Origin of the sequence: Nocardioides sp., assembly GCF_036503465.1 — a bacterium.
Classification (GTDB): Bacteria; Actinomycetota; Actinomycetes; order Propionibacteriales; family Nocardioidaceae; genus Nocardioides.
Window position 1 is genome coordinate 55,658 of sequence record NZ_DASXWU010000054.1, and the last position, 112,550, is coordinate 168,207.

Here is a 112,550-nt window from a genome sequence, read left to right on the forward strand (position 1 = left end):
CCTCGTAGCCGACGTACTTGTTCAGCGGGGTGACGATGCTCGGCGACGACTCGGCGTACGCGCGGAGCCGGTCGCGGTCGGCGGTGATGCCGTCGACGCAGTCGGCGAGGAGCCGCGAGGCGTTGGTCAGCAGCTCCATCGACTCCAGCAGGTTGCGCGCGATCACCGGCAGCATCACGTTGAGCTCGAAGCTGCCGGAGGCGCCGGCGAACGTGATCGCCGCGTCGTTGCCGATCACCTGGGCACAGACCTGGAGGGTCGCTTCGGGAATGACCGGGTTGACCTTGCCGGGCATGATGCTCGAGCCCGGCTGCAGGTCCTTCAGGTGGATCTCGGCGAGCCCGGCGGTCGGGCCGCTGCCCATCCAGCGCAGGTCGTTGCAGATCTTCACCAGCCCGACGGCGTAGGTCTTCAGGGCGCCGCTGAGCTCAACGAGAGAGTCCTGGGTGCCCTGAGCCTCGAAGTGGTTGCGGGCCTCTGTGAAGGACTCGCCGGTGTCGCTGTTGAGGTGGCCGATGGTCTGCTCGGCGAACGCCGGTGGCGTGTTGATCCCGGTGCCCACCGCTGTGCCGCCGAGGGGCAGCTCGCGGACGCGGGGGAGCACCGCGCCGAGCCGCTCGCGTGCGCACGCCGCGGTGGCGGCGTACCCCCCGAGCTCCTGGCCGAGCGTGACCGGTGTGGCGTCCATCAGGTGGGTGCGGCCGGACTTCACGGCGTCGGCGTACTCCTCCGCCTTGCGGGTCAGCGCGTCGGCGAGAACGCCCATCGCCTCGTCGAGCGGCCGTGCCGCGAGTACCGCGGCGACGTGGATGGCGCTGGGGAAGGTGTCGTTGGAGGACTGGCTGGCGTTGACGACGTCGTTCGGGTGGCACGCGACTCCCGCCTTGGAGGCGAGCGAGGAGATCACCTCGTTGGTGTTCATGTTGGTGCTGGTGCCCGAGCCGGTCTGGAAGACGTCGATCGGGAAGTGGTCGTCGTGCCCACCGTCGACGATCTCCGCGACCGCCGCCACGATCGCGTCCCGCTGCTCGGCGGTGATCACGTCGAGCTCGGCGTTGGTGCGCGCCGCCGCGCCCTTGATCCGGGCCAGGGCGTGGATCAGAGCCGGCGGGAGCGGGCGGCCGCTGATCGGGAAGTTCTGCACCGCCCGCTGCGTCTGCGCCCGCCAGAGCGCCTCGGCGGGCACCCGGACCTCGCCCATGGAGTCGTGCTCGGTGCGGAAGTTGCCGCTCATGCTCCCGAGGCTACGCGGGCCCGCCGCTCAGGCAGACGCCGAGCGATGGGCCGCGTACAACCAGTAGTGCTCGTCCCGGTCCTGGAGGCGCACCGCGTGGTCGCGCTCCTCGACCCGGTCGAACACCGCCCGCAGGGTGTCCACGAGAGTGGGGGAGCGCTCCGCCGACCACACCACGAGGGCTCCGCCGGCGTTGAGCCGATCCAGGACGGCCCGCAGGAAGGGCTCGCCGTAGATCACCGCGTTGGCCGTATGCACGAGCTGGTCGGGGCCGTTGTCGACGTCGAGCAGCACCACGTCGTACGACGCGGAGCCGGCCTCCGTGACCGCGGTGGCGATGTCGGCGACGACCACCCGGACCCGGTCGTCGGCGAGCAGCTGGGGTCCGTGCGCGATCGTGCCGCCGCGCATCCACTCGACGAGGGCCGGCTCGATCTCGACGACGTCCACGTGCTCCACCCGCCGGTCGCCGAGCACGCGCTGGAGGGTGAACCCGAGCCCCAGGCCGCCCACCAGCACTCGACGGGGCTCGGCGACGGCGCCGAGCGCCGCGTCCGCCAGCGCCTGCTCGGAGGCGTGCTCCGCGGTGTCCATCACGAACACCCCGTTGGCGCGCAGCTCCAGCACGGTCGGTCCTCCACGCCGGTCGGCGGCACCCGGCCGGCGTTCGCGCAGCACGAGCTCGCCGCGCTCGGAGTCGCTGCGCGCCACCTCGACGTACTCCACGGACCTACCGTAGACAGCGAGTGCGCGCTCGGCGTGGGCGGCTGGAGCCGGCGGCGACAACTAACTGGCCCACAGACGACCCTGGCCGGCTTCCGGGAGCGTCGTTCGTGGGCCAGTTTGTGGACGTCCCCCGAGCCTCCGGGGTGGCGGCAGCGGCTACTCCGCGGAGCGGACGCGGATGCCGGTGAGCGGCACGGTGACGGCGCCGGAGGGGTCGGCGAAGAAGTCGTTGCCCTTGTCGTCGACGACGATGAACGCCGGGAAGTCCTCGACCTCGATCTTCCAGACCGCCTCCATGCCGAGCTCCGGGTACTCCAGCACGTCCACCGACTTGATGCAGTCCTGGGCCAGCCGCGCGGCGGGGCCGCCGATCGAGCCGAGGTAGAAGCCACCGTGAGCCGCGCAGGCCTCGGTGACCACCTTCGACCGGTTGCCCTTCGCCAGCATCACCAGGGACCCGCCGGCGGCCTGGAACTGCTCGACGTAGGAGTCCATGCGCCCCGCGGTCGTGGGCCCGAACGAGCCCGACGCGTAGCCCTCCGGGGTCTTCGCCGGCCCCGCGTAGTAGACGGCGTGGTCGCGGAGGTACGCCGGCATCTCTTCGCCGGCGTCGAGCCGCTCCTTGATCTTCGCGTGCGCGATGTCGCGCGCCACGACCAGCGGGCCGGTCAGCGACAGCCGCGTCTTCACCGGATGCTTCGAGAGCTCCGCGAGGATCTCGGGCATCGGCCGGCGCAGGTCGATCCGCACGACGTCGGCATCGTCGGCAGGCTGCGTCGCCGACGTCGCCGGCAGGTACTTCGCCGGATCGGTCTCGAGCTGCTCCAGGAAGACGCCCTCCGGCGTGATCCTGCCGAGCGCCTGGCGATCGGCCGAGCACGACACCGCGATCGCGACCGGGCACGAGGCGCCGTGCCGGGGCAGTCGCACGACGCGCACGTCGTGGCAGAAGTACTTGCCGCCGAACTGCGCCCCGATACCGAAACCTTGAGTGAGCTTGAAGACCTCGTCCTCCAGCTCGAGGTCGCGAAACCCGTGCGCCGCAAGGGATCCCGACGTCGGCAGCTGGTCCAGGTAGTGCGCCGACGCGTACTTCGCGGTCTTCAGCGCGAACTCCGCGGACGTCCCGCCGATCACGACCGCCAGGTGGTACGGCGGGCACGCGGCCGTCCCCAGCGACCGGATCTTCTCGTCCAGGAAGGCGAGCATCCGCTTCGGGTTCAGGACGGCCTTCGTCTCCTGGTACAGGAACGACTTGTTCGCCGAGCCGCCGCCCTTGGCCATGAAGAGGAACGTGTACTCGGGGACGCCGTCGTGGTCGGGCGTCGAGTAGAGCTCGATCTGCGCCGGCAGGTTGGTGCCGGTGTTCTTCTCGTCCCACATCGTCAGCGGCGCGAGCTGCGAGTAGCGCAGGTTGAGCTCGGTGTACGCGTCGTACACGCCCTGGCTGATCGCCTCGCCGTCGTCGGCGCCGGTGAGCACGCCCTCGGACTTCTTGCCCATCACGATCGCCGTGCCGGTGTCCTGGCACATCGGCAGCACTCCACCGGCCGAGATGTTGACGTTCTTGAGCAGGTCGAGGGCGACGAAGCGGTCGTTCCCGCTGGACTCGGGGTCGTCGATGATCCGCCGCAACTGGGCGAGGTGCGCCGGCCGCAGGTAGTGCGCGATGTCGTGCATCGCCTCGGCGGTCAGCCGCCGGATGGCCTCGGGCGAGACGCGGAGGAAGATCCTTCCATCGGCCTCGAACGTCGAGACGCCCTCCGTCGTCACGAGCCGGTACGGCGTGTCGTCCGGGCCGATCGGCAGCAGGTCGGAGTAGCGGAACTCGGGCGCGACGGCGGGACTCACGAAGCAGGACGTTAGTCCGCGGTCGACGCCCGACGGTCGGCGGGCGAACGACGTGCCACACTGCCCCCGTGACGACGGCTCCACGGAAGGGGACCAGGCTCCGGCCTGCCCCGACGCTGGAGGAGGTCGCGGCCCGCGCCGGGGTTTCGCGCGCGACGGCGAGCCGGGTTCTGCGCGGTGATGCCAAGGTCAGCGAGCGGGCCCGGGACCTCGTGCTGGCCGCCGCCCGGGAGATCTCCTACGTCCCCAACCTCGCCGCCCGCACCCTGGTCACCGGACGCAGTGAGTCGGTCGCCTTCCTGGTCGAGGAGTCCGAGGAGCGGATGTTCGCCGACCCGTTCTTCCTCGGCATGCTCCGGAGCGCCCAAGAGGCGGTCGCGGACGCGGGACTGCAGCTGGTGTTCACGGTGATTAACCGCCCCGAGGACCAGGAGCGGTTCTTGGCCTATGCCGCGGGCGGCCACGTCGACGGCGTCCTGCTGCTCTCCCTGCACGGCCGCGACCAGCTCCCGCAGCGGCTCGAGGCGCTCGGCGTGCCCACGGTCCTGAGCGGCCGACCGCTGAGCGGCGGCCGACGACTCTGGTACGTCGATGCCGACAACGTCGGTGGTGGCGAGCTGGCCACGACCCATCTGCTGGAGTCGGGCCGCACCCGGGTGGCTACCGTGGCCGGTCCGCTCGACATGTGCGCGGGACAGGACCGGCTGGCCGGGTACAGGTCCGCGGTCGAGGCGGCCGGCCGTTCGTACGACGAGAGCCTGGTCTCGGTGGGCGACTTCACGCCCTCGGGCGGGCACGCCGCCGCCCTGCGGCTGCTCGACCGCAGGCCCGACGTGGACGCGATCTTCGCGGCGTCCGACCTGGCGGCGTTCGGCGTCGTCCGGGCCCTGCAGGAGCGGGGCCGGAAGGTCGGCGAGGACGTCGCCGTGATCGGTTTCGACGACATCCCGGAGGCCGCCGACCAGCACCCTCCCCTGACGACCGTGAAACAGCCGATCGCCGCGCTCGGTTCCGCGATGACCCGCCTCCTCCTGGACCGGATCGAGGGTCGCCGGGGGCTCACCCGGCGCACCGTCCTGCCCGTCGAGCTGGTCCTGCGCGAGACGGCTTGATCGAGGCTTAGACGTCCGCGATTCCTCAAGACCCTGCCGAAACCCACCCTTGACAGGGCGAGTGCGGGCGGATCATGCTGGCCGGCAACCCGCTCGTGAGAGCGCTCTCACAACCAGGTCCGGCCCGGCCGGAACCCCTCAGGAGGGACCCCATGCTCCGAAGCTCCACGCGTCGCCACGGTGCGGCCCTACTCGCGCTCGCCGCCACGGGAGCGTTCGTGCTGGCCGGCTGCGGCAACAACAGCACGTCGAACACCGACGCCGACATCGCCTCCGCCGGTCCCTGCGGCACGACCGACGACACCACGGTCACCGTGGGACTGTTCGGCACCTTCGGCTTCAAGGAGGCCGGCTTGTGGGACGCCTACAAGAAGGTCTGCCCCAACATCACGATCAAGGAGAACGACGTCGAGCAGTCGGCCGACTACTGGACCCGGCTGAAGACGCGCCTGGCGTCCGGGAGCGGCCTCGACGACGTCCAGGGCATCGAGATCGGCTTCGTGGCCGACGTGGTGCAGAACCACGCCGACCAGTTCGTCAACTGGAACACCGTGCCGAACGCCGCCGCCGACAAGGCGGAGTTCTACCCGTGGAAGTGGCAGCTGGCGTCGACGGCCGACGGCAAGACGACGGTCGGGCTCGGGACCGACACCGGCCCCGAGGCGATCTGCTACCGCAGCGACCTGCTCCAGCAGGCCGGGCTGCCCTCGGACCCCAAGACGCTCGCGAAGAAGTGGAGCACGTGGGACGACTTCATCGCCTTCGGCAAGCAGTACGAGGCGTCGTCCACCAAGCCGTCCGGATCGCACTTCGTGGACAGCGCCGCGAGCGTGTTCTCGACCGCCGTCTACCAGGGTCAGGAGGCTTACGACAACGCCGACGGACAGCCCGACGCCGAGAACAGTGACGGCGTCCAGAGCGCCTGGAAGTACGCGACCGAGGCCGCCCAGGACGGCATCACCGCCGGGCTGCAGCAGTTCACGCCGGACTGGAACAAGGCGTTCTCCAGCGGCGCTTTCGCGGCCCTGGCCTGCCCGACCTGGATGATGGGCTACATCCAGGGCCAGGCCGGCGACGCGTACGCCGGCAAGTGGGACATCGCGCCGGTGCTGCCGGGCGGCGCCACCAACTGGGGTGGCTCGTGGCTCGGCGTGCCCGAGAAGGCCGCCCACAAGGCCGCCGCGATCGCGCTGGTCGAGTGGTTGTCCGCCAAGGACCAGCAGGTGACGATGTGGAAGGACGGCGGGCACTTCCCGTCGAACTCCGACGCAGCCGCACAACCAGCCGTCAGCAACGCCAAGAGCGAGTACTTCAGCAACGCACCCGTCGGCCAGATCTTCGGCGACATCTCGTCGAAGATGAAGATCCCGCCGATCGGCCTCTACGACACCCAGATGCAGCAGGCGTTCACGACGCAGCTGACCAACGTCGAGACCAAGGGAACGTCGCCGGACGACGCGTTCAGCGCCGCCCTGGACGCGATCAAGCAGGTCACGGGCTGAGTGCCGGCCGGGTCGCCGGCCGACCTGCGCAGGTCGGCGGCCCGGCTCCTGCTCGGACGCCGGGCTGGAACGGGAAGACACGACCGCCCGGCCCGGCTAGAAAGAGCCTGAGAAAGGTGACCATGACCGCCCTGTTGGAGTCCGCCGAGCGAACGGTGCCGCTGCGACCTCGCACCCGCAGCCGGAGCCTCCTCCCCGGACGCCGGATCGCCTACGTCTACGTGCTCCCCTTCTTCCTGGTCTTCGCGGCCTTCAGCGTCTACCCGTGGATCGCGACCGCCTGGGTGTCCCTGCACGACACCCGGCTCACGACGTACAACGAGTCGAACTGGATCGGGCTGGCCAACTACCGTGACCTCCTCTCCAACCACTTCTTCTGGAACGCGTTCCGCAACACCCTCACGATCGGGATCATCTCGACGGTCCCGCAGCTGTGTATGGCGCTCGGCATCGCTCATCTGCTCAACTACCGGCTGCGCGGCCGGACCTTCTTCCGGGTCGCCATCCTGATGCCGTACGCGACGAGCCTGGCGGCGGCGACCGTGATCTTCGCAGAGCTCTTCGACCCCAAGCTCGGGCTGATCAACTGGGCCCTGCAGACGCTGCACCTGCCCACCGTCGACTGGCAGGGCTCGACCTGGCCCTCACAGATCGCGGTCTCGACGATCGTGACCTGGCGCTGGACCGGCTACAACGCATTGATCTACCTGGCCGGCATGCAGGCGATCAGCACCGATCTCTACGAGGCGGCCGCCATGGACGGGGCGGGACGCTGGGCGCAGTTCCGGAACGTCACGATCCCGGGGCTCCGGCCGACGATCCTGTTCACGATCGTGGTCTCGACGATCGGTGCGGCGCAGCTGTTCGGCGAGCCGCTCCTCTACCACAACGGACTGCCGGACGGCGGCACGCAGAACCAGTACCAGACGCTCGGGCTGCTCATGTACCAGCAGGGCTGGACCAACGACCGGCTCGGGCTGGCGTCCGCCACCGCCTGGACGATGTTCCTGATCATCGTCCTGGCGGTCGCGACCAACCTGCTCCTCGCGCGCCGGCGTGAACGCCGCGACGGGCGGCGAGGGTCGCTGGTGACGGCCGCGCCGGAGGTGACGGCGTCGTGAGCGGCACGGTTCCGGGAACCGCGAGCGGCGGGGTGCTCAAGGCGGGCTGGATGACCTACACCCTGGTCGGGCTGGTCACCGTGCTCTCGGTCTTCCCCCTCTACTACACGATCGTGATGGCGTCGCACACGAACGCCGAGATGGCGGCCTCCACCCCGCCGCTGCTGCCGAACTCCTCGCTGTTCGGCAACGTGAAGAAGGCGCTCGACCTGGCACCGCTGAACCACGGCCTGATCAACTCGGTGATCGTCGCCGGGTCCCTCGCTCTCGGCACGGTCTCCCTCAGCACGCTGGCCGGGTTCGCCTTCGCCAAGCTGCGGTTCCGCGGCTCCAACATCCTGCTCGCCATCTGCATCGCGACGATGATGGTGCCGCTGCAGATGGGCGTGATCCCGCTCTACATGCTGATGGCGAAGCTCGGCCTGGCCGGACACCTGAGCGCGGTGATCCTGCCCGGGCTGTGCACGGCGTTCGGGGTCTTCTTCATGCGGCAGTACGTCGTCAGCGCCGTGCCCGACGAGCTGATCGAGGCGGCGTACATGGACGGCGCCGGACCGTTCCGGGTCCTCTGGTCCGTGGTGGTGCCGGCGGTGCGGCCGGCGATGGCGGTGCTCGGGATGCTCACGTTCCTGATGGCGTGGAACGACTTCTTCTGGCCGATCATCGTGCTCAGCTCGCAGAACCCCACCGTGCAGGTGTCGTTCCAGAGTCTGGCCACCGGCTACGCGCCGCAGCAGTCCATCATCATGGCCGGCACCCTCTACGGCACGGTCCCGGTCCTCGTCGTGTTCGCCCTGCTGGGCAGGCAGATCGTCGGCGGCATCATGCAAGGGGCGGTGAAGGGTTGATGAGCACCCCACGACGTTCTTCTCCTCCCCCGCTCCGCTCCTCCGTCGAACAACGCCGCGGGGACCCGGCGGTCTCGGAACACTCGTTCCCCGACGGTTTCGTCTGGGGCGTCGCGACGTCGGCGTACCAGATCGAGGGTGCGGTTGCCGAGGACGGGCGCGGCCCCAGCATCTGGGACACGTTCAGCCACACCCCGGGGTCGATCGACAACGACGACACCGGTGACGTGGCCTGCGACCACTACCACCGGTGGCGGGAGGACATCGACCTGATGGTCGAGCTCGGGATCGCGTCGTACCGGTTCTCGGTCGCCTGGCCGCGAGTGATGCCGGACGGCCGGACGGTGAACCAGGAGGGTCTGGACTTCTACCGGCGCCTGGTGGACGGCCTGCTCGAGCGCGGGATCCGGCCCCTGATGACGCTCTACCACTGGGACCTCCCGCAGAGCCTCGACACCGGGGACGCGGGTGGGTGGCTCTCGCGCGACCTCCCGGACCGCTTCGTCGACTACGCGCTGGTGCTCGGCAAGGAGCTCGGCGACCGGGTCCGCGCGATCACCACGCTGAACGAGCCCTGGTGCTCGGCGTACCTCGGCTACGCGAACGGGGAGCACGCGCCGGGCCGCACCGAGGACGCCCTCGCCTACCGCGCGGCCCACCACCTCAACCTGGCCCACGGGCGCGCCGTCACGGCCCTGCGCGACGTCCTTCCTGCGGACGCTGACGTGTCGGTGGCTCTCAACCTGCTCCAGGTGGAGGCGGCTTCGGACCGTCCCGAGGACGTGGCGGCGGCGCAGCACGCGGACCTGATCGCCAACCGGGTGTTCCTGGACCCGATGTTCGGCGACGGGTACTCCGAGGCGCTGCGGGCCACGACCGCCGGCCTCACCGACTGGTCCTTCGTCCGGCCGGGCGACGAGGAGGAGATCGGGGTCCCCCTCGACTCCGTCGGTGTCAACTTCTACAACCCGAGCCGGGTCAGCGCGCACCCCAGCCCCTCCGGCGGCGCGCCGTTCCCCGGCACGCACCGCGCGTTCTACGCCGACATCCCGGGCCCGCGGACCGTGATGGGCTGGCCGATCGTGCCGTCGGGCCTGACCGACCTGCTGCTGCGCGTGCAGCGCGACGTCGGCCTGCCGATCCACGTGACCGAGAACGGTCTGGGCGCCCACGACGTGATGGAGGGGGGCACGGTCCACGACCAGGATCGGATCGACTACCTGCGCGACCACCTGGGTGCGGTGCTCGAGGCGCTCCGGCAGGGCGTCGACGTCCGCGGCTACTACGTGTGGACGCTGCTGGACAACTTCGAGTGGGCGTGGGGATACGAGAAGAGGTTCGGACTCGTCCACGTCGACTTCGCCGACCAGCGCCGAACCCTCAAGGACTCCGCGCGGTGGTACGCCGAGGTGATCGCTCGGCACGGGTTGTAGCCCGGCGGTGGCTGAGCCACGTTTCTGGGGCGGGGGACGGTGGCTGGCTCACCGCCACCGCCGAGCCCCCCGGCGGGCCGCGGCGCTCATCTAGGCTCGCCGTGTCATGAGCCGCTACGCCCTGCTCGTCTCCCCGTCGGCCAACCGTGTGTACGCACGCTCGGTGTCCGCGTTGACCGTGGCCGAGCTCGCGGTGCTGGCCGAGACCGCGCTGGCCGGCCGGCTGGGCGAGGCCCGTCCGGAGAACGTCGCGGGCGTGGAGTACGTGACGTTCGACGGCGACCTCGACGCACGCGGCCTGGCCCACGTCGCCAACGTCTCGACCGCCTTCGCGTTGTTCGAGCGGACGCCCGACGACGCATTCCGTCCGGTGGCTCTCGAGCGTTTGGACGCCTTCGACGACGACCTGCTCTCGATCCTGAAGTACGCCGGCAAGACCAACGAGCTGTTCACCAAGCTCCTGCTCAACGTGACGGTCCTCGCCTCGGGCAGCGCCGCGCGGATGCTCACCGACCGGCTGCGCGTCCTCGACCCGCTGTGCGGCCGCGGCACGACGCTGAACCAGACCCTGATGTACGGCTGGCACGCCTCCGGGATCGACGTCGACAGCGCCGACTTCGAGACCTACGCCGCCTTCCTGCCGCGGTGGCTGAAGGACAAGCGGCTCAAGCACACCGCCACGACGGCCAAGCTGCGGCGGGAGGGCCGCACCCTCGGCCGGCGCTTCGACGTCGAGCTGGCAACGAGCAAGCAGGCCTGGGCCGACGGCGACACCATCACCGTGTCGACCGCGCTGACCGACACCCGTGAGGCCTCCGAGGTCTTCAAGGCCGCGAGCTTCGACGTCGTCGTCACCGACGCGCCGTACGGCGTGCAGCACGGCAGCCGGTCCGGCGGCGGCCTGCAGCGGCGGCCACGCGAGCTGCTCGCCGAGTCGCTGCCCGGTTGGGTCCGGCTGCTGCGCCCCGGGGGAGCGGTCGGGATCGCGCTGAACGTCCGCACCTGCCCCCGCGACGACGCCCTGGCGATGCTGACCGACGCCGGCCTCGAGCCGCGCGACACGACGGCGTACCGAGGGTTCGAGCACCGCGTCGACCAGGCGATCCAGCGCGACCTCGTGGTCGCGGTGAACCCGGTTTAGTGTGACTTCCATGTCTGACGGCAAGGACGCGCAGGACCCTTCGCAGCTGAGGATCTCGGACTCCGACCGGCACAAGGTGGCCGAGGTGCTGCGCGAGGCCGCAGGTGAGGGCCGGATCGACTTCGAGGAGCTGGACCAGCGGCTGGAGGCGACGTACGCCGCGCGCACCTACGCCGATCTGGTGCCGATCACGCTCGACCTGCCCGTGCACGGAGCCGCGAACCTGCCGACGCAGCCTGCGACTGCATCCATGCCGTCGCCCGTCGTCGCCGGCGGCCCGGCGGAGGAGCGACACCTGGCGATCATGAGCGGCCTGGAGCGCAAGGGCGTCTGGACGGTGCCGGCGCGGATGACGGTGAACTGCTTCATGGGCGGTGCCGACCTCGACCTGCGTCGCGCGCAGTTCGCGGCGCAGGAGGTCGTGATCACGATCAATGCGGTCATGGGCGGCGCCGACATCAAGGTCAACCCGCACACCGAGGTGATCATGGAGGGCACCGGGATCATGGGCGGGTACAGCGGCCCCTCCGGGCACACCGACGCGGAGCTGGACGCGAACAGTCCCGTCGTCCGCATCCGTGGCTTCGCCCTGATGGGCGGCGTGAGCGTCTCACGCCGCCGCGCTCCCGGCGCTCCGTCCGGGCCGGGCCGGGAGCTCAGGCCTCGGTAGCGGCCTCCTGCTCGCCGGGAGTCGCGATCGAGTCCTGCTGGCGTGCGACGTCCTGCGTCGAGGTGTCCTCCGGCAGGGTGCCGGCAGCGGAACGGTCGACCGTGAGGTTCTCGCCCGTGCTCGGGTCGAAGAGGTGGATCTGTGAGGTGTCCACCCAGATCTCGGCCTCGTCGCCCTCCTTGACCCGGCTGGAGCTGTCGAGAGCGATCACCAGCTGCGTGTGCATGACCTCGCTGTCGAGGTCGCGCCCGAGCTGGTTCAGCTGCTCCTGCACCTCCGGCGCGGCCTCGAACGGGCTGTAGGCGTAGGCCTCGTTGCCCAGCCACTCGACGACGTCGACCTTGGTCCGGAACGTCGCGCCCTGCGTCTTGGACGAGTCCATGACCGAGGCGTCCTCGAAGTGCTCGGGCCGGATGCCGGCGATCAGCAACCCTTTGCCCTTCGCCTTGCTCGCGTTCTCCTGGGGGATGGCGAACGTGCCGAACGGGAGCTTGACCTGGGTGCCCTCCACGGTCGCCGGCATGAAGTTCATCGGTGGGCTGCCGATGAACCCCGCCACGAACAGGTTGACCGGGTTGGTGTAGAGCTCCCGCGGCGTCGCCAGCTGCTGGAGCACGCCGCGCTTGAGGACCGCCACCCGGTCGCCCAGCGTCATCGCCTCCGTCTGGTCGTGGGTGACGTAGACCGTGGTGATGCCGAGCCGACGCTGCAGCCGCGCGATCTCGGTGCGCATCTGCCCGCGCAGCTTGGCGTCGAGGTTGGACAGCGGCTCGTCGAACAGGAACGCCTGGGCGTCCCGGACGATCGCACGGCCCATGGCGACCCGCTGCCGCTGACCACCGGAGAGGTTGCCCGGCTTGCGGTCGAGGTGCTCGTCGAGCTCGAGGGTGCTCGAGGCCTCGCGCACCTTGCGGTCGACCTCCTCGTTGCTCACACCCGCCAGCCGCAGGGGGAACGCGATGTTCTCGTAGACGGTCAGGTGCGGGTACAACGCGTAGTTCTGGAACACCATCGCCAGGTTGCGGTCGCGCGGGGCGAGGTCGTTCACGCGCTTCCCGCCGATCACCATGTCGCCGGAGGTGATGTCCTCGAGGCCGACGATCATCCGCAGCAGCGTGGACTTCCCGCACCCGGATGGACCGACGAGGATCATGAACTCGCCGTCCTCCACGTCGATGGACACGTCGTTCACGGCGGGGAAGCCGTCGCCGTACTGCTTGACGATGTTCTTCATCTCGATGGCAGCCATTGGATCAACCCTTCACTGCGCCGGACGTCAGGCCGGCGACGATTCTGCGCTGGAACAACAGGACGATGATGATGATCGGGATCGTGACGATCACCGACGCCGTGGCGAGCAGGGAGTACGGCGGGTTGAACGGGTCGGGACCCACGAAGAACGACATCTGGGCGGGCACGGTGCGCGACGCCGTCGTCGACGTCAGCGAGATGGCCAACGCGTACTCGTTCCAGGCGAAGAAGAACGTCAGGATCGCCGCCGTGAACACCCCCGGGGCCGCGAGCGGGACGATCACCTTGCGGAACGCCTGCCAGGAGGTGGCACCGTCGACCTGCGCCGCCTGCTCCATCTCCCACGGGATCTCTCGGAAGAACGCCGAGAGGGTCCAGATCGCCAGCGGCAGCGTGAAGGTGAGGTACGGGATGATCAGGCCCGGCCACGTGTTGAACAGGTGGGCGATCCGCCACATGTCGAACAGCGGACTGATCAGCGACACCACCGGGAACATCGCGATCGCCAGGGCGATCGACAGCACGACCCGCTTGCCCTTGAAGTCCAGTCGGGCGATGGCGTACGCCGCGAACGTCGCGAAGATCACCGACAGCACCGTCGCGATGATCGCGATCCCGAACGAGTTGCGCAGGGCGTCGGTGAAGTCGCCGTTGGACAAGATGTCCTTGTAGTTCTGGATCGTCCAGGACTTGGGTAGGAACTGCGGGCTGCCCGTGGTGGTCTCGGCCACCGACTTGAACGAGAGCGAAAGGATCCAGGCGACCGGTAGCAGGCACCAGACCAGGATCACGATGAACCCGACGATGATGCCGGGGCCGAGTCGCTGCTTCATCAGCCCTCCCCTCGCGCCGAGGCCAGATCGACCCGGAACAGCTTGACGATCACGAACGCGATGACCAGCACAGCCAGGAACAGCAGCACCGACAGTGCGGATCCCATGCCGAGCTGCATCTGTTGGATCACCTGGCGGTAGGTCAGGAACGACGACGACTCGGTGTTCTGGGCCCCCGCGGTCATGATCGCGATGTTGTCGAAGATCCGGAACGCGTCGAGGGCCCGGAAGAGCACCGCGACCATGATCGCGGCCCGCATGTTCGGCAGGATCACCTTGTAGAGCCGCTGCCACCAGGTGGCGCCGTCGACCTGGGCTGCCTCGATCATGTCCTCGGAGACCTGCGAGAGTCCGGCCAGCAGCAGCAGCGACATGAACGGCGTGGTCTTCCAGACCTCCGACGCCATGATCGCGAACATCGCGTGCCAGTGGTCACCGAACCAGTTGGTCTGTGGCCCGATCCAGGGCAGCCAGTGGAACCAGCCGTTCACCCACCCGTTGTTCAGGCTGAACGCGAACTGCCAGGCGAACGCCGACACGACCGTGACGATGCCGTAGGGGATCAGGATCGCCGTCCGCATCAGACCTCTCGCGATCATGATCCGGTGCATCACCATCGCGAACGTGAAGCCGATCACCAGCTCGACGACGACGGTCGCCACCATGATGATCACGGTGTTGAGCGTGTCCTTCCAGAACAGCGAGTCGCCCAGGATGACGCCGTAGTTGTCGAGCCCGACGAAGCTTCTGTCGTTCGGCGTGGTCAGCCGGTAGCGGAACAACGACAGGTAGAGCGCCTGGATCATCGGGTACGCCGTCACCAGCACCATGACGATCACGGCCGGAGCGACGAGCTTCTGGCCCAGTCGGTTCTCGGCGACCGAGCGGTCGCTCATCGACGCCTTGCGCGGCGCGGTTTCGGTCTGTGCTGGGGTCGCGACGGTGGTACTCACAACAGCTTCTTCCCTTCCAGGACCTGCTGGATGTACGTCTGCGAGCTCGCCGGGGTGCTCGACGACACGGAGCTGGCGGGGTGCCAGGAGTTCTGGAGGGCACTGGAGATGTCACTCCAGTACGGCGTCAGCGGACGCGGACCCGCGTCGTCCACCTCCTGCTGGAACAGCTGCAGCAGGCTCGCCGGGTAGGCCTTCTTGAGCTTGTCGTAGGCGTAGCCGGCCTGGCTGGAGGGCATGTTGCCGGTGTCGACGGCGTACTGGCCCTGGTTGTCCGGGGAGGTGATGCACTCGACCGCCTGCCAGTCCAGGTCCTGGTGCGTCGACGTCGAGCTCACGCCGATGCCGATGCCGCCGTACGGCGGACGCGACGGCTGGCCCTGGACGGTCTCGGGGTACGGCGCCCAGCCCAGGTCGTTCAGGGTGGCCTTGTCGGTGGCGTAGTTGGAGTAGATGAACGTCCAGTTCACCTGGAAGGCGCCCTTGTCGGTCGCGAACGGTGCCAGCACGGTGCCCTCGTTGGACACCGACAGGTCGGGTTCGGCGGCCTTGGAGTGCGCGAGCGTGTCGATCACCTTCGCGGCATCCTCACCGGCCTGGGAGTTCACATCGACGTTGGCATCCACCCCGGCGTTCGGGTCGGTCACCAGGTTGCCGCCGGCACCCATCACGAGGGCGTTGATCCACACGACGTACCCCTCGTACTTGTCGGCCTGGACGCCGACCGTGCCGCCGTTGTCCGCGGCGGCCTTGATGATCTGGTCCCAGGTCACGGGCTTGCTCATGTCGAGGCCGGCCTTCTGGGCGAAGGACTTGCGGTACCACAGCGCCTGCACGTTGGACCAGAACGGCGCCACCACCAGCTTGTTGTCCCAGGTCGACGCCGTCACCGCGCCCTTGAAGGCCTGGGGCAGCTTCTGCTGGACGCTCTGAGGCACCGGAACGACGAAGTCCGCGGCCGCGAACTCCGCGGTGAAGGCCGGGTCGAGACTCATCAGGTCGATGCTGCTGTCGTTCGCGGCGAGACGCCGCGCGAGCTGGACGCGCTGCTCGGTCGCGTCCTGGGGCAGCACCTGGGTCTCGATCTTGTAGGCGCCGTTGCTGGCGGCCGTGCACCGCGCGGCGATCGCCGCCTGGCCGCCGGGGTCGGGGTTCGTGTACCAGATGAGTGTGGGTGGGCCGCCGTTGCCGCCGCACGCGGTGAGGAGCCCCGCGGCCGTGGCGAGGACGGCAAGAGACCCGGTCACGCGTCGCCTGGCCGAGGTCCCCCCGGAGGGAACGGCAGCCCCCCGAGATCGCCTGGGGATGTGCATGGTGTGCGCTCCCTCCACGAAGTGAACTACCTCACGTCTAGTCGCATTCGCAGAGGTTCGCAAGGCTTGACGGATCCCGTCGTCTGTGCGTCCCGGGTTCCGCGTTCCCGGCGGCGAGGGCGGCGTCTCACGCACTGGATCGCGACCCGATGCATCCCCGTCGAGGCCCCGTGGGCACTAGGGTGACCGGCACCACTTCACAACGGATCGTCCGGCACGTACCTGCCGGTGGAGGGAGTACATCGTCATGGCCACAGTGACCTTCGAGAAGGCCCAGCGCTGGTATCCGGGGACCGACGCCCCAGCCGTGTCCGGCATGGATCTGGAGATCCAGGACGGCGAGTTCATGGTCCTGGTCGGGCCGTCGGGATGCGGGAAGTCCACGACCTTGCGGATGCTGGCGGGGTTGGAGGAGGTCGATGAAGGCCGAGTGCTGATCGGCGACCGCGACGTGACCCGGGTGCCGCCCAAGGACCGCGACATCGCGATGGTGTTCCAGAACTACGCGCTGTACCCGCACATGACGGTCGCCGAGAACATGGGCTTCGCGCTGAAGATGGGGAAGGTCTCGGCCGCGGAGCGCCGCCGCCGGGTCGAGGACGCGGCCAAGCTGCTCGGGCTGACCGACTACCTGGGCCGCAAGCCGAAGGCGCTCTCCGGCGGCCAGCGGCAGCGGGTGGCGATGGGTCGCGCGATCGTGCGCAACCCCCAGGTGTTCTGCATGGACGAGCCGTTGTCGAACCTGGACGCGAAGATGCGGGTGCAGACCCGGACCGACATCGCCCGGCTCCAGGCCGACCTGGGGGTGACCACGGTCTACGTCACCCACGACCAGATCGAGGCGATGACCATGGGCGACCGGGTGGCGGTGATGGAGGCCGGGGTGCTCCAGCAGGTCGACACCCCGCTCGGGTTGTACGACAAGCCGGCAAACCTGTTCGTGGCCGGGTTCATCGGCTCACCCCAGATGAACCTGATCGAGGCCAAGGCGGCCAACGGTGTCGCCAGCGTCGGAGGGTACGACGTACCGCTGAGCCCGGCGTCCGGGAGGAGCATCTCCGGCGAGGTCGTGATCGGCGTCCGGCCCGAGGCCTGGCGGGTGGTGGGTCCGGACGACGGCGGTCTGCCGGTCAAGGTGACCGTGGTCGAGGAGCTCGGGTCCGACGGCTACGTCTACGGCACCTCCGACGTGTCCGGGACTCCCGCCACGGTCGTCGTGCGGGTCCCTGCCCGTTCCTCGGCGGGCAAGGGCGAGGTGGTCCACGTGAACGCCGACCCCGCTCACGTCCATGTCTTCGACAAGGTCACCGGGCAGCGGCTGACGTAGGCGGGATGTTCGGCGGGATCCCCGGTGCGCCGGGGATCCCTGCGCCTCTCGACCGTTGCAACCCCCGAGAAGCGACGGGAGTTGCTCCGCCATGGGGCTGGAGTGACAGGAGGGACGCTCTGGTCGCCCTCGCGCCGGCTCCCTCAGCGCCGCCCGGATCGACGGGCGGTCCGGTCGATGGCGTCGACGAACATCGCGAACAGCTCGCGTGGCAGGTCGTGCCCCATGCCCTCGACCAGGATCAGCTCCGCTCCGGGGACGGCCGCAGCGGTCGACCGGCCGCCCGAGACGTGGACCATCCGGTCGGCGAGGCCGTGGATGACGAGCGTGGGGACGCGGACGTCGCCAAGGCGACGGGAACGGTCGGGCTGGGTCAGGATCGCCATCATCTGCCGGAGCGTCCCGCCCGGCGAGATGCCGCGGTCGTAGGTCTCGTTGGCCACCTCGCGGGTGTCCTCCTCGGGGCGCGGGAAGCCGGGTGACCCGATCAGCCGCCACATCGCCACGCTGTCCTCGGCGTACGCCTCCCGGCCGGGGCACAGCGGCCGCAGCAGGGCCGGGAACAGCCGCGGATGCTGCCAGCCGACGGTGCGCCGGCCGGTCGTGGACATGATGCTGGTCAGCGAGCGGACCCGCTCGGGCTCGTCGATCGCCATCGTCTGGGCGATCATCCCGCCCATCGACACGCCGACGACGTGGGCCTTCTCGATGCCGAGGTGGTCGAGCAGCGCGAACGAGTCGCGGGCCAGGTCGCCCATCGAGTACGGCGTTCGCACCGGGGCGCCGACGAAGGCCCGCACCAGCATGGACCGGGTCACCCGGCCGGCGACCTTGGTCGAGCGCCCGACGTCGCGGTTGTCGGGGGTGACCACGAAGTAGCCGCGGCGGGCGAGCATCGAGCACAGGTCCGGGTCCCACCAGGTCAGCGGGCTGCCGAGACCCATCAGCAGGAGGATCGGCTCGTCCGCGGGGTCGCCGTACGTCCGGTAGCACAGCTCGACCCCCGTCGACACGTGCGCGAACAGCTCCGACGACACCCCCACCGGCGCTGTCGCGACCGCCTCTTCGCCCTCGGACGGGGGCGGGGTCTCGGGCGTCGCGGATGCCGGGCCGGCCATGCCGCAAGTCAACCCCATGATCGCGACACGACGACGTTCGGGGTGATCGCCGGACGCCGGGTGCGCGACGCCGTACCGTCGGTGCTCGTGGCCACGTTCGCCGTCGCCGACTTCCTGCTCCCGGAGGGGTACGTCGCCCCCGGGCGCGCCGCCGTGCTGCGCGAGGCACGCGTGGTCACCGAGCTGGGTCGCCTGGCCTGGTCGCGGTGCGGCCCGAGGATCGGCGGCCGCGGTGCGCCGAGGGCCGCCCGGACCGAGCCCCGCGACCTCGACCCGGTCGTCCTGATCCCCGGGTTCCTGGCCGGCGACGCCACCCTGTCCGCGCTGGCCAAGGCCCTGCGCGAGCAGGGGCACCGCACCTACCGCTCGCGCATCCTCGCCAACGTCCGGTGCACGGCCCGCGCCACGGCCCTGCTGGAGTCCCGGCTCGAGGCCGTGGCGGCGCGTCGCGGTCGCCGGGTCACCCTGGTCGGGCACAGCCTCGGGGGCCTGCTCGCCCGGGGTCTCGCCGTACGCCGTCCCGACCTGGTCTCGGGGATCGTCACCCTCGGCAGCCCGATGCTCGCCCCCGGCGCCCACCACGTCGCGCTGACCCGGAGCCTGGAGGCGCTGGTGCGGTTGAGCCGGGTCGGCGTGCCGGGGCTGATGGCGCTCGAGTGCGTCGCCGGGGACTGTGCGCGGACCAGCTTCGACGAGAGCCGTCAGGCCCTCACGCCCGACGTCTCCTTCACCGCCGTCTACTCGCGGCGCGACGGCATCGTCGACTGGCGGGCGTGCATCGACCCGCTCGCCACCGCCGTCGAGGTGCGCTCGTCGCACCTGGGCATGGTGGTCGACCCGGCGGTGATCCGGGCGGTGGTTGATGCGGTGGGCGGGCGGTCGGTGGTGGACGGTTCATCACGCTGAGCAGGTGAACCGGCGCTGGGCCAGTGGAGTTCCGCTGGCCAAGGACGGGTTCGACCACCCAGCGTGATGAACCGTCCACGCCCAGCCGCGACCCTCAGAGCTGGTGGAGCTTCTCGAACTGGTGCTCGCTGGAGATCAGCCGCACCGTGCCGCTCCGGGAGCGCATCACCAGCGACTGGGACGTGGCCCCGTGGGCGCGGAAGTGGACGCCCTGCATGAGCTCGCCGTCGGTGATCCCGCTGGCCACGAAGAAGCAGTCGTCGCCGGTGACCAGGTCGTCGGTCGAGAGGAAGTGGTCGGGGTCGAGGTCGTGACCCGCGTCGATGGCCCGCTGGCGCTCGTCGTCGTCCTTCGGCCAGAGCCGGCCCTGGATGACGCCGCCGACGCACTTCATCGCACAGGCGGCGATGATGCCCTCCGGCGTACCGCCGACGCCCAGCAGCATGTCGATGCCGGTGTTGGGGCGCGCCGCCATGATCGCGCCGGCCACGTCGCCGTCGACGATGAACTTGATCCGGGCCCCGGTCGCGCGCACTTCGTCGGCCAGCTTCTCGTGCCGGGGGCGGTCGAGCATGACCACGGTGACGTCCTCGGGCCGGGATCCCTTGGACTTGGCGACCGCGTGGACGTTCTCGGCGACCGACGCGCGGATGTCCACGACTCCGGCAGCCTCGGGACCGGTGACCAGCTTCTCCATGTAGAATACGGCGGAGGGGTCGTACATCGATCCGCGAGGGGCCACCGCCATCACGGAGACGGCGTTGTTCATGCCCTTGGCGGTGAGCGTGGTGCCGTCGATCGGGTCGACGGCGACGTCGCACTCCGCGCCAGTGCCGTCGCCGACCTCCTCGCCGTTGAACAGCATCGGGGCGTTGTCCTTCTCACCCTCCCCGATCACGACGACCCCGCGCATCTGGACGGTCGAGATCATCTTCCGCATCGCATCGACGGCGACGCCGTCGGCGCCGTCCTTGTCGCCGCGGCCCACCCAGCGCGCGGCGGCCAGGGCCGCGGCCTCGGTGACCCGGACGAGCTCGAGCGCCAGGTTGCGGTCCGGCGAGTCGGGCGCGGGCTCCAGGCTCTCCGATGTGACCGTCATGCCCGGAGTTTATCGGTCAGGACCGGGATCCCGGCTCGGCGGCGTAGCTGCGCACGGCCGTCTCCTTCACCGACAGCCACACCGCCCGGCCCGGCGCCAGCTCCAGCTCGGCGACCGCGGCCTGGGTCACGTCGGCCAGCAGCTCGTGCTCGCCGGACACCAGCAGGCGTACGGCGTCGCCGTGCGGGGCCAGGCTGGTCACGGTCCCGGGCCAGCGGTGCCGGGCCGATCCGGTCGGCTCGGCCGGAGAGACCGTTACCTCGCTCGGGCTGAAGGAGAGGAAGCGGTCGCCTTCGGCCAGCACGTTCAGGCCGACCAGTCGCGCGACGTGGCGCGTGAGCGGAGAGGCGGCCACCTCGCGGGGCGGACCGACCTGCACGAGCTTCCCGTCGTCGAGCACCCACACCACGTCTGCGAGGGTCAGCGCGTCGATCGCGTCGTGGGTGACCAGCAGCGTGACGCCGTCGTACGACGCGAGGTGGCGTGCCAGCTCGACCCGGAGGCTCGATGCGACGCCGACGTCGAGTGCGGAGAACGGCTCGTCGAGCAGGAGCAGCCGCGGCTCGGTGGCCAGCGCACGCGCGATCGAGACGCGCTGCGCCTGGCCGCCCGAGAGCTGCCGGGGCTTGCGCCGGGCGAGGTCGCCCACCCCGAAGCGGTCGAGCCAGTCCTGGGCGGTCCGCCGCGCCGCGCCGCGCGAGACGCCGGCGGTCCGCGGCCCGAACGCGACGTTCTCGATCGCGGTCAGGTGGGGGAAGAGCAGCTGGTCCTGGAACGCCATGCCGACCGGGCGCTCCCGCACCGGCAGCGACGCCCAGGAGGTGCCGTCGACACGCAGCTCGCCCACCGCCGGCACCAGGCCGGCGACGGCTCGGAGCAACGTCGACTTCCCGGCGCCGTTGGGCCCGATCACCGCGACGACCTGACCGCGACCGGCCACGGCGGTCGCCTGCACCCGGCCCGGGACGGTGAGGCTGAGCTCGAGCGCGCTCATCGGGTGGCGCTCACGGTCGGGTCAGCCAGCGGTTGCGGAGCAGGGCGAGCACGAGGATCGAGACGGCGAGCAGGACCATGCTGACCGTGCGGGCGACGAGCGGGTCGGACTGCAACAGGGTGTAGATGAGCGACGGCATCGTCTGGGTGGTGCCGGGGAAGTTGCCGGCGAAGGTGATCGTGGCCCCGAACTCCCCGAGGGAGCGGGCCCAGGCCAGGGCGGCGCCGGCGAGGACGCCGGGCAGGGCGAGCGGCAGCGTGACCCGCCGGAACGTCGTCCACCGGTCGGCCCCGAGGCTGGCCGCGACCGCGTCGTACTCCTCGCCCGCGGAGCGGAGCGCGCCCTCGACGGCGAGCACGTAGAACGGCAGCGACACGAACGTGTGGGCGATCACCACGGCCGGCGTCGTGTACGGGATGGTGAGGCCGAACCAGTCGTGGAGCGGCCTGCCGATGGAGCCGTTGACACCGAGCGCGGTGACCAGGGCGACCCCGGCGACGACGGGAGGCAGCACGAGCGGGACCGTCACGGCCGCGCGCACGAGCGAGCGGCCGGGGAAGGCGACCCGCGCGAGCACCCAGGCCAGCGGCGTGCCGAGCAGGAGGCAGAAGAAGACGGTCAGCACGGACGCGAGCACCGTCAGCCAGAGCGCGTCGCGGACGGCGCTGGTCGCGAGCTGTGCGCCGAACCGGTCCCACGGCGTATCGGCCACGAGCGTCACGAGCGGGACGACCAGGACCAGCGCCGCGATGGCACCGGGAACGAGGAGCACGACCGGCGGCCGGCCGAGGCGCGGTTGTCCCGACCTGGTCACCGACGTCACCCCGGCATTCTGGCCCACGGGGTCAGGACACCGCCCAGAGCACGACGACCGCCGCCACCAGGGACACCGGGGTCAGGGTGAGCGAGACGCGGTGGAAGGCCGACGTCGTCGGGCGTACGCCGCGGCGGCGCAGCGTCCGCCGCCAGAGCAGGTTGGCGAGGGATCCGGTCCAGGTCAGCCCGGAGCCGACATTGAGCCCGAGCAGGGCGGCGAGGACAGCCGTGGTGCCGAACGGGGCGACGACCGGGACGAGGAGGAGCGTCGCCGACAGGTTCGTGAGCAGGTTGGCGAGCACGGTCGCCAGCACGGCGATCGCCAGCAACGCACCCAGCCCGGTCGACGTCGGGGCGATGTCGCGGACGGCGTCGCCGAGGAAGCCCTCCGCCAGTCCCGCCACCACCACGCCGAGGGCGAGGACCCAGACGGCGAAGCCGGGGTGGGCGGCGTGCACCAGATGGATCGGCCGGGCCAGTCCGCGAGGGACCGCCCAGACGGCGAGCACGACCGCTGCGACCAGCGAGACCCACCACGGGTCGCCGCCGAACGGGGAGACGATCGCGAACCCGGCCAGCATCAGCACCACGACCGTCACCGGGAACGCCGGGACGGGCGCGGGTCTGACGACCTCGGCCACCGGGGTCGTGGCGGCCAGCCGGTCGCGGAACAGCAGGCGCAGCCCGACGTACTCGACCACCAGCACGACCGCGAGCACCGGCGCCATCCGGCCCGCGAAGCCGAGGAAGGTCAGGTGGAGGTGGGGGAGCGCGAGGAGGTTGGTGAGGTTGGAGACCGGCAGCAGAAGAGAGGCGGAGTTCGCCATCCGCAGGCAGGCGTAGGTGCCGGGCCCGGCCGGAGCCGAGCGGACCACGGCGGCTGCCAGGACCACAGGCGTCAGCAGCACCACGGTGGCGTCGAGGCTGAGGGTCGCGGTCACCACGGCCGCCAGCAGGAACACGCCGGTGAACAGCCGCACCGCCGAGCCACGGCTCCACCCGCTGACGTGCTGGGCGGCCGCCGCGAACAACCCGGCCCGGGCGCAGACGTCCGCGACGACCAGGATCGTGACCAGGAACGCGACCACCGGTGCCAGGTGGTCGATCGCGCCGCGCGCCTCGTCGAACGTCAGCAGCCCGGTCGCCAGCGTGGCTGCGGCGCAGACCGCCCCGACCGCCACCTCGACCCTGCCGCGGGGGTGGCCGAACGCCACCACGAGCATCCCGACGAGTGCCGCCACCACGATGACGTCTGACACTGGCGGCACGCGTGGACCCTAGTCGTGGCGTCCCAGGCGATGCCGCGCCGCGCCCGGTCGCCTGTGAGGATGGGAACGTGGTCTCGACGAGCTCGCCCGACGGTCCCGGCGCGGCCGACGCGCCGGGCTCGACCGACGGGCCGGCGGGCGGCGGTCCCTCGCGGGGCGCCGGCCGGTACCAGCGCTCGACGTCGGGCATGGTCGGCGCCCTGATCGTGACCCTGCTGGTGATCCTCGCGTTCGTCGGGTTCCGGGCCCTGAACCGTTCCGATCTCGACGTGAAGCCGGAGCGGGTCGACTACCTGGCACAGGTGGGGTACGCGCAGCAGGCCGGATCCGAGGTCGTCTACCCGGCGCGGCTGCCCCGGGGCTGGTACGCCACGCACATCACCGTGTCGCCGGGGGAGCCACCCGAGCTCACGCTGTCGATGCTCACCGGCGACGGAGGGTACGTCGGCTTCGTCGAGTCGGAGGAGTCGGTGCCGGAGGTCCTCTCGACCTACGTCGACCCGCATCCGCAGGCAGGCCCGCCGGCGACCGTCGACGGGTCGGTCGTCTCGCGCTGGGCCACCTGGACCGACAGCGGAGGCGACACCGCGCTGGTCGCCCAGCGCGGTCACGGCGCGTCGCGGGCGTCGCTCCTGGTGTTCGGCACCGTGTCGCGGGCTCAGCTCGAGCAGCTGGCCGGCACCCTCACCACCCGTCGCCGCTGAACCCGACGGGGAGCCGAGCGGAGCTCACCCGTTCTCGGCGTCGATGGCGGCGTCGAGCCGGCGCCGCGCGCCGTCGAGCCACTCCTGGCAGATGGTCGCGAGCTTCTCGCCGCGCTCCCACAACGCCAGGCTCTCCTCGAGCGTGGTGCCACCCGCCTCGAGGGCGCGGACGACCTCGATCAGCTCGGCGCGTGCCTGCTCGTAGCCCGGCCGGTCGTCCTGCGCGGCCTCCTGGTCAGCCATGGCTCTCCTCGATCGCGTCCGCCTCCACGCCGGTCGTGGACGCGGCAATCCTGCCGTCCGCCACCCGGATGCTCAGAGACATCCCGTCCGTCACGTCGCCGACGGACGTGACCACCCCGCCCTCGGCGCGCTGGACCACGGCGTACCCGCGCTCGAGCGTCGCGAGCGGGGAGAGGGCCTGCGCTCGGGCGCGCTGGTGGCGGACGTCGTCGTGCGCCCGGGCGAGCAGGTGGTCGAAGACACGGCGGCCGCGGTCGCGCAGGTCGCAGATCTCGACCGACCGGGCCTCGAGCAGGTTGCGTGGATCGGCCAGGGCGGGACGCGCGCGCAGGTCGGCGAGCGCCCGGGACTCGCGGTCGACCAGCTGCCGGATCAGGGTGCGTCCACGGTCGCGGGCCCAGGTCACGCCCTTCATCTCCTCGACCTTGTCGGGCACCAGGTGCTTGGCCGCGTCGGTCGGGGTCGAGGCCCGGACGTCGGCGACCAGGTCGAGCAGGGGGGTGTCCGGCTCGTGCCCGATCGCGGAGACGACCGGGGTCCGGGTGCCGGCCACCGCCCGGATCAGCGCCTCGTCGCTGAAGGGCAGCAGATCCTCAACAGAGCCCCCGCCGCGGGCGACCACGATCACGTCGACGTGCTCGGACCGGTCGAGGCGCTCGAGCGCGTCGATCACCTCCGTGGCGGCTCGGGTGCCCTGCATCGCGGCGTACGCCGTCTCGAAGGACACGCCCGGCCAGCGGCGGCGCGCGTTGTCGACGACGTCGCGCTCGGCCGCGGAGCCCGGCGCGGTGACCAGCCCCACGCAGCGTGGCAGGAAGGGGAGCGACTTCTTCAGGGTGCTCTCGAAGAGGCCCTCGGCGGCGAGCAGCTGCCGGCGGCGCTCGAGTCGGGCCAGCAGCTCCCCGAGACCGACCATCCGGATCTCGCGCGCGACCAGCGAGAGGGAGCCGCGGTTGGCGTAGTAGTCGGGCTTGGCGTGGATCACCACGCTGGCGCCCTCGACCAGCGGCGGGTTGAGGCTGTCGAACAGCGTGCGGGCGCAGGTCACCGGGACCGAGATGTCGGCGGCCGAGTCGCGCATCGTCATGAAGACGGTGCCGACCCCGGGCCGGCGGCTGATCTGGGTCATCTGGCCCTCGACCCACACCGCGCCCAGCCGCCCGACCCACTGCGAGATGGCCAAGGCGATCTGGCGCACCGGCGCGGGTGCCGACGGCGAGGTCTCCAGAGCCATGCCCGCGACCCTAGGCCAGCCCGCCCCCACCGGTCCTCGCCGACTCGGGGTATCGCGGTCACCCTCCGTAGACTCGGGCCCATGAGTGTGCACCTGGGCATGCCGACGACCGGCGGCGTACGACTGGCCGCTCCGCGCGGCTACTGCGCCGGTGTCGACCGCGCGGTGATCACCGTCGAGAAGTCACTGGAGCTGTACGGCGCACCCGTCTACGTCCGCAAGCAGATCGTGCACAACAAGCACGTGGTCTCCGACCTCGAGTCGCGGGGAGCGGTGTTCGTCGAGGAGCTCGACGAGGTGCCCGAGGGCGCGACCGTGGTCTTCTCCGCCCACGGCGTCTCGCCGCAGGTGCACGAGCAGGCGAAGGCGCGCAACCTGAAGACCATCGACGCGACCTGCCCGCTGGTCACCAAGGTCCACCACGAGGCCCGGCGGTTCGCCGGCGACGACTACGACATCCTGCTGATCGGGCACGCCGGCCACGAGGAGGTCGAGGGCACGTCGGGCGAGGCGCCCGGGCACATCCAGCTCGTGCAGGGGCCGCAGGACGTCGACAAGATCCAGGTGCGCGACCCCGCGAAGGTGGCCTGGCTCTCCCAGACCACGCTGTCGGTCGACGAGACCCTGGAGACCGTCGAGGCGATCCGCCGGCGCTTCCCCCAGCTGCTCGACCCGCCCAGCGACGACATCTGCTACGCCACGCAGAACCGCCAGCTCGCCGTCAAGGAGATCGCCCACGACGCCGACCTGGTGATCGTGGTCGGGTCGGCGAACTCCTCGAACTCCGTCCGTCTCGCCGAGGTGGCCCTCGAGGCCGGCGCCCGGTCAGCCCATCGGGTCGACGACGCCTCCGAGATCGACGACGCCTGGCTCGAGGGCGTCGAGAAGGTCAGCGTCACCTCCGGCGCGAGCGTCCCCGAGGCGCTGGTCGAGGGCGTGCTGCGCCACCTCTCCGAGCGCGGCTACCCGGACGCCGAGGCCGTGCACAGCGCCGAGGAGTCGCTCATCTTCGCGCTGCCTCCGGAGCTACGACGAGACCTGCGGGCCGCGGCGTCGGCGTGACGGCGGGCGGTCGAGGTCGTCGAGACCGCGGGGTAGCCGCCCCAGGCACCGTCACCGGATTTCGACGCGCCGGTCACGGCCTCGCGAGCTCGGCCGTGGGGTGCGGTTCCTGAGGAGCCGAGGCACGAGGCGTCTCGAAGGGCAATCTTCCCTCACGACGCAGTCCGCTCGTTCCTCGCGGCCTGCTGCTCGGTCGCCACACGACGTACCGGTAGAGCAGGAAGTTCCCCACCACGCTGCCTCCGAGCGCGACCACCTTGGCCGGCATCAGCGGTGCCGAGGCCACGTCGTACGCCGCGTGGATCAGCAGCGGCTGGAGCAGCCACATCGTGAAGGCGTTCGTGGCGAGGAACAGCACGGCCTGTCGCGCCGTCACCCGGGTGGCGCCGAACGTGTGCCGGCCGTTGGCCAGGAAGCTGAACGCCATTCCGGCCGAGGTCGAGAGGAAGTTCGCGGCCAGGATCCCCAGCGGCGCGTGCAGGACCCAGAACAGCACGACGTCGATGGTCGTGTTGGCCACGCCGACCGTCGCGAAGCGCACGACGGTGCTGGGCAGCACGCGTCGGAGGGCTTGCGATCCGGTCATGTCGTCGAGGGTGACACGGGCGGTCCGACGGCGTGGCCGGAACGCGGAAAGTGCGGGCCGTCTCATCCCGGCTGTGTACGCCGGGAACCTGCGCAGCGGCTTCACCAGACCTGTGCCCGCGCTGCGAACCTAGACTGCGACCGTGGCGAGGTACCTCGACGTCCACCCGGACAACCCCCAGCCGCGGGTGATCGCCCAGGTCGCCGACGCGGTGCGCGAGGACGCCCTGATCGCCTACCCGACCGACTCCGGCTACGCGCTCGGCGCCCGGCTGGGCAACCGGGACGGCCGAGACCGCATCCTGGCGATCCGGCAGCTCGACGAGAAGCACCACTTCACCCTGATGTGCGCCGACTTCGCCCAGCTCGGCCAGTTCGTGCAGATCTCGAACAACGCCTTCCGGGCGATCCGCGCCTCCACGCCCGGCCCGTACACCTTCATCCTCCCGGCCACCGCCGAGGTGCCGCGCCGGCTGATGCACCCGCGGAAGCGCACCGTGGGGGTCCGCATCCCCGACCACGCGCTGTGCCAGGCACTGTTGTCGGAGCTCGGCGAGCCGATCCTCAGCAGCTCCCTGATCCTGCCCGGGGAGACGGAGCCGCGTGCGCTCGGCTGGGAGATCAAGGAGGAGCTCGACCACGTCCTCGACATCGTGGTCGAGGCGGGCGAGACGATCGCCGAGCCGACGACGGTCGTGGACTGGTCGGACGGCTATCCGGAGGTGGTACGCCGCGGCGCCGGCGACCCGACCAGGTTCGAGGAGTGAGGCATCCGCTCAGCGCCGGTGGCGCTGACGCAGGACCAGGGTCACCAGGCACACGGCGTACCCGATGAAGAGGGCGAGGCTGTGCCGGGCGAGCCCGGTGATCACCGCCTGCACGACGCTGTCGTGGCGGTCGGCGATCACCTGGGCGCCGTTCAACGCGACGAGCAGCATGGTGCCGCACATCAGCATCGGTGGCAGGACCCCGACGGTGAAGAAGTCGCGAGGCCGGACCTTCAGGGCCGCGGCCAGACAGATCGCGACGAAGCAGACGTCGAAGAACAGCCCCAGGTGGCTCCGGGCCCAGATCTCCGCCGTGGCGGCGGTCAGGGTGAGCGCGCTGGTCAGCGCGACGACCTCACCACCGCTTGTGGCGCCCTCGCGCCAGGCCCAGGCCGCGGGAGGATGCCCGGGCTCGCGAGATGAGGGACTGCCGCGGTCCGGGCGCGCTCGCACGTCGCTCACCGTGCGTGCCCGGTGAGCGCGCGCCGCCCGCGTGGTCACGGCCCCACCGTATGCTCGCGCGCCTCCTCGTCACCGGCGGCACGCCGAGGCAGCGCGTGCACCGAGCCGAGCCCTCGCACGGCGGTCTCGACCCGGCGTACGTCGGCCAACCGGTCGTCGGTGGCGTCGAGCTCCTCGAACCGCCGGGCCGTCACCAGCACCCTCGACTCCCAGGACCCGATCGACTGGTTGTACGCCGTGACAGCGGCGTCGAGGGAGCGGCCGAGCTTGCCGAGGTGGCCGCTCATCGTGGCGATGCGCTCGTGCAGCTCGCGCCCCACCCGGTGGATCTCGCGGGCCTGGTCGGCCAGCGACTCGTGCCGCCAGCCGTGCGCGACCGTGCGCAGCAGGGCGATCAGGGTGGTCGGGCTCGCGAGCACGACCCCACGGTCGGCGGCGTGCTCGATCAGCGAGCCGTCGGCCTCGAGCGCCGCCGACAGGAACGACTCCGCAGGCAGGAACAGCACCACGAACTCCGGCGTCTCGGGCAGCGACCGCCAGTAGCGCTTGGACCCCAGCAGCTCGATGTGGGCTCGCAGCTGCCGCGCGTGCCGCGCCAGATGGCCGTCGCGCTCGTCGGGGTCCTCGGCGGCCGTGGCGTCGAGGAACGCGTCGAGCGGCACCTTGGCGTCGACGACCACGGAGCGCTCGCCGGCCAGCCGGACGACGAGGTCGGGACGCACCGACCGGTCATGGCCGTCGTGCAGGTGGACCTGCTCGAGGAAGTCGCACCGGTCGACCAGCCCGGCGACCTCGACGGCCCGGCGCAGGTGGAGCTCGCCCCACCGGCCGCGCACCTGCGGCCGGCGCAACGCCGTTGACAGTGTCTGGGTCTCACGACGCAGGCCGTCGGTGGTCTGCCGCATGTCGAGCACCTGCTGGTGGAGCTGGCCCTGCCACGTCGCCCGGGCGTGTTCGAGGTCGTGCAGCTGGTCGCTGAGCCGGTCGAGGCCCTGCATCACCTCGGCGTGCGGGAGGGCCCGGTCGACCATCGCCTGGCCCTGGCCGGCGACGTACGCCGGTCGGGAACGCGCCCAGAGCAGGCCGACCACGCACCCCAGCGCCAGCCCGACCGCCAGGCCGACCGCGAGGAGCAGAAGGAGCGACATCACGTTCATGACCGCGAGGGTGCCAGGGACCACCGACAACAGTGGCTAGCGTGAGCCCCATGAGTCGCAGCAGGCACAGGTGGGTGGCCGTCGTCGGGTCGGTGGCGGCGTGCGCCCTGCTGTCCGGGTGCTTCGGCTCGGGAGGCTCGGAGCCGACGGCCGGTCATCGGACGGGACACCACCGGGTGCAGGAGTCCAGCGCGCCCCCCGAGTCGCCTCCGACCTCGAGCTCGACCACGCCGTCGACATCACCCACCGGCCCGCTGAGCTTCAGTCCGAGGTCCGGCGGCAAGCACCTCGACGACTGCCAGACGCTGCAGCCCGGGGACGACCCGGCGGAGTTCCTCTACTACCCGGTGGTGATCAAGGCGTCGTCCTCGGTGACGCTCGACACCGTCGCGACCGAGCACACGCAAGGCGTGGTCGACGCCGGAGCCTGGATCGCACCGACGGGTCCGACCCCGGAGACCGGCACCTTCAAGGGCTGGCCGCCGCCGAAGATCGTGACCGGCGACAGCAACCTGCAGTGGAGCCAGCGGAGCGCGGCGAAGGGCTTCACGCTCGCGGCCGGTCCGACGTACAACGTGTTCCTGCGTCTCCAGGTCGATCCGACCCCGGGCGACTCGAAGGTGGAGGCCATCGACTTCACCTACCACGACGCGAGTGGTTCGCAGACGGTCACGTGGAAGGCGACCACGACCTTCTCCATGTCGTGCTGAGCGGTACGTCGTAGCCACCTGGCCCGGACGGGCCGCGGAGTTCTGGGGTGGTGGATCAGCTGGGTCGCGTCCATCCTGGGAGCGTGGCCGAGGGGGTGTCCACGCTCCGGGGGGCAGGGGCCGTCATCACGTTGGTGGCCGGGGTCGCCGCCGTACAGATGGCGGGGCTCGGTCCTGCCCGCGCGGCCGACGCCGGCCTGTACGTCGACAGGACCATGTCCACCTGCTCCGACGGCGGCGCAGGCACCAGCACAGCGCCGTACTGCACCATCTCCGCCGCCGTCTCGCACCTCCAGCCCGGCGGGACGGTCTTCATCGGCAACGGCACGTACCTCGAGACCCTTGCGCCGCCGTCCGGCACTTCCTCGGCGCCGGTGACGATCGCCGCCTGGCCCGGCCGTCAGCCCACCGTGGGTACCGGAAAGACGAACGGCGTCCTCCTGTCCTCGCGCAGCTACGTCACCGTCTCCGGGTTGCGCATCGTCGGGACCACCGGGGCCGGGATCTCGGTGTCGGGCGGCAGTCACGTCTCGCTCATCGGCAACGAGGTGACCTCCGCCGGGCAGCCCGTGAAGGGGGAGATCGCGCAGGGCATCCGGCTCTCCGGCACGTCGGCGGGGCTGGTCAGCGGCAACTTCACCCACGACAACAGCGACCACGGCATCCTGCTCACCAGCGGCACCACCGGGATGACGGTCTCGGGCAACGTCTCCAGCGGCAACGCCGAGGGCTACCAGCGCAACGCGAACGGGATCGACGTGATCAGCCCCGGCAACACGATCATCGGCAACGTCACGCACGACAACGAGGACTCCGGGATCAACATCTACCCGGGAGGCAACAACAGCCTGGTCACGCTGAACGTGACCTACAACAACGGCGACCACGGCATCGACGACCTCAACGTCACGGGCGGTCGGCTGATCGGCAACACGGTGTTCCACAACTGCACCTCCGGGATCAACGTGGAGGGCACGTCGGGGAACTACACGGTGAAGAACAACATCGCCGTCGACAACGCGGTCTACCCGGCGTACCACGGGATCTCGTGCAGCCGCCGCGCCGGCAACATCGGCATCTGGGACTCCGCTCCGGCGACCACGACCGTCGACCACAACCTCGTCTACCTCTCCAAGCCCGGCACGATGTACGTGTTCAAGTCGTCGTACTCCTCGCTGGCGGCCATGCAGGCGGCCACCGGCCAGGAGAAGCACGGCGTGCAGGCCGACCCGAGGTTCACCAACGCCTCTGGCGGCGACTTCACCCTCCAGGCCGGGTCACTCGCGATCGACCGTGGCGACTCCGGCGTCTCGGGCGAGCAGGCGGTCGACGCGGCCGGGCTGCCACGCGTCGACGACCCCGCGACGCCGAACACCCAGGCCGAGGGCCCACGGCCGTACGACGACCTCGGAGCGTTCGAGTACCAGGGCGGCGGGTCGGCGCCGAGCGCACCGACGGCGGCGTTGTCGGTGTCGCCGTCGAGCGGGACGGTGCCGTTGCCGGTGACCGCGGATGCGAGCGGGTCGACGGATCCGCAGGGCCAGGCGTTGAGCTACACCTTCGACTTCGGGGACGGGACGACGGTGGGTCCGCAGTCGGGGGCGACGGCGTCGCACACCTATGCGGCGGCCGGAATCTACTCGGTCAAGGTGACGGTCACCGACACGTCGGGGCTGTCGGACACGGCGACGAAGTCGGTGACGGCGAGTGAGGCGGGTCCGAGTGCGCCGACGGCGGCGTTGTCGGTGTCGCCGTCGAGCGGGACGGTGCCGTTGCCGGTGACCGCTGATGCGAGCGGGTCCACGGATCCGCAGGGGCAGGCGCTCAGCTATGTGTTCGACTTCGGGGACGGGACCACGGTGGGTCCGCAGTCGGCGGCGACCGCGTCGCACACGTACGCGACGGCGGGGACCTACACGGTGAAGGTGACGGTCACCGACACCTCCGGGCTGTCCGACTCCGCGACGAAGTCGGTGACGGCCTCGGCGCAGAGCGGCACGGATCCGACGTACGTCGGGACCATCGCCAACAACTATTCGACCTCGACGCACACCTCGGCGTACGTCACCGTCTACAAGGCCGCCGGTGTGCAGGCGGGCGACCTGGTCGTGCTGACGCTGCAGCTGTCCGGCACCTCGGCGACCGGGGCCGTCTCGGGCACGGATCCGGCCGGGAACACCTACACGGCCGCCGCCGACGTGACCGACGGGAACGGCAACCGGCTCGTCGTGCTGTCCGGGGTCGCGGTGAACGCGCTGGCACCGAACGACCGGCTGACCGTGACCTTCCCCTCGGCGGCCACCTACCGGCTCACCGCCGACGAGTTCGCCGGCGTCTCCCGACCGGACCAGGCCTCCACCGCGTCCGGCAGCGCCGCGACCTTCTCCTCGGGAAGCGTCCAGGCCACGGTGGGACACGAGATCGCGTTCTCGGCCGTCACCCTGGCGAGCGGCTCGGCGAACCCGACGTGGTCGAGCGGGTGGAGCGTGATGGGGTCCTACTCGACCTCCGGTCGCTACCTCAGCAAGGCCTACCAGGTGGCGTCCGCCCCTGGCGGCTACACCGGCTCCGGCGGGGCCTCGGGTCCGTGGCTGGCTGCCGCGGTGACCTTCCGCTCCTGACCTGGGGCGCCAGTCCTGGCTAGTCGGCCAGGTCCACGACCACCGGGGCGTGGTCGGACGCGCCCTGCCCGGCGCGTTCCTCGCGGTCGACGAAGGCGCCGGTGACCCGCGCGGCGAGTGCCGGGGTGGCCAGCACGAAGTCGATCTTCAGCCCCCGGTCGCGCTCGAAGCGCTGCCGGTAGTAGTCCCAGTAGGTGTAGCCCGGCGCGTACCGCCGCGTCACCTCGGCGTACCCGTCGTCGAGAAAGGCCTGGAACGCCGCGCGCTCGGCCGGCGTGACGTGGGTGGAGTTCTTGAACTGGGTGACGTCGAAGACGTCGTCGTCGGTGGGACAGATGTTCCAGTCGCCGACCAGGGCTGTCTGGGTGTCGGCCAGCCAGGACTTGGCGGCGTCGCGCAGGCGCGCCAGCCAGTCCAGCTTGTAGACGTAGTGGGGGTCGTCGGGCTTGCGGCCGTTGGGCACGTACAGCGACCAGATGCGTACGCCGCCGCAGGTCACGCCGATCGCCCGCGACTCCGAGGCGAGGGGCTCACCCCAGCCCGGCATCCCGTCGAAGCCGACGGTCACGTCGTCGAGACCGACCCGGCTGATGATGCCGACACCGTTCCACTGGTTGATGCCGGCCGCCGCGACGTCGTACCCCGCCGCCTGGAGGCCCATCAGCGGCAGCTGGTCCTCGCGGGCCTTGATCTCCTGCACCGCGAGCACGTCGATGTCGTGGCGGAGCAGGAAGGCCTCGACACGGTCGATGCGGGAGCGGAGGGAGTTGACGTTCCAGGTCGCGATCCGCACCCGCGCCAGCCTAGAGGCGCCGCCCGACGACCAAGGGGCGAGGTCGGCCGATGGTCCTAGGACCACCGTCCGATGGCGACTCCGACCGGGACTCGGTGACCGTTGAGCACGACCCAGACGGAGCACCATCCCCGAGGAGCACACCATGAAGCGCATCACCATCCTGGTCGCCGCCGGAGCACTCGTCGCCACCCCCGCGCTCGGAGCATGGGCGGCCTTCGCGGCGACCGACGACGGCCCGGCACACGACGCCGGGCAGGTCCGCGTCGTGGACCACCGGAGCCACGAGGCCGAGCCCGGTGACGACCACGGCGGGAACCACCGCCATGTCCGGGACGACGACCGGGTCGGCCATCATCGCCACGGCGCGGACGACGCCGCGAGCCACGCGCGGCACAGCGCTGAGCCGGAGCCCGGCGAGGACCACGGTGGTCGGGGCGAGGTCGAGCCGGGCGACGACCACGGTGATCGCGCCGAGGTCGAGCCGGGCGACGACCACGGCGGGGACGGCGGCCGCGACGACGGCCACTCGGGGCGTGACGACGACGGCGGACACCACAGTGGTGGTGACGACGGCGGCGACGACGGCTCCGGCCACCACTGACCCCCGGCGCGACGCCCGACCCGGATCCTCCGGGGTCGGGCGTCGACGCGTGTGACCTGCTTGGATCGGCGCATGCGGCGCACCGTGATCGTGATGCTGGTGATCGCGATCGCGTTGGATGCGGCGTACTGGTCCATCTGGTTCACCCAGCGCGACTGGATAGCCAGCGAGCACACGCAGGCGTACGACGACTTCGAGAACGCCTTCCCGCTGGCCGACCTCTGGCTCGGGCTGGCGTGTCTGCTGGCGCTGGTCATGCTCGTACGCCGGCACCCGACCGCCCTGATGTGGCTGCTGGCCACTGGCGCGGCGGGGCTCTACCTCGGCTGCATGGACCTGCTCTACGACCTCGAGCACGGCATCTTCGGCAAGGGCGGGGGCGGTGCGTTCGAGGCGGTGATCGTCGCCGTCACGTGGATCTTCTCGGTCACCGTGACCCGGTACGCGTGGACCCGCCGCGTGCAGCTGCTGGCCGGCGTACCGGAGGATTCGGAGGGACCCGCGGCTGCTCCGTAGACTCGCGGCCCGTGGCTCTCACCATCGGCATCGTCGGACTCCCCAACGCCGGCAAGTCCACGCTCTTCAACGCGCTGACCAAGAACGACGTCCTCGCGGCGAACTACCCGTTCGCCACGATCGAGCCCAACGTCGGCGTCGTCGGCGTGCCGGACGCGCGGCTGAAGCCGCTCGGTGAGCTGATGGAGTCGGCCCGGCTGGTGCCGGCCACGGTCGAGTTCGTCGACATCGCCGGCATCGTCCGTGGCGCCTCCGAGGGTGAGGGCCTGGGCAACAAGTTCCTCTCCCACATCCGCGAGTCCGCCGCGATCTGCCAGGTGACCCGCGTGTTCCGAGACGACGACGTCACCCATGTCGAGGGCGAGGTCAACCCCGAGTCCGACCTGACCACGATCCAGACCGAGCTGATCCTGGCCGACCTGCAGACACTGGAGAAGGCGATCCCGCGGCTGGAGAAGGAGGCGCGAGGCAAGAAGGAGCTCGGCGCGGTCGTGGACGCGGCCCGCGCCGCGCAGGAGGCGCTCGAGGGTGGTACGCCGCTCATCGCCACCCAGGTCGACGTACCCCTGCTGCGCGAGCTCTCGCTGCTGACCGCCAAGCCGTTCATCTACGTCTTCAACTGCGACGCCGACGAGCTCGCCGACGACGACCTGAAGAAGCGGATGCAGGACCTGGTCTCGCCGTCCGAGGCGATCTTCCTGGACGCGAAGTTCGAGGCCGAGCTCGTGGAGCTCGACTCCGACGAGGAGGCCCACGAGATGCTCGCCGAGCTCGGCATCAGCGAGTCCGGCCTCGACCAGCTCGCCCGCGTCGGCTTCGACACCCTCGGCCTCCAGACCTACCTGACGGCCGGTCCCAAGGAGACCCGCGCCTGGACCATCCGCAAAGGCGCCACCGCCCCCGAGGCCGCGGGTGTCATCCACACCGACTTCCAACGCGGCTTCATCAAGGCCGAGATCGTCTCCTACGACGACCTGATGGCGGCCGGCTCACTCCTCAAGGCCCGCGAGGCCGGCCGGGTCCGAATGGAGGGCAAGGACTATGTCATGCAGGACGGTGATGTGGTCGAGTTCCGCTTCAACGTGTGAGCGCGGACCTGCGGCGATGAGTCGGCGTCCCAGTTCGCATCGCTGAGCCCACCACGCAGGTGACGCCGTGCCTGCAACCGGCCTGGGTGGAGATCCCGAGCGACGAAGCGGGTAGGGGTCGCCCTCAGTTGGTCAAGCGGCTACTCATGTGTAAGGGTAGCCTCACCTAACTGAGATCTGAGGGTGAAGATGCTTGCGAACTTCTTGATCGGACTGCGCGAGGGGCTCGAGGCCGCTCTGGTCGTCTCGATCCTGATCGCCTATCTGGTGAAGACAGGTCGCGCCGACCGCATCCGCGATGTCTGGCTGGGCATCGTCGCGGCGATCGCCCTCAGTGTCGGCTTCGGCGCGATCCTGACCTTCACCAGCTCGGAGATGTCCTTCGAGGCGCAGGAGGCCTTCGGTGGACTGATGTCGATCATCGCGGTCGGACTGGTCACGTGGATGATCTTCTGGATGCGGCGCACCGCCCGGTTCCTCAAGCGCGAGCTCGAGGGCAAGATGGCCGCCGCGCTCGAGCTGGGCCCGCTGGCGTTGATGACCATCGCCTTCGTCTCCGTGGCCCGCGAAGGCATCGAGACGTCCTTGTTCATCTGGTCGACCACCCAGGCAACCACCGGCACCCAGCCGTTCCTGGGGGCCGTTCTGGGCCTGTCCACCGCCGCGGTGCTGGGCTATCTGCTCTACCGCAGCGCGGTCCAGATCAACCTGGCGAGGTTCTTCAAGTACACCGGCATCGGCCTGGTGGTGGTCGCGGCCGGCGTCCTCGCCTACGGCCTGCATGACCTGCAAGAGGCCGGCTGGCTGCCGGGGCTGGGCAGCACCGTCTTCGACGTGAGCGAGCAGGTGCCGCTCTCCTCCTGGTACGGCACCCTGCTCAAGGGCGCGTTCAACTGGAACCCCGCGCCCACCCACATCGAGCTCACCGCCTGGGCGGCCTACCTGGTCACGGCGATGACTGCCTTCCTGTGGCCGGCCCGAACGGTCGCTTCGAGGCCGGCCGCATCCTCCCTCCGCGCCTGATTCCCGAGCACAAGCACGATCCACTGGAAAGGTCTGTCCAGATGACGATTCACCTCCCGCGTGCCCTCCCGGTCCGCGCCTCTGCGGCCTTGGCGGCCGTCGCGTTGGCCGGCAGCCTTGCCGCCTGTGGCAACGTCGGCAGCGCGTCTGCCGCCACCCACCAGGTCAAGGCCGGTGATGACAGCTGTCGGGTCGACGACACCTCACTGGAGGCCGGCAGGCACGCGTTCGATATCGAGAACGTCGGCTCCGACGTCACCGAGGTCTACGTCTACGCCAAGGACGGCAACGACTTCTCCAAGATCATGGGAGAGCGGGAGAACATCGGCCCCGGCACCAGTCAGACCCTCGAGGTCGACCTTGCTGCCGGTGACTACCAGGTGGCTTGCAAGCCCGGCATGACCGGCGACGGCATCCGCACGGCGCTCTCGGTGAGCGGTACTGGCGGCTCCACGGCGACGACCGGGGAGAGCTATGACCGCGAGCTGGAGTTCGAAGTCGCGAAGGACGGCGCCGTGACGCAGCCCGCCGAGCTGACCGCCGTGCGCGGGGAGAAGATCGAGTTCAAGCTCGAGAACAAGTCCGAGGCGGAGTACTACCTCGAGGTGCTCGCTCCGGACGGCTCCGAACTGGGCGAAAGCGAGGCGCATGGCGGCGGCAAGGCCGAGTTCGTGGCCGAACTCGCCGACGGCGGCGAGCATCAGGTCAAGGTCTTCGCCGACGGGCAGGAGAACCAGGCTCGCTCGTTCACGCTGAGAGTCACCCAGTAGCGGCGGATGGACAGACCCGCGGCTTTGCCTGACGTCACCACGCACGTCCTCGGCCTGAGAAGGCCGACGAAGGAGCTGGCGGCCGCGATCCCTACCGCCGCCTTGCAGCGCAGTTTCACGTGATCGCCAGAGCCAGTCAGTGACGCCGAACGCGGCCGATGTGTTGGCGTAGCGTTCACCCGTGGACGTGATCGCGTACGACGAACGCGCAGGACTCCGTCTCGCCGAGCTGATCGCCGGGATCCCCGAGGACGCCTGGGAGTCCGGTACCCCATGCGAGGGATGGAGCGTCCGCGACCTCGTCACCCACGTCGTCGCCGGCAACGTGAAGTACCGAGGGATCGCCGGCGGCGCCGACTTCGAGCCGGGTGCACCCGAGGTCTCCATCGGGGCCGACCCGGCGGCGACGTACATGGAGACCCTGCAGGACATGCTCGCGGCCTGGCGCGTGCCCGGCGCCCTGGACCGCGAGATCGGACTGCCTCGTGGGCGGGGGCGCGCGGAGGTCGCCGCCTGGATCCACCTCGCCGAGACCCTCGGCCACGGCTGGGACCTCGCGACGGCCACCGGTCAAACCACCGGCTTCGACGACGAGGCGGTTGGGGCCTGCCTGGCCGATTGCCGCGGCCGGATCCCTCCCGAGCGGCCCCCGATGATCCCGTTCCGCAATGCCGTCTACGTCGAGGCCGCTCCACTGATCGACCAGCTCGCGGCCTACCTCGGCCGCTCGCCGGCCTGAGCGGGAGGGACAGACAGCGCCCGCCGGAGTGGGAACTGGCCCCTCTCGGGGGTCGATCGCCGCCGGAGGGGTCGCGCCGGCTCCTGGCGGAGTGACGCTACTCGGGCGGCCCGCTGGGCCGTTTGGCTCGACCCAACGGGCCTAGCCGAACCAGCATCGCGCGCCGCCGAGCTCGGCTACCGAGCCCGTACCCAGACATCCGCCTGCCACCGGAATCGCGCCATAATCGCCGCATGGACGAGGTACGCCCCGACGGTGCCGAGCTTTGGCAGCTGATCGAGACCTTGACCGACCAGGTCAAGAGCGGTCAAGCCGACATCGCAGCATTGGTCACCCGCGCCGACAGGTCGGACGCTCGTGCTGACGCCTCGGAAGTCCGTGCCGACCTGGCAGAAGCCCGTGCGGAGATAGCAGAGGCTCGTGCCGACCAAGCCGACATCCGGGCCGACATCGGCGAGATCCGCATGGACAAGATCGAGGCGGCGGAACTCGTGGACCGCGAGATGATCGCTGAGCTCCAAGCAGATGGTGAGCTCAGCCGAGAGCACGCCAGAGAGATGGAGCAGGCCCTGCGGTCCTCCCGCGTCATCGGTGCCGCCATAGGTGTGCTCATGGTCAGCCGGGATCTGAATGAGGACCAGGCGTTCGCGGTCCTGGCCAAGGCGAGCCAGGACTCCAATCGAAAACTGCGAGACGTCGCGCAGCTGCTTGTTCGGGGGACCCCGGGAGCGGTGCAGTTCCGATAGCCGCGTCGGCAGCGGCGGCTTTCGGGGCGGGGCTCGACCTGCGCCAGGCCAGGTTCCCGGGCGAACACGCCGGGTGTGGTGAAGGCCGCCCCATCCGGCGCCTCGGGGGGAGGGCGCGCGGATGGGGCGGGGCTGTGAGGTCCTCCGCCCAGCGCGGACATCCGTCCCTGACGGGTCACACAGCCGAGGCAGTTGGCGTGCGCTTGTCGGTTGTGACCGCGACGCGGTGCATGACGCGTCGGTGCGGGAGGTAGTCCGCGACCGCGTAGTGCTGGGTCCCGCGGTTGTCCCAGATGACGACCGTGTCTGCCTCCCATTTGACTCGCACATGGAAGTCGGGCCGGTTGATGAGATCGAACAGGTAGGTCAGGAGCCTGGCGCTCGCCGGTGCCGACAGACCGATGACGAACCGCGTGAACGACTCGCTGACGTTGACGTAGGGTCGTCCGGTCACGGGATGGCGCGCGATGACCGGGTGCACGGCTGCTCCGGTCTGCGCGAGTGCTTCCTCGAGCCCCTTGTGACCTGACTGCCGGTAGGCGCCGGTTCGAAATGCTCCCATGTCGTGGACGGCCTCGAGTTGTTCGAGGTCGCGCCGCAGCCCCGGATCAAGGGCATCGTGTACCGCGAACATGCTGGCCCACAGTGTGTCGCCACCGACGGCGGGAACCTCGACCGCCTTGAGGATCGATGCGAAGGGTGGCGGGTTGCGGTAGGTCATGTCGGCGTGCCACTCGGCGGCGTCCGGCTTCTGGTCACCTCCCCAGGTGAGTACGACGACGTCGTCGTAGTCGGGGTGTGTGGCATAGGAATGGTGCCGGGCACCGAGGGTGCCCAGCGCCTGTCCGAGCTGCACCATCCGGCCCGGATCGAGGCGGGCGCGCGGAAAGACCAGCACGGAGTGCTCGATGAGGGCGGCATGGATCAGGTCGGCCGCTTCGTCGGAGATCCCGCCGGCTTCGTTCGGCAGTCGTGCGGTCGCCCCGAGGGCGGGAGTGAGACGTGTGCAGGGGAGTTCCATCAAGGCGGAGGCTAGGGGCCGCGCATGCGGGTCGGACAGACGCTGGTTGGCTAGGGTTGCCCAACCACAGGTTGGGGTGACGGACAGATCGGAGGCCGGGTGCGCTCGCTGGTCCGCAGAGTCGGGCAACTGCAGCGACTGGTTGCTTTCGAGGCGGTGGGTCGGCTCGGCAGCTTCGCGGCCGCAGCAGCCGAGCTCGGCATGTCTCAACCTGCGGTTTCCAAGCAGATGAAGGCCCTGGAAGCCTCGTTGAAGACCGCGCTATTCCTCAGGGGTACCAACCGCTCGGAGCTGACCCGCGAGGGGGCCCTGTTGCACCAGAGCGTGAGTGAAGCGTTCGAACTCCTGGAGGGTAGGTTGTCCCGACTGCGGGGGCATCGTGACCATCTGCGAGTCGCCGTCCAACCGTCGGTCGCCGAGAGTTGGTTCGTGCCACACCTGAGCGAGATGCGGCGTGAGGTCGCACCTACGGACGTACAGCTCAGCATCTTCGACCACGAGCGTGAGCTCGCCGACCTCGACCACGACGTGAGCGTGCGCTTCGCAGAAGGTGCCCCTCCGGGAATGTGTTCAGAACAGCTGGTCACCGAGGCCGTCGTCCCGGTCGCCTCTCCGGACCTGGCCGGCCGGCTGGGTCTCACGCCGAACTCGCCGGCCGACGCGTTGCTCACCGCGCCCCTGCTGCACGTCGACCAGACCGGACGGAGCTGGCAGGACTGGGCATCATGGTTCGCCGGGAACGGCCTGACCTACGCCAGCCCTCCCGGCACGGTGATCTACCCGACCTACGGCAGCGCCGTCCCACTCGCGATCAGCGGCAACGGCGTCCTGCTGAGCTGGCGCACGCTCATGGGAGACCATCTGCGGCGTGGACTGCTGCTCGAAGTGGGCCCCCTGGTCACAACGCCCGGCAGAGGCTACCTCCTCCAGTGGCCACCGGCGCTCACCCGCGACCCCGGACTCCAGCGCTTCCGAGGCTGGCTGCGGGGAACGATCTCCGGCCACGAGTCGGACGGCCCACGACGCTGAGGAAACGGTCAGAGCAAAACAGACCATCCGGTGCCGTGCACTCGGGGGGCCTTCCCGCGATGATGGCGCGGCGAAGCGGTCGGATCATCAACCTCTCGTCGGGAGCAGCGACCTACCTCGTCGGCCTGCACCATCACGTCCGCCTACATGGCGAGCAAGGCGGCCGTCATCCGATTCACCGAAGCGCTCGCCGGCGAGTGCTTCGACGTCGGCGTACGCGTGTTCCCGATGTCCCCCGGCATGCTGAAGACAGACATGACCGCGGAGGTGTTCGCCGATCGCTGGGACGAGGAAGGCGCCTGGACTCCGATGAACGCAATTTCCGGGCCGCCATCGACGACTGGTGATCCATCGCCACCGGAGCCGATGAGGTGCTCGCACTCGACACCCACGCCTTGCGACTGAGGGATCTCCCTTGAAAAGCCGTGGACGACGCGCTGACTCTCACGACGGAGAGTTGTCGACGCCGGGTCGTACCAGGCCGTGCTCGTAGGCGAACACGACGGCCTGGACGCGGTCTCGTAGGTGCAGTTTGGACAACACCCCGGCCACGTGGGACTTCACCGTGGAGGGTTCGACGACCAGCCGCTCGGCGATCTCGGCGTTGGTGAGCCCGCCGGCGAGCATGAGCAGGACCGCGTGCTCGCGAGCCGTCAGCTGGGCCAGGGACGGTGGTGCCGGAGTCAGCCTCACGACCTGTTCGAGCAGGCGTCGGGTGCTGGTGGGTGCCAGGAGGGCGTCTCCGTCGTGGATGGTCCGGACGGCGGCAATGAGCTGGGGCGGCGGCGCGGTCTTGAGCAGGAAGCCCGAGGCGCCCGCACGGAAGGCATCGATCACGTAGTCATCGAGATCGAATGTGGTCAGCATGATGACGCGGGTCTGTGAGAGTTGGCTGGTCACGGCACGGGTCGCCGCAATCCCGTCCTGGAGGGGCATCCGGATGTCCATCAAGACCACGTCCGGCTGCAGTCCCAGGGCCAGCGCCACCGCTTCCTCGCCGTCGGCGGCCTCCCCCACGACCTCCACGTCGGGCTCGCCCGCGAGGATCAGCCCGAAGCCGGCGCGGACGAGCGCCTGATCGTCGGCCAGCAGGACGCGGATCATCTCGGTGCCCAGGGTGGTGCGAGCGGAAGGCTGGCACGCACCGCGAAGCCGCTGGGCTCCGGGCCTGCCACGATGTTGCCTCCGAACATCGCGGCTCGCTCACGCATCCCGACGAGCCCGAGTCCCGAGACGTACGTGGGCCTCTCGCCGTCCTCGACCGTGGTTCCACCTCTGTCGCGGATCTCCAGGTCGAGCGCCTCGGAGCCGAAGCGGATGGTGACCTGTGCCTGGGTGGGCCCTGCATGCTTGAGGGAGTTGGTCAGGCTTTCCTGGACGATGCGGTACGCGGACAGCTCCATCGCAGGGGACAGCGTGCGAGGCTCGCCTTCGACGCGCAGCTCGACCGTCAGCCCTGAGGCCCGCACGCCGTCGAGCAGCTTGTCGAGATCCGCCAGACCCGGCTGGGGTCCGAGCGCCATGGGGCTGTCCTCCTGTCGGAGCACACCCAGCAATGTCCGCATCTCTTCCACCGTCTGCCGACCGGTCGAGGCGATCGCCTCGAGCGCCTCATGCACCTCCGGCCGTCCGTTGGTCAGCACCCGGTCTGCCGCACCTGCTTGCACGACCATCATCGAGACGTTGTGGGCAACGACGTCGTGCAGCTCCCGGGCGATCCGGGCACGCTCGATCGCGATCGCCGCCTCGAGCTGCAGCTCCCGCTGCCGCGACAGCTCCTCGTGGGCCCTGGCCAGCTCGTCGTTCCTCAACCTCGACGACCTGGCGTTCCGGCCGACCACCCAGGTCGCCGCCAGCCACAGCACCGACGGCACCAAATTGCCCAGCTGGGATCCGGTGGACGCCCAGGTGGCGGCCGACAGGCCGACGAACATGAGGAAGAGAACCGGCGGCGCGAACCGCGCTGCACGCCCCTCGGCCCGGCTGCCCAACGAGTACGCCGCGAGTGTGAGCGAGACGAAGGGCTGAAAGGCCGACTGGTGGGGCGCAGCCGCGTACACGCAACCGGCGGTCGCGACCACGACCACAGCGGCCGCCTCCACCGGAACGCGTGAACGCCATCCGACCGGCACCGTTGAGGCCAGCGCCAGTGCGAACGCCACCGGAGTCACAGATCCCCAGGACTCGTCGCCGTGAACGATGGCAACCATCGACGAGCCCGCCAAGACCGCGGCCACCACGAGGTCGACCACAGGTGGCCAACGGCCGACGGCAGCGCTGGTGACCCGTCTCCACCGGGTGCTCGACGCCATGGACGGGAATGTAGCTCCGGATCGCGCCCCGGCGCCTCCGTCCGCCGGGGGATCCAACCTTCCTTCCCGGTGGGGAGACAGGTTCGCCCCAGCGACCGAAGACCCGCCCCATGGGTGCCGCTTACGTTCGGCGCGTCATGTCCACCAGCACGGAGGTTCCGATGACCAACACCCTTCTTGACCGCGCCGGCGCCATCAGTGGCGTGGTCTTCACGATCGGCCTGTTCCTCGCCGCCGGCGACGGCAGCCACGCCTACGACCCCGCACGAGCAGCCGCCGGCATGTGGTCGATCGCCCTGGCCGTGCCGTTCGTCGCCTACGTCTCCTCGGTCCTCGACCGAGGCGACCGCAACGACGCTTGGCTGACACGCGTTGCGGTCACCTCGGGAACAGCGGGCATCGTGGTGAAGATGATCAGCGAAGTTCCCGAGCTCGGCGCTCACCGCGCCGGCGTCGGCGACACGGGCCAGATGCATGAGGTGCTCGACGCGATGAGCGGTGGCGCGACCGTGATCTGTCTCGCGTCGCTGGCGATCTTCTGCACGGCCGTGGCGGTCAGTGCCCTGCGCACCTCGTCACTTCCACGGTGGCTCGGCATCGGTGCTGCGGTGACCGCGATCTGTCTCGCCGTCAACAGCGTGTTCCTCAGCGCCGACTTCGTCCCCGCGTTCCTGCTCTTCATGCTCTGGTGCCTGTGCACCGGCGTCCACCTGCTGTGGGCGACCCGTCGGAACCGCGTCGGCGCCGCACACCACACGGCCGCCCCAGCACACTCCCCGAACTGAGGAGCACCCCATCTGGACTCCCCACGCCTTGTGGGACAGGTCATCGCGGACGCCGGGCGGCGGCGACATCTCTGAGGTCGTCGTCCGGCTCCACGACTTCCGGAACGACAGTGCTGGTTCGACGGCCCTGGGTCACCACCGCCACGCGGCCGTCCTGGTCGGACAGGTCCCGGGCGGTCCACGTGGCGTCGCCTCTCATCAGGTCGCCTCCAAGGCAGTGGAGTCGCCGAGGGACACGAGGTCCGCGGCGAGCTCAGCGGTGTCCGGCAACCCTGGTCTTCGCGGGCGATGGCCGCGGAGCGTGCGGCGAGCGGGGTTCGTTCAGGACGGACGTGATCGCCGATGCGAGATCGTTGGGGTCGCGCGAGGGGGCAGAGCTGCCGCTCCGGCCGTAGCAAGGAGCTGCGCGTCTCGGAACTGGTCGCCGCCGAGCGGCAGCACCACAGCCGGTGTTCCGCAGCCGAGCGCCGTCCGCGACGTTCCTGCCCCACCGTGGTGGACCACGAGATCACAGGTCTGAATGGCTGCTGCGCAAGACAGCGGCATGAGCCGGAGTATTTTCCGCTATGCGCGGGGATGGGAGCTTGTGGCGCTGCACAAGGAGCGCAACAGCTGGATGTCCAGTCGCATCTGCGGCGGAGTTGGCCACCCACGAAGGCGCAGCGCCGCGCTGTAGTTCTCCAGGGCTTCCAGGGCAGCCCGCCGCATCGGGAGCAGCGTTTGGGCCGTGGCACCCCGCCCCGCTTGCTCCTCGACCTGTGCCGCCCGACTGCGATGCACTTCCAGCAGCAGCATCCGTAGGTTCTGACCCGCAGCGGATGGACCTGCATCAGGTGTTCGGTCTGCCGGTCCTGATCCTGGATCGCCCACGGCAACCGCCTCCCCAGCCCCCTACTCGGCGAGAGCCCAACTGGCGCTGCGGAAGGGGCGACCTCCTTGGGACCCTACCCCGCCTGACTCGTAGCGGCAGCGGCGTGCGGCCAAAGGCCCTACTCGAAGATGCCCGGCCCACCGCTCCTCGGCCGAGGGCGCCCTTCTCGCCCGCGCCGACAGCCGGCGAAAAGACGGTCTGCTCCATGAGAGGCGCCTCCTCGTGGGCGACGGTTGAGATGCCCGCCCATGCGGCAGAACCCGAGCGACGCCCCCGGGCCGCGGCGCGAGGTTGCGGCAATGCCGGTTCGGACGGGGTCCTCGGCTAGGCTGTTCGCATCAGCCCGTCGAGCTCTCGCCGCGTGCTGTCCGCACGTCGTAGCAGTCGAGCTGCTCCGTGCGAAGCCGACCGAAACCTTCGGATCCGGCTGTCGGTGAGAGAACCCACACGGATGGCTTTTCCTTGACAACCTTTGATTCCCTCGGCGTGCCTGCGCGCCTGTCCGCTGTTCTGCATCAGCTGGGCATCCACACCCCCACTCCCATCCAAGCCGCGACTCTGCCTGACTCGCTGGCCGGTCGCGACGTACTCGGCCGCGGTCGCACCGGCTCCGGGAAGACCTACGCGTTTCTGTTGCCTCTGGTCGCTCGCCTGGCCAAGGGACCACGCCCGCGAGGGGGTGCACCGCGTGCCCTGGTCCTGGCTCCCACTCGTGAGCTGGTCGGCCAGATAGACCAGGCGCTGGCTCCCCTTGCTCGTACGGCGGGTCTGACGACGCGCACGGTGTTCGGGGGCGTCGGCCAGCAGCCTCAGGTCAACGCGCTGCGCCGCGGTGTGGACATCGTCCTCGCGTGCCCGGGTCGCCTGGAGGATCTGATCGGTCAAGGGCACTGCACCTTGGACGACGTTGTCGTCACCGTGCTCGACGAGGCCGACCACATGGCCGACCTCGGTTTCCTGCCCGCGGTACGCCGGCTCCTGGGCCGCACACCGAGGCGGAGCCAGCGACTGCTGTTCTCGGCCACCTTGGACCGACAGGTCGACGCGCTCGTGAAGGAGTTCCTTCACGAGCCGGTGACCCACGAGGCCGACCCGGCGCAGGCGCCGGTCAGCACCATGTCCCACCACGTGTTGCACGTCGACCGCGAGCACCGACTCTCGGTTCTGGTCGACCTGGCCAGCGCCCCGGGGCGCACGGTGGTGTTCACGCGCACCAAGCACGGGGCCAAAGCGCTCGCGCGTCAGCTCAACCGCAGCGGTGTGGCCGCCGTGGAGCTGCACGGCAACCTCGGTCAAGGGGCTCGCACCCGCAACCTGGCGGCCTTCCACTCAGGCCGGGCAGCGGCCCTCGTGGCCACCGACATCGCCGCGCGCGGCATTCACGTCGACGACGTCGCGCTGGTCGTGCACGCCGATCCACCGGCCGAGCACAAGGCCTACCTGCACCGCTCAGGAAGGACGGCGCGAGCGGGCAACGCAGGCACGGTCGTCACCCTGATGACCTCTGACCAGGTGCGCGACGTACGCGCGCTGGTCCGAGCTGCCGGCATCAAGCCCACCACCACCCGCATCGACGGCGCTCATCACCCGGTCCTGGCCGAGCTGGCCCCCGGCGACCGCCACCTCACCGTCGGCATCGACCAGGCCGCAATCGGCCCCGAGTCCAGCTCCAGGTCCAGGTCAGCCAAGAGCCGTGGTACCGGTGCCGGCCGCGGCAGACGCAACACGGCCCAGCGCCGCTCGTCGCCACAACGGCGGACGCCGGCCGAGACGGTCGACCCAGCCCGGGCGCGGGGTCGACGTCGCCGGCGCCGGACGTCGGCCCCCCGCGCAGCCTGACCCACCGCCGGGCGGCCTTCACGTCGTCACGACTCTCCAGGCTCCCGCTCAGGTTTACGGCGTTCTCTTCAGCATCTTGGCAACGGGGCGCTGGTGGGGGCTCGAGCAACGCCTTAGACCCGCGAGATCGCCGGCACACACGCATGCCTGCTGATCGCCGCTGCCTTGGGGAGTGCAAGTCTGGTGGCGACCGCGTGCGCTCGACGTATGCATCGTCGGCGCAGGCATGCTCGTCCTCGGCGGCGGTTCGACGATCTACCACGTCACGGCGGTCACCCTCCGCCAAGAACGAACCCCCGATCAGTTGGTAGGTCGTGTCACAAGCCTGTCCAACATCCTCGGAACCGGCAGCCTCCCCCTCGCATCCCTCCTGGCGCCACAGACCTGCGGATCCCGAAGGCGAAAGCCGCCTGGACCCTTGGCAGGAGCCCTCCCGCCGCAATGCCCATAGCGTTTGGCTGCCGCCGACAGCCGGCGAAGTGACGCGTGGAGGCCCGGGGTGGGCCTGCCGGGATGTCGCAGCCTTGTGCATCGGCGTAGGGGCCGTTCCGGGGTTCGGCGGCGCACCCTCCTGCAACGGCCGCGGGTGGGACAGGCCTGGCGCCGCCTGGTCGCTCCCTCCGGACGGCGCCGCGTGCTCGGACTGCCCGATCAGACCGCTGCCGTGTCATACGTCGGGCTTTGGGAGCTTGCTGAGCCGGCGCGAGGCCGAGCCCGCCACAGCACCACACCGGTCCACACCATCCAGATCCACAAGAGGATGGCGCCGGCCCCGAGCCCCTGCGCCACCCCGGAGAACCTCGGCGCGACGAATGCCAGGCCCAACAGGGTGAAGAGGGTGCCCGCGGCCAGCGCCAGCACGGGGAGAACCCGGTTGAAGGCGCCGGACTTCCACATCACCCAGCCTGCACAGAGCATGGCGACGCCCAGCGGCCCGTAGATCGTCTCGTTCAGCTGGTACGACACCGCGTCGAGCACGCGGACGTCGGCGGCGGACCCGCCGTTGGCCAGCGACCAGGCTCCGCCCGCGGCCACGGCGTACACGACGATCTCGACCGCCACGCTGACCGCCATGGCGATCACGGCGACATCCAGCAGGGGACGCAACCGCCTGACGTCCGGCAGTGCCGCACGAAGGCCGACCATGACCAGGATCCGCCCGACCTCCACGACGCAGAACCAACCGGCGGACCATCCGATCGCGTCCGCGTGCCCGGCGTACGCCGAGGTGACGGCGTGCGCACTGGCGGTCGCACCGACCGGAATGCTCACGCCGGCAGCGATGATCGCCACCCACTCGAGCAGGTAGAGCAGGGCACCGGCGAGCACGAGCCGGTTACCGGCGACTGGTGTTGACATGAGACCTCCTGGTCGTTGTCGGGTGCCCCGAGATTGCAGGTCCAGGACGGGTCGACACATCGTGCCGGTCGGCGGTCGACCTCAACCCGCAAGACGACTCGGGTCATCCCCGGAGCGGAGGCGCCGCAGGTGCGCCGGATCTAGCATCGGACGGTGACCAGTCGGCTTGGCCTGCCTCCGGGCCGGGCGCTGCTCCTCGATGCAGGGCTCGTGTCGGTCTTCGTCGCGCTGCTCCTCAACAAGGAGTTCCTCGGCATCGGCACGCCGACGGACATCGTCGGCAAGACATGGTGGACGTTCCCGTTGTTCCTCCTCGGTGATCTTGCGCTGCTCGTGCGTCGCCGGCGACCGGAGGTGGCAGCCATCGGGTTCTACGCGACGTACGCGTTGCACGCGCTGGTCACCTCGGCAGGCGTCGAGGGAGCCTTCGAGCTGTTCCCAGCACTCACCGCCCTCTACTCACTCGGGGCGTACGCCGAGCGGCAGCGCCTCGCGATCGGCGTCCTCGGCGTCGTGGGCCTCAGTGCGCTTCATGACACGCGCGACCCGGCTCTCAGCCTCTCCGACGACACCGAGGTCTGGTCGTACCTGATGTGGACCTGCGTGCTGCTCCTCTTCCTGGTCGGCGGCGTGCTTGTGCGCACCGCCCGTCAGGGCAGGGAGCAACGCGGGGCCGCGGAGGAGGCCGAGAGAGCTCGTGCCGAGGCGGTCGCGTCCGAGCGCGCGAAGATCGCCCGCGAGCTCCACGACGTCGTGACCCACAACGTGAACGTGGTCGTCATGCAGGCCATGGCCGCGAGCGGCGTTCTCGAGTCCGATCCTTCGCGCGTGCGTGCTCCTCTGGAGGCGATCGAGAGCAGCGGTCGGGAGGCTCTCGCCGAGATGCGACGCATGCTCGGTGTCCTGCGGGAGGAGGACGAGCTGCTGCTGGCGCCCCAACCCGGGGTCTCCGACATCACCCGTCTCGCCGAGACGCTGCAGCATGCGGGCCAGCCGGTCTCCTGCCACATCGACGAATCTGTCGTCGACCTCCCCGATGGCATGGGAATGGTGCTGTTCCGGATCGCACAAGAGGCGCTCACGAATGCGATGAAGCACGCGCGCGGAGCAGCGCTGAGCATCGTCGTACGACGTACCAGCACCACCGTCGAGCTCGAGGGGCTCAACGGGGCCGGCACCCCGGAGGACGAGCCCACTGGCGCACGCCACGGTCTGATCGGCATGCGCGAGCGCGCGGCCCTGTTCGGGGGCCGTGTCGACGCCCGACCCACCGGCGACGGCGGGTTCCACGTGGTCGCGACCCTTCCGCTGGCACCGGCATGACGACGGTGGCGATCGCGGACGACCAGGCGCTCGTCCGCGACGGCCTCAGACTGATCCTCGACGTCGAGGACGGCATCGAGGTCATCGGTGAAGCACGTGATGGGAAGGAGGCCGTGTCCCTCGTCCGCGATGCCAAACCCGACGTGGTGCTGATGGACGTCCGGATGCCCGAGCTCGACGGGCTCGCCGCCACTCGCGAGATCGCGGCCTCCCGGGTGCCGACCCGTGTGCTGATGCTCACGACCTACGACGAGGACCGCCATCTGTACGACGCCATCCGCGCCGGCGCGAGCGGCTTCCTGCTCAAGGACTCACGTCGCGAGCAGCTCGTCGACGCGATCCGCACCGTCGCCGCCGGGGAGGCCGTCTTGCATCCGGACCTCACCCGACGGCTGCTGGACCGGTTCGGTCGAGGACCCGCTCCCCAGGGTGTGCCCGAACGCCTTCAGTCCCTCACCGAGCGTGAGCGGGAGGTGCTCGCCCTCGTAGCGCGCGGACACACGAATGCGGAGATCGCTGAGTCGCTGTTCCTCTCCGAGGCGACCGTGAAGACCCATCTCGCACACCTCACCCAGAAGCTGCAGCTGCGCGACCGCGTTCACGCGGTCGTCACCGCCTACGAGTGCGGACTCGTCCGCCCGGGCGAGTGACTCGGCGTTCCGCGCGTCCGAGGCACCCGGCGAGTAGCGGAGTGACGCCGCCGCTGTCGCGGCGAAGGGACGCGGATGGGAGTGCGCGCGGACTCCCGGCGGAATGGCGCGGGTCCGTTTGGTAGAGCGATGCGGTCTTCGACCGTGCTATCTGTGGCTTTGGAGTCGGCTGGGCAGCTGGTGGGTCAGCCTGTCGGCGAGCCAGCGCAGTGAGTCCGGGTAGCGCGACTCGATGGTCCAGTGGTTCGCCTCGGTCAGGTCGTAGGTGATGACGTCGTCGGCGATGCCCAGGTTCTGCAGGCCATCGATGAACGCTTGCGCTCCCAGGTCGAGGTGGAAGTCGTCGTTCTTGCCGGCACCGACCCAGATGGCATGCATCGAGGTCATCGCCTTGGCGAAGTCTGGTGCTTGAAGCATCCGTACGGGGTCCCACGCCAACCAGCGCGTCCACACGGCGTCGTTGAGTCTCCCGGTGGTCGGGTCGAAGGGGAGGTGGACGGTTCCGTCCGGGTCTGTCGAGAAGCACGCCGAGATCCCGAGGTAGAGGAGCAGGAGCTGGTCCGATGGCTTGCTGAAGGGGTCACGGGACTTGAAGTCTTCCCAGAACGCCCAGATGTTGGCGTCGTACTCGCGCAGTGCGCGCACCGCGTTCCCGATCTCGCTGAGGTAGTTGGTCTCGTACAACGCGTCACCGGCGTGGGAGGCGAAAGCCCCGAACAGGTCCGGCCTCAGCATCGGGGTGATCATCGCGCCGAAACCACCGCTTGACTTGCCGGCCACCGCTCGATGGTCACGATCGGCGAGCGTGCGGAAGTGCTGATCCACGAAGGGGACGACTTCGTCGCATAGGTAGGAGTGGTAGCGACCAGTCCCCGGGGAGTCAACGAATTGGCTGCCGCCGAATCCGGTCCAGGCGTCGACATGGACCAGCAACACCGGCGGCACCGCCGGGTCGGCGAGTACCTGATCGGCAAGCTCGAAGAACGGCTGCCTGAACGGCGACCTGTTGCGCCACATGCCCCCGTGACCCATGAAGCCCTGCAGCCAGTAGACGACGGGATAGCGGACGTCCTCGTCCTGGTCGTAGGACGGCGGGAGTTGGACCAAGAGCGGACGTTGCCACGGGTCTCCCAGCGGGTTGTCCCGCAGCAGGTCGCTGTCGATCGTCAGCTCCACCGTCCGACCCGAGAGCTCGCTAGACCAAGGAAGCATGGACTGCACGCTACGTCACCACTCGCCACCCCAGACCGACGGCGACACGCAGGCGTCCGCACCCACTCTCGGACCCGCTTCTATGCCGGAACATCCGCCGTATCGCGGCGGTTTGACCCGGGTCGGACTAGGGCCGATGCCAGCGATATGACGCACCTCATCGAGCGTGAGAGGGCCGCCCTTAAGGCTTCAGTGCGAGGCTGTGACGAATGGGATGGGAAGCACTGGCGCAGTGGGGTGACGACGCCATTCGGGTCGAACCGCTATCCGGCGGAGTCGTCAATCAGGTGTGGAGCGTGCGTGTCAACGGGCGGCTTGCGGTCGCCCGCCTCGGCTCCCGCAGCGACGCTGACCTTGCGTGGGAGACCGATCTGCTGTGGCATCTCGACCGTCAAGGTCTGACGGTGCCGGTACCCATAGCCACGACGTCGGGCCGGCTTTTCGCTGAGGGTCTGGTGGTGATGACCTGCGTGGAAGGCGAGCCTCCCGAAACGGAGTCCGACTGGCGTCGCGTGGCCGATGCGCTTCGCCGATTGCATCGCGTAACGCAGGGTTGGCCGCAGCGCCCGGGTTGGCGGTCGTCAAGCGATCTGCTTCACGCAGAGACTGGAACGAAGATCGACCTCGGCGCGATGCCGCCTGAGGGTGTTGCCCGATGTAGAGCAGCGTGGGCGCGGCTCGCAGGTTTGCCGACGGGCGTCGTCCACAGCGACCCGACTCCGGGCAACATCCGAATGACCGCGGATCGGGTGGCACTGATCGACTGGGACGAAGCGCATGTCGACGCTGCGGACCTCGACCTCGTGCTGCCGCACAACGCTGCGGATCTCGATGCCCACGCACACGACAGGGCCGCCCAGGCATTTGCGGCTTGGGACGCCGCCCGTTGCTGGGGCCACGAGTTTGCAGTCGAGCAGCTAGCCCAAGTGAGAGCCGTCTGATTGGCACCTCGCCATCGCCTACACCCGCCCATCGGCTGAGGGCTGCCTCCTGCAGCGGCCGTCAGCCGGCGATATGACGCAGGTGGTTCGAGCTGCCCGGTGGTTCACCTGATGCAGCAGCGGTCCTCCGAACAACCGTGGCGCTTGACGACGAACTCGATGAGCCCGCCATCTGTGAGAGTGAGCGCGAGGCTTGCGGTACGCAGGCTTGGAGGGACCGTGAGGTGCGGGTGACAGCTGGGGCCGTCCGAGAGCTCGGATGTGACCAGCGAACGTGGGTCGAGGAGGGTGATCTCGAGGAGGCTGGAGGGCTCGGAAGAGGAAGCTGCCGAACGCTTCCTCCGCCCCGGGCGGCGGGGGTAGCGTCGTGCGGTGCGGATCACTGTCTTTAGGGGGTTTCGATGCACGTTCGGGGGCGCTTCATCCCATTCTTCATCGGTTCAAGCATCGCCGTGGCTGTTGCGTCTGCGGCGGTCGCCGCTACCGGGAATGTCCGGCTGACCAACGACGTGAACGGTGGCTACGTCAGCGACTACACGTTGGTGACTGGCCAGCCGTACACCGATGCCACGTTGACCGAGTGCGGCAGGTCGCGGGGCCGGCAGAACGAGCCGGCCGTGACCATCGACCCACGCAACACCGACGTGCTGGTGGGCAGCTCCAACGACTACTGCGGCGTCTACAACGACGGGGAGACCGACGGTGTGCCCAACGCGTCCGGTCCGATCTGGCTGGGCTACTACCGCTCCACCGATGGCGGCTCCAGCTTCGAGAGCTCGCTGGTTCCCGGCTACCCCGGCGACACCAGCCCGTACGCCGCTCGTGCACACATCCGGACGGCCAGCGCGGGAGACCCGGTGATGGCTTGGGACAGCCACGGGCGCCTGTTCGCCGGCTCGGAGAGTTCTGGTGACCCGGCCGGGACCAAGAAGACGTTCGGCGACGAGTGGGTCGCGACGTACCAGAACCCCGGTGGCGTGAACGGGCCGAGCCTCGACGACGGGAAGGAGTTCGTCCGGTCCGTGGTGGTGGCGAAGGGCTCTTCGGCACCCAACCTGAACGGCAAGTTCAACGACAAGACCGCCATCGAGGTCGATCGCACCGGCGGCTCGTGCGACGGCAACGTCTACTTCGCGTGGTCACGGTTCACCGACGGAGGCAGCAACATCTACCTCTCCCGGTCCACCGACCACGGTGCCACTTGGTCGCATCCCCGATTGCTGACCTCCAGCGTCAACGACGTCCAAGCCCCAGAGGTCACCGTCACCGGCAACGGTCACGTCTACGTCACCTGGGTCGCCACCCTAGGGAACAAGAAGACCGAGACCGACGCCGTGCAGTACGCGAAGAGCGCCACATGTGCTGCCACCTTCGCACCCGCCAAGACGGTCGTCACCTTCCAGGGCTACCAGCACCAGGACGCCGGCTCCAGGGACTGCGGAGACGGCATCGACGCCTGCCCGTCCGGCTACACCTTCTTCCGCGCCGACACGACGCCACGTTCGGCGACCGACCAGAACGACACCTCCAGCGAGAGCGTCTACATCGTCTACGACGCCGCCTACGGACCCCACGTTCAGACCGGCACCTCCTACGGGATGATCGCTCCCGGGATCGGGTCCTTGTCCGCGGTCTACTACACCGTCCTCAACGGCACGACCGGCGCGCACACCACTCCGGTGCTCGTCGACCGGCCGACCAAGCAGCACCAGCTGTTCCCGGACATCGCCGTCAACGGTGGCACCGCGCACGTGCTGTGGTGGGACAGCCGCAACGACTCCAGCTGCCACAGCGCACTGACGTGCGCCCAGCAACCCATCGGCAACACCGCCGACCGGCAGGTGGTGCAGGACGCGCTCGACACCTACGCCACCGCGTTCCCCACCAGCACTGGCCCGACCGGGGCCGCCGCGACCCGGCTCAGCACGGTGTCCACCAACCCCAACTTCGAGCAGTTCGACGCTCGGCAGGTTCCGTTCGCCGGCGACTACCTGTGGATCGACAGTGTCGGGTCCAGGACGTACGGAGTGTGGACCGACTGGCGCGACACGGTCCCTGGCACCGATGCGCGGGAGACGTCCGGAGAAGGGGCCGAGCCTGCGGAGGGAGCCGATGTCCTGCAGTGTCGGGCCAGCGCGACGGCCGGTGACACCTGCCCGCGCGCAGGCGGTCTCGACCAGAACATCTACGGCGACCAAGCGCCGTAGACACGGGTCAACACGGACCTTGGTGGCCCTCTCGCCAGGAGGGCCACCACCGTGCTGATCGCCAGCGGCGGACACAACGCCAGCAACTGGTGCTTTCACACCGCGAACGAGCCGACGCCATCCGCTGATGCGAGGCTCGTCAAGTCCGGCGGCAGGGCTCCTGTGCGACGGGTGATCCCACCATGGGAGCTCCGTCATCTGCGCGCGTGGGGGTACGCGCGCCGTGGAGCTGGGCTCGTCCTCACGACGTGCAGCCTCCTGACCCTCAGCTTCTGCGGACACGATGCCAAGACCTACGGATGGGCAGCCGCCTTCGTGGCACTGGCCGGGCTCAACTTCGCCGGCGGGTTCTGGGAACTGATGATCGCGTCGCTCGGCGTCCTCCCGAGACTGACAAGGACCTCGCCGCCCACGGCGCAAGGCAGCGAGCTCGGCGGCGCCTGCTTGCCGTCGCGGCGGGGCCCTCCCATCAGCGGAAGGTAGCGCTTCAACATGGCCGCTTCGCTGCGGTACGGGACGCTGCCGCGGTCGCGGCGGTAGAACGCAGGTCTGGATGCTCAGCGGCGGCCGCGAGCGACGGCCTGCTCGACGGTGGCGAGGTCAGACTCCGAGAGCCCTGGGTTCGGCTGCACGGTGAGGAACCAGTGTCGGGCGACGTAGGCGATCTCGCGCTGGAGTTCGGGATCCTCCTGCCACTTGGGGAGGTCGCGCGTGGAGCGCAGGACGACCGTGAAGCCGGCGCTGTCGGGAGTCGCGGTAAGGCTGCAGGTGAACTTCTCGTCTGCGATGGGGCCGCACCGCCAGGTGTGGAGGCCTGCGCGGGCGCTGACCAGTTGGCCTTGGGGCGCCGGCGAGGCATGGGCAGGGGCGAACGCGGTGGGGAGGAGGGATGCGGTGGCGGCGGCTGCGACGGCTGCGGTGATGCCCCGTGCGAGAACGTGTTGGGTCATGGCGGGTCCTTTTCATCGGCGTACCCCGAGGAGTCGGTGGTGCCTTTGGGACGTAGCAGCGACCGGGGCAGTTGCCCGCTATCGGCGTAGCAGGTTTTCGCGTCTTGGCGGAGCCGCCCTGGTTGGCCCCGCGGCCACAAGCATCACAGCTACGACCGCCAGGGCCTGGCAACGCGGCGGTTTGACCCGGGTCTGGCTAGGGCCGATGCCGGCGATGTGACGCACGTCCGCAGCCGGCGGACTGCGCATGACTGGGAGTTTGGCGCTACCGCCACCGACCTACAGCGACTGCGGTAGGCGACGCCCAACCCGAATCCCACAGCCACCACGAGAGCAAACGCCGATCCTGGATCGGTCTAGTCGGGGCGGTCGGGCAAGACTGCCGGGAAGCCGAACGCGGTGATGAGGCTGGGCTGGCCGAATGCGGTGATTGCCGTGATGCCGTCGTTGCCCGCGGTGAGTACGACGATTCCGTACGGCACGTACTGGCCACCAAGGGCTCGGGTGTAGGCGGCGACGGCGGGTTGCCCGTTCGCACGGGTCGGGAACATCCGCCAATGGTGCGGTGAGCCCATGACGTGGGTGGCCATGTAGGGCAGGCAGGTTCGGATGCCCGCGTACCAGGTACGCAGCGGCGGTGCCTCGAGCGTTGCGTCGCGGCGCAGGAGCCGTTCGAGGGCGACCGGGTCGGCGGCTTCGAACGCGGCGACGTAGTTCTCCAGCAACGCGCGCTGCTCCGGTTCGGTCAGCTGCGCGGGCCCGTCGGCGGACGGCGTGACCTGGTCCAGCCGGGTGCGGGCTCGCTGGAGCGCGCTCTTCACCGCGGCCACGGACATGTCGAGCAGTGCGGCGACCTCGACGGCGGACCAGGCCAGCACCTCGCGCAGGATCAGCACGGCGCGCTGACGCGGCGGCAGGTACTGCAGGCTCACGATCAACGCCAGTCTCACGCTGTCGCGCGCGGAGACGATCGCCGCCGGGTCGTTGTCATCCAGGTCGAGCCGCGCGTCCGGGACAGGTTGCAGCCAGCGGATTGTCGGGTCGGTCGAGTTCGGTGGTGGGGACGGGTCGTCGGACGGGCCACCCAGCCCGGAGGGCAGGACCCGCCGGCTGTGGTGGGCCAGTGCGGTCAGGCAGGTATTGGTGGCGATGCGGTAGAGCCACGTCCGTTCCGAGGCGCGCGCTTCGAATCCGCCATAGGACCGCCATGCGCGCACATAGGTCTCTTGTACCGCGTCCTCGGCATCGACCAGCGAGCCCAGCATCCGGTAGCAGTAGGCCAGCAGCTCGGGCCGGTAGCGCTCAGCACGGGCGATGAACTCCTCGCTCGCCGGGTGAGTCTCGAGGGAGGACCGATTCCTTTGCGACACGTGCTGAGTCTGCATCTTTGACGGTGCCGACCGGCGCCGCGACACCGAACGAGGAGGAGCGTCATGCGCAAGCTGAGTGTCTCGACATTGGTCTCGCTGGACGGCGTGATCCAGGACCCCGGCGGGTTCGGCGAGCAGGACTACGGCGGCTGGGCCAACCCCTACTTCAACGACGACATGCAGGCCGAGTCGCTGCGACACCTCCAAGCCAGCGACTACTTCCTCATCGGCCGGCGCACCTATCAGCTGATGGTCAAAGCCTGGGGCGATATCAAGCACGGCGCGTACATGCAGCGGATGAACGAGATCCCCAAGCTTGTTGCCTCCACGACCCTGACCGGCCCGCTCGAGTGGAACGCGACGTTGCTCGACGGCGACGTCACGCAGGTCATTGCCCAGCTCCGGCAGCAGTCAGGCGGCGACATCGAGGTCTACGGCAGCCCCACGCTCGTCCAGACGCTGATGAAGCACGACCTGATCGACGAGTACCGCATCGCGGTCCACCCCGTCGTCCTCGGCCACGGCACGACACTGTTCCCCCAGAACGGTGTCAGGGCCACCCTGCAACTCGCGAGCGCCCGCACGCTCGACACCGGAGTCGTCAATCTCACCTACGCGCGCTGAGATCACCATGCGCGGAACAGTGGATTCCCGGCGTTATGACGCAGGTTGGCGGGCTCGGTTCCGACGGAGTGACGCTCCGGGTTGCGGTTGTCGGGGGCTGGCGGCGCTTGCTGCCTATGGCCAGTCCGGTTGGGGTGTTAGTCGAGCGTCGCAGCTACCTGGCCAAGGTATGGGTTCCCCAGTCCGGGGCGAAGTCCGATGACCACGGGCGGCCCGGCCGGCGGACGCTCGGAGTGCAGATCGCGGCAGCCCCGCCAGCAGGCGCGAGCAGACGCCGCGTTCGTGATGGCGGCGCACGGCGGTACCTATGGTTGCTGCCTTGGGTGCGGCGCCGGGGTCTGGACGCTGATCAGTCGTGAGCGGGATCGGCAAGTAGTTCCCGTTCCAGCGCGGTCGCGAGCCAGTTGCGGTAATGGTCTGTGGCCCAGGCGCGCTCGCGTACCAGCAACCTGAAGGTGTCCGGGCCACTGAGCGCCCACAGGATGTCGGTGGCCACCGAGGCACTCAGCTCAGCGCGCAGCAAGCCTCGGACATGCCAGTCGGCGACCAGTTCCGACTCGGCGGCGTATCGCCGCCGTTCCCCTTCTCGCCACAGGTCCGCAAGGTCCTGGTCGGCGCCTCCTATCGTGCGCGCCAGCTCGGTCACGTCGTTGCTTCCGCCGTACATGCGCGCGGAGAAGCCCACCACCTCCCGCAGCTGACTGCGCGGATCGCCGGATGCGGCGGCAAGCCTCGCCTGAAACCCCGTGAGATCCGCCTCCAACGGCATCCGATCCAGCAATCCGAACAGGATGTTCCGCTTCCTGACGAAAACGGCGTACACCGTCTGGACCGCCACCCCTGCCTCGACGGCGATCGCCGACATGGTCGTGGCGGCATATCCGCGGGCCGCAAACAGCCGGTGGGCCGAGTCCAGGATGGCTCGGCGGGTGGCCGCCGCCTGCGCCGCACGCGCCGGCGATTGATAGGTGCGACGCTTGCGCTCCTCCATTTCAATAGTGTATACCTCTATTCAATGCGCTGTCCCACGCACGAGAACCCAGAGAGAAGTCCCCATGGACGCCTACGCCATCGTGCTGTTCATTCACCTGCTGGCGCTGCTGATCGCCGCCATGGCCGCATCGGTCGCCTTCTACGCCGCCCTGCAGCTGCGGCAGGTCACGGCGCCTCCGGAGGCGGCGCGCTGGGGCCGCCTGATCGCCTCGGTTGTTCCCGCGTTTCCGGTGGCCACGCTGGTGCTGTTGGGCACCGGCGCCTATATGACCCAGGCCCAGTGGAGCTGGCACACCCCGTGGATCGACGCCGGCATCGTCGGGCTCGCCCTGATCGCGGTCTGCGGGTCCGGCATCGAAGCAAGCAGGGGCCGAGCACTCAAGCGCGAGCTCCAGACCGCAGGCATGTCGACACGCGCACATCGCCTTCTGCGTGACCCTACGCCTGGAGCGCCAAGGTGACCACGCTGACGCTCATGCTCGGCGTCGTGTTCGTGATGAGCACCAAACCGGGCGGCCTGGGCAGCGCCGTCACGATCATCGTCGCCGTCCTCGTCGGGCCACTCGGGGCGGTTCCATTCTGGTCGTCCACCAACCCGAACTGGTCGCCGATCTCGGAGCTCGCCGCGGCTGAGACCGGTCCAGCCGATATCGGATCAGGTGATCAGGGCTGATCCAGCAGCTCGCGCGTCATCAGCACAACGCGGCTGCACTCCGCCGCCAGCCGGCGCTCGCGAGTCGCCGGATCGGCTGAGATGCGATTCGTTTCCCTCGTCCGAAGGGTTCCGGTCATCGGACCTGACGCCTCAACGCGGCGGAAAGAGGCGCGTGTGGATTGCCAGCGCAAGCGAGCCGTGCTCGAGGCCCGCTTGGACGCGCTGTCGATCGGGTTGATCGCAAGCGAAGCAGGCGTGGTGGCCGGACCGCTGGTCGGGTTCCGCGTGGGCGTTGGCAACCTCGTTGCCCGACGACATCTCCCCGCCTACCCTGACCGCGTGACGGCTCCGGACCTGAAGTCCGACCTCGTCGGTCGTCTCGATCGGCTCAACCAGGCTGTCCTGCACAAGCTCGACGGCCTCTCGGAGTACGACCTGCGCCGGCCGATGACACCGACCGCGACCAACCTGCTCGGCGTGGCGTTCCATCTGGCCAGCCTGCAGGCGGAGTACTTCGGGGAGACGTTCGGTCGTCCCTTCCCGCGAGACGACGAGTTCTACTACCGCACCGACGAGCCCGCAGGACGACCTGTGGGTTCGGCCGGAGGCGACATCGGATTGGGTGATCGGGCTGTACCGCGCGACCTGGGAGCACGCGAAGGAGACGTTCGCGACGCTCGACCTGGGCTCGCCGGGTCAGATTCCGACGAGCCCGTACGCCGAGGTCACTCTCGGCGAGATGCTGGTGCACATGGTCGACGAGACCGCCCGCCATGCGGGGCACATGGACATCGCGCGGGAAATGATCGACGGTGCCGTCGGCAGGTACGTCGGCGACGGGAACATCATCGACGGCTATGACTGGGCGGCGTACCGGGACCGCGTGGAGGCCGGGGCCCGGGAGGCCCAGGAGCGCTCCGAGGCCTGAACCCAGTCCGCGCCGCAAAACGAGCGAACACTGTCCAGCTCGCTGACGGAGACAGCCTTCTTCTCGTCGGACCGTGAAGAAGATCTGTGCCATCGCCTCGTCGGGCCGGACGTACCTGAAGCGCGGCTCCTGCTGCATCTGCTCGTAGGTCCAAGCGAGAATGAGTCCCCACGGCAGGCCGCACTGCAGTTCCATCAGCGCACGCCGATGCTCGGGCACATGAGCGGGAGGATAAGACTCAGCGCCCTGGCGCGGCGGTCTCAGCGCGGCGAAGTGAAGCGCGCCCGCTTCCGGGCTGAATGACGCGGGCGCGGTCGCGGCGGATGTACTACTCACCACACGTCAATATGGATCGCTTGCGCCACACGGCCCGAGCGATCTGCGACCTTCAACGATGTGAACACCGCTCCCATCAATGGCTTCAGCGTCGCCCTGGCTGTACAGAGCGCCTGAGACCGCGCCGGGGGACGGTGCGGTTGCCCGCTCGCCGAGTTGCGGAGTTCCGACTAGAGCCGGGTTGCTGCCTCGATGAGAGCACGGACGAAGGCGTCGGTTGCGGGTGGGTCGGGAGGTTCGCCGTAGGTGGCGACGTAGATCCGCCTGCGGAAGTCGGGGAGCTCGGTGGTTTGGATCCCGGCTCGGCGGTGGGTGGCCAGGGACAGGCCGGGGATGGTGGTCACACCGAGGCCGGCGGCGACCATGGACTGCGTCACGACGGGGTCGTCGCTGGTGTACCTGATCTGGGGCGTGAAGCCGGCGGTTTCGCAGGCTTCGACGAGCTCGCGGCGGCATCGTTCGCATCCGGCGATCCAGGGGGAGTCGCGGTGGTCGGCGAGGGTCTGGCCGGCCTGTTGGCTGACCAGATGCATGGGGTCGTCGAAGAGGTGGGTGGCGCGGATGTAGGGAGGCAGGGTGTCGTCGTACCGGAAGATGACGGCGATCTCGATGTGGCCTTCGCGCAGCTGCTGGAGGGCGAGGTCGGGGTGCAGGTCGGTGAGGCTGAGCTCGATGCCGGGGGCGGTGGCACGGAGGCTGGCGGCCGCATCGGTGACGACGGTGCTGAGCGCGGACTGGAAGCCGGCGACGCGGACCCTCCCGTGGCGCAGGCCACCGATCGCGGACACCTCGTCTTGTGCCGACTCGACGCGGCCGAGGATCTCTGCCGCGCGGTGCGCCAACAGCTCGCCGGCGGGGGTCAACCGGATCCCGCGCCCGGCCCGTTGGGTCAGGGCGAGGCCCACCTCGGCCTCGAGGCGCGAGAGGTGGTGACTGATCGAGGCCTGGGCGTAGCCCAGCTCGCGGGCGGCCCCGGTCACCGATCCCGTGCGGGCCACTGTCGCTAGGACCTTCAGCCGAATCACGTCGAGCATCGATCGAATATATCGAACGATTGTTTCGAGAATTGGCATTGGACCTATGAATCTTGCTGGTCGAGACTCGACGACATGACGCACACGAGCAGGTCGAGCCGGGGCTACGTCGGACTGTTCCGGCACCGGGAGTTCCGGGCGCTGTGGACCGGCAACGCGCTCGGGGTCGCCGCCACGACCATGGCCAGCCTCAGCTTGGGGACCCTCGTCTACGCCCAGACCGGCTCGGCGTTCCTGACCGCGATCACGATGTTCGGTCCATCGATCGTCCAGGTCGTGGGGGCCGGGACCTTGATGTCTGCGGCCGACACGGCACCGCCACGACTTCTGCTGGCCGGTGTGTCTGCTGTCCTGACCGGCGCCCTGGCAGGGCAGGTGCTGTTCGACCTCGTGCCGGCGTCCCGGATCGTCGTCGTACTCGTGGCGGCGTACGTGATGTCCATCGGAAGCGGGGTGCGGTGGGGTCTGCTCGCGCAGGTCCTGCCTGCCGGCGACTACGTGGTGGCCAGGTCGGCGATGAACGTGTCGGTCGGAGTGATGCAGATCGTCGGGTTCGCCACCGCTGGGCTCGTCCTGCAGCTGGTCTCGGTCGGCCAGGTGTTCTGGCTGGCCGCGGTGCTGGCGGGCCTGTCCGTCCCGGTCACCTGGTTCGGGATCGCCGACCATGCTCCCCGCCGGACCGGACGCACGGGCATCACAGAGACGTGGCGGGGCAACCGGGAGCTCCTCACGACCCCGTCGACCGCGGCCCTGATGGTCGCCCTGTGCGTGCCGAACGGCCTGGTCGCCGGCTGCGAGGCGCTGTTCGTGCCGTACGCCGGTGGCGCCGCGGCGCCGCTGTTCGTGGCCGCAGCGCTGGGAATGTTGGCCGGGGACGTCGCGATGGGCCGGGTGCTGAGCCCTGTCGGCAGGCGTCGGTCGACCGCCTGGCTCCGCATCGTCCTCGCGCTGCCGTTCCTGGCCTTCGTCTGGCACCCGAGCGTCCCGTTGGCAGCCGTGCTCGCCGGGATCGCCTGCGTCGGCTACGCAGCGACTCTGGGGCAGCAGGAGCTGCTCGTCGCCCTCACGCCCGCACACCTGTCCGGCCAGGTGCTCGGGGCCGAGTCCGCGGCCCGCGTGACCTGCCAGGGCCTGGCCGCCGCTCTGGCCGGAACCCTGGCGGAGGTCGTCGGGCCCAGCCACACCATCGTGGTGCTGGCCTTGGCCTCCCTCGTCGTCTCCATGTGTCTCACCCCGGCGCTGACGCGGACTACCCGTGCGGTCGCAGAAAGGGATGCGTCCGCGGTTGGCGTTGCGGCTGCAGCCTGATCCCACTACGACATGCACACCGCCGTACCGACGAAGGAGAGAACGATGCACCCCCACGAGGTCGAAGAGGTACTGGTGAAACCGCTCAGCCAGGAACTGTTGCAGCGCGACGTGGCGCGGCTGGCCTTCGTAGCCGCGGACGGCACACCACGCGTGATCCCGATCGCGATCTACTGGAACGGCTCCGAGATCGTGATGTGCACCAGCAAGAACGCCCGCAAGCTCCCGGCACTGCGGCGTCACCCGGCGGTGGCCCTGACCATCGACACCGAGGTGCACCCGCCCGACGTGCTCCTGCTGCGCGGTGTCGCCGAGCTCGACCCGGTGGACGGGATCCCCGAGGAGTACCTCCGCATCTCTGGCACCTACCAGATGACACCGGAGCAGCGGCAGGGGTTCGAGGACGAGGTCAGATCCCTCTACGTCGATGGCATGGTGCGGATCGTCGTCCGTCCGACCTGGGCGAAGCTGATCGACTTCGAGACCACGCTCCCCACGTCCATCCAAGAGCTGATGGACCGGCGCACGGCGCGGCAGGGCGCCTGACCCCTTCACACGCCCGCCCCGAGCCAGCCACCCCGGAACAGTGCGAAACCCACGGCCGACGCGAGACCGCACCCTCGCCCGACAGAGACCGACTCCCGGCGGTGTGACGCGCCGTTCGGCAGCAAGAGATCGCACCACCCGGGGCGCGAGTCGCCTGGTCGATCAGCCGTTGTCTGCAGCAGGACGACTGTCCCGGATGGGCGTAGGAGAGCGCGAGCGTGCGATCTCTTGCTGCGAGCGGCCCCCCTATGCAGGGCCGCCAGCACTGTTCCATCACCGCGCTCCCTTCGGTCCCATAGCCGGGTACGTCACGCCGGTGAGCTCCTCCGATATCTGCCAAAGACGCTCTTGAGCGTTGAGGTCTTTCGCCTTGTGGCTTGGCTCGACGCGCACCGGGGGACCGGTGTAGCCGAACCGTCCCGCGGGGCCGACGTAGTCGCCGCCCCGAACGGCAGGGTCCACCGCGGCGCGCAGGGTCGGGAGGGCCGCCTGCTCGGCGCTCTGGGCGAGCCATCCGGTCGCGAAGCGCAGGCGGGGTGCGAGCAGCGCGCGTTCGAGCCAGGAGCTGCTGCGCCACAGACTCGTGCGCGCGTTCCCCGGATGGGCGGCCACGGACACCGTCGGGACGAGTGCGGCCCCGAGCCTGCGCTGCAGCTCGAAGCTGAACAGGACGTTCGCCAGCTTCGAGCGGTCGTACGCCGCTCCCGGCCGGTATCCGCGGGCGGAGCGAAGGTCCTCGAAGTCGGGTTCGCCGCGCCGGTGGGCGTTGCTGCTGACGGTGACGACGCGTGAACCCCGCGTGTCCGTGAGCCGGTCCAGGAGAAGGCCGGTCAGCGCAAAGTGGCCGAGATGGTTGGTGGCGAAGGTGAGCTCGATGCCGTCGGCACTGAGCTGGAAGGGGATCGCCATCACGCCTGCGTTGTTGATCAGGAGATCGATCCGTGAGAAACGGGACCTGATCTCATCTGCTGCGGCCCTCACAGATCGCAGCGACGCGAGGTCGAGCGAGACCACCGGCAGCTGCTGGTCGACACCGGCTCGAGTCCTGAGACCTCGAGCCGCTCGTTCGCCCTGGGCCACGTCTCGACATGCGAGGACCACGGTGGCTCCCCTGAGCGCCAACACCCCGGCGGTCTCGCGCCCGATGCCGGCATTGGCGCCGGTCACCACCGCCACGCGGCCGTCCTGGTCCGGCACGTCCTGGGCAGTCCACGTCGCGTCTGTTCTCGTCACGTCGCCTCCACGGCACTGGAGTTGCCGATGGACACGAGGTCCCCGACGCGGTCGGCGGTGTCCGGCAACGCCTGGTTGTCGCGGGCGATGGCCGCGGCCCGTGCGGCGAGCCGGGGCTCGTTCAGGGCGGACGTGATCGCCGAGGCGAGGCCGTCGTGGTCGCGCGAGGGGCAGACGGCTGCTGCTCCCGCCGTAGCGAGGATCTGCGCGTTGCGGAACTGCTCGCCGGCGAGCGGCAGCACCGCGGCTGGTGTTCCGCAGCTGAGCGCCGTCCACGACGTTCCTGCCCCGCCGTGGTGGACCACGAGATCACAGCTCTGCATCGCTGCGACCATGTCCACCCAGCTCAGTACGACGACCTCGCTGGGGAAGGGGTCACCGGCGAGGCGATCCTGGTGGCCCGCCACCACCAGTACATCCGCACCGGCCTGGAGCGCAGCGTCTGCGGCCGCCCGCATCAGTGCAGCCGCGTCGGCGTGCGCATATGTCCCCAGCGTCACCAGCACGCGGCGCCGTTCTGCCTCAGCAGGGGGGACCGGCTGATCCGGCACCGAGAACGGCCGGTACCGGTACCGCCGCGCCGGGGCGGCGTTGGCAGCCTGGACCGAGGCGGGACCCATGTCGACGACGAGGACCGGTCCGGACGGGGTCGTGGAAACCGCGTCGTACACGTCGCGGATCCCCTCAGCCGCGATCTCGTCCACGCCCACGGGGAGTGCGAATCCCCAGCCGTGGACGACCAGCGGTGCACCGAGCGCCGACGCCACCACCCGGCCGGCGTGCTCCACGGGTTCGACGATGACGAGGTGGGGCTCCCACGCTGCTGCCTGCTCCAGGAGGGAGTCGACCCAACCGCGGCAGTCGGCCGGCCAGCCCCGGGTGACTGCCCACATCAGCCGCGCCTGCCGCTCCTCGGCGGGCGGCGCGGGCGGCGCCGGCGTGCTCGCGGCCGTCTCGCGGCAGGGCCACGGGTCGAAGCCCGTCCTGCGGACGAACGGCGCGAAGGACTCGGGGCAGCCGACGCGCACGTCATGTCCGTCCGCCACGAGGGCGGCCACCGTGGGAGCCAGCGGCAGGAAGTGGTCGACGGCCGCGTTGGTCGTCACGAGGACTCGCATCCCGGTCTCTCCTCTCCCGTTTCTGTCTACCCGACGCCGCTCACCCGGCTGCCGCGCCATCGGGAACCGGCGCCTCGGGGACCGCGAGCACGGGACGGATCCCGTTGGCGTGGCCGATGTCGAACAGCATCCCCTCGGACACCCTCCCGGCCATCGCGCGGGCAGGCAGGTTCACGACGAACAGAGCCTGCAGACCCTGCACCTCGGTGGGGTCGTCACGTTCGTTCTTCAGACCGACGAGGACGTTCCTGGTGAACTCACCGAAGTCCACCGTCAGCTGGACCAGCTTCGGGGACGCCTCGACGTCCTCCACCGCCTGGATCGTCCCGACCCTGATGTCGAGCTTGTCCAGATCCTCAATGGCCACCGTCGGTTTCACGGGCACCTGCTTCATCCCGCTCCTCCCTTCCTATCTCGTGTCACAGCGTCCCCGTTGCCGACTCGGCCAGCCCGGTTTGACGGGGGAGACGCCGCAGGAACGCAGGGGCGTACCAAGCGGCGCGGCCGAGAAGGCGCTGCGCGGCAGGCACCAGCACCGCACGCACCAGGGTGGCGTCGACGAGAACGGCGAACCCGGTGCCGATGCCGAAGAGCTGGATGAAGCTGACGGTCGCGCTGGCGTTGGCGAAGAACGTCACCGCCATCAAGGCGGCGGCCATGGTGACGATGCGACCGCTGGTGGTGAGTCCGCCGGTGACGGCCGCGGTGTCGTCGTAGCCGGCGTCGTGCAGCTCCTTGATGCGGCTGAGCACGATGACCTCGTAGTCCATGGACAGTCCGAACGCGATGCAGAACAGCAGCACCAGCATGCTCGTGTCGAGAGGAAGGGGGGTGAAGTGGAGCAGGCCCGAGAGATGACCCTCCTGGAAGATCACCACCAGGAGCCCGGCGGTCGCGGTCAGGGTGAGCGCGTTCAGGAGCAGGGATCGGACCGGTTGCAGAACCGACCCGGAGAAGAGGAAGAGAACGGCGAACGTGGTCAGGAGCACCCACAGGGCGGCGAACGGTAGCCGGCTGTCGATGGCGTGGGTGGTGTCCAGCAGCTCGGCCGTCTGCCCACCCACGTAGACGTGCGCGCCCGCGGGCTGCGGGAGCCCCCGCACGGTCCGCACCAGAGCCTTGGCCGATGCCGACCGCGGGTCGGCGGAACTGACCACCGTAACCCGTTGTGCCGTGGGGGCGGCCAGCGCCGGGTTCTGCGTGTTCGGGACCAGATGCCCGTGGACGAAGGTGCCGACGCTGCTCTCCGCACGCACGACCCCGGGAAGGGCCGACAGGCGCGCGCCGTACGCCGCCAGCGGCGCCCCCTCGAGCGCTCCGGCTGCGACCACGTCGATCGCCGTCGACGTGTCTCCGGCGAAGTCGCTGCGGAGGGTGTCTCCCACGACCCTGCTCGGCGTGGCGTCCGGGAGCACCCGGTCGTCGGGAGTGCCGACCTGGAGGTGCCGGACGGGAACGGCCAGCAGTACCAGAGCCGCGAGCACGGGCAGCGCGAACAGCACCGGTCGACGCATGACCCGCCCCGCCAGGCGTCCCCAGAACGGTGCCGCGCTGGACGGTGCGCGTCCGCGCATCCACGGCAGCCGCCCGGCGTTCACCCGGGGGCCGAGAACGACGAGCAGGGCGGGAAGGACGACGAGCGCTGCAGCCACCGAGATCAGGACGACGCCGATGCCGGCATACGCGAACGAACGCAGGAAATACATCGGGAAGACGAGAAGCACGGCGAGCGCTGCGACCACGGTGGCCCCGCTGAACACGATCGTGCGCCCCGCCGACTGGACGCCGGCCATCACGGCAGCCTTCGTCCCCTGGCCTCGGGCGAGCTCCTCCCGGAACCGGCTGACCATCAACAGCGCGTAGTCGATGCCGAGGGCCATGCCCAGGGCGGTGGTCATGTTGATCGCGAAGATCGCGACGTCGGTCATCGAACCGAGGACGAACAGCTCCGCGAACGTCCCGAGAATGGAGATCAGCCCGATGACCAACGGCAACCCGGCGGCCACGGCGCTGCCGAAGACGAACATCAAGAGGACGAGGACGATCGGCACCGCGATGGCCTCGGATGACCTCAGGCTCTTCAACACCTGGGTGATGACGTCGTTGCTGATGGCGCCGTCGCCGCCCACGCTCACCTCCACCGAGGCGCTGTCCGAGCGCAAGGAGCTCACCTGAGCCGCGGTGAGGTCGTGATCGCTGTTGGTGCTGCCGACGATGAGGGCGTACCTGTGGTCGGCCGATCGCAGTTGCGGGTCGTGGGTCGACCAGTACGAGGTCACGTCGGTGACGCCCCCTATGGCCGACAGCCGGTCTCTGGCATCCATGGCGGCGCGTCGCGCTGAGGCGTCGTCGACGGTTCCCTCCTTGGCGTGGACGAGAAGGACGACCGTGCTGGCGCCGCCGAGACGCTGGTCGAGCAACGTGCGCGCGGTGGTGGACGCCGCACCCGGGTCCTCGAAACCGCCCGCCTTGAGCTTGGCGAACGCACCGGCACCGGCGAGGCCGAAGCAGAGCACCGCCACGGTCGCCCCGACGAGCACGAGACGGGCACGGTTCACCACGAAGTGGCCCAGGGCGGTGAGCACGCCCCGACGGCTCAGGTGCGAGGCGGGGTCCCGCTCCGGGCGCAGTGGGTCTCGCGGGGTGGTCAGCTCGGTCATGGCGCGCTCCGATCACGGGTCCTGTTGCTGTGTTCTGCTGCTGGCTGGGTTCGTCGGGGAGGCCGGACGCCGGGCTCACGGCATCGCCGACTCAGGGGAGCGCCCACGCTAGGAACCGACCCGTCGCAGCGTCATCGGCGCCGGGGGGGGAATCGGCGTCGAGAGCAGCTCCACCTCCGGGTGGAGCACGGCCGGGTGCGGCTCCACCCGGAGCGAGATGTGCCCGATGGTGGTGCGGCCTACGCTTCCCTCACGATGACCACGGCTGTCTCCCTGGAGCAGGTACGCGCGCGGCAGCGAGGCGTGTTGCGTCTGCTTCGGCTTCTCGTTCTGCTGGTCGCCGTCCTCGTGGAGATCGGCGGCGCCGCGTCGCGTCCGAGGCCGGGAACGGCCGGTGTGCATCTGGTTGTGCTCCTGGCCATGATCGGGTTCGCCATCGGCGCTGCAGGCGTCCTCCTGAGCGAGGACGAGCACCGCGGTCGGTCGGCGGTGTTCCTCGTCGTCATCGTCGCGGCGTCAGCGGTGCTGGTGGCGGCGCAGCCGTCGGGGCCTGCGGGTCTTGGCGCCTTCGTGGCGGTCGCCGTCGCCGCCATCCGCCTACGGGGTACGGCGAGCGGGGCGATCGTCGTACTCGCGATGGCCGCGCTACCGGTGGCCGAGCTGCTCGGCAACCGACACTCGGTCGAGGCGATCGCACTGGACGTGACCGGGGTGCTGGCCTTCTACGTGATGGCGATGCTGGCCAACTGGCTGCGGGAAGGACAACAGCGGACCGAGGAGTTGCTCCGGGAGCTGACCGAGAGCCGCGCGGCACAGGCCAACGCGGCAGCGCTCGCCGAGCGGCAACGGCTCGCGCGTGAGATGCACGATGTGCTCGCCCACTCTCTTTCCGGTCTGGCCCTCGAGCTCGAGGGCGGACGACTCCTCGCGGAGAGCAGGCACACCGACCCCGAGGTCGTCCGGAAGCTCGAACATGCCCATCGTCTCGCCAAGAGCGGGCTGGCCGAGGCACGGCGTGCCATCGGGCTCCTTCGCGACGAGGACCTGCCCGGCCCCGAGGGCCTACCACAGCTGCTCCACCATCTGCAGCACGACACCGCCGTTCCCGCCTCGTTCAGCACGACAGGCGTCCAGCGGTCTCTCGCTCCAGAGGCGCAGCTGACGCTCTACCGGACCGCCCAGGAGGCTCTGACCAACGTCCGGAAGCACGCGAGGTGCACTCGGCTCGAGATGCAGCTCGCCTACGAAGACCGCGGCACGAGGCTCACCGTCGAGAACTTCGGCACTGCCGTCGAGGGGCGGACGCAGCAGGACAAGGGTGGTTACGGGCTGACCGGCATGCGAGAGCGCGCCGAGCTGCTCGGGGGCTCGCTCACCGCCGATCACACCAGCACAGGGTTCCGCGTGGAGCTATGGATACCGAGCTGACGCGAGTCCTGGTCGCCGATGACCAGCGAGTGGTCCGGGACGGCCTCGCGACCCTCCTCGGCCTCCTGCCGGGTATAGAGGTGGTCGGCGCGGCCGCGGACGGCGACGAAGCCATCGAGCTCGTCGAGCGGCTGAGTCCGGACATCGTCCTGATGGACCTTCGCATGCCCCGGTGCGACGGGGTCGAAGCAACCCTTCGCATCCGCGAGCGCTTCCCGCAGACGGAGGTGGTCGTCCTCACCACCTACACCGACGACCGCTCGGTGCTCGACGCCCTTCGCGCGGGTGCTCGTGGCTTCCTCACCAAGGACGCGAGCGCCGAGGAGATCGGGCAGGCCATCCACGCCGTCGTGCACGGAGAAGCCGCCATCGCCCCCGCCGTTCAGCATCACGTCGTGAACGCCGTGGCCAGCACCTCAGGCGCTCATTCGCCGGAGCCAGCCCCGCTCCCGGACGGACTCACGCGACGCGAGCTCGAGGTCCTGGCGCTTGTGGCAGACGGCCTCACCAACGCCGAGATCGCCGGACGACTCTTCATCGGCGAAGCAACGGTGAAGAGTCACATCAACCACATCTTCAGCAAGACAGGCGTCCGCGATCGAGCCCAAGCCGTGGCTTACGCCTACCGGCATCGACTCGCCGGCGCCGGGTGACGAGCTGGCCCTGCCAGCCCGCGGATAGCCGCACCCAGCCCTTCTAGGTGACCGCAGGCTTCAGCGGTGGGGCAAAGGACCCATGCGCGGCGTCGCATCGAGCACCGCTGTGGCGGGCCGCTGGGCCCGAGTGCTTTCGCGCCCGCGGCAATGTCGCGATTCGGCGTGGGTGGTCCGCATCCGGCTGCGAGACGGCACACGTTCCGAAGGCCTAGGCGTTGGGGATGCTCGCCTCGAGGTGTGACTTGATTCGCCCGAGATCCGCCACGAGATCAGGAGTCCGGTCCCGATGCTGGGGCAGCATCATTGCGTACAGCCGGTCGTAGATGGCGGGAACCTGAAGCACCCGCATACGCTCGGTGACCCGGGTCCGAGCGCCGTCGGGAGCCAGTTCGAACTCCCATCGCGTTGAATCTGGCAGCAGGCGAGTTGGCAACGTCCGCCACGCCAGACGCTGCGGTGCCTCGACCTCGAGCACTTCGCACACTCGCGACCACCGGGTCGCGTTACGGCGGTTGCGACCACGAAAATGTGCGCCCTTCACCGGCCCACTCGCGCCCTCGAGCCACTCGACGTCCCGGCACTCGACGCTCCACTCTCCAGTTCTGGTGACGTCGGACACCAAAGCCCAGACGGCATCGATCGGCGCATCTATCACAACCGACGCCTCACATGACTTGTTCACGCGCAAGGCCACTGGATCCTCCCACTGTTGTAAGCGCGGCAGTATGCAACGTTGGAGGCTCGCCGCTGTCAAGTCGACTGATGAAGGTCAGCGAGCCGGAACGGCACGTCGCGCGAGGACGACGAAGTACCCGCCCACCAGCGATATGAGTGGATCGAGCCCGACGAGGACGCTGACCAAGGTGGTAGTCCGCGGACCCCTACCCCCCGGTTGTCGTTTCACCACCGGGGCGGGCCGCCCTCATGACTGTGGTCAGTCCTTCTCAGCGTCAGCTGGCTTCGGTGGCCAGCCGCCGGGGTGCTGATCGGGGTGCTTGACCCAGCCAGGCGGTTCTGGCTTGGTGCACCCCTTGCTGCCCGCCTTGACGCAGGCTCGCCACTGCTTCATGCCGCCGCGATGAGCGAGTGCGATCGCCACCATGCGCGATGCATGCCCGGAGGGCCGATCCGGACGACCGGAGTCAGGAGAATCCGAGTCCCGTTTGTCCTGGTCGTTGTCTTGCGCATGGGAACCCACCCGAGCCGGAGTCGAACCGTTCCCACTCGTTGACGCCATGGAGTGCGCGCCGAGGCCCAAGATCGCGGCGAGCGCGATGCCGGTGATCTGAGTAACCGGATGGCGCATGACTCAAGGCTAAGAGCGAACCCCACCTCCGGGAATGGCCCGGACGAGTCATGTCCTTTTACTCAAACGCTCGGGGCTGGGCACCGACCACCTCGACGAGTACCGGACCGCCTGGAGCATCTGCTGCCCGAAGTGTGGGGTCGCCGTCGGCCTCTGCCTGGGCAACCGGGCCCAAGACCCGCCCGCACGCCCTCGGTCCGTTTCGGCGTCGCCCGGCGTGCCACGAACCAGCCCACGGCGCCGATGTGACACTTTCCTGGCCTCTGGCGTTGAAGAAGCGTGGGCGAGACTGGCCCCCGTGCGGACTTCGGCGACTCCGCGCCCAGGCAGGCACCCCCGACGGGCATCCTTCCCGACACGCGAATCCCGCTGTCAACACCGACCGCTCCGGCGTGACTTGTTACGTTCGGGCTGCGCCGACAGCCGGCGATAGACGCACCCTGACCGCGGCATGAGCGGACGTCCCGGTAGTCGCTGCTACAGCCGTGCCATCTTTTGAAAGGGGCTCGCGATGCGAACCGTCTGGGACCGGAAGTCGACCGTCACCGCAGCAGGTTCCACGTTGATGACGCGGCCCATCCCGTAGGAATCGTGAGACACCAAGTCGTTGAGCGCATATTGCTCGATGATCGGCACGGGATCGGGCTGGAATGGGCTGGTGGCCAGGTGACGCCGCGGCCCGGCTGAGCTTGTCATCTTGTTGTCCAGGATCCCCCAGTGTGGGCCGTACGATGCATGATCGCCCCTACCGTTGCCCAAACGTGACCCAGTCATCGCGGCATGCCAGTGCGTTCGGCATGTCCGACTGGCGGCGGAACGAACCTTGACCGCCTGACGCGGCTGGGAGGGATTTCGGCGCTCAAGTTTCGTCGTGCCCTGGCCTTGCGGGACACGTCGACATCACCGGGCTCCGCGCCCTGCGCGATGGTCCCAGCGCGACGCCGATGGTGGGCCACGACCCGCGCGTTGCTAGGGTTGACGGTGTTGACGGAAACGCTCGGCGTTTCCCACGACCGTCGGTCGTGGCACATCTCAACGAACTTGGTCTTCGGTTTCGCTGGACATCAGGCGCAGTAAGGATGTCTTCAGCGTGGCGCTGGGCAGGTCGCCTGGCACCGGAATTACCGAAGGTAAGGCACATGGCACAGGGAACCGTTAAGTGGTTCAACGCCGACAAGGGTTTCGGCTTCATCGCGCAAGACGGCGGCGGCGACGACGTCTTCGTGCACTTCTCAGCCATCCAGACCCAGGGTTACAAGTCCCTGGATGAGAACCAGACCGTCGAGTTCGATGTCACCCAAGGCCCCAAGGGCCCCCAGGCTGAAAACGTGCGCGCTCTCTGATCTCGCAGTGACGACGGCGGCTCCGGACACGCTCCGAGGTCGCCGTCGTGCTTGCTCCGCGCCGGGTCTGCTTGGACGAATGATCCGTCCGCTCATCGCCAGAAGAGAGTCCTTCTGATGCGCCGTCAGCCGGCGGAGAGACGCACCTCGTCGTGGCGTGATCGTCCGCCCCGCCATGGGCGTCTCAGCCCAGGGGCAAGTCAGCGACCCTGCGGGCAACCCTCTGCATGGTGGCCCGGACCTGCGGCTCGGCTTCGGAAAGCCGCTCATCTCGTCTGGTCAAAATCCGATCGACGATCCCTTCGGTGGCTTCTTGGTCCAAGGCCCGCAGACGTGCGATATATGCGTCGACTTTGTCCGAGCCAGGATTCCCATCTGGCACTGGCTGCCGTTGATGGGCAGCTGCGGCCGGCCTGCGGGTAACCCACACGAGTTCGAACGTCGCGGCATCAGTAGAACGCTGGGCCCCCAACGACACCAGCCACCCATGAGGAGTACACGAGCGCTGGCGTACGCAAGATCATCAAGTCCTCGGTGAGCGCGAGCACATTCATTCGCATGAACCGCATCGCCCGGCTGCCTCCGTCGACCACCGGGCGATTGACGCCATTGACCTCGAGCTTCAACAGCTGCACGGGCCAGGCCGTCTCCACGTGCCCGTCTCGTCCAAGCGCTCCACTCTCGTGAAGTTCACGTTCGAGAGCGGCTGGGATCTTGGGGTACGAGTCACGCGACGTGCTGCGCCGAGTCACGCATCGCAGTATGACCCACGGCGCCGCGGCCTCGCGGCCATTGGCACGAAAGCCCTTCGGAGCGCACCCACACCCGGCGGTAAGACGCACCTCCACGGGGCATCTGCCGCCTCCCGAGTAAGTGCAGCGTCCTACCTCGTGTCGCGGGATCTTTAGCCCTTGGGGGTCGGCTGGTTCGGCCTTGTCTCGTCCGTGTCCTTGACCACGACGGCCACGCTGGCCGTTCGCCGTAGCCTCGCCGTGTGGGGAAGCCATGCGGCGGCAAGCAGTGAACCGGAGGACGGGTGGTCGGGTTGCCCTCGTCTTCCGGGGCCGGCCCGACGCTGCTTTGAACCCGCGACTCCAGCCCATGGCGGACGCGCTTGATGCTGCCGGCCTCGCCGTGACACCGGTTCCCTTCCACCACGACCACACCGCCGCTCTCCGCGAACGTCTGGGCGGTCTCGGGCCCGGGGACGGGATCTTGGTGTGGGCCGACCCCCTCGGGGAGGACGGGGACCGAACCACCCTGGACCAGGCGCTGCGCCAGGCGGAGTCGGCAGGTGTCTGGGTGAGCGCCCGACCCGACGTCATCGACAAACTCGGCACCAAGGACGTCCTAGTCACCACCCGCAGCCTCGACTGGGGAAGCGACACCCATCGCTACCAGGACCGCGACGCGTTCCGCCGCGGATTCCCCGCGCGGCTCGGAGCCGATCGCGTCCGGGTGCTGAAGGCCAACCGGGGCAACGGCGGCCGGACGGTGTGGAAGGTCCGGCTGCCCGCCGGCCCGGCCGCGCACACCCCTGGGCCCGAGGAGCTGGTCGTGGTGCAACACGCGCGGGTCCGCGACGGCGCGGCCACCACCCTGACACTGGCCGACCTCTTCCGGCTGGTCGACGACGCCGGAGTGTTCGACGGCTGGGATGGGACCGGGTACCTGGTGGACCAGGAGTTCGTCCCCGGGATCACCCGCGGCATCCTGCGCTGCTACCTCGTCGGCGATGCCGTCGTCGGGTTCGCCCGCCAGTACCCCGACGGAGTCGTCCCCGACGGACCACTCCAGATCCTGCTCGAAACCCAGCCACCCGCGGACCACGTGATGGGCCTTCCCTCTCCGAAGACGATGTACCCGCCCGACGAGCCAGAACTCGCCGATCTCCGGGACCGGCTGGAACGCAGCTCGGTGCCCGCGATGACCACACTCCTCAAACTCAACCCAGACCACCTACCGGCGCTATGGGACGTCGATCTGCTCATCGCCAACACATCCCGCCGACATCAAGGCCTCCAGACCACACCCGACGACCAAGCCCGATACATCTTGTGCGAGATCAACGCCAGCAGCATCATCCCCTTCCCACCCCAAGCACCGGCCAAGGTCGCCCAACACGTGGCCACGGCTCTCGCCGCCAGCTGACCAAGACCGACGACGGGATCCCGGCGGATAGACGCGCTTCGGCCATCCGTCGTCGCTAATGGCAGCGGGTGGACCCTGCATCTTGTGTTCTGGAGACTTAGCACCGATGCATCTTGTGTTCCGGAGACTTAGCACCGATTCGGCACTACGGTCTGGCTCCGTGCACGAAGTCTCGGGCCCCGAAGAGAAGCGGATGCGCCTCCGCTACGCCGGCGTCTGTCGGGTATGTGGAACCGAGCTGCCGGCGAAGGCCGAGGCGATCTACGAGCGAACCACCAAAACCGTCCGATGCCTCGTCCACGAGCAGGTCAGGCTCTCGTCCCCTCGAGAGACCGAACCTGACGAGCCGTCGATGACCTCGGCCTCGCCCGTGGTCGATGCGGGGACGCCGGGTGCCTCGGCCCGACGTGAGTTCGAACGCCGGGCCAAGCGCCGGGAGCAGCGGATCCGCGCTGCGCATCCGAAGCTCGCCGGTCTGATCCACGCCCTGACCGACGACCCACAGTCGACCACAGCATGGGACGTCGGGGCGGTCGGAGAGGAACGACTGGGGCGACGCCTCAACGATTTCGCTACGGGCACCCTCCGAGTGCTCCACGATCGGCGCATACCCAGCACCCGAGCCAACATCGACCACATCGCCGTGACACCCACCGGTGTCTATGTGATCGACGCCAAGAGGTACCGCGGCCGCCCACACCTGAAAGTCGAAGGCGGCATCCTGCGTCCCCGAGTCGAGAAGCTCCTCATCGGAACCCGAGACTGCAGCCGCGTCGTCGAGGGCGTCATCAAGCAGATCGACGTCGTCCGCGACCATGTGGGCGGCGATGTGCCCCTCCACGCTGTGCTCTGCTTCGTGGAAGCCGACTGGCCGCTGTTCGGCGTCTCCTTCACCGCTCGCGGCGTACAAGTGCTGCCGCCCAAGAAGCTCTACGCCCAGCTGACGGCGGCCGGTCCGCTCGACATCGACGGCATCGCGACCCTGCATCAGCAACTCGCTGCCGCGCTTCCTCCCGCCTAGAGTTCCCGGCGCGGTAGACCCGGCGGAATGACGCGGGTTGTGAACGCACCTCACCGCGGCATGAGCGGTCGATGAGCCTGTACGGTCCGCGGCATGACTACGGGACTCACGTTCGACGACGCTGAGACCGGCGAGGAGACCTATCTCGGTGTGCGGTTCATTCGAGACGGCCTGGTCGGCTTGGCTACATCTCAGTGCTCGGGGAACGAGATGGAGGTGTTCCTCAGCGCAGCGGACGCCCTGCGCGTGGCCGAACTGCTCCGTGCTGCCGGGTCTGGCGGTTAGTCGCGACCTACCGCTCATCGGCAGGACAGGTGCATGTCAGCGGCATGAGCGGTCACGCTATGGCGTCATGTCGGCGGCATGAGCGTGCGCTTCACTATGCCGCAGCCTTTCGCCCGATGGCGGTCCGCCGGCCCCCTAGCTGGAACCGGCGGACCTGGTCAGCGCGGCCCGCCCGGGCAGGCGCACCAGGTACCCGCCCGTGTCCCGGTCATGACGGGGGTGGGTCTTTGTGGCCGGCGCGCGGGAGCCAACCCGTCTCGACAAGACGCTCGGCGACCGCGTAGAGCTTGATATTGGTGGCTTGGGAAACCCTACGGAGCACCCCGAACGCGGTGTTCGAGTCGAGCTCGAACCGCTCCATCACGATCCCGGTCGCCTGGCCGATCACAGTCCGATTGGTGATCGCCTCCTGCAACTGCTCCTCGCGTAGCGACCGGGCGACCGCGACAGCCGCTACTCCGGCAAGGGCATGCCCCTCCGTCACGTCCTGATGATCGAAGGCCCCAACCCGGCTGGCGTACAGGTTCAGCGCCCCCAGCGATTTCCTGGTCGTGAACAACCGGTAGCCGATGATCGACCGGAGACCGGTCTCCCGGGCCAGCCGCGGACCATAGGTGGGCCACCGGTGGTCCTCAGCGACGTCAATGACCGTCACGGTCTCGTGATCGTGGAGGGCGTCGTAGCACGGTCCCTCGCGGTGTTGGAACTGCCACTGGTCCGTGTCATGCAGAACCTTGCTGGTGGCGGCGATCGTTTCGATGGAGCCGTGTTCAACGATGGAGATGGCGGCCATGTCGCAGTCGCGCATCGTCTCGGTGCACATCTGCACCGCCCGCTCGACCGTTCCTTCGAGGGAGCCCTCGTCTGCGATCTCCCTGGCCGCGGCCGCCACCATCTCGTTAAAGGCGGAATCCACGCCCGTCCCACCCTCCCGGGAACGCGACCACTCTGTCTCGGTGCCCCCTGCTCGAGCCATGGCCGACGCTGCAGTGTATTCCCACCCTCGCGACACGAGAAGACGGTCCCTGCCGCCCGGCCAGGGGACAAGCGACAAGGCCCGTCGTGGGAGTGGGTGCGTAACCCTGCTCGTTGCGGAGCCATTACCCGTCGTGATCGCGCCTCAAACCGCGTAAACCTGTCCCAAACTGACTGCCGGGCGAATCGCGACGACGCGATCCAGGGCAGCCCACTAGAGGTGACCGCACATCGGCAGAACCGCGCATGGTCAGCGGCATGAGCGGTCCCTTCTGTGCGGAACAGATGTGCCCAGCTGAGGGTCCTAGCGATCATGAGTGCCATGCCGAATGCGCGAGTCGTCGCCACGCTGGCGGCGTTTCCCCTGCTGATCGGACCCCTCACGGGGTGCGGCTCCGACGCACGGGGGGCGACGGACGCCAGCCGCAACTCTTCCGAGAAGGTCCAGACCAACGGTGCCGCACAGGCCGGAGTTGAAACCGTCCCAATCGGAACGCCGTGTCCCGGGGCCATTCATGGTGACCCGATGAAGATCGCCGCGGCCAGTGACGCACCCGTCTACCTGCCCAGAACTGGCACGCACCACATCACAGAGGCGTGGAGATGCGGCGATACCCCGGTGTTCGTGTTCGATGACGTTCAACTGTCGTTCGAGTCCGGCTGGGCGAACGTTGAGATCCCAGAGAAGTTCCAAGACCTAGCCAACGATTACGGGGGATCGGTGGAACCCGTCCAGGGACTAAGCGCCTGGGTCGCTCCGTCCTCTCCGAACGACGAAGTGCTCATGGTCAAGGACGGCAATGCCATCAGGCTCCTGGCCAAGGGATCCGTACCAATCGAGCACCTCGTCACCTTGGCCGAAGACCTCGACCTCGCGAACCCGGTGAACAGGTAGACGCAGCACCGACCGTCGCCGCGCCCGACCGCTCATCGCCAGACGAGTCCGCCGGACTGCGGCATGAGCGGACGCTACTGCCGCAGCGCCGGACGCCGGCATGAGAGCGCGGTTGTCACCTACGGTTGTCAGCATCCTGCTGCGTTGATCTGCGTCCTGGTGGGTCGGACAATCCATGCATGCCCGGGACGGACGTCTTTGACCCTGCCGAGATCGAAGCCACGCTGAGGGAACTCGAGCGATTGCTCGTGGACCCCAACAACGCGGTGCGTGTGCTGTACTCCCACGACGCGGTCTTGATGAATGGTGGCCCGCCGGTGCGTGGCCACGAGGAGCTTTTGGCGCGGTTTGTCCTGCCGCTCTATGACGCGGTCATCACCCCGGAGTCGATTCTGGGAGACGGACGCTTGGCGTCGGTGTTCGGGCAATTCACGTGCGCTATCCCGGATCCTGCCGCTGGGCGGATCGATGTGACGTGCCACTTCATGTTGGTTCTTCGGAAAGAAGACGACGGGGTCTGGCGCGTCGCCCGAGAGTGTCTCGTCCAGGACGATGCACCCGCTGCTTAACCCATGCGCAGCGGCAGCACCGGGCACATCAGCGGCATGAGCGGTCACGCTGTGCCGTCCATGTCAGCGGCATGAGCGGTCACGCTGTGCCGTCCATGTCAGAGGCATGAGGGGGATTCGAACCGCATACTGTCCCACCGAGCCATCCCAATGGGAAGCGGAGGCGACCGCGTGGCAGCCACGATCGAGGTCCGTCCTGGGCAGCGGTGGACGGCTGCCAGTTGGCTGTTCGATTGGGTTCTGTCACACGTAGCGTCGGAGGTGGGCGACGCCGAGTTGGCCGGACATCTACGCGGGATCGTGGGCGAGAACCTCGGGTTTCTCTCGCTCTCTGAGGTCACTGAGGCGCAACGTAGCCAGTCCATGGATGCCGCTGCCGAGTTGCCTACCGCCGCCGCAAAGGAGTGGCACGACTTCGAGGGCCGCGACCAAGCCTTGGACCTGCTCAGGGCCTTCAAGGTGGGCATCGGGTAGTACCGCTCATCGGGGCATGAGCGGACGTTCCCGGGTCAACGACAGCCCCGCCGCGGTCTCGGGTCCCCGACGCGCGTCTACGGCTCGCCCTTGTCCCGGGGAATGAGGTAGGAGACGAGCGAGTGGACGGCGTGGCGTCGAGGTCGGTGCGGTTTGCGGTCGTAGCCCATCGGGGTCTCGGGCTTGCTGTGTCGCGCGAGCCTGGCGGACGTAACCGTCGACGTCGGTTCGGTGAACCTCGAGCGGAGGGAGACTCTGGTGGGCGCACCGTCCCGAGTGGCGTCGGATAGGCGGGCTCGTCGGGAGGACGTGGTCACTCCGATAACGCGTGCTGCCTTCATGAGAACCCCCCTGGACCCCTCCCAGCCAACGACGACCTCGAAGGACAGGCGTCAGCGAGCGATTCCCTACGCGTTCGGTCTGGATCCGGTCGGGTATTGGGGACGATCCAACGCATTAGGTGGCTTCAAAATTCCCCGGGCCGCCTTCCGAGGTGCTCTCTCCTTACCGGCAGCCGGTCTGGGACCAAGGTCCCGTTCAGAGAAATGAACGCTCGCGGGTGTTGGCCCGTAGGCCCGCACCTGCCTACCGTCCCCCTGGACTGGGGCTCAATGGGGGGTTCCTGGGTGTCGCCGGGAAGGGCGCAGGATGAGAACTAGTTTCTGGAAGAAGCGGTGTGGCCGGACGGCCACCCTCGCCGCGTTGACAGCTGGGGCGGTGATGGCGTTCCCCGCGGTGGCGCCCGCGGACACCGTCTATAACAACCTCGACGGCTCGATCGACGCCATGGCGGAGTCGCTCGCCCTGACGGCAGGTGGCGCCACCGGCTCCACTTCCCTCTTCGTCACCCCGGCGAACGGGGACGGCGTCAACGGCTGCAACGTGAAAAATACCGCGGCCCTGACGGTCAACGTCGTGTCGTCCAATACAAGCGTCGCTACGGTCAGCCCGACTTCAGTCACCTTTGAAAGCTGTGGCACTGGCCAGCCGGTCACGGTCACGCCCAAGGCCAAGGGAACCGCCACAATCACCCTTTCCACGAAGTCGAACGCCACCGGAGGCACCTTCGACTACGCGCCAGCGACGTTCATCGTGAATGTCAGTGCGCCGGCCAACACGGCACCATCCGTGACGCTTAATGGCGTGACGAACGGAGCCAGCTACGAGTACGGCAATGTGCCGAAGGCCACCTGCTCAGTCATCGACAAGGAGGACGGGGCGTCGTCGTTCGACGCCGCGGTCAGCGCAGTGAGCGGACCGCGGGCAGCAGACGGGTTGGGCTCACAGACCGCCACGTGTTCCTACACCGACCAGGGCGACTCGACCGGCCAGAACCAACTGGCTGACACCAAAACGGCCACGTACTCGATCGTCGACACCACGAAGCCTTTGGTGACGGCCACGGCCCCGGGAAGCACCGAGGCCACCGGTGCCCTCACAAGCGTCCTGTTCTCGGCGTCCGCCACCGACGCGGTGGATGGTTCGCTTCCGGTAATCTGCTCCACTGCTGGTGGGAAGGCCTATGCCAGCGGTGATGGCTTCCCGGTCGGTACCACGACGCTGACCTGCTCGGCCACCGACAAGGCGGGCAACAAGGGCAGCGCTGACCCGATCAATGTCGTCGTCAACGACACAACGGCGCCGACGCTCACGACCTCTGCGAACGTCGTGGTGGGCAACGACTCCAGCACCGGCGCGACGGTAAAGTACGACGCCGCCACGGCCACCGACCTGGTCGACGGAACCGTCGCAGCGATCTGCTCGCCGGCCTCTGGTACCAAGTTCGCCCTCGGTGACACCACGGTGAGTTGTAGCGCCACCGACACGGCCGGCAACACTGCGAGCGTATCGTTCACGGTTACGGTCCAGGACAAGACGGCTCCTGTGGTAACGGTGCCGCAGAACATCGTCGCGGAGGCCACTGGCCCCAACGGCGCCGACGTTGACTACGGGAGTGTGACAGCCACGGATGACGTCGACGGAACACTTCCGACCTCGTGCGACGTCAGCTCGGGCAAGTTCGCGCTGGGCACCACGAAGGTGACCTGCTCGGCTACCGACAAGGCCGGCAACAGCAGTGACAACTCCTTCACCGTGACGGTGCAGGACACCACTGCCCCGGAGGTAACGGTGCCCTCGACCGTGCTGAAGGAGGCCACCTCCGCCGACGGTGCTTCCGCCAGTTTCGCGGTCAGCGCCACGGACCTGGTTGATGGAAGCATCACGCCTGATTGCACCGCCACCTCGGGGAGCACTTTCGCTCTGGGCGAAACCGAGGTCGTGTGCACGGCGAAGGACAAGGCGGGTAATGAAGGCACTGGCTCGTTCACGGTGAAGGTTGTCGACACGACGCCTCCCGCGGTCACGGTGCCGGCGGACGTCACTGCCGAGGCCACAGACGCCACCGGGGCGAAGGTGCTCTACGGCGAGGTGAGCGCCAAGGACATCGTGGACGGGTCGATCGAGCCAACCTGCGACCTGTCTTCGGGTGCCGTGTTCCCCCTCGGCGCCACGAAGGTCACCTGCTCTGCGCAGGACAGCTCCGGCAACGAGGGAACCTCCTCGTTCACGGTGAATGTGGTCGACACCACTGCCCCGGTAGTGCAGACGTCTCCGAATGTGCAGGCCGGCAACGACCTGGGCGCCAAGGGGGCCAGCGCGGTAAGCTACGCGCCCGCCATGGCGACCGACGTGGTGGACGGCATCGTTGCCACCACCTGCAGCCCCGCGTCGGGGAGCGCGTTCCCGATGGGGATCACCACGGTGACCTGCACGGCCACCGACAAGGCGGGCAACCAGGGTTCTGCCAAGTTCACGATCGAGGTCCAGGACGTCAACAAGCCTGTGGTCCACGTCCCCTCCGCGATGACCGCTGAAGCCACAGGGCCGACCGGCGCGAAGGTGAGTTGGAATGCCGCTGAGGTGTACGGCGAGGACGATGTCGACGGCACCTTGCCGGCGACCTGTGACCAGGTCAACGGGTCAGTGTTCCCGCTCGGGTCCACTACGGTTACCTGCTCGGCCACCGACAAGTCCGGGAACAAGGGTGATAACACCTTCACCATCACGGTGCGAGACACCACCGCGCCGATCGTGGCGGTGTCCGCCGACAAGACAGCTGTCGCGACCTCGGCGAGCGGTGCTTCGGTAACCTATACGGCTCCGACTGCGAACGACATCGTCGACGGGACAGTGGCGGCCGCCTGTGACAAGGCGTCCGGGTCGGTGTTCCCCTTGGGCACCACGACGGTCACCTGCACGGCGACTGACAAGGCCGGCAACACCGACACCAAGACCTTCAAGGTCACGGTGACGGCTGCCTGGTCCAACATCCTGCAGCCGGTCAACCTCGACGGCAGCTCGATCTTCAAGCTCGGCAGCACAGTGCCGGTCAAGTTCGCCCTCACCGGCGCGAGCGCGGGGATCAGCGACCTGCAGGCCAGGCTGTTCCTCCAGCGGATCGGCGCAGGAGCCACCGGCACGGTTATCGAGGCCATCTCGACCTCGAACGCCACCACGGGCAACCTGTTCCGGTACGACCCGACTAGCGCTCAGTACCTCTTCAACCTGAACACGAAGCCACTGAGCGCAGGCACGTATCAACTGCGGGTCGACCTGGGCGATGGTGTCCTGCACACGGTGAACATCTCGCTCAAGTAGAAGAGGCGGATTGTGATAAGAGGGCCTCGAGGCTAGTACGTCTCGGGGCCCTCTTGCCACCGCCAACTCCCCGGCCCGACCGTCGCGCGTGGGCGTGGGCCCTGCCTGAGGGTGTTCGTGACCGCACGAGCCGAGCAAGAGAGGTAGGTAGTGGACTATGAGCTCGCACGCTGACCTTGTTCAAAGGCCGAGCACTAGCTGCCCATCCTGGTGCGTTGTCAGGCACGGGGCCAACGTGGGTGAGGAGGACTGGCTCCACATGGGGGCGCCCGTGGCCATGCCCGGAGGTGTCTCCGCAAGGATCTGCATGAGCGTCGATCCCACCACCCTAGACATTGATGGCCCGCATATCGTCACCGCCGACGGGGAGTGGTCCGCCGCGCGGGTTCGCGAGCTCGGACGTTCGTTAATCGCTTTAGCCGAGAGCCTCGACCGGCTTGCATCGCCCCCCACCCCGATAGACGTTTGACCCGCAACAAGTCACACTTCCCGGACCTTGCCAGTCCGCGTGCGACCGCCAGTGGCGCGGCGGCCGGCTGACCACTGAGGTGGGAGAGTGGGGCAATGCTGGTCCCTCCTCCGATCGTCGCCCTCGCTGCGGGCCTCGCCCAGCGTGCTGTGACACGTCGGCCGGAGCGGCCCGGACTGGGCGGGGCGGTGGCCTCCGCCGCGATCGTGGCGGGCTCGGTCGCCCTCGCCGCCACTGCGGCACGATCGTTCCGCCGACACGGAACGACGCTGAGCCCGGAGCAGCCGGAGAGCGCGTCGGTGTTGGTGGCCACCGGCCCGCACGCCGCGAGCCGGAACCCGATGTACCTCGGCCTCACCGGTCTGCTCCTCGCGAACGCCGTCCGTTTGCGGTCGTGGACCGCGGTGGCGCCGTTGGCGGCGTTCGTGGCGTACCTCGACCGGGTCCAGATCCGCGCTGAGGAGGAGGCGCTCCACGACCGCTTCGGCGCGGAGTACGACGACTACCGCACCCGGGTGCCGCGGTGGTTGGACGCGCGATCCGTCGAGGTGCTTCGGACGAGCCTGGAGTCGCGGCGCCGGGGAGACGCTGGGCCGGAAGCTACGCCGGGTGCGGGATCGGCCGGTCGCTGACCGGGGTGATGCTCGCGGTGCAGGTCTTCATGCCGGGCAGCAGGAAGCGGTGAACGGCCTCCAGGTCGTCGGCCTCGACCAGGATGAACACGACGTGCTCGCTGAAGGCGCCCCAGACCCCGTGGACGGTCACGCCGTCGACGGTCGCGTCGTGCAAGGAGCGCGAGCCCCCGCTGCCGTAGGGGCAGTCGGCGGGCTCGTGGGACTGCTCGATGTGGAACAACATGGGCACAGCATCGACATCGCGCCCCGACCTGGCAAGGGCCGAGGGCCCCGGGCGAGCAGGCATGGCTCAGACGAGCACGGCCACCAGCAGTGCCGCGACGAACACCAACGCCAGCGTCATCGCGAGGCCGAGGCCGAACGACGGCAGCGGCTCGCGCAGTCGCATCGCTCGCTCCACCCGCGCCCAGCGCACCAGTGACAGCAGGCACACCAGGCCGCCGACGCCGATCAGCAGCACGACGAGGAGTGTCCGCAACCAGTCGGTGCTCGGCACGTCGAGCGCGTGCAGGGCGACTCCGCCCGCGAACATCGCGAGTGCCGTGCGCACCCAGGCCAGGAAGGTCCGCTCGTTCGCCAGCGTGAAACGCGGATCGGGTTCGTCACCCGCGTCGTACACCCAGCGCGGCTGTCGCGTCGTCACACCGCTCATCGTGCCGCAGCGGCTGCTGGCTAGTCTCGCGACATGTCTGAGCCGGAGGCCGAGTTCGATCGCGACATCGCCCTCGACGAGACCGAGCCCGGCTCGTACGCCGCGGACCTGCGCCCCGGGTGGGTGGTGGGCGACGGCGTGAACGGCGGCTACCTCCTCGCCACCCTCGCGCACGCCGTACGCCGATCGGCCGCGCACGGCGACCCGCTCGCGATCAGTGCCCACTACCTGTCCACATCCCGGCCGGGCCCGGCCACTCTCGAAACCCGGTGCCTCCGGGAGGGCCGCACCCTCTCGACCTTCGCCGCCGACCTGAGCCAGGGCGGCGAGCCGCGGATCACCGCCCTGGCGACGTTCGGCGACCTCGACGTCCTCCCCGACGACGTCGAGACCACCGCGCCCGAGCCCGACCTGCCTCCCCGCGACAGGTGCTTCGGCATCGACCAGGCTCCCGAGGACTTCCGCCGGACGGCTCCGCCGCTGCTGCACCGGTATCAGCTGCTGTTCGACCCGGCGACCATCGGCTGGGCCGTCGGCAAGCCCAGCGGGCGGCCCCTTATCCAGGGATGGTTCCGGCTGAACGACGACCGTGAGCCGGACCCCCTCGCCCTGCTGCTGGCCGTCGACGCCCTGCCCCCGGCCACCTTCGAGCTCGGCCGGCCGGGCTGGGCGCCGACCTTGGAGCTGACCGCGCACGTGCGCGCCCGGCCCGCGCCGGGCTGGCTCCGACTGCGACACGAGACGCGGAACCTGGCCGGCGGGATGTTCGAAGAGGACTGCGAGGTCTGGGACTCGGTCGGTCGGCTCGTGGCCCAGAGCCGGCAGCTGGCCCGGCAACCGCGCCCGATCGTGACCGGCGACCCACCGCAGCCGCGTGGCTGACCGATGACGCTGGTGGTCTGCGCGGCGATCCTCCGGCACGGCACGCTCCTCGCGGCACGTCGTACGACGCCGGCGGCGGCCGCCGGTGGGTGGGAGCTCCCGGGCGGCAAGGTCGGCCCGGACGAGCCCGCCGACGTGGCGGTGGTGCGCGAGATCGGCGAGGAGCTGGGCTGCCGGGTCCGGGTCGAGGGCTGGCTGGACGGCGAGCAGACGATCGACGCGACGCACGTCCTGCGGGTGGCGCAGTGCACGCTCGTCGACGGGGAGCCACGGGCGGACACCGACCACGACGAGCTGCGCTGGCTCACCCCCGAGCAGCTCGGGGAGGTCGCGTGGCTGGAGGCCGACCGGGCGTTCCTCGACGAGCTCCGCGAGCTGCTGCTCGACGGGGAGGAGCTGCCCGGCGGGAACGTCGGCGGCGCGGTCCGGATCGGCATCACGGTACGTCGGCCGACCGGCCCGTGGACGCCCGCCGTCCATGCGCTGCTCGACCATCTGGCTGCCGCCGGACTCCGAGCCGTCCCGAGGGTGCACGGCATCGACGACCGTGGTCGCGAGGTGCTCGACTACCTGTCCGGCGAGGTCGTCGACGTCGACACCGAGCTGGTCAGCGACCCGCGGCTCGCCGATCTCGGCCGCTGGGCCCGCGAGCTGCACGAGGCGCAGCGCGGCTTCGCCCACCCCGGTCCGTGGCGCTTCGAGTCGACCCGACCGCATGCGCTGGTGATGCACAACGACCTGGCACCGTACAACGTCGCGTTCGAGGGTGACCGGGTCTCCGGCGTCTTCGACTGGGACGTAGCGGCCCCCGGCCCGGTGCTCTTCGAGCTCGCCCAGATCGCGTGGACCTGCGTGCCGCTGTTCCGACCGGTGCCGGACGAGGTCGCCGCCCGACGGCTCCGCGTCCTCGCCACGGCGTACGACGGCCCGACGGCCGCGGAGATCCTGACCGGGGTGCCCGCGCGGGTGCAGAGCGTGATCGACGGCCTGCGTGCCGCCATGGAGTCGGGTGACCGGACGCTGGACCGCCTGGCGGCGGAGGGCGAGCCCGACCGCACGGCGGGCCATCTGCGCGACTTCCTGACCCGCCGGCCCGCTCTCGCCGCCGCCCTCGCGCGCTCCTGACCGGTCGTTAGGGTCGGAGGATGCCCCACGCCCCCGATCGCCGGCTGCTGCTGGTGCACGCCCATCCCGACGACGAGTCGATCGCGACCGGCGCGACGATGGCGAAGTACGCCGCGGAGGGCGCCGGCGTCACGCTGGTCACCTGCACGGGCGGGGAGCGCGGCGAGATCCTGGTGCCCGAGCTGACCCATCTCGCGCACGACCAGGAGGACGCGCTCGCCGAGCACCGCCGCGGTGAGCTCGCCGACGCCATGAAGGCGCTGGGCGTGACCGACCACCGGTTCCTCGGCGGATTCGGGCGCTACAGCGACTCCGGGATGGTCTGGCACGAGGACGGCCACGCCATCGCCGGTGACGACCGCCCGGCGAACGCCTTCTGGGACGCCGACCTCGCCGAGGCCGCGACCTTGCTCGTCGAGGTGATCCGCGAGGTGCGGCCGCAGGTGCTCGTCACCTACGACGAGTTCGGCAGCTACGGCCACCCCGACCACATCCAGGCGCACCGGGTCGCGACGTACGCCGCACACCTCGCCGCGGTGCCGACGTTCCGGCGCGATCTGGGCGAGCCGTGGGAGATCGCGAAGATCTACTGGACGTCGATGTCCGAGACCAGGTGGCGGCGCAGCCTGCGGGCGATCCGCGATGCCGGTGACACCACGTCGTTCCAGGGGATGGACCCCGACGGCCCGTTGCCGATGGCGACGCCCGACGACGACCTCGCCGCCGAGATCGACGCGACGGCGTACGCCGACCGCAAGGTCGCGGCACTCCAGGCGCATCGGACGCAGATCGAGGTCGACGGGCCGTTCTTCGCACTGTCCAACCATGTGGGCAACCAGGTGCTCGGCGTCGAGTCGTACCGGATCGCGAAGGGCACCCCGGCGCCCGGCTCGGACGGCCTCGAGACCGACCTCTTCGCTGGGCTCTGACCGAGCGCCGATCGGCGCGTTCAACCACGCCGAGCGGCCCCCGGCTCCTAGCATTTCCGCGTGGCGCGCTCGACCCGGCGAGACCGACCCGGCCCCGACAGCGAGGGCGGCCGGGTCGTGCTCGTGCTCATCCTCGGGCTCGCCCTCCTGGCGGGGGGCGGGTACGCCGCGGCGTACCTCGCGGCCGGCGACAAGGTGCCGGTGGGCACGAGGATCGGCGGGGTCGACATCGGCGGGCGCAACCTGGTGTCGGCCGAGCAGGCGCTGCGGCAGGGTCTGTCGGGCCGGGCGGACAGGCCGTTCACGGTGGTGATCAACGGTCACACCCGGCAGGTGCGGCCCTCGCAGGTGGGTCTCGGCGTCGACTACGCCGCCTCGGTGCGCAAGGCCGGTGCCCGGAAGAGCTGGCGGCCCTCCCGCATCTGGTCCTACTTCACCGACGCCTCGACGTACGACCCCGTCGTGACCCTGGACCAGGACCGGCTGGCGCGTCTGCTCCGTCGTCTCGATGTGACCGACGGGCGAGCCCCGACCGACGGCACCGTCGTGTTCCGCCACCAGAGCTTCACCGTGCGTCCGCCCCGCGCCGGGCTGACGCTCGACCCGAGCGTCGCGGGCACGGCCTTCTGGGACGCCTATCTCTCCGACGACCCCTCGGTGCAGCTGCGGATGGCGTCGGTGCCTCCGTCGATCGACACGAGCGCGATCGACCGCTTCGTGCAGCGCTTCGCCAACCCGGCGATGGCCTCCTCGGTCGACTTGCACTTCGGCACGACCACGCTCCACCTGTCGCCGACGTCGTACGGCGACCTGCTGTCGGCGCGACGGGTCGGCAGCAAGCTCCGGCCGTCGGTGCGGGCCGAGGCGCTGTTCCGGCTCACGGACTCGCAGCTCGCCGGCGCCGCCATCGAGCGGCCGAAGCCCGCCACGGTGGCCCTGATCGAGGGTCGGCCCCAGGTCGTGAGGGCCGAGCCGGGCGTGACGTTCAAGCCCGGCGACGTGGCGTCGGCGCTGATGCGGGCGATCGAGTCGAAGAAGCGTTCCGCGCAGGTGCGCCCGACGATGGCGATGCCGTCGTTCACGAATGCCGACGCCCGCAAGCTCGGCATCCGGAAGCAGCTGTCGTGGTTCACGGTCCGGCTGCCGCGGGGGTCGCAGGGCTCGGCGCTGGCCACGGCCGTACGCCGGCTCGACGGGACCGTGCTCGAGCCCGGGCAGGCGCTGTCGTTGCGCGGCCTCCTCGGCGGGTCGACCCCGTCCGGTGCGAGCGGCAACGCCCTGGCCACGGCAGTTTTCAACGCCGCGTGGCTCGGCGGCCTGCGGGTGACCGCCCACGCCGCGGGCGCGTCGTACTCGGGACTGCCCCCGTCGGCCGCGACGCGTCGCTGCGCGACGGTCAGGACGTCGCCTTCACCGACGACACGAGGTACGGCGTGCTGGTCTCGGCCGTGGCCGGGCGCGCGACGGCCACGCACCGGGGGTCGCTGACGGTGACGCTGTGGTCGTCGCCGCAGTGGCAGGTGACCTCCGACCACGGCGCCCGGACGAACGTCGTGCCGGCCGGCCGGAAGGTGGACCACAGCCGGGCGTGCACCGCGCGGACCGGGCGGGACGGCTTCGACGTCACGGTGACCCGGAGCTTCGCGGAGGGCGGCCAGGTCGACCACACGTCCTCGTACTCCGTGAGCTACGCGCCGGTCTCCGCGGTCGTGTGCCGGCCCAGGCACCACCGGCACTGAACACCGGGTCCCGGGTCAGGCGATGCCGGCCCTCCGGTCCAGCTCCTGCAGCAGGTCGTGGGCGGCGAGCTCGACCTGCTTGTGCCGCCACTCCGAGGCCCGGTACACGCTCGCGATCAGCGCCGTCCGGTGCACCCGCCGGAAGTCGCCGTACACGAACGCGTACCGGGCCTTCGTCCCGTCCTTCGCTCCCGCTGTCAGCCCGAGGTGCCACGCGGCGTACTCCTCCCAGTCGTGGTCGCGCAGGAAGGAGTTCTGGGCCTCGGCGCCCGGCTGCACGTCGCCCCAGTCGCTGTCGAGGACGTACTGCCTGGCCTCGATCAGCTCGCGGCAGCGGGCGACGGCATCCGGGTTCACCTCGTAGCGGGCCATCCCGCCACGCTACGGCGCCAGGCGGTGCAGGTCCCTCGGGAAGAGCGTGACCTCGCGGATGTTCGGCGCCTCGACCAGCCGGCCCACCCAGCGCTCCAGGCCGATGGCGAACCCCCCGTGCGGCGGGATGCCACGCCGGAAGGCCTCGACGTACGACGCGTACGGCGCGTAGGGGTAGCCGCGCTGCTCCAGCGTGCGCACGTACTCGTCGTACCGGTGCATCCGCTGCGCACCGCTGACCAGCTCGATGCCGCGGAAGATCAGGTCGAACGACCTGCTCCAACGCGGGTCCTCCGGGTCGGGGTGGCTGTAGAACGCGCGGTTGGCCGTCGGGTAGCCCTCCACGAACACGAAGTCGGACCCGTGCTCGGCCATCGCCCACTCGCCGAGGGCACGCTCGTGCGCCGGGCTGAGGTCGGGTTCGTCGCTCGGCGCGCCGGCGATCTCGAGGGCGTCGCGGAAGTGGAGGGTCGGGATCTTCTCCGGAACGTCGGGCACGTCGATGCCGAGGCGTTCGACCGCGGCGCCGGCGTACCGCCGTACGCCCTCGACCATCCCGGCGACCACGTCGCGCAGGCACTCCATCACCTCGTGGTGGTCGCGCACGAAGCCGAGCTCGACGTCGAGCGAGACGTACTCCGCCAGGTGGCGGACGGTGTCGTGCGGCTCGGCGCGGAACACCGGACCCACCTCGTAGACCCGCTCGAAGATGCCCACCAGCACCTGCTTGTAGAACTGCGGGCTCTGGGCGAGGTACGCCGGCCGGCCGAAGTAGTCGACCTCGAACACGGTCGCCCCGCTCTCGGTCGCCTGCTCCACCAGCTTGGGGGAGTGGACCTCGGTGAAGTCCTGGGCGTCAAGGGTCTCCCGGAAGCCGCGCAGGCTGGCCGCCGCCACCTCCCACTTGGCGCGCTGGACGGGATGGCGCCAGGTGGTGGCGGCGTGGTCGAGCATCGTGGGCAGGCCGGTCTCGAGCGTCGGTCGCCAGAGCTCGACGGCCGGGGTGTCGGCCGCTTCGCCGAGCGCCGTCACGGTCGCGTCGGTGACCTCGACGCCTCCGGGCGCCTGGGCGTTGGCCGTGGCGGTGCCGACCACCTCGATCGGCGTCTCCTCCGGGGGCAGCTCGGTGCCGGCCGGCAGCACGACCTGGGCGAGGCCCGCGCGGTCGCGGACCACCAGGAAGGTGACCTTGGCCAGCTCGCGCCGGCGGTGCACCCAGCCCTGGAGCCTGACCTCCTCGCCGGGGGTCGCGTGCGGCAGTGCGGATGTGAGCGTGCGTCTCATGTTTCCTCCAGTAGCGGACTGCCCTGGAGGTGTGGGCGGGGGCAAGGTCGCTGTGCCACCACACCTTCGCCGGCATGCTCGCCGGCCTCTCGCTGTACGTCGTACGCACGGACGGCCGCGCCGCTCCCTGCCTTCTCCACTCGAGCGGGAGGGGGTTCGTCACGCCCCACGGCTGTCGTCGGAAATGGTACGGCGCTCGCTCGCCGCCCTGCGAATCCGAGCGGAGTGCCGGGCCCGGCGGAGTGGCTCGGGCGTCCGTCGTCGTTCGGTCGCGGCCATGGCGAGGTCGACGGCTGTGTCCAGGTCGACGCGCCATCCCGGGTGGACGACGAGCGGCCTCGTATTTGCCCGGGTCCGCACCCATGCCGCGACGACCTCACCGTCCATCGTGAGCGGGCCGACCGCGCCGCGGCGGTCGTCGGGCCATGGACCACGGGCAATGAGGGGGCGGTGGGTGACGCCGATCGTCGGGATCTCGAGCACCGAGCCGAGGTGCAGCGCCAGGCCCGCCCGGCGGGGATGGTCGCGGGCCGTGGCATCGACGAGCAGCACGTCGGGACGTATCGCCAGAGCGGTCCCCGCCTCCTCGAGGACAGGTCCGAGGCGGAGGGCGAGCAGGCCGGGTTGGTACGCCGCTCCGGCCTCGCCCTCGATCACCGTCGCCGCCACTGTGTCCTCGCCGGTCATCGTGACCGCGGTCGCCCAGGCGCGGTCGCCGGCTGCCCCGGGGCCGGTGAGGCCACGCGTGAAGCACACCCAGCACCCGCCGGTCCTGAGCACGCCGCGCGGGTGCCACTCCGGCGGACTCGCCGTCGCCAGCTCGTGCTGGTACGCGATCAACCCCTCCGCCTCCGACGGCCACATGAATCCATCGTGACCCGTCACGCCGCCCGTATCGCCGCGGCGCTGTCGGTGGTCGAGCCGGGTCGAGTGCGGCAATCTCGGTGTCGAGAATCCTGCGCCGGGGGCACTCAACGACGGGTGGGACCCGGCCGGCAGCGTCGGAGAGTTCTCGAGAAAGTTTCCACCGACCTTGTGCAGAACCCGGCTCCGGGGCCGGTGACTGTCGGTGGCCGGTGCTCCAGTACTCGTATGAGCACCACGGCGGCATCCCAGACCTCCCGGCCGGCTCCCGACCGGCCGGCCTCGGCCGACGGGGTGCTCGCCGCCGCCCGCAGCCGACGCCGGACCGCCGATGCTGCGGAGGCGGAGCTGTTGGCGTTGGCCGTGGAGTGGGCGCTCATGCACCCCGCCGACCCCCGCCTTGACAGCGACGGCGACCGGGACGGCGACCGGGATGGGGTGCGGCGACGTATACGTGGCGGTCCTGGGCCGGGATCGAGGACACCGAGCTCACCCTGGCCGGTGACGGGGCACCCACGGTCGCGGAGTTCGCGGTCCCCGAGTTCGCCGCCGCCCTCGGGTTGTCACCGGAGGCCGGGAAGCACTACCTCGGCGAGGCCCTGGAGCTGGCCTACCGGCTCCCGCGGCTGTGGGCCCGGGTCCGGGCCGGCCGGCTGCCGGGGTGGAAGGCCCGCCGGATCGCCCGGGACACCATCTGTCTGAGCGTGGAGGCGGCGGGGTATGTGGACCGGCACCTGGCGCCGGTCGCGCACAAGGTCGGACCCGCCCAGCTCGACCGCACCGTGCACGAGGCCATCGGAAGGTTCATGCCCGAACAGGTGCAACGCCTCGCCGAGGCGTCCTGGGACAAACGCCACGTCACCGTCTATGACCAGCTGGTCTCCTTCACCGGCACCATGAGCCTGGACGCCGAGCTCGACATCGCCGACGCCCTCGACCTCGAAGCCGCCCTCACCGCCGGCGCCGCCGCCCGCGCCGCCCTCGGCTCAGTCGAGTCCCTCGACGTCCGCCGGGCCCAGGCTGTCGGCGACCTGGCCCGCCGCCAGCTCGCCCTCGACCTCAACTCCACCCACGACGACAACGACGACGACCACCGGCGCTCCGACGACACCCCGACCCGGGCGGTGAAGCCGCGGCAGGTCGTGATGTACGTACACCTTTCCGAGGCCGCGATCCACGGCCAGGGCGGGGAGGACCCGGTGGCGCGGCTGGAACGCGGCAACAGCCTGATCTCGGTCGACCAGGTCCGCAGGTGGTGCGGGCATCCCGACGCCGAGGTGGTGGTGAGGCCGGTGATCGACCTCGACTCCTGCGTCGAGTCCGACCGGGTGACCGAGGCGATCGCCGAGCAGGTCACCCTCCGCGACCGCAGCTGTGTCTTCCCCTGGTGCACCCGACCCGCCCGCCGCTGCCAAGCCCACCCCGGAGACTCCCAGGGGCGTCCGTGCGACCGTGACCACGTCATCCCCCGCGCTCGCAACGGACCCACCTGCACCTGCAACATCGCCGCCCTGTGCCGACGACACCACCGGCTCAAGACCCACTCCCCGTGGACCTACCTCGTCCTCGACCCCGGCACCTACCTGTGGACCAGCCCCCACGGCTACCAGTTCCTCCGCGACCTCGACGGCACCCACGACGTCAGCACCGACCTCAGCACCGGCCGACCCAGACCCCGACTCCGGCTCGAGCTGTCGGACCCACCCGACACCTGAGCACCCCGCCCCCCACCCGGCCCCGACACCACCAGGCCGGGATATCGGCATGCCTACACGAATGCGCGCGCCGGGCGACCCCCGAGCGCGGCGCGGAAGCTGGGTTCTGCAGGATGGCCGCGTGGACGTCCAGAAGCCCCCGGCAACCAGCCGTAGCCGCGCCGAGGGGCGGCAGTCGTGACGGCGTACTTCGAGCGCCTCGGCGAGGGGCGCTTCCGGGCGACCGAGCACACGGGCGGTGCCTGGGACCTCGAGACCCAGCACATCGCGCCGGCGCTCGGCCTGCTCGCGCACGTGGTCGAGACCGACCGCGATGCGCGTCGCGGGGACGGGCTCGTGGTGACCCGGCTGTCCTACGACATCCTCGGGACGGTTCCGGTCGAGGAGTTCGAGGTCGACGTCCAAGTGGTGCGGGCGGGGCGCACGATCGAGCTGGTCGAGGCGGCGCTGAGCCACGCGGGGCGCGCGGTCGTCCGGTTGCGCGCGTGGCTGATGGCGCCCCGCGACACCTCCGACGTCGCGGGCACGCCGCACGACCGTATCCCGGCACCCGACGAGACGGAGCCGTGGGATCCGACGAGCGTCTGGCCGGGCGGCTTCATCCGGAGCGTCGAGGTACGACGTCACCAGCGCGAGCCGGGTCGGGCCGGCTACTGGGTGCGCACCGGTGTCCCACTCGTCGCGGGCGAGGAGGTCAGCCGGCTGAGCCGAGCGGTGGGCCTCCTCGACATCGCCAACGGGATGACCGTGCGGGCGACACCCGAGGAGGTGCTCTTCCCGAACATCGACCTGACCGCCCACTTCTTCGAGCAGCCCGAGGGGGAGTGGCTGGGCTTCGACACCACCGTCTCGTTCGGCGCGCGCGGCGTCGGGCTCACCACGACGGTGCTCCACGACGAGCGCGGACCGATCGGCACGAGCTCGCAGTGCCTCACTGTTCGCCCGGTCCCGCATCCCCTACATTCGGGGTCGTGACTTCGCGGCTGCGCACGGCCCTGCGTCTCCTCGCCGTCAGCCTCGGCGCTGCCATGCTCGTCCCACTGCTCGGGGTCGATCCGGCGATCCTGACGGTGCTGCTGGACACCGACTTCCTCGCACTGGCCGCGATGGTCGGGCTCATCATGCTGGGCGTCGACCTGCGGGTCGCCGCCCACCGCGTCGAACGCAGCCTGCCGGTGCTCTGGGTCCGGGTCGGGGCCGAGCTCACCCGACGAGATCCGGGGACGCTGGTCCGCGTCTGACGCGCCCCGGCCGGATGTCGTTCGCAGGCGGCTCGGTCAGGGTTGAAGGGGCCGGGATCTGGGTACGGATCGAAGGTAAAGGGAGGTGCAATGACCAGGCATCAGGCGCTCGAGCTTCTGCTCGCGCGCCGCATTCCGGAGGACGTCGCCTCGATCGAGGCGACGCTGCGGGCGATCACGGCGCGACTCGACGCGGCGATCGGCACCGAGGAGTACGACCAGGCCCACCAGCGCATCGACGAGCTGCTGACCGCGCGCGACCGGGCCGCGCTGAGCGACGAGATCCTGGTCTGATCCGGACCGGTACGCCGCGCTAGCCTGCGACGGGTGAGCCGCGCGTCCGACCTCTCCGGCTTGTCCCGGGCGATCGCCGGTGCCCCGGTGGTCCTCGACGGTGGCCTGGCCACCCTGCTCGAGGCCCGTGGCCACGACCTCTCCTCCGACCTCTGGTCCGCGCGTCTGCTCCGCGACGATCCGGAGGCGATCGTCGCGGCACACGCCGAGTTCTTCGACGCCGGCGCGCAGGTCGCCACCACCGCGTCGTACCAGGCGTCCTTCCCCGGCTTCACCGGCCTCGGCCTGGACGACGACCAGGCTGCCGACCTGATGCGCCTCAGTGTCGCCCTTGCCCGCCGGGCCCGCGACGAGCACCGGCCCGACGGCTGGGTCGCGGCCTCGGTGGGCCCGTACGGCGCGTACCTCGCCGACGGCTCGGAGTACCGCGGCGACTACGACCTCGACGTCGCGGGCCTGCGCGACTTCCACCACCGGCGGATCGAGGTCCTCGCGGAGGCCGGCCCGGACGTCCTCGCCGTCGAGACCGTCCCCTGCCTGGCCGAGGTGGAGGCGGTCTGCGCGGAGCTCGAGGGCACCGGTCTCACCGCCTGGCTCAGCCTCTCGGCCGACGGCGACCGGACCCGCGCCGGCGAGCCCTTGAGCGCGGCCTGGGCGATGGCGGCCGACGTCGCCGAGATCGTCGCCGTCGGGGTCAACTGCTGCGCGCCGACCGACGTCGAGACCGCACTCCGCGGCGTCGGCGGGCCACTCGTCGCCTACCCCAACTCCGGACAGGGCTGGGACGCCGTCCGTCGCACCTGGACGGGGGAGTCGGCCTTCGACGCCGGCATGGTGGCGTCCTGGCTGGACGCCGGTGCCCGCCTGGTCGGCGGCTGCTGCCGGGTCGGCCCGGCCGACATCGCCCACGTGACGGAGCAGGTCGCCGCCCACGCCTGAGCAGCGGCCGCGGTCACCCTGCCGGCGCGCGGAGGTACCGGGACACGTGGTGCTCGCGCAGGCCGAGCCCGGCGTACAGCATCCACGCGGCGGTGTTCTCCCGCTCGACCTCGAGCCACAGGGTGCCGGCACCGGCCTCGGCGCCGGCCTCCAGCAGCCCGGCCATCAGTCTGCGGCCGAGACCGCGTCGCCGGTGCGACTCGGCGACCTCCAGCCCGTGGACCCCGAGCCAGTCGCCGTTCAGCTCGCCCCGCCCGCGGCCGACCTCGACGCCGTCCAGGGTCAGCGTGACGAGGAAGCGTGTGCCCTTCACGCTCACCTCCACCCCGTCCGCGGACCCGGCGACGCGCAGTGCCATCACCAGCGATCCCACCAGGTACGGCGACTCCGCGGCGCCCAGCGCCGTCCACCCGAGAGCGACGAAGGCCGCCTCGGTCGACGACCCCACCTCGACCTGCACGACCGCCTCGCGCCGACGAGATGCGTAGAACTCCTGGACCGCAGACGCGGCCGCGGGCACCGGGACCCCGGGGGCGCCGACCGCAAGACACGAGTTGGCCCTCGTCGACCGGCGGCCGCGCTCGCCCTCGACGACCCGCAGCACCCAGTCGCCCAGGGCCTCTGTGGTGGGCGACGTCCACAGTGGTAGCGCCCGGATCTCGGCCTCCCGCACGGACACCCGCTGCCGCACCGATCCCCGTGGCGGCACCGGCTTCCCGGTGACGACGTCGGCCAGGTCGATGGTCACCGGGGCCCCTGTCTCGGGCGCGACCACACAGGTCGACGAGCCCCACGAGACCAGGGTTCCCAGCAGGTCCGTCATCGCCGGCCCCCCCGACGGACCCGTCTCGCCGCGCACCACGCGGCGTACCACGACGCGCTGTCCGACGACGTGCGGGCCCAGGCCGTGGGCGGTTCCGGGAGGGGGCACCCCGGGATACTAGGCTGCGGAGCAACCGAGCTTTGCTTTCCGTTCAGGAGGACCAGGTGACCTACGTCATCGCCCAGCCGTGCGTCGATCTCAAGGACCGGGCCTGCGTCGACGAGTGTCCGGTCGACTGCATCTACGAGGGCAAGCGCATGCTCTACATCCACCCCGACGAGTGCGTCGACTGCGGCGCCTGCGAGCCGGTCTGCCCGGTCGAGGCGATCTTCTACGAGGACGACACGCCCGAGGAGTGGAAGGCCTACTACGACGCGAACGTCCACTTCTTCGACGACCTCGGCTCGCCCGGCGGCGCGGCCAAGCTCGGCGAGATCGACCACGACCACCAGCTGGTGGCGGAGCTCCCGCCGCAAGAGCACGACGAATAGACCCGGTGGTTGAGAAGGCGCGCCGGCGCCGTCTCGAAGACCCGGTCTCCCGGCGCCTTCCCGACTTCCCCTGGGACCAGCTCACCGAGTACGCCGCACGGGCGCGCTCGCATCCCGACGGCATCGTCGACCTCTCGATCGGCACCCCGGTCGACCCCACCCCCGACGTCGTACGCCGTGCCCTCGAGGCCGCGTCCGACTCGCCCGGCTACCCGCAGACGGTCGGTCTGGCCGGCACCCGTCAGGCCGCCGTCGACTGGCTGGCCCGCCGCCACGCCGTGACCGGCCTGGGTCTCGACGCCGTGCTGCCGGTGATCGGCACCAAGGAGCTCGTCGCGTCGCTGCCGTCGCAGCTCGGCGTCGGCCCCGGCGACACGGTCGTCATCCCCGAGCTCGCCTACCCGACGTACGAGGTGGGGGCCGCCCTGGCCGGCGCCCACGTCGTCGCGACCGACTCGCTGACCAGCCTCGGGCCCGAGCGGCCGGCGCTGCTGTGGTTGAACTCCCCGTCCAACCCGACCGGCCGCGTCCTCCCGCTGCAGCACCTGAGGAAGGTCGTCGACTGGTGTCGCGAACGCGGCACCCTGCTGGTCAGCGACGAGTGCTACCTGGAGTTCGCCTGGGACGACCGGCCCGAGGCACGTCCGATCTCGGTGCTGCACCCCGACGTGTGCGGGGGCACCCACGACGGCATCCTCGCGGTCCACTCCCTGTCCAAGCGCTCAAACCTGGCCGGCTACCGGTGCGGCTTCGTCGCCGGAGACCCGGCCGTGGTGGCCGAGCTGCTCGCGGTCCGCAAGAACCTCGGCCTGATCCAGCCCGGTCCGCAGCAGGTCGCGATGGCCGCCGCACTGGACGACGACGTCGATGCCGACGAGCAGCATGCGCGGTACGCCGCCCGGCGTACCGCGCTCAAGACAGCACTGGAGGGCGCCGGCTTCCGGATCGACCACTCCGAGGCGTCGCTCTACCTCTGGGCCACCCGCGACGAGGACTGCTGGCAGACCGTCGCGGAGCTGGCGGGCAGGGGCGTCCTGGTCGCGCCCGGCACCTTCTACGGGCGCGCCGGAGAGCGCCACGTGCGCGTGGCCCTCACGGTCACCGACGAGCGCGTCGCTGCTGCTGTCGCTCGGCTCTGAGCCAGCCGGGCGACGGAGTCGAGCGCGGGCTCGGCGTCAGGCCGAGACAGCCCCGGGCATCGCGAAGGCGCCGTCCTCCTCGCGGATCGCGAGCTGCTGACGGTGCTGGTCGAAGGTCTCGGCCACGGGTACGTCGGCCATCGTCTCCGGAATGCGCACGGCGGAGATCGACTCCAGGCGCACGACGGAGTGCTCGGCGTGCGTGCTCAGGATGACGCCCTGGCCGTCCACACCCGCGACGGTGCCGCGCAGCCAGTGTCCCTGGACCAGGACCTCCACCGGCAGGTTGTTGGTCTCGGCGCGACGAAGCGCCGTTCCGACCGTGAAAATGGTCGACGTACTGTGCATTGCAAACCCCCCAAGCCCCCCCGGGCTCTTGCTCAAAGCCCTCCACCGGGCTCCGCACTGACCTCAGAGTAGGGGCCGGGAAGTCCGGGACGGCGGATTTCGAGCAGGGTTTTCCACAACCTTTACCTGACCAGCACGGCGGCGTCCCGAGCGCTCTCCTCGCGATGCCACCCCGCGTTGTTCCCCGAGTCCCACGCGCGGCCGCGGTAGGCGACGGTCGAGATGCCCAGCTCCTGCGCGTGCGCCACCAGGTACGACGCCTCGGCCCAGCCGCGCGGGGCCGACGACGACGCCGGCACCTGGAGACGGCCGTCGCTCCCGACGGTCACCCCCACCGGCCCGAAGGCGGGGAGCAGTGCCTCGCGCAGGGCCGCGGCACGCCGCACGCTCGGCGCCGCCGGGCTCTCCGGCGAGCGCACGTGGCACCAGAAGGCGCCGGGGGAGTAGCCGGTCAGGGCCGAGGCCAGGGCCCGCGCGTCCCGCTCGTACACGGCGTACGCCGTGGGGAAGCCCGAGCGCTGCACCCTCTGGGCCGCCTCCGTGACCGGCATGGCGGCGTAGCCGGGCACCTGCGCGAGTGCCTCGTAGAAGGCGTTGGTGGCGTGCACCGGGTCGAGGACCTGCTGCCGCGTGCCCCAGCCCTGGGAGGGCCGCTGCTGGAAGAGCCCGAGCGAGTCCCGGTCACCTCCGCGGAGGTTGTAGAGCTTCGACTCCTGGAGCGCCGTGGCCAGGGCGATCGTCGCCGCGTGCGCGGGCATGCCGCGCCGGATGGCGACCGCAGAGATCAGGCTCGCGTTGCGCGCCTGCTCGTCGGTGAGGATCACGCTCAGCCCCCGGACCTTCGTCGTGCACTCGCCGAGGGTCTTGTCGTCGTTCGAGTCGTGCCGCGAGACGCCGTACGCCACGCCCCCGACCACCAGGCCGAGGGGGACGACGACGGCCGCGATCCGCTTGCCCAGCCCCATCGGCTCAGTTCCGATGCAGCGCCTCGTTGAGCGCGACCCCGCCGGCGCGCCATGGCACGACCTCGACGGTGCCGGTCACCGAGTTGCGCCGGAACAGCAGGTTGTCGCCGCCGGAGAGCTCGAGCGCCTTCACCACCTGGCCGTCGGGGAGGGTCACCTTGGTCCCAGCCGTGACGTAGCAGCCCGCCTCGACCACGCAGTCGTCGCCGAGGGAGATCCCGATGCCGGCGTTGGCACCGATCAGGCAGCGCTCGCCGATCGAGATCACCTGGGTGCCGCCTCCGGACAGGGTGCCCATGATCGACGCGCCGCCGCCGACGTCGGTGCCGTCGCCGACGACCACCCCGGCCACGATCCGGCCCTCCACCATGGACGTGCCGAGCGTGCCGGCGTTGTAGTTGACGAACCCCTCGTGCATCACCGTCGTGCCGGGCGCGAGGTGGGCGCCGAGGCGCACGCGGTCGGCGTCGGCGATGCGGACGCCGGTCGGCACGACGTAGTCGGTCATCCGGGGGAACTTGTCGACGCCCAAGACCTGGAGCGGTCCGTCGCCGCGCAGATGCAGGCGGACGGTTTCGAAGTCGTCGACGGGGCACGGGCCGGCGCTCGTCCACACGACGTTGGCCAGGACCCCGAAGATGCCGTCGACGTTCAGCTCGTGGGGGCGGACGAGCCGGTGGGACAGCAGGTGCAGCCGCAGGTAGGCGTCGGGCGCATCCGCGGGAGGTGTGCCGAGGGTGATCTCGACGTGCCGCACCTCGGTGCGGACCCGGCGTACGGCGTGCTCGCGGGCGAGCCGCTCCAGCTCCTCCGGCGCGACCCCCCCGGGGCCCGCGTCACCCAGGGCCGGCGCGGGGAACCACGTGTCCAGCACGGTGCCTTCCGCGGCACCGTCGGTGACGACCGTGGCCAGCCCCCAGCCGTGCGCCCTCTGCTCGCTCACGTCGCGAGTCTACGAGCGGGCTATTGCCCGGTCCGGCCGTCGACGCACTCGCGGAGCAGGTCCGCGTGACCGCAGTGTCGCGCGTACTCCTCGATCATGTGCACCACGATGTCGCGGAGCTCGGCCTGGTTGCCCTCGGGCCCGACCAGGGCACCCAGGTCGTCCATGCCGTCGTAGACCTCGCGGGCGTGAGCCACCTCGGCGTGCCAGGTCTCCCACGCGTCGGCGACCACCGCGTCGTCGTCGACGGCGCCGTTGAAGTCCAGGTCGCGGTCCTCGGACGACTTGTAGAGCCGCGGCAGGTCCTGCTGACCCTCGATGAACCGGCGGAACCAGGTGTGCTCGACCATCGCGAGGTGCCGCATCAGCCCGAGCAGCGACATCGACGACGGCGGGACCGAACGACGCGCCACCTGCTCGGCGCCGAGCCCTTCGCACTTCATCTCGAAGGTCATCCGGTATCGGTCGAGGTAGGCGGCCAGGGTCGCCTTCTCGCCGCCCTGGCTCTCGTCGATCTGCTCGCGGGGGTCGTCCTCGGGGTCGACCCACATGTCGGGGTACGCGCGTGGCGCCGGCTCGGTCACGGACCAGCACTCTGCCGGTACGACGCCCCGGGCTCAAATCGATTCCACGCTCACCGGCCCCACGTGGCGGTGTTGACCTCCCTCATCCGCTGGCGCACGGCGGGTTCGAGCCTCCGGCTCGCGTACCAGACCCAGTGGTCGCCCCTTCCGACCCGGGCGTAGTGGGTGTCCAGCACCGGCATCAGCCAGTCGTCCACGCTGTGCCGACCGACCGCGATCAGGCCCGGACGACGCGCGGAGATGCGGGCGGCGAGTGTCGCGAGCCCGCCGTCGAGGTGGTCGTCGAGGAACGGTGCGGTCGCGGAGTTCGAGAGCTGCCAGGGGTCGGGGTTGCGGCGGTCGAGGAGCACCAGCACCTCGGGGGCGTTGACCGACTCGACGCCCGAGCCCGGCGGGAGCAGCGCCGCCATCCGCGTCACGTCTCGGCGCTCGACGGACAGGCGCGCGTCGCGCGTGGCCAGCGACTCGGCGCACGCCGTCGCGACCGCCAGGACCGCCACGACCGCGGTCACCCGCCGGGCGGCGGCCATCGGCAGGCTGCGCGCGGCCCAGGTGATGCCGCCGCCCACCCCCAGCGCCGCGTAGGGCAGCACCACGAACAGGTCGGCCCCTCCGTTGATCGCGTAGCAGGACCAGGCGCCGGCGACCAGGCCGCCTGCCCCCAGGACCAGCCTGGGGCGGTCGACCGGGGTGACGCCGGTACGTCGTAGTCGCGCGGCGGCTGCGGCGCCGAGGCAGACGGTCAGCGCCCAGCCGGCGACGACGAGCACTGTCGACCAGCGGTAGTCGGCGGTGACCAGCCGCCAGCTCGTGAGGATGGTCGGCTGGCGGGTGTAGCTGACGTTGACGACGACGAAGCCCCACCAGGCCATGCGTAGGTGCCCGGACACGACGTACAGGACGGCCACCAGCGCGACGGGTGTCAGCCCGCCGGCGACGTACGACGTCGAGGCCCGCCGGCGCGACCCTCCCGACGTCACCAGCGCGACCAGGGCCGCGGCCAGCGCGCTGAGGATCGCCGGCTGCCAGGTCAGCGTGGCCAGTGCGGTGAGGGCGCCCGCCCAGAACCACTGCCGACGCAGCATCAGCAGCAGCGCGAGCTCGAGGCACAGGACCATCACGGTCTTCTCCCGCGGTCCGCCGGTCGCGAGCTCGAGGAAGCCGGTGAAGGTCAGGAACACGGCCGGTGTGAGCAGCCCCGCGATGCGCGAGCCCAGGGCCTCGCGGGCGAGAACGCTCAGTGCGGCCACCGCGGCGGCGGAGGCGACCAGGTAGGTGAGACGGGCAGCGAGGACCGCGTCGATTCCGAACAACGAGCCGAGCCGGACGCCGATCCCGGTGACGACGTCGCCCAGCGGCCCGACGGAGTTGAAGATCCCGACGAAGGGCGGCACTCCGCGGGCGACGTCCTGGCCGGCGTAGACGAACGTCCCCTGGTCACGGTCGAGCGTGCCGTCGAACCCGTGCACGCCGTAGACGACCAGCGCGACCAGGGCTGCGGCCGCCGGGTCGACCGCGCGGGCGGAGACGCGTCCGGTCAGCGGCATGCGGGCGAAACTACCGGCGTCGGGAACCGGGTGGTTCGCACCGGGCGCGGCGCCGTACCCTGGAGCCACAGGCGTTCGAGCCGTCATCAGCGGCGAGCCTCCGGAAGAACGGTCCGACCCCGGTCGGACTCAGTAGAACCGGACGGGTGGGCCCGTCACAGCCCGCGAACGAGCGGTCGCCGTACGGCGGCAAGCGAGGTGGTACCGCGGTCCACGGCGTACGCCGGGGTCGTCCTCGTGTGACGACGAGGACCCGCAGGAGAGCCACCGATGACCTACCCGAAGGTCTCCACCGACCCGCACGCCGACGCCCGGGACGGCGTGCCGTCGACCCCTCGGTTCCCGCAGATCGAGGAGGGGGTGCTCGCCTACTGGGAGGCCGACGACACCTTCCGGGCCAGCGTCGAGCAGCGCGACGCGGGGGAGAACGGCGCCAACGAGTTCGTCTTCTACGACGGCCCGCCGTTCGCCAACGGCCTGCCGCACTACGGCCACCTGCTGACCGGCTACGTGAAAGACCTGATCCCGCGGTACCAGACCATGCGCGGCAGGCGGGTCGAGCGGCGGTTCGGCTGGGACACCCACGGGCTGCCCGCCGAGCTCGAGGCGATGCGCCAGCTCGGCATCAAGACCACCGACGAGATCCTCGAGATGGGGATCGAGGCGTTCAACGCCGAGTGCCGCAAGTCCGTCTTCGAGTACACCCAGGAGTGGCGCGACTACGTCACCCGGCAGGCCCGGTGGGTCGACTTCGACAACGACTACAAGACCCTCGACACCGACTACATGGAGTCGGTGATGTGGGCGCTCAAGCAGCTCTGGGACAAGGGGCTGCTCTACGAGGGCTTCCGCGTCCTGCCCTACTGCTGGAACGACGAGACCCCGTTGTCGGCCCACGAGCTGCGGATGGACGAGGACGTCTACCAGATGCGGCAGGACCCGGCGGTCACGGTCGGCATGCGGCTCACCAGCGGGCCGGCCGAGGGCGCCCTCGCCCTCATCTGGACGACGACCCCGTGGACCCTCGCGGCCAACCTCGCGATCATGGTCCACCCCGAGATCGAGTACGTCGTCGTGGAGTCGTCGTTCAGCGGCACGCCGGAGCGCTACCTCCTCGGCGCCGAGCGGCTGGCGGCGTACGCACGGGAGCTGAAGGACGAGGGCTCCGACTCCGTCGATGACCAGGTGGTCGCCCGGTACGCCGGAGCCGACCTGCTCGAGAGCACCTACACGCCGCCGATGTCCTACTACCTCGGTCACGAGCGTGCCTTCCGGCTCGTGCCGGCGGAGTTCGTCACCACCACCGACGGCACCGGGCTGGTGCACACCGCCGGCGCGTTCGGTGAGGAGGACAAGATCGTCACCGACCGGGAGGGCATCGAGCCGGTCGTGCCGGTCGCCAAGGACGGGAAGTTCACCTCCCCGGTGGACGACTACGCCGGGCTGCACGTCTTCGACGCGAACGTCGCGATCATCGGGCACCTGAAGAACATGACCCGGGGTGAAGGTGAGACCGGGTCGGTCACGTCCGGCACGCTGCTGCTGCGCCGCGAGTCCTATGAGCACTCCTACCCGCACTGCTGGCGCTGCCGCGAGCCCCTGATCTACATGGCGGTGTCGTCGTGGTTCGTCTCGACGACGAAGATCCGCGAGCTGATGCTCGACCTGAACCAGCAGATCCGCTGGGTGCCCGAGCACGTCAAGGACGGGCAGTTCGGCAGGTGGCTGGAGAACACGCGCGACTGGTCGATCTCGCGCAACCGGTTCTGGGGCAGCCCGATCCCGGTCTGGAAGAGCGACGACCCGGCTCACCCGCGGATCGACGTGTACGGCTCGCTGGACGAGATCGAGCGCGACTTCGGCGTACGGCCGGAGAACCTGCACCGGCCCTACATCGACGAGCTGACCCGGCCCAACCCCGACGACCCGACCGGCCGGTCCACCATGCGTCGCGTCACCGACGTGCTGGACTGCTGGTTCGAGTCGGGCTCGATGTCGTTCGCCCAGGTGCACTACCCGTTCGCGAACCACGACTGGTTCGAGGACCACTTCCCCGGCGACTTCATCGTCGAGTACATCGGCCAGACGCGCGGCTGGTTCTACACGATGCACGTGCTCGCTTCCGCGCTGTTCGAGCGCCCGGCGTTCGAGACCTGCGTCTCTCACGGCATCGTGCTCGGCAGCGACGGGCAGAAGATGTCGAAGTCGCTGCGCAACTACCCCGACGTGCGCGAGGTGTTCGACCGCGACGGCGCCGACGCGATGCGGTGGTTCCTGATGCAGTCGCCGATCCTGCGCGGCGGCAACCTGATCGTCACCGAGCAGGCGATCCGCGAGGGCGTCCGGCAGGTGCTGATCCCGTTGTGGAACTGCTGGTACTTCTTCGCGCTCTACGCCAACGCGGCAGGTGCCGGGTACGACGCGAAGCGGTCGACCGCGTCCGACCACCCGATGGACCGCTACCTGCTCGCCAAGACCCGGCAGTACGTCGAGGAGTCCACGCGGCAGCTCGACGACTACGAGGTCGCCAACGCCTGCGACACCACGCAGCGGTTCCTCGACGTGCTCTCGAACTGGTACATCCGCCGCTCCCGCGAGCGCTTCTGGGCAGCCGACGGGAACGTCGACACCGACGCCTTCGACACGCTGTTCACCGTCCTGGAGACGGTCTGCCGCGTGGTGGCCCCGCTGCTGCCGCTGACCGCCGAGGAGGTCTGGCGAGGACTGACCGGCGAGCGGTCGGTGCACCTGACCGACTGGCCGTCGGCCGACGACCTGCCGGACGACGTGGCGCTGGTCTCGGCCATGGACCAGGTGCGCGACGTCTGCTCGGCCGGCTCGGCCCTGCGCAAGGGTGCGTCCCTGCGCAACCGGCTGCCGCTGTCGTCGCTGACCGTGGTCGTCTCGGGCGCCGAGCGGCTGAAGGGGTTCGAGGACATCGTCGCCGACGAGCTCAACGTGAAGTCGGTGCGTCTGCTCGACGCCGAGCACCCCGATGCTGCGTCGTACGGCGTCTCCCAGCGGCTCACCGTGAACGCCCGGGCCGCCGGCCCGCGGCTCGGCAAGGACGTGCAGACCGCGATCCGTGCCGCGAAGGCCGGCGAGTGGACCGTGTCCGACACCGGCGTGGTCACCGCGGGCGGGCTCGTGCTGGAGGACGGCGAGTACGCCCTGGAGACCGTCGCGTCGGGCGGGGACGACTCGGCGACCGGGCTGCTGCCCGGCGGTGGCTTCGTCGTGCTCGACACGACCCTGACGCCGGAGCTCGAGGCCGAAGGCGTCGCCCGCGACCTGGTCCGCGCCGTGCAACAGGCCCGGCGCGAGGCGGGACTCGACGTCTCCGACCGGATCTCGCTGACGATCTCGGCCACCGCCGCCGCGGCCGACGCGGCGCGGACCCACGCCGGGCTGATCCGACGCGAGACGCTGGCGGCGTCGTTCGAGGTCCGCGAGAGCGACGTGTCCCAGCCGGTGATCGAGCTCAGCAGGGCCTGATCAGCCGGAGAAGGGAAACTCCCGCCGGACCGACCACCGTCCCTCGTCGTCCTCGGTCATCAGCGTGAGGTGCCGGGCACGACCGGTCACCGGGAGACCGTCCCGCAGCGTGGCCTCGACCGCTCCGAGGTCGGCGCCGTCCGTCCCGAGCGCCACCGTCAGGTGCGGCGTCACCTCGTCGTACACGCCTTCGTACGGCGGGTGGTCCGGGAACGCGCGGACGATCGCCTCCGTGAGACGGAGGAACGGCTCAGGGTCGTCCGGCGCGAGGTACAGGACCTCGGTGCCGAACCAGGCGGAGCGCGAGAACGAGTAGTCGAAGGCCTCGTGCGCCTCGGCCAGCTCGGCCAGCCGGTCGAGCGCCGCCTCGTCCAGCTCGTCGCGCGCGATGAAGGGGTGGATCGCCGTGACGTGCGCCGGCACGCCCCGCTCGGTCACCGGGTCGAACCGCAGCCGGTGCTCCCGCACCAGCGACTCGGCCTCGGGGATCGTGACCAGCAGGGCGGACGGCGGTGAGAGCGGCATGCCCCGACCCTACGGCGGAGATGACAGCCGGCTGGTTGGATGGGCACCGTGGAGCTCGACCTGACCGCCGACGTGATGACGCTGTGCGCTCAGCTGGTCGACATCCCGTCGGTCAGTCGCGACGAGCAGCGGATCGCGGACGCGGTCGAGGCGGCCCTCACCCCGCTGCCGCACCTCGACGTCGCACGCCTGGGCAACACCGTCGTGGCCCGCACCGGCCTCGGTCGCGGTGAGCGGGTCGTCATAGCGGGTCATCTGGACACGGTCCCGCTCCACGACAACCTGCCCAGCCGGAGCGACGGCACGAACCTGCACGGTCTCGGGGCCTGCGACATGAAGGGCGGTGACGCGGTCATCCTGAGGCTCGCGGCGACGGTGCCGGAGCCGGTGCGCGACGTCACCTACGTGCTCTACGAGGGCGAGGAGATCGAGAGCGAGTTCAACGGCCTGGGACACCTGGCCTCCGACCAGCCGGACCTGCTGCAGGCCGACTTCGCGATCCTGATGGAGCCCTCCGACGGCGTGGTGGAGGCCGGCTGTCAGGGCACGATGCGCGTCGAGGTGACGACGTACGGCGAGCGGGCGCACTCCGCGCGGGCGTGGAAGGGCGTCAACGCCATCCACCGGGCCGCTCCGGTCCTAGACCGGCTGACGGCGTACGAGCCACGGATGCCGGTGATCGACGGCCTGACCTACCACGAGGGCCTCAACGCCGTCGCCATCAGCGGGGGCGTCGCCGGCAACGTCCTGCCGGACCTCTGCACCGTGAGCGTCAACCACCGGTTCGCCCCGGACCGCAGCGAGGCCGAGGCCGAGGCGTTCCTGCGCAGTTTCTTCGACGGGTACGACGTGCAGGTCACCGACAGCGCGCCGGGCGCGCTGCCCGGCCTGGACCGGCCTGCGGCGAAGGAGTTCGTCGAGGCGGTGGGCGGCGTCGCGAACCCGAAGTTCGGCTGGACCGACGTCGCCCGCTTCAGTGCCCTGGGGGTACCGGCGGTGAACTTCGGGCCCGGTGACCCGATGCTTGCCCACAAGCAGGAGGAGTTCGTGCCGCTCGAGCAGGTCCGGCACTGCGAGCGGGTACTGGCCCGGTGGCTCGGAGCGCCGGGATGACCGGGGCGACGGCGACGGGGGACAGGGATGCGCGGAACGACAGGGATGACGGGCAGATGACCGACCGGAAGCAGGAGAAGTACAAGGGTCCGGTGGTGATGCGCCGCAAGCAGGTCGACGGCAGCACCACCGACCAGCGGCTGCTCGACTCGCGGGGCCCCAGCGAGTGGGTGCACACCGATCCGTGGCGCGTCCTGCGTATCCAGGCCGAGTTCATCGAGGGGTTCGGTGCCCTGGCCGAGCTCGGACCCGCGATCGCCTGCTTCGGCTCCGCCCGCACCCGGCCCGACGACCCGGTCTACGCGATCGGGGAGGAGGTCGGCCGGAAGCTGAGCGACGCCGGTTTCGCGGTGATCACCGGCGGCGGCCCGGGGACCATGGAGGCGGTGAACAAGGGCGCCAGCGAGGCCGGGGGCACCAGCGTCGGCCTCGGCATCGAGCTGCCCTTCGAGAGCGGCCTCAACTCGTGGGTGGACGTCGGGATCAACTTCCGCTACTTCTTCGCCCGCAAGACGATGTTCGTCAAGTACTCCCAGGGTTTCGTGGTGCTGCCCGGCGGTCTCGGCACCCTCGACGAGCTGTTCGAGGCGCTGACCCTGGTGCAGACGCAGAAGGTCACCAGCTTCCCGCTGGTGCTGCTCGGCACCGACTACTGGCAGGGGATGATCGACTGGCTCCGCGACCGGGCGCTCGTGCACGGCACCATCAGCCAGTCCGACATCGACTTGCTGCAGCTCACCGACGACGTCGACCACGCCGTCGAGCTCATGGTCGACGCGCGTGACCGCCGGCAGGGCGAAGGGCTCACCCCATGATCTGGCTGTTCGCGATCCTGATCGTGCTGGCCCTCGGCGCCGTGGCGGTCGTGGCCGCCGGCCGGGGGACGCCGATGTCGCCGGCGTACGACGACGCACCGGACACCCTGGTCCCGGCCGAGGGTCCGATCACCGCCGACGACCTGCGTCGGATCCGCTTCCCGATGGCCTTCCGCGGCTACCGGATGGCCGAGGTCGACGCCCTGCTCAACCGGCTCGCCGAGGAACGCGAGCGGGCCGACCGCGGGGCTGCCGAGGGCGACGCCACGGGAGACGCCACGGGCGACTGAGTGCCGCCCGGTAGGGCACACTGTGAGGCCGTGAAGCCTGAGTACATCGTGTACGTCCTCACCTTCCTCTCCGCCGTCGTCGTCGTCCTGACCCGGGTCAGGCTCTCCCAGACGGAGGCCGCTGGGCAGCACCAGGTGGGCATGGGGACCGTGAACGCGCATTCCGGGTTCGGCGTCGTGGCGCTGCTGCTGTGGCTGGCCTTCCTGGTCACCGGCCACGACATGTCGCTGGTGGGCATCGTCGCGCTCTTCTTCTACTGGCTCACCGCCCTGGCCGGGCTGATGATCCTGCTGCGCTGGATCCCCAGCCGCGGCAGGCACGCCTCCGACAGCTCCGACGACAGCTGGTCGGAGGGGCCGGGGTTGTCGATCCTGGCCCACGTCGGGATGCTGGTCGGCGTGGTCGTGTTCACCTGGTTCTACGCAACCCAGAGCTGAGCCGCAGATGTCTCGGGTCGCCCGCACACGTCGTACGCCGCTCCTGGGGGGACTGCTGTCGCTCGCACTCCTGCCGGGCTTCCTGCTGCTTCCGTCGCAGGCCACCCAGGCCGCCGACGGTCGCCCCGCGGTGATCGGGAAGCAGGTGATCGGAACGTCCGTGCAGGGGCGCAAGATCGTCGCCTGGCACCTCGGCGAGCCGGGCAGGAAGAAGGTCGTGCTGATCTCGCTGATGCACGGCAACGAGCCCGCGCCGCGGCGGATCCTGATGAACCTCGTCAACGGCGACCCGGTCCACGAGCTCGACCTGTGGGTCGTGCCCGTCTACAACCCGGACGGGTACGCCCACCACACGCGGAGGAACGCCCACGGGGTCGACCTCAACCGGAACTACCCGTACAGGTGGGTGCCGCTCGACGGCAGCTACGAGTCGGGCCCGGCGCCGCGCTCCGAACCCGAGACCCGCGCGATGATCCGCTTCCTGGCGAGGGTGCAGCCCGCGTACGTCCTGTCCTTCCACCAGCCGCTCCACGCCGTCGACGTCACCGAGCGGCCGAAGTTCTCCAGGAAGGTCGCCCGTGCCCTCGGCCTGCCGACCTCGCACCTGCGCTGCGGCAGCACCTGTCACGGCACGATGACGATGTGGTTCAACCACCGCTTCCCGGGCTTCGCGCTGACGGTGGAGTACGGCGCCCACCCCTCCCGCGCGCGACTGCGGGCGGCGCCGGACAAGATCCTGCAGATCTTCGGCGCCTGGCGCGGGGGCGTGAAGGGCGTCGAGTGAGCGTCGGATCACCTGCCTGAGCGGGTAATTCGCGGCAGCCTTCACCGCCCCTCGAAGACCGGTTTCTCCTTGGTGAGGAACGCCGTGACGGCGGCCGCGTGGTCGGCGGTCTGGCCCGTCTTCGTCATCTGCGTCGACTCGAACTCCACCGCCTCCATGAACGTGTGGTCGGCCGCGAAGGCCAGCGACTGCCGCATCGCACCGAGGGCCACGGTCGGCCCGGCCGCGAGCCGGGCCGCCAGTCCGGTGACCACCTCGGAAAGCTCGCCGGCCGGCACGACCTGGGTCGCGAGCCCGAGGGTGAGCGCCTCGTCGGCCTTGACCGTGCGGGGGAAGTAGAGCAGCTCGATCGCCTTGGCCCGACCCACCAGCCGCTGCAGCGTGAAGCTCGAGCCGGTGTCGCAGGAGAGCGCGATGTTGGCGAAGGCCAGGTTGAAGCCGGCCGTGTCGGCGACAATGCGAAGGTCGCAGGCGAACGCCAGGCTCGCGCCTGCGCCGGCCGCCACGCCGTTCACCGCCGCGACCACCGGCTTCTGCATCCCGACGATCGTGGTGACGATCGGGTTGTAGTGCTGCTCGACGGTGGTGAAGAGGGTGTCGGTGGCGCCGCTCTCGAGGAGTGCGACGTGCTCCTTGAGGTCCTGCCCCACGCAGAAGGCGCGACCGGTGCCGGTCAGCACCACGCAGCGGACCGTCGGGTCGTCGGCCACCTGTCGCAGTCTCGCCAGCAGCGCCTCCTTGGTGGCGATGTCGAGACTGTTCATCGCCTCGGGGCGGTTGAAGGTCACGGTCGCGACGCCGTCGGCGACCTCGAGAAGAACGGGGGTCACGTCGCTCATGCCCAGAGGTTGTCACACCGGCTTCAGCCGGCGCCGAGGCACCGCCCGACGAACCTGTCGGAGGCCGGCTTGAGCCGCGCTGCCTCCCGGGTGAACAGCTCGGCCGCGCGGACACCCGGCCAGTCCTCGGGGAGCAGCTGGGCCGGGAGTCCGGGGTCGTCGAAGAGGAACTTGCGCCACTCGTGGACCAGCCGGAACCTCGCCGCGAACGCCACCTCGTCCTCATCGGCCGCGCCGGCCGCGTCCACCCGGTCCACCGCGTCCACGGCATCGCCGGGCTGGTCGTTCACCAGCCGGTCCGCGACGACGGGCCAGGCGGCGTACGACTTGGCCAGGCTCGACAGGTCCCAGGCCCGGACCGGGTCGGGGTCGAGCTCGACCGCGACCGCATGCCGTGCCGAGCCACCGGCTCGGGCGACGACCTCGTCGACCTCCGGCCGGTCGAACGGACACACCCAGACGCCGCGCGCGTGCTCGGCGTACCCGAGATAGGTGAGCTCCCCACGCAGGCGCTCGCGTTCCCCGCGATGCCGGGGCGCCTCGAGGAAGACCAGGCGCCACCGCCCGTCCCACGGCTCCGGCGCGCTGCGGTAGATCCGGGCCGCGGCCTCCGAGAGCCGCTCGATCGCCCGCGGCGAGGCCCGGTACCCAGGGGCGGCGTCGACGCGGGTCGGCTCCAGCCAGCCCTGGGCGGCCATCCGCGAGATGGCGGTGCGGACCGCAGGCTCGGCGATGCCGACCGGTTCGAGCAGCCGGATCAGCGCGGACACGGGCGCCTGGTCGCCGCGCGAGCGCAGGTGGTCGCCGTACACGTCGAAGAGGGCCGAGCGCGCGCGCATGCCGTCACTGTGTCATCTCACTGTG

The 112,550-nt window shown here is 70.0% G+C and carries 115 protein-coding genes and 1 pseudogene (1 of these 116 cut by a window edge); 66 read left to right on the top strand and 50 right to left on the bottom strand.

The genetic code is table 11. From position 1 onward, the window contains the following. From VGK78_RS10030 to VGK78_RS10040, 3 genes are all read right to left on the bottom strand, one after another. Positions 1–1,234, bottom strand: the 5' portion of a protein-coding gene (locus tag VGK78_RS10030) for a class II fumarate hydratase (RefSeq protein WP_331527480.1). It extends 146 nt beyond the left edge of the window; the window shows 1,234 of its 1,380 coding nt (coding positions 1–1,234); the start codon lies at positions 1,232–1,234; the stop codon falls past the left edge of the window. A gap of 27 nt (positions 1,235–1,261) precedes the next feature. Beyond that, positions 1,262–1,960: a spermidine synthase gene (locus tag VGK78_RS10035; protein ID WP_331527481.1), complete on the bottom strand. Its 699-nt coding sequence runs from the start codon at positions 1,958–1,960 to the stop codon at positions 1,262–1,264. 156 nt (positions 1,961–2,116) lie between these two features. Continuing rightward, complete coding sequence (locus VGK78_RS10040) at positions 2,117–3,811, bottom strand: fumarate hydratase (RefSeq protein ID WP_331527482.1); 1,695 nt, start codon at positions 3,809–3,811, stop codon at positions 2,117–2,119. A gap of 68 nt (positions 3,812–3,879) precedes the next feature. Here VGK78_RS10040 and VGK78_RS10045 point away from each other — a divergent pair, with 68 nt between their 5' ends. From VGK78_RS10045 to VGK78_RS10075, 7 genes are all read left to right on the top strand, one after another. Continuing rightward, positions 3,880–4,923 carry a LacI family DNA-binding transcriptional regulator gene (locus VGK78_RS10045; RefSeq protein ID WP_331527483.1) on the top strand — a complete coding sequence of 348 codons (1,044 nt, stop codon included), beginning with the start codon at positions 3,880–3,882 and terminating at the stop codon, positions 4,921–4,923. 152 nt (positions 4,924–5,075) lie between these two features. Beyond that, the gene (locus VGK78_RS10050) at positions 5,076–6,425 is read left to right on the top strand and encodes an ABC transporter substrate-binding protein (RefSeq protein ID WP_331527484.1); all 1,350 of its coding nucleotides are present in this window, start codon (positions 5,076–5,078) and stop codon (positions 6,423–6,425) included. 122 nt (positions 6,426–6,547) lie between these two features. After that, entirely contained in the window at positions 6,548–7,546 is a 999-nt protein-coding gene (locus VGK78_RS10055) for a carbohydrate ABC transporter permease (protein ID WP_331527485.1), read from the top strand. Further along, positions 7,543–8,394 (top strand): carbohydrate ABC transporter permease, encoded by an 852-nt coding sequence (locus VGK78_RS10060; protein ID WP_331527486.1) that lies wholly within the window; start codon positions 7,543–7,545, stop codon positions 8,392–8,394. The genes VGK78_RS10055 and VGK78_RS10060 overlap by 4 nt, the downstream gene beginning before the upstream one ends. Next, positions 8,394–9,827: a GH1 family beta-glucosidase gene (locus tag VGK78_RS10065; protein WP_331527487.1), complete on the top strand. Its 1,434-nt coding sequence runs from the start codon at positions 8,394–8,396 to the stop codon at positions 9,825–9,827. The genes VGK78_RS10060 and VGK78_RS10065 overlap by 1 nt, the downstream gene beginning before the upstream one ends. A 106-nt stretch (positions 9,828–9,933) precedes the next feature. Beyond that, on the top strand, positions 9,934–10,968 hold the full coding sequence (locus VGK78_RS10070; protein ID WP_331527488.1) for a TRM11 family SAM-dependent methyltransferase: 1,035 nt from the start codon (positions 9,934–9,936) through the stop codon (positions 10,966–10,968). A 10-nt stretch (positions 10,969–10,978) separates the two neighbouring features. Continuing rightward, the gene (locus VGK78_RS10075) at positions 10,979–11,638 is read left to right on the top strand and encodes a DUF1707 SHOCT-like domain-containing protein (protein WP_331527489.1); all 660 of its coding nucleotides are present in this window, start codon (positions 10,979–10,981) and stop codon (positions 11,636–11,638) included. Here the strand turns inward: VGK78_RS10075 and VGK78_RS10080 are convergent. From VGK78_RS10080 to VGK78_RS10095, 4 genes are read right to left on the bottom strand one after another with little or no spacing between them, the layout of a single operon-like run. Beyond that, positions 11,625–12,887 carry an ABC transporter ATP-binding protein gene (locus VGK78_RS10080; RefSeq protein WP_331527490.1) on the bottom strand — a complete coding sequence of 421 codons (1,263 nt, stop codon included), beginning with the start codon at positions 12,885–12,887 and terminating at the stop codon, positions 11,625–11,627. The genes VGK78_RS10075 and VGK78_RS10080 overlap by 14 nt on opposite strands. A 4-nt stretch (positions 12,888–12,891) precedes the next feature. Continuing rightward, the gene (locus VGK78_RS10085) at positions 12,892–13,722 is read right to left on the bottom strand and encodes a carbohydrate ABC transporter permease (RefSeq protein WP_331527491.1); all 831 of its coding nucleotides are present in this window, start codon (positions 13,720–13,722) and stop codon (positions 12,892–12,894) included. Next, on the bottom strand, positions 13,722–14,675 hold the full coding sequence (locus VGK78_RS10090) for a carbohydrate ABC transporter permease (RefSeq protein WP_331527492.1): 954 nt from the start codon (positions 14,673–14,675) through the stop codon (positions 13,722–13,724). The genes VGK78_RS10085 and VGK78_RS10090 overlap by 1 nt, the downstream gene beginning before the upstream one ends. Continuing rightward, positions 14,672–15,922: an extracellular solute-binding protein gene (locus VGK78_RS10095; RefSeq protein WP_331527493.1), complete on the bottom strand. Its 1,251-nt coding sequence runs from the start codon at positions 15,920–15,922 to the stop codon at positions 14,672–14,674. The genes VGK78_RS10090 and VGK78_RS10095 overlap by 4 nt, the downstream gene beginning before the upstream one ends. 313 nt (positions 15,923–16,235) lie before the next feature. On the opposite strand from VGK78_RS10095, the gene VGK78_RS10100 reads away from it, so the two are divergent. Further along, complete coding sequence (locus VGK78_RS10100) at positions 16,236–17,315, top strand: ABC transporter ATP-binding protein (RefSeq protein WP_331527494.1); 1,080 nt, start codon at positions 16,236–16,238, stop codon at positions 17,313–17,315. Positions 17,316–17,458: 143 nt separating this feature from the next. Here the strand turns inward: VGK78_RS10100 and VGK78_RS10105 are convergent, their stop codons facing one another. Next, positions 17,459–18,433 carry an alpha/beta fold hydrolase gene (locus VGK78_RS10105; RefSeq protein WP_331527495.1) on the bottom strand — a complete coding sequence of 325 codons (975 nt, stop codon included), beginning with the start codon at positions 18,431–18,433 and terminating at the stop codon, positions 17,459–17,461. Positions 18,434–18,475: 42 nt separating this feature from the next. Between VGK78_RS10105 and VGK78_RS10110 the strand changes: the two genes are divergently transcribed. Then, positions 18,476–19,339 (top strand): esterase/lipase family protein, encoded by an 864-nt coding sequence (locus VGK78_RS10110; RefSeq protein ID WP_331527496.1) that lies wholly within the window; start codon positions 18,476–18,478, stop codon positions 19,337–19,339. Positions 19,340–19,433: 94 nt separating this feature from the next. On the opposite strand, the gene glpX is transcribed toward VGK78_RS10110, so the two are convergent. From glpX to VGK78_RS10130, 4 genes are read right to left on the bottom strand one after another with little or no spacing between them, the layout of a single operon-like run. Further along, positions 19,434–20,438 (bottom strand): class II fructose-bisphosphatase, encoded by a 1,005-nt coding sequence (gene glpX / locus VGK78_RS10115; RefSeq protein WP_331527497.1) that lies wholly within the window; start codon positions 20,436–20,438, stop codon positions 19,434–19,436. Between the two features lie 16 nt (positions 20,439–20,454). Beyond that, a complete protein-coding gene (locus tag VGK78_RS10120; RefSeq protein WP_331527498.1) occupies positions 20,455–21,432 on the bottom strand; it encodes an ABC transporter ATP-binding protein in 978 nt (325 codons plus the stop codon). Between the two features lie 10 nt (positions 21,433–21,442). Further along, positions 21,443–22,255, bottom strand: coding sequence for a molybdate ABC transporter permease subunit (gene modB, locus VGK78_RS10125; protein WP_331527499.1), 813 nt, complete (start codon positions 22,253–22,255; stop codon positions 21,443–21,445). Positions 22,256–22,277: 22 nt separating this feature from the next. Continuing rightward, entirely contained in the window at positions 22,278–23,516 is a 1,239-nt protein-coding gene (locus tag VGK78_RS10130; protein WP_331527500.1) for an SLC13 family permease, read from the bottom strand. Positions 23,517–23,584: 68 nt separating this feature from the next. On the opposite strand from VGK78_RS10130, the gene VGK78_RS10135 reads away from it, so the two are divergent. Beyond that, complete coding sequence (locus VGK78_RS10135) at positions 23,585–24,220, top strand: DUF4245 family protein (RefSeq protein ID WP_331527501.1); 636 nt, start codon at positions 23,585–23,587, stop codon at positions 24,218–24,220. Between the two features lie 24 nt (positions 24,221–24,244). Here VGK78_RS10135 and VGK78_RS10140 read toward each other — a convergent pair whose 3' ends face one another. Together VGK78_RS10140 and xseA are read right to left on the bottom strand one after the other, a co-directional pair. Next, positions 24,245–24,463, bottom strand: coding sequence for an exodeoxyribonuclease VII small subunit (locus VGK78_RS10140; RefSeq protein ID WP_331527502.1), 219 nt, complete (start codon positions 24,461–24,463; stop codon positions 24,245–24,247). Beyond that, a complete protein-coding gene (gene xseA, locus VGK78_RS10145; RefSeq protein ID WP_331527503.1) occupies positions 24,456–25,697 on the bottom strand; it encodes an exodeoxyribonuclease VII large subunit in 1,242 nt (413 codons plus the stop codon). The genes VGK78_RS10140 and xseA overlap by 8 nt, the downstream gene beginning before the upstream one ends. 81 nt (positions 25,698–25,778) lie before the next feature. On the opposite strand from xseA, the gene VGK78_RS10150 reads away from it, so the two are divergent. After that, positions 25,779–26,759 carry a 4-hydroxy-3-methylbut-2-enyl diphosphate reductase gene (locus VGK78_RS10150; RefSeq protein WP_331527504.1) on the top strand — a complete coding sequence of 327 codons (981 nt, stop codon included), beginning with the start codon at positions 25,779–25,781 and terminating at the stop codon, positions 26,757–26,759. Positions 26,760–26,832: 73 nt separating this feature from the next. Here the strand turns inward: VGK78_RS10150 and VGK78_RS10155 are convergent, their stop codons facing one another. Then, the gene (locus VGK78_RS10155; protein WP_331527505.1) at positions 26,833–27,345 is read right to left on the bottom strand and encodes a GtrA family protein; all 513 of its coding nucleotides are present in this window, start codon (positions 27,343–27,345) and stop codon (positions 26,833–26,835) included. Positions 27,346–27,487: 142 nt separating this feature from the next. Between VGK78_RS10155 and VGK78_RS10160 the strand changes: the two genes are divergently transcribed. Then, a complete protein-coding gene (locus tag VGK78_RS10160; protein WP_331527506.1) occupies positions 27,488–28,111 on the top strand; it encodes an L-threonylcarbamoyladenylate synthase in 624 nt (207 codons plus the stop codon). A 9-nt stretch (positions 28,112–28,120) separates the two neighbouring features. On the opposite strand, the gene VGK78_RS10165 is transcribed toward VGK78_RS10160, so the two are convergent. After that, entirely contained in the window at positions 28,121–28,612 is a 492-nt protein-coding gene (locus VGK78_RS10165; protein WP_331527507.1) for a DUF6542 domain-containing protein, read from the bottom strand. Next, complete coding sequence (locus tag VGK78_RS10170; RefSeq protein ID WP_331527508.1) at positions 28,609–29,730, bottom strand: DNA recombination protein RmuC; 1,122 nt, start codon at positions 29,728–29,730, stop codon at positions 28,609–28,611. The genes VGK78_RS10165 and VGK78_RS10170 overlap by 4 nt, the downstream gene beginning before the upstream one ends. A gap of 50 nt (positions 29,731–29,780) precedes the next feature. Between VGK78_RS10170 and VGK78_RS10175 the strand changes: the two genes are divergently transcribed. After that, positions 29,781–30,440, top strand: a complete 660-nt coding sequence (locus VGK78_RS10175) for a hypothetical protein (protein ID WP_331527509.1) — start codon at positions 29,781–29,783, stop codon at positions 30,438–30,440. A gap of 83 nt (positions 30,441–30,523) precedes the next feature. Further along, complete coding sequence (locus tag VGK78_RS10180) at positions 30,524–33,061, top strand: PKD domain-containing protein (RefSeq protein ID WP_331527510.1); 2,538 nt, start codon at positions 30,524–30,526, stop codon at positions 33,059–33,061. Between the two features lie 19 nt (positions 33,062–33,080). On the opposite strand, the gene VGK78_RS10185 is transcribed toward VGK78_RS10180, so the two are convergent. Next, positions 33,081–33,854, bottom strand: a complete 774-nt coding sequence (locus VGK78_RS10185) for an exodeoxyribonuclease III (RefSeq protein WP_331527511.1) — start codon at positions 33,852–33,854, stop codon at positions 33,081–33,083. 145 nt (positions 33,855–33,999) lie between these two features. Between VGK78_RS10185 and VGK78_RS10190 the strand changes: the two genes are divergently transcribed. The 7 genes from VGK78_RS10190 to VGK78_RS10220 all read left to right on the top strand — a co-directional run bounded on the left by VGK78_RS10190 (position 34,000) and on the right by VGK78_RS10220 (position 39,340). Beyond that, positions 34,000–34,458, top strand: coding sequence for a hypothetical protein (locus VGK78_RS10190; RefSeq protein WP_331527512.1), 459 nt, complete (start codon positions 34,000–34,002; stop codon positions 34,456–34,458). Between the two features lie 72 nt (positions 34,459–34,530). After that, the gene (locus VGK78_RS10195) at positions 34,531–34,974 is read left to right on the top strand and encodes a hypothetical protein (RefSeq protein WP_331527513.1); all 444 of its coding nucleotides are present in this window, start codon (positions 34,531–34,533) and stop codon (positions 34,972–34,974) included. A gap of 11 nt (positions 34,975–34,985) precedes the next feature. Beyond that, positions 34,986–36,062 (top strand): redox-regulated ATPase YchF, encoded by a 1,077-nt coding sequence (ychF, locus tag VGK78_RS10200; protein WP_331527514.1) that lies wholly within the window; start codon positions 34,986–34,988, stop codon positions 36,060–36,062. 189 nt (positions 36,063–36,251) lie between these two features. Continuing rightward, on the top strand, positions 36,252–37,085 hold the full coding sequence (gene efeU, locus VGK78_RS10205; protein ID WP_331527620.1) for an iron uptake transporter permease EfeU: 834 nt from the start codon (positions 36,252–36,254) through the stop codon (positions 37,083–37,085). Further along, positions 37,031–37,855 carry a cupredoxin domain-containing protein gene (locus VGK78_RS10210; protein WP_331527515.1) on the top strand — a complete coding sequence of 275 codons (825 nt, stop codon included), beginning with the start codon at positions 37,031–37,033 and terminating at the stop codon, positions 37,853–37,855. Before efeU ends, VGK78_RS10210 begins: the two co-directional genes overlap by 55 nt. A gap of 181 nt (positions 37,856–38,036) precedes the next feature. Beyond that, positions 38,037–38,594, top strand: a complete 558-nt coding sequence (locus VGK78_RS10215) for a TIGR03086 family metal-binding protein (protein ID WP_331527516.1) — start codon at positions 38,037–38,039, stop codon at positions 38,592–38,594. Between the two features lie 233 nt (positions 38,595–38,827). Continuing rightward, the gene (locus VGK78_RS10220; RefSeq protein ID WP_331527517.1) at positions 38,828–39,340 is read left to right on the top strand and encodes an ANTAR domain-containing protein; all 513 of its coding nucleotides are present in this window, start codon (positions 38,828–38,830) and stop codon (positions 39,338–39,340) included. A gap of 175 nt (positions 39,341–39,515) precedes the next feature. Here VGK78_RS10220 and VGK78_RS10225 read toward each other — a convergent pair whose 3' ends face one another. Continuing rightward, positions 39,516–40,571, bottom strand: a complete 1,056-nt coding sequence (locus VGK78_RS10225) for a TauD/TfdA dioxygenase family protein (protein WP_331527518.1) — start codon at positions 40,569–40,571, stop codon at positions 39,516–39,518. On the opposite strand from VGK78_RS10225, the gene VGK78_RS10230 reads away from it, so the two are divergent. Then, the gene (locus tag VGK78_RS10230; RefSeq protein WP_414690667.1) at positions 40,518–41,390 is read left to right on the top strand and encodes a LysR substrate-binding domain-containing protein; all 873 of its coding nucleotides are present in this window, start codon (positions 40,518–40,520) and stop codon (positions 41,388–41,390) included. The genes VGK78_RS10225 and VGK78_RS10230 overlap by 54 nt on opposite strands. A gap of 132 nt (positions 41,391–41,522) precedes the next feature. Beyond that, entirely contained in the window at positions 41,523–41,795 is a 273-nt protein-coding gene (locus tag VGK78_RS10235) for an SDR family oxidoreductase (protein ID WP_331527621.1), read from the top strand. Between the two features lie 39 nt (positions 41,796–41,834). On the opposite strand, the gene VGK78_RS10240 is transcribed toward VGK78_RS10235, so the two are convergent. Both VGK78_RS10240 and VGK78_RS10245 read right to left on the bottom strand, forming a co-directional pair. Further along, complete coding sequence (locus VGK78_RS10240) at positions 41,835–42,494, bottom strand: response regulator transcription factor (RefSeq protein ID WP_331527520.1); 660 nt, start codon at positions 42,492–42,494, stop codon at positions 41,835–41,837. Further along, entirely contained in the window at positions 42,491–43,702 is a 1,212-nt protein-coding gene (locus tag VGK78_RS10245; protein ID WP_331527521.1) for a sensor histidine kinase, read from the bottom strand. The genes VGK78_RS10240 and VGK78_RS10245 overlap by 4 nt, the downstream gene beginning before the upstream one ends. Before the next feature lie 137 nt (positions 43,703–43,839). Between VGK78_RS10245 and VGK78_RS10250 the strand changes: the two genes are divergently transcribed. Continuing rightward, a complete protein-coding gene (locus tag VGK78_RS10250) occupies positions 43,840–44,487 on the top strand; it encodes a hypothetical protein (RefSeq protein ID WP_331527522.1) in 648 nt (215 codons plus the stop codon). 321 nt (positions 44,488–44,808) lie between these two features. Here the strand turns inward: VGK78_RS10250 and VGK78_RS20350 are convergent, their stop codons facing one another. After that, the gene (locus VGK78_RS20350) at positions 44,809–45,033 is read right to left on the bottom strand and encodes a nucleotide disphospho-sugar-binding domain-containing protein (protein WP_414690668.1); all 225 of its coding nucleotides are present in this window, start codon (positions 45,031–45,033) and stop codon (positions 44,809–44,811) included. Between the two features lie 811 nt (positions 45,034–45,844). On the opposite strand from VGK78_RS20350, the gene VGK78_RS10255 reads away from it, so the two are divergent. Further along, positions 45,845–47,197, top strand: coding sequence for a DEAD/DEAH box helicase (locus VGK78_RS10255; protein ID WP_331527523.1), 1,353 nt, complete (start codon positions 45,845–45,847; stop codon positions 47,195–47,197). 651 nt (positions 47,198–47,848) lie between these two features. Here VGK78_RS10255 and VGK78_RS10260 read toward each other — a convergent pair. Then, positions 47,849–48,556: a hypothetical protein gene (locus VGK78_RS10260; RefSeq protein ID WP_331527524.1), complete on the bottom strand. Its 708-nt coding sequence runs from the start codon at positions 48,554–48,556 to the stop codon at positions 47,849–47,851. A 153-nt stretch (positions 48,557–48,709) separates the two neighbouring features. Here VGK78_RS10260 and VGK78_RS10265 point away from each other — a divergent pair, with 153 nt between their 5' ends. Then, on the top strand, positions 48,710–49,879 hold the full coding sequence (locus VGK78_RS10265; protein ID WP_331527525.1) for a sensor histidine kinase: 1,170 nt from the start codon (positions 48,710–48,712) through the stop codon (positions 49,877–49,879). Next, positions 49,876–50,529, top strand: a complete 654-nt coding sequence (locus VGK78_RS10270) for a response regulator transcription factor (protein WP_331527526.1) — start codon at positions 49,876–49,878, stop codon at positions 50,527–50,529. Before VGK78_RS10265 ends, VGK78_RS10270 begins: the two co-directional genes overlap by 4 nt. Before the next feature lie 147 nt (positions 50,530–50,676). Here VGK78_RS10270 and VGK78_RS10275 read toward each other — a convergent pair whose 3' ends face one another. Then, positions 50,677–51,741, bottom strand: coding sequence for an alpha/beta hydrolase (locus VGK78_RS10275; protein ID WP_331527527.1), 1,065 nt, complete (start codon positions 51,739–51,741; stop codon positions 50,677–50,679). 209 nt (positions 51,742–51,950) lie between these two features. On the opposite strand from VGK78_RS10275, the gene VGK78_RS10280 reads away from it, so the two are divergent. Continuing rightward, entirely contained in the window at positions 51,951–52,682 is a 732-nt protein-coding gene (locus VGK78_RS10280) for a phosphotransferase enzyme family protein (RefSeq protein WP_331527528.1), read from the top strand. 452 nt (positions 52,683–53,134) lie between these two features. Then, complete coding sequence (locus VGK78_RS10285; RefSeq protein ID WP_331527529.1) at positions 53,135–54,889, top strand: sialidase family protein; 1,755 nt, start codon at positions 53,135–53,137, stop codon at positions 54,887–54,889. A 557-nt stretch (positions 54,890–55,446) separates the two neighbouring features. On the opposite strand, the gene VGK78_RS10290 is transcribed toward VGK78_RS10285, so the two are convergent. Both VGK78_RS10290 and VGK78_RS10295 read right to left on the bottom strand, forming a co-directional pair. After that, positions 55,447–55,839, bottom strand: coding sequence for a hypothetical protein (locus VGK78_RS10290; RefSeq protein ID WP_331527530.1), 393 nt, complete (start codon positions 55,837–55,839; stop codon positions 55,447–55,449). Positions 55,840–56,195: 356 nt separating this feature from the next. Continuing rightward, entirely contained in the window at positions 56,196–57,224 is a 1,029-nt protein-coding gene (locus VGK78_RS10295; protein ID WP_331527531.1) for a sigma-70 family RNA polymerase sigma factor, read from the bottom strand. A 48-nt stretch (positions 57,225–57,272) separates the two neighbouring features. Between VGK78_RS10295 and VGK78_RS10300 the strand changes: the two genes are divergently transcribed. Next, entirely contained in the window at positions 57,273–57,833 is a 561-nt protein-coding gene (locus tag VGK78_RS10300; protein WP_331527532.1) for a dihydrofolate reductase family protein, read from the top strand. Positions 57,834–58,182: 349 nt separating this feature from the next. Here the strand turns inward: VGK78_RS10300 and VGK78_RS10305 are convergent, their stop codons facing one another. Then, complete coding sequence (locus tag VGK78_RS10305; protein WP_331527533.1) at positions 58,183–58,824, bottom strand: TetR/AcrR family transcriptional regulator; 642 nt, start codon at positions 58,822–58,824, stop codon at positions 58,183–58,185. Positions 58,825–58,888: 64 nt separating this feature from the next. Here VGK78_RS10305 and VGK78_RS10310 point away from each other — a divergent pair, with 64 nt between their 5' ends. From VGK78_RS10310 to VGK78_RS10325, 4 genes and pseudogenes are all read left to right on the top strand, one after another. After that, positions 58,889–59,287, top strand: coding sequence for a hypothetical protein (locus VGK78_RS10310; RefSeq protein WP_331527534.1), 399 nt, complete (start codon positions 58,889–58,891; stop codon positions 59,285–59,287). Further along, positions 59,284–59,499: a hypothetical protein gene (locus VGK78_RS10315; RefSeq protein ID WP_331527535.1), complete on the top strand. Its 216-nt coding sequence runs from the start codon at positions 59,284–59,286 to the stop codon at positions 59,497–59,499. Before VGK78_RS10310 ends, VGK78_RS10315 begins: the two co-directional genes overlap by 4 nt. Positions 59,500–59,580: 81 nt before the next feature. Continuing rightward, a pseudogene (locus VGK78_RS20355) lies at positions 59,581–59,952 on the top strand (hypothetical protein); the annotation flags it as partial. A 16-nt stretch (positions 59,953–59,968) separates the two neighbouring features. Beyond that, the gene (locus tag VGK78_RS10325; protein ID WP_414690672.1) at positions 59,969–60,409 is read left to right on the top strand and encodes a DUF664 domain-containing protein; all 441 of its coding nucleotides are present in this window, start codon (positions 59,969–59,971) and stop codon (positions 60,407–60,409) included. 506 nt (positions 60,410–60,915) lie between these two features. Here the strand turns inward: VGK78_RS10325 and VGK78_RS10330 are convergent. Further along, the gene (locus tag VGK78_RS10330; RefSeq protein ID WP_331527537.1) at positions 60,916–61,779 is read right to left on the bottom strand and encodes a LysR family transcriptional regulator; all 864 of its coding nucleotides are present in this window, start codon (positions 61,777–61,779) and stop codon (positions 60,916–60,918) included. A gap of 75 nt (positions 61,780–61,854) precedes the next feature. Here VGK78_RS10330 and VGK78_RS10335 point away from each other — a divergent pair, with 75 nt between their 5' ends. Beyond that, positions 61,855–63,087, top strand: a complete 1,233-nt coding sequence (locus tag VGK78_RS10335) for a hypothetical protein (RefSeq protein ID WP_331527538.1) — start codon at positions 61,855–61,857, stop codon at positions 63,085–63,087. A 45-nt stretch (positions 63,088–63,132) separates the two neighbouring features. Beyond that, positions 63,133–63,633, top strand: coding sequence for a pyridoxamine 5'-phosphate oxidase family protein (locus VGK78_RS10340; protein ID WP_331527539.1), 501 nt, complete (start codon positions 63,133–63,135; stop codon positions 63,631–63,633). A 273-nt stretch (positions 63,634–63,906) separates the two neighbouring features. Here VGK78_RS10340 and VGK78_RS10345 read toward each other — a convergent pair whose 3' ends face one another. Genes VGK78_RS10345 through VGK78_RS10360 form a run of 4 tightly spaced genes read right to left on the bottom strand, consistent with a single transcriptional unit; the run spans position 63,907 to position 68,644 of the window. After that, a complete protein-coding gene (locus VGK78_RS10345) occupies positions 63,907–64,866 on the bottom strand; it encodes an oxidoreductase (protein WP_331527540.1) in 960 nt (319 codons plus the stop codon). Beyond that, complete coding sequence (locus VGK78_RS10350) at positions 64,863–65,984, bottom strand: glycosyltransferase (protein WP_331527541.1); 1,122 nt, start codon at positions 65,982–65,984, stop codon at positions 64,863–64,865. The genes VGK78_RS10345 and VGK78_RS10350 overlap by 4 nt, the downstream gene beginning before the upstream one ends. A 40-nt stretch (positions 65,985–66,024) precedes the next feature. Then, complete coding sequence (locus tag VGK78_RS10355; protein WP_331527542.1) at positions 66,025–66,378, bottom strand: hypothetical protein; 354 nt, start codon at positions 66,376–66,378, stop codon at positions 66,025–66,027. Positions 66,379–66,403: 25 nt separating this feature from the next. Then, positions 66,404–68,644, bottom strand: a complete 2,241-nt coding sequence (locus VGK78_RS10360) for an MMPL family transporter (RefSeq protein WP_331527543.1) — start codon at positions 68,642–68,644, stop codon at positions 66,404–66,406. Between the two features lie 255 nt (positions 68,645–68,899). Here VGK78_RS10360 and VGK78_RS10365 point away from each other — a divergent pair, with 255 nt between their 5' ends. Then, positions 68,900–70,072 (top strand): sensor histidine kinase, encoded by a 1,173-nt coding sequence (locus VGK78_RS10365; RefSeq protein ID WP_331527544.1) that lies wholly within the window; start codon positions 68,900–68,902, stop codon positions 70,070–70,072. Then, complete coding sequence (locus tag VGK78_RS10370; RefSeq protein ID WP_331527545.1) at positions 70,057–70,725, top strand: response regulator transcription factor; 669 nt, start codon at positions 70,057–70,059, stop codon at positions 70,723–70,725. The genes VGK78_RS10365 and VGK78_RS10370 overlap by 16 nt, the downstream gene beginning before the upstream one ends. A 211-nt stretch (positions 70,726–70,936) precedes the next feature. Here the strand turns inward: VGK78_RS10370 and VGK78_RS10375 are convergent, their stop codons facing one another. From VGK78_RS10375 to VGK78_RS10385, 3 genes are all read right to left on the bottom strand, one after another. Then, positions 70,937–71,422 (bottom strand): SRPBCC family protein, encoded by a 486-nt coding sequence (locus tag VGK78_RS10375; RefSeq protein ID WP_331527546.1) that lies wholly within the window; start codon positions 71,420–71,422, stop codon positions 70,937–70,939. A gap of 240 nt (positions 71,423–71,662) precedes the next feature. Then, complete coding sequence (locus VGK78_RS10380) at positions 71,663–72,034, bottom strand: hypothetical protein (RefSeq protein ID WP_331527547.1); 372 nt, start codon at positions 72,032–72,034, stop codon at positions 71,663–71,665. Positions 72,035–72,511: 477 nt separating this feature from the next. Next, the gene (locus VGK78_RS10385; protein ID WP_331527548.1) at positions 72,512–72,670 is read right to left on the bottom strand and encodes a hypothetical protein; all 159 of its coding nucleotides are present in this window, start codon (positions 72,668–72,670) and stop codon (positions 72,512–72,514) included. Between the two features lie 503 nt (positions 72,671–73,173). Between VGK78_RS10385 and VGK78_RS10390 the strand changes: the two genes are divergently transcribed. From VGK78_RS10390 to VGK78_RS10405, 4 genes are all read left to right on the top strand, one after another. Next, complete coding sequence (locus VGK78_RS10390; protein WP_331527550.1) at positions 73,174–73,377, top strand: cold-shock protein; 204 nt, start codon at positions 73,174–73,176, stop codon at positions 73,375–73,377. Between the two features lie 1,101 nt (positions 73,378–74,478). After that, complete coding sequence (locus tag VGK78_RS10395) at positions 74,479–75,528, top strand: Cj0069 family protein (protein WP_331527551.1); 1,050 nt, start codon at positions 74,479–74,481, stop codon at positions 75,526–75,528. A gap of 352 nt (positions 75,529–75,880) precedes the next feature. Then, entirely contained in the window at positions 75,881–76,549 is a 669-nt protein-coding gene (locus tag VGK78_RS10400; RefSeq protein ID WP_331527552.1) for a nuclease-related domain-containing protein, read from the top strand. 93 nt (positions 76,550–76,642) lie between these two features. After that, positions 76,643–76,834 carry a hypothetical protein gene (locus VGK78_RS10405; protein ID WP_331527553.1) on the top strand — a complete coding sequence of 64 codons (192 nt, stop codon included), beginning with the start codon at positions 76,643–76,645 and terminating at the stop codon, positions 76,832–76,834. Positions 76,835–77,042: 208 nt separating this feature from the next. Here VGK78_RS10405 and VGK78_RS10410 read toward each other — a convergent pair whose 3' ends face one another. Beyond that, the gene (locus VGK78_RS10410; protein ID WP_331527554.1) at positions 77,043–77,750 is read right to left on the bottom strand and encodes a GAF and ANTAR domain-containing protein; all 708 of its coding nucleotides are present in this window, start codon (positions 77,748–77,750) and stop codon (positions 77,043–77,045) included. Positions 77,751–78,122: 372 nt separating this feature from the next. Here VGK78_RS10410 and VGK78_RS10415 point away from each other — a divergent pair, with 372 nt between their 5' ends. The 6 genes from VGK78_RS10415 (at position 78,123) to VGK78_RS10435 (ending at position 84,508) form a co-directional block, all read left to right on the top strand. Continuing rightward, positions 78,123–78,704 (top strand): hypothetical protein, encoded by a 582-nt coding sequence (locus VGK78_RS10415; RefSeq protein WP_331527555.1) that lies wholly within the window; start codon positions 78,123–78,125, stop codon positions 78,702–78,704. A gap of 179 nt (positions 78,705–78,883) precedes the next feature. After that, positions 78,884–79,273 (top strand): YybH family protein, encoded by a 390-nt coding sequence (locus tag VGK78_RS10420; RefSeq protein ID WP_331527556.1) that lies wholly within the window; start codon positions 78,884–78,886, stop codon positions 79,271–79,273. Positions 79,274–79,444: 171 nt separating this feature from the next. Further along, on the top strand, positions 79,445–79,747 hold the full coding sequence (locus VGK78_RS10425) for a hypothetical protein (RefSeq protein WP_331527557.1): 303 nt from the start codon (positions 79,445–79,447) through the stop codon (positions 79,745–79,747). A 720-nt stretch (positions 79,748–80,467) separates the two neighbouring features. Beyond that, positions 80,468–83,407 carry an HYR domain-containing protein gene (locus tag VGK78_RS10430; protein WP_331527623.1) on the top strand — a complete coding sequence of 980 codons (2,940 nt, stop codon included), beginning with the start codon at positions 80,468–80,470 and terminating at the stop codon, positions 83,405–83,407. Between the two features lie 157 nt (positions 83,408–83,564). Beyond that, positions 83,565–83,876 carry a DUF6907 domain-containing protein gene (locus VGK78_RS20360; protein ID WP_414690669.1) on the top strand — a complete coding sequence of 104 codons (312 nt, stop codon included), beginning with the start codon at positions 83,565–83,567 and terminating at the stop codon, positions 83,874–83,876. Between the two features lie 95 nt (positions 83,877–83,971). Continuing rightward, positions 83,972–84,508: a methyltransferase family protein gene (locus VGK78_RS10435; RefSeq protein WP_331527558.1), complete on the top strand. Its 537-nt coding sequence runs from the start codon at positions 83,972–83,974 to the stop codon at positions 84,506–84,508. Here the strand turns inward: VGK78_RS10435 and VGK78_RS10440 are convergent. Both VGK78_RS10440 and VGK78_RS10445 read right to left on the bottom strand, forming a co-directional pair. Beyond that, positions 84,477–84,734, bottom strand: coding sequence for a DUF3303 domain-containing protein (locus tag VGK78_RS10440; protein WP_331527559.1), 258 nt, complete (start codon positions 84,732–84,734; stop codon positions 84,477–84,479). The two genes, VGK78_RS10435 and VGK78_RS10440, sit on opposite strands and share 32 nt — an antisense overlap. Positions 84,735–84,800: 66 nt before the next feature. After that, on the bottom strand, positions 84,801–85,154 hold the full coding sequence (locus VGK78_RS10445) for a YidH family protein (RefSeq protein ID WP_331527560.1): 354 nt from the start codon (positions 85,152–85,154) through the stop codon (positions 84,801–84,803). Positions 85,155–85,196: 42 nt separating this feature from the next. On the opposite strand from VGK78_RS10445, the gene VGK78_RS10450 reads away from it, so the two are divergent. Genes VGK78_RS10450 through VGK78_RS10470 form a run of 5 tightly spaced genes read left to right on the top strand, consistent with a single transcriptional unit; the run spans position 85,197 to position 89,838 of the window. Then, the gene (locus tag VGK78_RS10450; RefSeq protein ID WP_331527561.1) at positions 85,197–86,045 is read left to right on the top strand and encodes a thioesterase family protein; all 849 of its coding nucleotides are present in this window, start codon (positions 85,197–85,199) and stop codon (positions 86,043–86,045) included. A gap of 3 nt (positions 86,046–86,048) precedes the next feature. Further along, complete coding sequence (locus tag VGK78_RS10455; protein WP_331527562.1) at positions 86,049–87,170, top strand: phosphotransferase; 1,122 nt, start codon at positions 86,049–86,051, stop codon at positions 87,168–87,170. Positions 87,171–87,190: 20 nt separating this feature from the next. Then, positions 87,191–88,099, top strand: a complete 909-nt coding sequence (gene mshB, locus VGK78_RS10460) for an N-acetyl-1-D-myo-inositol-2-amino-2-deoxy-alpha-D-glucopyranoside deacetylase (protein WP_331527563.1) — start codon at positions 87,191–87,193, stop codon at positions 88,097–88,099. A 60-nt stretch (positions 88,100–88,159) separates the two neighbouring features. Further along, complete coding sequence (locus VGK78_RS10465) at positions 88,160–89,587, top strand: hypothetical protein (protein ID WP_331527564.1); 1,428 nt, start codon at positions 88,160–88,162, stop codon at positions 89,585–89,587. 2 nt (positions 89,588–89,589) lie between these two features. Continuing rightward, positions 89,590–89,838: a hypothetical protein gene (locus VGK78_RS10470; RefSeq protein WP_331527565.1), complete on the top strand. Its 249-nt coding sequence runs from the start codon at positions 89,590–89,592 to the stop codon at positions 89,836–89,838. 15 nt (positions 89,839–89,853) lie between these two features. On the opposite strand, the gene VGK78_RS10475 is transcribed toward VGK78_RS10470, so the two are convergent. The 3 genes from VGK78_RS10475 to VGK78_RS10485 form a co-directional block, all read right to left on the bottom strand. Then, complete coding sequence (locus VGK78_RS10475) at positions 89,854–90,210, bottom strand: hypothetical protein (RefSeq protein ID WP_331527566.1); 357 nt, start codon at positions 90,208–90,210, stop codon at positions 89,854–89,856. 9 nt (positions 90,211–90,219) lie between these two features. Further along, positions 90,220–91,494, bottom strand: coding sequence for an aspartate--tRNA(Asn) ligase (aspS, locus tag VGK78_RS10480; RefSeq protein ID WP_331527567.1), 1,275 nt, complete (start codon positions 91,492–91,494; stop codon positions 90,220–90,222). Positions 91,495–91,653: 159 nt separating this feature from the next. Beyond that, the gene (locus VGK78_RS10485) at positions 91,654–92,358 is read right to left on the bottom strand and encodes an endonuclease V (RefSeq protein WP_331527568.1); all 705 of its coding nucleotides are present in this window, start codon (positions 92,356–92,358) and stop codon (positions 91,654–91,656) included. 494 nt (positions 92,359–92,852) lie between these two features. Between VGK78_RS10485 and VGK78_RS10490 the strand changes: the two genes are divergently transcribed. The 5 genes from VGK78_RS10490 to mmuM all read left to right on the top strand — a co-directional run bounded on the left by VGK78_RS10490 (position 92,853) and on the right by mmuM (position 96,547). Next, the gene (locus VGK78_RS10490; RefSeq protein ID WP_331527624.1) at positions 92,853–94,073 is read left to right on the top strand and encodes an HNH endonuclease; all 1,221 of its coding nucleotides are present in this window, start codon (positions 92,853–92,855) and stop codon (positions 94,071–94,073) included. Positions 94,074–94,250: 177 nt separating this feature from the next. Continuing rightward, on the top strand, positions 94,251–95,048 hold the full coding sequence (locus VGK78_RS10495) for a thioesterase family protein (RefSeq protein ID WP_331527569.1): 798 nt from the start codon (positions 94,251–94,253) through the stop codon (positions 95,046–95,048). Continuing rightward, positions 95,045–95,314 carry a hypothetical protein gene (locus VGK78_RS10500; protein ID WP_331527570.1) on the top strand — a complete coding sequence of 90 codons (270 nt, stop codon included), beginning with the start codon at positions 95,045–95,047 and terminating at the stop codon, positions 95,312–95,314. The genes VGK78_RS10495 and VGK78_RS10500 overlap by 4 nt, the downstream gene beginning before the upstream one ends. Before the next feature lie 90 nt (positions 95,315–95,404). Then, a complete protein-coding gene (locus VGK78_RS10505; RefSeq protein ID WP_331527571.1) occupies positions 95,405–95,608 on the top strand; it encodes a hypothetical protein in 204 nt (67 codons plus the stop codon). 33 nt (positions 95,609–95,641) lie between these two features. Next, positions 95,642–96,547 (top strand): homocysteine S-methyltransferase, encoded by a 906-nt coding sequence (mmuM, locus tag VGK78_RS10510; protein ID WP_331527572.1) that lies wholly within the window; start codon positions 95,642–95,644, stop codon positions 96,545–96,547. 13 nt (positions 96,548–96,560) lie between these two features. Here mmuM and VGK78_RS10515 read toward each other — a convergent pair whose 3' ends face one another. Then, on the bottom strand, positions 96,561–97,478 hold the full coding sequence (locus VGK78_RS10515) for a GNAT family N-acetyltransferase (protein ID WP_331527573.1): 918 nt from the start codon (positions 97,476–97,478) through the stop codon (positions 96,561–96,563). Positions 97,479–97,534: 56 nt separating this feature from the next. Between VGK78_RS10515 and fdxA the strand changes: the two genes are divergently transcribed. Continuing rightward, on the top strand, positions 97,535–97,861 hold the full coding sequence (gene fdxA, locus VGK78_RS10520; RefSeq protein WP_331527574.1) for a ferredoxin: 327 nt from the start codon (positions 97,535–97,537) through the stop codon (positions 97,859–97,861). 5 nt (positions 97,862–97,866) lie between these two features. Beyond that, a complete protein-coding gene (gene dapC / locus VGK78_RS10525; RefSeq protein WP_331527575.1) occupies positions 97,867–99,000 on the top strand; it encodes a succinyldiaminopimelate transaminase in 1,134 nt (377 codons plus the stop codon). Positions 99,001–99,036: 36 nt separating this feature from the next. Here the strand turns inward: dapC and VGK78_RS10530 are convergent, their stop codons facing one another. From VGK78_RS10530 to VGK78_RS10550, 5 genes are all read right to left on the bottom strand, one after another. Next, positions 99,037–99,348, bottom strand: coding sequence for a hypothetical protein (locus VGK78_RS10530; protein WP_331527576.1), 312 nt, complete (start codon positions 99,346–99,348; stop codon positions 99,037–99,039). Between the two features lie 122 nt (positions 99,349–99,470). After that, a complete protein-coding gene (locus VGK78_RS10535; protein ID WP_331527577.1) occupies positions 99,471–100,313 on the bottom strand; it encodes a hypothetical protein in 843 nt (280 codons plus the stop codon). A gap of 4 nt (positions 100,314–100,317) precedes the next feature. Beyond that, entirely contained in the window at positions 100,318–101,256 is a 939-nt protein-coding gene (dapD, locus tag VGK78_RS10540; protein WP_331527578.1) for a 2,3,4,5-tetrahydropyridine-2,6-dicarboxylate N-succinyltransferase, read from the bottom strand. Positions 101,257–101,276: 20 nt separating this feature from the next. After that, entirely contained in the window at positions 101,277–101,840 is a 564-nt protein-coding gene (locus tag VGK78_RS10545) for a DinB family protein (protein ID WP_331527579.1), read from the bottom strand. A gap of 50 nt (positions 101,841–101,890) precedes the next feature. Then, positions 101,891–103,387 carry a hypothetical protein gene (locus VGK78_RS10550; RefSeq protein WP_331527580.1) on the bottom strand — a complete coding sequence of 499 codons (1,497 nt, stop codon included), beginning with the start codon at positions 103,385–103,387 and terminating at the stop codon, positions 101,891–101,893. A 270-nt stretch (positions 103,388–103,657) separates the two neighbouring features. Here VGK78_RS10550 and ileS point away from each other — a divergent pair, with 270 nt between their 5' ends. Further along, positions 103,658–106,882, top strand: a complete 3,225-nt coding sequence (gene ileS / locus VGK78_RS10555) for an isoleucine--tRNA ligase (protein ID WP_331527581.1) — start codon at positions 103,658–103,660, stop codon at positions 106,880–106,882. On the opposite strand, the gene VGK78_RS10560 is transcribed toward ileS, so the two are convergent. Next, positions 106,883–107,407, bottom strand: coding sequence for a 2'-5' RNA ligase family protein (locus tag VGK78_RS10560; protein WP_331527582.1), 525 nt, complete (start codon positions 107,405–107,407; stop codon positions 106,883–106,885). It abuts the gene before it with no gap. 39 nt (positions 107,408–107,446) lie between these two features. On the opposite strand from VGK78_RS10560, the gene dapE reads away from it, so the two are divergent. The 5 genes from dapE to VGK78_RS10585 are packed head-to-tail and all read left to right on the top strand — an operon-like array spanning position 107,447 to position 110,847. After that, on the top strand, positions 107,447–108,520 hold the full coding sequence (gene dapE / locus VGK78_RS10565) for a succinyl-diaminopimelate desuccinylase (protein ID WP_331527583.1): 1,074 nt from the start codon (positions 107,447–107,449) through the stop codon (positions 108,518–108,520). 56 nt (positions 108,521–108,576) lie between these two features. Continuing rightward, entirely contained in the window at positions 108,577–109,335 is a 759-nt protein-coding gene (locus VGK78_RS10570; RefSeq protein ID WP_331527584.1) for a TIGR00730 family Rossman fold protein, read from the top strand. After that, complete coding sequence (locus tag VGK78_RS10575) at positions 109,332–109,625, top strand: DivIVA domain-containing protein (RefSeq protein ID WP_331527585.1); 294 nt, start codon at positions 109,332–109,334, stop codon at positions 109,623–109,625. The genes VGK78_RS10570 and VGK78_RS10575 overlap by 4 nt, the downstream gene beginning before the upstream one ends. A 30-nt stretch (positions 109,626–109,655) precedes the next feature. Further along, a complete protein-coding gene (locus tag VGK78_RS10580) occupies positions 109,656–110,063 on the top strand; it encodes a hypothetical protein (RefSeq protein ID WP_331527586.1) in 408 nt (135 codons plus the stop codon). A 7-nt stretch (positions 110,064–110,070) separates the two neighbouring features. After that, positions 110,071–110,847 (top strand): M14 family zinc carboxypeptidase, encoded by a 777-nt coding sequence (locus VGK78_RS10585; protein ID WP_331527587.1) that lies wholly within the window; start codon positions 110,071–110,073, stop codon positions 110,845–110,847. Between the two features lie 41 nt (positions 110,848–110,888). Here VGK78_RS10585 and VGK78_RS10590 read toward each other — a convergent pair whose 3' ends face one another. Together VGK78_RS10590 and VGK78_RS10595 are read right to left on the bottom strand one after the other, a co-directional pair. After that, the gene (locus tag VGK78_RS10590) at positions 110,889–111,686 is read right to left on the bottom strand and encodes an enoyl-CoA hydratase-related protein (RefSeq protein ID WP_414690670.1); all 798 of its coding nucleotides are present in this window, start codon (positions 111,684–111,686) and stop codon (positions 110,889–110,891) included. A gap of 23 nt (positions 111,687–111,709) precedes the next feature. Then, positions 111,710–112,525 (bottom strand): PaaX family transcriptional regulator C-terminal domain-containing protein, encoded by an 816-nt coding sequence (locus tag VGK78_RS10595; RefSeq protein WP_331527588.1) that lies wholly within the window; start codon positions 112,523–112,525, stop codon positions 111,710–111,712. Between the last annotated feature and the right edge of the window lie 25 nt (positions 112,526–112,550).

Bases quoted from the DNA above. Each gene is read 5' to 3' on its own strand.
- VGK78_RS10595 (WP_331527588.1), bottom strand. From the start codon at position 112,525: ATGCGCGCGCGCTCGGCCCTCTTCGACGTGTACGGCGACCACCTGCGC.
- glpX (WP_331527497.1), bottom strand. From the start codon at position 20,438: ATGACGGTCACATCGGAGAGCCTGGAGCCCGCGCCCGACTCGCCGGAC.
- VGK78_RS10070 (WP_331527488.1), top strand. From the start codon at position 9,934: ATGAGCCGCTACGCCCTGCTCGTCTCCCCGTCGGCCAACCGTGTGTAC.
- VGK78_RS10400 (WP_331527552.1), top strand. From the start codon at position 75,881: ATGACCTCGGCCTCGCCCGTGGTCGATGCGGGGACGCCGGGTGCCTCG.
- VGK78_RS10155 (WP_331527505.1), bottom strand. From the start codon at position 27,345: ATGACCGGATCGCAAGCCCTCCGACGCGTGCTGCCCAGCACCGTCGTG.
- VGK78_RS10055 (WP_331527485.1), top strand. From the start codon at position 6,548: ATGACCGCCCTGTTGGAGTCCGCCGAGCGAACGGTGCCGCTGCGACCT.
- VGK78_RS10365 (WP_331527544.1), top strand. From the start codon at position 68,900: ATGACCACGGCTGTCTCCCTGGAGCAGGTACGCGCGCGGCAGCGAGGC.
- VGK78_RS10370 (WP_331527545.1), top strand. From the start codon at position 70,057: ATGGATACCGAGCTGACGCGAGTCCTGGTCGCCGATGACCAGCGAGTG.
- VGK78_RS10405 (WP_331527553.1), top strand. From the start codon at position 76,643: ATGACTACGGGACTCACGTTCGACGACGCTGAGACCGGCGAGGAGACC.
- VGK78_RS10085 (WP_331527491.1), bottom strand. From the start codon at position 13,722: ATGAAGCAGCGACTCGGCCCCGGCATCATCGTCGGGTTCATCGTGATC.
- VGK78_RS10475 (WP_331527566.1), bottom strand. From the start codon at position 90,210: ATGGCCCGCTACGAGGTGAACCCGGATGCCGTCGCCCGCTGCCGCGAG.
- VGK78_RS10175 (WP_331527509.1), top strand. From the start codon at position 29,781: ATGAGTCGCAGCAGGCACAGGTGGGTGGCCGTCGTCGGGTCGGTGGCG.
- VGK78_RS10575 (WP_331527585.1), top strand. From the start codon at position 109,332: ATGATCTGGCTGTTCGCGATCCTGATCGTGCTGGCCCTCGGCGCCGTG.
- VGK78_RS10105 (WP_331527495.1), bottom strand. From the start codon at position 18,433: ATGGCCGGCCCGGCATCCGCGACGCCCGAGACCCCGCCCCCGTCCGAG.
- VGK78_RS20350 (WP_414690668.1), bottom strand. From the start codon at position 45,033: ATGCCGCTGTCTTGCGCAGCAGCCATTCAGACCTGTGATCTCGTGGTC.
- VGK78_RS10435 (WP_331527558.1), top strand. From the start codon at position 83,972: ATGCTGGTCCCTCCTCCGATCGTCGCCCTCGCTGCGGGCCTCGCCCAG.
- VGK78_RS10395 (WP_331527551.1), top strand. From the start codon at position 74,479: ATGGCGGACGCGCTTGATGCTGCCGGCCTCGCCGTGACACCGGTTCCC.
- VGK78_RS10330 (WP_331527537.1), bottom strand. From the start codon at position 61,779: ATGCTCGACGTGATTCGGCTGAAGGTCCTAGCGACAGTGGCCCGCACG.
- VGK78_RS10295 (WP_331527531.1), bottom strand. From the start codon at position 57,224: ATGCAGACTCAGCACGTGTCGCAAAGGAATCGGTCCTCCCTCGAGACT.
- VGK78_RS10455 (WP_331527562.1), top strand. From the start codon at position 86,049: ATGACGCTGGTGGTCTGCGCGGCGATCCTCCGGCACGGCACGCTCCTC.
- VGK78_RS10355 (WP_331527542.1), bottom strand. From the start codon at position 66,378: ATGAAGCAGGTGCCCGTGAAACCGACGGTGGCCATTGAGGATCTGGAC.
- VGK78_RS10195 (WP_331527513.1), top strand. From the start codon at position 34,531: ATGCGGCGCACCGTGATCGTGATGCTGGTGATCGCGATCGCGTTGGAT.
- VGK78_RS10450 (WP_331527561.1), top strand. From the start codon at position 85,197: ATGTCTGAGCCGGAGGCCGAGTTCGATCGCGACATCGCCCTCGACGAG.
- VGK78_RS10530 (WP_331527576.1), bottom strand. From the start codon at position 99,348: ATGCACAGTACGTCGACCATTTTCACGGTCGGAACGGCGCTTCGTCGC.
- mshB (WP_331527563.1), top strand. From the start codon at position 87,191: ATGCCCCACGCCCCCGATCGCCGGCTGCTGCTGGTGCACGCCCATCCC.
- VGK78_RS10150 (WP_331527504.1), top strand. From the start codon at position 25,779: ATGAGTGTGCACCTGGGCATGCCGACGACCGGCGGCGTACGACTGGCC.
- VGK78_RS10270 (WP_331527526.1), top strand. From the start codon at position 49,876: ATGACGACGGTGGCGATCGCGGACGACCAGGCGCTCGTCCGCGACGGC.
- VGK78_RS10420 (WP_331527556.1), top strand. From the start codon at position 78,884: ATGCCCGGGACGGACGTCTTTGACCCTGCCGAGATCGAAGCCACGCTG.
- VGK78_RS10260 (WP_331527524.1), bottom strand. From the start codon at position 48,556: ATGTCAACACCAGTCGCCGGTAACCGGCTCGTGCTCGCCGGTGCCCTG.
- VGK78_RS10075 (WP_331527489.1), top strand. From the start codon at position 10,979: ATGTCTGACGGCAAGGACGCGCAGGACCCTTCGCAGCTGAGGATCTCG.
- ileS (WP_331527581.1), top strand. From the start codon at position 103,658: ATGACCTACCCGAAGGTCTCCACCGACCCGCACGCCGACGCCCGGGAC.
- VGK78_RS20360 (WP_414690669.1), top strand. From the start codon at position 83,565: ATGAGCTCGCACGCTGACCTTGTTCAAAGGCCGAGCACTAGCTGCCCA.
- VGK78_RS10190 (WP_331527512.1), top strand. From the start codon at position 34,000: ATGAAGCGCATCACCATCCTGGTCGCCGCCGGAGCACTCGTCGCCACC.
- VGK78_RS10430 (WP_331527623.1), top strand. From the start codon at position 80,468: ATGGCGTTCCCCGCGGTGGCGCCCGCGGACACCGTCTATAACAACCTC.
- VGK78_RS10220 (WP_331527517.1), top strand. From the start codon at position 38,828: ATGGACGAGGTACGCCCCGACGGTGCCGAGCTTTGGCAGCTGATCGAG.
- VGK78_RS10240 (WP_331527520.1), bottom strand. From the start codon at position 42,494: ATGATCCGCGTCCTGCTGGCCGACGATCAGGCGCTCGTCCGCGCCGGC.
- VGK78_RS10360 (WP_331527543.1), bottom strand. From the start codon at position 68,644: ATGACCGAGCTGACCACCCCGCGAGACCCACTGCGCCCGGAGCGGGAC.
- VGK78_RS10065 (WP_331527487.1), top strand. From the start codon at position 8,394: ATGAGCACCCCACGACGTTCTTCTCCTCCCCCGCTCCGCTCCTCCGTC.
- VGK78_RS10300 (WP_331527532.1), top strand. From the start codon at position 57,273: ATGCGCAAGCTGAGTGTCTCGACATTGGTCTCGCTGGACGGCGTGATC.
- VGK78_RS10280 (WP_331527528.1), top strand. From the start codon at position 51,951: ATGGGATGGGAAGCACTGGCGCAGTGGGGTGACGACGCCATTCGGGTC.
- VGK78_RS10100 (WP_331527494.1), top strand. From the start codon at position 16,236: ATGGCCACAGTGACCTTCGAGAAGGCCCAGCGCTGGTATCCGGGGACC.
- efeU (WP_331527620.1), top strand. From the start codon at position 36,252: ATGCTTGCGAACTTCTTGATCGGACTGCGCGAGGGGCTCGAGGCCGCT.
- VGK78_RS10250 (WP_331527522.1), top strand. From the start codon at position 43,840: ATGTCCACCAGCACGGAGGTTCCGATGACCAACACCCTTCTTGACCGC.
- VGK78_RS10590 (WP_414690670.1), bottom strand. From the start codon at position 111,686: ATGAGCGACGTGACCCCCGTTCTTCTCGAGGTCGCCGACGGCGTCGCG.
- VGK78_RS10275 (WP_331527527.1), bottom strand. From the start codon at position 51,741: ATGCTTCCTTGGTCTAGCGAGCTCTCGGGTCGGACGGTGGAGCTGACG.
- VGK78_RS10245 (WP_331527521.1), bottom strand. From the start codon at position 43,702: ATGGCGTCGAGCACCCGGTGGAGACGGGTCACCAGCGCTGCCGTCGGC.
- VGK78_RS10440 (WP_331527559.1), bottom strand. From the start codon at position 84,734: ATGTTGTTCCACATCGAGCAGTCCCACGAGCCCGCCGACTGCCCCTAC.
- xseA (WP_331527503.1), bottom strand. From the start codon at position 25,697: ATGGCTCTGGAGACCTCGCCGTCGGCACCCGCGCCGGTGCGCCAGATC.
- VGK78_RS10505 (WP_331527571.1), top strand. From the start codon at position 95,405: ATGACCAGGCATCAGGCGCTCGAGCTTCTGCTCGCGCGCCGCATTCCG.
- VGK78_RS10585 (WP_331527587.1), top strand. From the start codon at position 110,071: ATGTCTCGGGTCGCCCGCACACGTCGTACGCCGCTCCTGGGGGGACTG.
- VGK78_RS10560 (WP_331527582.1), bottom strand. From the start codon at position 107,407: ATGCCGCTCTCACCGCCGTCCGCCCTGCTGGTCACGATCCCCGAGGCC.
- VGK78_RS10380 (WP_331527547.1), bottom strand. From the start codon at position 72,034: ATGCGCCATCCGGTTACTCAGATCACCGGCATCGCGCTCGCCGCGATC.
- VGK78_RS10170 (WP_331527508.1), bottom strand. From the start codon at position 29,730: ATGAACGTGATGTCGCTCCTTCTGCTCCTCGCGGTCGGCCTGGCGGTC.
- VGK78_RS10550 (WP_331527580.1), bottom strand. From the start codon at position 103,387: ATGCCGCTGACCGGACGCGTCTCCGCCCGCGCGGTCGACCCGGCGGCC.
- VGK78_RS10080 (WP_331527490.1), bottom strand. From the start codon at position 12,887: ATGGCTGCCATCGAGATGAAGAACATCGTCAAGCAGTACGGCGACGGC.
- VGK78_RS10120 (WP_331527498.1), bottom strand. From the start codon at position 21,432: ATGAGCGCGCTCGAGCTCAGCCTCACCGTCCCGGGCCGGGTGCAGGCG.
- VGK78_RS10390 (WP_331527550.1), top strand. From the start codon at position 73,174: ATGGCACAGGGAACCGTTAAGTGGTTCAACGCCGACAAGGGTTTCGGC.
- VGK78_RS10290 (WP_331527530.1), bottom strand. From the start codon at position 55,839: ATGACCCAACACGTTCTCGCACGGGGCATCACCGCAGCCGTCGCAGCC.
- VGK78_RS10335 (WP_331527538.1), top strand. From the start codon at position 61,855: ATGACGCACACGAGCAGGTCGAGCCGGGGCTACGTCGGACTGTTCCGG.
- VGK78_RS10350 (WP_331527541.1), bottom strand. From the start codon at position 65,984: ATGCGAGTCCTCGTGACGACCAACGCGGCCGTCGACCACTTCCTGCCG.
- VGK78_RS10485 (WP_331527568.1), bottom strand. From the start codon at position 92,358: ATGTGGCCGTCGGAGGCGGAGGGGTTGATCGCGTACCAGCACGAGCTG.
- VGK78_RS10305 (WP_331527533.1), bottom strand. From the start codon at position 58,824: ATGGAGGAGCGCAAGCGTCGCACCTATCAATCGCCGGCGCGTGCGGCG.
- VGK78_RS10415 (WP_331527555.1), top strand. From the start codon at position 78,123: ATGAGTGCCATGCCGAATGCGCGAGTCGTCGCCACGCTGGCGGCGTTT.
- aspS (WP_331527567.1), bottom strand. From the start codon at position 91,494: ATGAGACGCACGCTCACATCCGCACTGCCGCACGCGACCCCCGGCGAG.
- VGK78_RS10340 (WP_331527539.1), top strand. From the start codon at position 63,133: ATGCACCCCCACGAGGTCGAAGAGGTACTGGTGAAACCGCTCAGCCAG.
- VGK78_RS10535 (WP_331527577.1), bottom strand. From the start codon at position 100,313: ATGGGGCTGGGCAAGCGGATCGCGGCCGTCGTCGTCCCCCTCGGCCTG.
- VGK78_RS10570 (WP_331527584.1), top strand. From the start codon at position 108,577: ATGACCGACCGGAAGCAGGAGAAGTACAAGGGTCCGGTGGTGATGCGC.
- VGK78_RS10050 (WP_331527484.1), top strand. From the start codon at position 5,076: ATGCTCCGAAGCTCCACGCGTCGCCACGGTGCGGCCCTACTCGCGCTC.
- VGK78_RS10140 (WP_331527502.1), bottom strand. From the start codon at position 24,463: ATGGCTGACCAGGAGGCCGCGCAGGACGACCGGCCGGGCTACGAGCAG.
- dapE (WP_331527583.1), top strand. From the start codon at position 107,447: ATGGGCACCGTGGAGCTCGACCTGACCGCCGACGTGATGACGCTGTGC.
- VGK78_RS10310 (WP_331527534.1), top strand. From the start codon at position 58,889: ATGGACGCCTACGCCATCGTGCTGTTCATTCACCTGCTGGCGCTGCTG.